The organism is Psychrobacillus lasiicapitis, from assembly GCF_006861795.1.
GTDB lineage: Bacteria > Bacillota > Bacilli > Bacillales_A > Planococcaceae > Psychrobacillus > Psychrobacillus lasiicapitis.
Map to the genome: position 1 here is coordinate 1 of NZ_VDGH01000009.1, position 115,343 is coordinate 115,343.

Annotated in this window: 110 protein-coding genes, 1 rRNA gene and 3 pseudogenes (1 of these 114 running past the window's edge); 83 read left to right on the forward strand and 31 right to left on the reverse strand. The window is 38.2% G+C overall.

All coding sequences use genetic code 11. The features are described 5' to 3' along the window. The first annotated feature begins 6 nt into the window (after window positions 1-6). Window positions 7-122, forward strand: a 5S ribosomal RNA gene (gene rrf, locus FG382_RS15020). A gap of 446 nt (window positions 123-568) precedes the next feature. Here the strand turns inward: rrf and FG382_RS15025 are convergent. Next, window positions 569-928 carry a VOC family protein gene (locus FG382_RS15025; protein ID WP_142539714.1) on the reverse strand — a complete coding sequence of 120 codons (360 nt, stop codon included), beginning with the start codon at window positions 926-928 and terminating at the stop codon, window positions 569-571. Window positions 929-1,075: 147 nt separating this feature from the next. Here FG382_RS15025 and FG382_RS15030 point away from each other — a divergent pair, with 147 nt between their 5' ends. From FG382_RS15030 to FG382_RS15050, 5 genes are all read left to right on the forward strand, one after another. Further along, on the forward strand, window positions 1,076-1,951 hold the full coding sequence (locus tag FG382_RS15030; protein WP_229677425.1) for a helix-turn-helix transcriptional regulator: 876 nt from the start codon (window positions 1,076-1,078) through the stop codon (window positions 1,949-1,951). A 297-nt stretch (window positions 1,952-2,248) separates the two neighbouring features. After that, window positions 2,249-2,623 (forward strand): GntR family transcriptional regulator, encoded by a 375-nt coding sequence (locus FG382_RS15035; protein ID WP_142539716.1) that lies wholly within the window; start codon window positions 2,249-2,251, stop codon window positions 2,621-2,623. Continuing rightward, the gene (locus FG382_RS15040; protein WP_142539717.1) at window positions 2,620-3,498 is read left to right on the forward strand and encodes an ATP-binding cassette domain-containing protein; all 879 of its coding nucleotides are present in this window, start codon (window positions 2,620-2,622) and stop codon (window positions 3,496-3,498) included. Before FG382_RS15035 ends, FG382_RS15040 begins: the two co-directional genes overlap by 4 nt. After that, complete coding sequence (locus FG382_RS15045; RefSeq protein ID WP_142539718.1) at window positions 3,485-4,216, forward strand: hypothetical protein; 732 nt, start codon at window positions 3,485-3,487, stop codon at window positions 4,214-4,216. The genes FG382_RS15040 and FG382_RS15045 overlap by 14 nt, the downstream gene beginning before the upstream one ends. Further along, on the forward strand, window positions 4,213-4,905 hold the full coding sequence (locus FG382_RS15050) for a hypothetical protein (RefSeq protein WP_142539719.1): 693 nt from the start codon (window positions 4,213-4,215) through the stop codon (window positions 4,903-4,905). Before FG382_RS15045 ends, FG382_RS15050 begins: the two co-directional genes overlap by 4 nt. A gap of 180 nt (window positions 4,906-5,085) precedes the next feature. Here FG382_RS15050 and FG382_RS15055 read toward each other — a convergent pair whose 3' ends face one another. Beyond that, window positions 5,086-6,228, reverse strand: a complete 1,143-nt coding sequence (locus FG382_RS15055; protein WP_170206543.1) for an FAD-dependent monooxygenase — start codon at window positions 6,226-6,228, stop codon at window positions 5,086-5,088. A gap of 250 nt (window positions 6,229-6,478) precedes the next feature. On the opposite strand from FG382_RS15055, the gene FG382_RS22690 reads away from it, so the two are divergent. Then, window positions 6,479-7,459: a GNAT family N-acetyltransferase gene (locus FG382_RS22690; protein ID WP_229677424.1), complete on the forward strand. Its 981-nt coding sequence runs from the start codon at window positions 6,479-6,481 to the stop codon at window positions 7,457-7,459. A 17-nt stretch (window positions 7,460-7,476) separates the two neighbouring features. On the opposite strand, the gene FG382_RS15065 is transcribed toward FG382_RS22690, so the two are convergent. Next, window positions 7,477-8,472 carry a PQQ-dependent sugar dehydrogenase gene (locus FG382_RS15065; protein ID WP_142539721.1) on the reverse strand — a complete coding sequence of 332 codons (996 nt, stop codon included), beginning with the start codon at window positions 8,470-8,472 and terminating at the stop codon, window positions 7,477-7,479. 163 nt (window positions 8,473-8,635) lie between these two features. Between FG382_RS15065 and FG382_RS15070 the strand changes: the two genes are divergently transcribed. Next, entirely contained in the window at window positions 8,636-9,370 is a 735-nt protein-coding gene (locus tag FG382_RS15070; RefSeq protein WP_142539722.1) for a sulfite exporter TauE/SafE family protein, read from the forward strand. A gap of 18 nt (window positions 9,371-9,388) precedes the next feature. After that, entirely contained in the window at window positions 9,389-10,348 is a 960-nt protein-coding gene (locus tag FG382_RS15075) for a D-2-hydroxyacid dehydrogenase family protein (protein WP_142539928.1), read from the forward strand. Between the two features lie 178 nt (window positions 10,349-10,526). On the opposite strand, the gene FG382_RS15080 is transcribed toward FG382_RS15075, so the two are convergent. From FG382_RS15080 to FG382_RS15100, 5 genes are all read right to left on the reverse strand, one after another. Further along, window positions 10,527-12,689 (reverse strand): M28 family peptidase, encoded by a 2,163-nt coding sequence (locus FG382_RS15080; RefSeq protein WP_211356407.1) that lies wholly within the window; start codon window positions 12,687-12,689, stop codon window positions 10,527-10,529. 185 nt (window positions 12,690-12,874) lie between these two features. Further along, a complete protein-coding gene (locus FG382_RS15085) occupies window positions 12,875-13,285 on the reverse strand; it encodes a DUF3021 domain-containing protein (protein WP_142539723.1) in 411 nt (136 codons plus the stop codon). Then, window positions 13,282-13,740, reverse strand: a complete 459-nt coding sequence (locus FG382_RS15090) for a LytTR family DNA-binding domain-containing protein (RefSeq protein ID WP_142539724.1) — start codon at window positions 13,738-13,740, stop codon at window positions 13,282-13,284. The genes FG382_RS15085 and FG382_RS15090 overlap by 4 nt, the downstream gene beginning before the upstream one ends. A 49-nt stretch (window positions 13,741-13,789) precedes the next feature. Continuing rightward, window positions 13,790-14,536, reverse strand: a complete 747-nt coding sequence (locus FG382_RS15095) for an ABC transporter permease (protein ID WP_142539725.1) — start codon at window positions 14,534-14,536, stop codon at window positions 13,790-13,792. A 12-nt stretch (window positions 14,537-14,548) separates the two neighbouring features. Next, a complete protein-coding gene (locus tag FG382_RS15100) occupies window positions 14,549-15,268 on the reverse strand; it encodes an ABC transporter ATP-binding protein (RefSeq protein ID WP_142539726.1) in 720 nt (239 codons plus the stop codon). Between the two features lie 260 nt (window positions 15,269-15,528). On the opposite strand from FG382_RS15100, the gene FG382_RS15105 reads away from it, so the two are divergent. From FG382_RS15105 to FG382_RS15155, 11 genes are all read left to right on the forward strand, one after another. After that, window positions 15,529-16,458 (forward strand): AEC family transporter, encoded by a 930-nt coding sequence (locus tag FG382_RS15105; protein WP_142539727.1) that lies wholly within the window; start codon window positions 15,529-15,531, stop codon window positions 16,456-16,458. A gap of 12 nt (window positions 16,459-16,470) precedes the next feature. Beyond that, window positions 16,471-18,102 carry an ATP-binding protein gene (locus FG382_RS15110; protein WP_142539930.1) on the forward strand — a complete coding sequence of 544 codons (1,632 nt, stop codon included), beginning with the start codon at window positions 16,471-16,473 and terminating at the stop codon, window positions 18,100-18,102. Then, a complete protein-coding gene (locus FG382_RS15115; protein WP_142539728.1) occupies window positions 18,065-18,754 on the forward strand; it encodes a response regulator in 690 nt (229 codons plus the stop codon). The genes FG382_RS15110 and FG382_RS15115 overlap by 38 nt, the downstream gene beginning before the upstream one ends. Before the next feature lie 134 nt (window positions 18,755-18,888). Next, window positions 18,889-19,923, forward strand: coding sequence for a Bug family tripartite tricarboxylate transporter substrate binding protein (locus FG382_RS15120; protein WP_142539729.1), 1,035 nt, complete (start codon window positions 18,889-18,891; stop codon window positions 19,921-19,923). A 53-nt stretch (window positions 19,924-19,976) separates the two neighbouring features. Beyond that, the gene (locus tag FG382_RS15125) at window positions 19,977-20,426 is read left to right on the forward strand and encodes a tripartite tricarboxylate transporter TctB family protein (RefSeq protein ID WP_142539730.1); all 450 of its coding nucleotides are present in this window, start codon (window positions 19,977-19,979) and stop codon (window positions 20,424-20,426) included. A gap of 18 nt (window positions 20,427-20,444) precedes the next feature. Continuing rightward, the gene (locus FG382_RS15130; RefSeq protein WP_142539731.1) at window positions 20,445-21,971 is read left to right on the forward strand and encodes a tripartite tricarboxylate transporter permease; all 1,527 of its coding nucleotides are present in this window, start codon (window positions 20,445-20,447) and stop codon (window positions 21,969-21,971) included. 137 nt (window positions 21,972-22,108) lie between these two features. Next, complete coding sequence (locus tag FG382_RS15135; protein ID WP_142539732.1) at window positions 22,109-22,723, forward strand: NUDIX hydrolase; 615 nt, start codon at window positions 22,109-22,111, stop codon at window positions 22,721-22,723. Window positions 22,724-22,823: 100 nt separating this feature from the next. Next, on the forward strand, window positions 22,824-23,645 hold the full coding sequence (locus tag FG382_RS15140; protein ID WP_142539733.1) for an alpha/beta fold hydrolase: 822 nt from the start codon (window positions 22,824-22,826) through the stop codon (window positions 23,643-23,645). A gap of 461 nt (window positions 23,646-24,106) precedes the next feature. After that, on the forward strand, window positions 24,107-24,709 hold the full coding sequence (gene pcp / locus FG382_RS15145; protein WP_142539734.1) for a pyroglutamyl-peptidase I: 603 nt from the start codon (window positions 24,107-24,109) through the stop codon (window positions 24,707-24,709). Between the two features lie 90 nt (window positions 24,710-24,799). Further along, window positions 24,800-25,462, forward strand: coding sequence for a GNAT family N-acetyltransferase (locus tag FG382_RS15150; RefSeq protein WP_142539735.1), 663 nt, complete (start codon window positions 24,800-24,802; stop codon window positions 25,460-25,462). 107 nt (window positions 25,463-25,569) lie between these two features. Continuing rightward, the gene (locus FG382_RS15155) at window positions 25,570-25,965 is read left to right on the forward strand and encodes a DUF4181 domain-containing protein (protein ID WP_142539736.1); all 396 of its coding nucleotides are present in this window, start codon (window positions 25,570-25,572) and stop codon (window positions 25,963-25,965) included. Here the strand turns inward: FG382_RS15155 and FG382_RS15160 are convergent. From FG382_RS15160 to FG382_RS15175, 4 genes are all read right to left on the reverse strand, one after another. Further along, window positions 25,951-26,808 carry a helix-turn-helix transcriptional regulator gene (locus tag FG382_RS15160; RefSeq protein WP_142539737.1) on the reverse strand — a complete coding sequence of 286 codons (858 nt, stop codon included), beginning with the start codon at window positions 26,806-26,808 and terminating at the stop codon, window positions 25,951-25,953. The genes FG382_RS15155 and FG382_RS15160 overlap by 15 nt on opposite strands. 343 nt (window positions 26,809-27,151) lie before the next feature. Beyond that, the gene (locus tag FG382_RS15165; protein WP_142539738.1) at window positions 27,152-27,820 is read right to left on the reverse strand and encodes a GNAT family protein; all 669 of its coding nucleotides are present in this window, start codon (window positions 27,818-27,820) and stop codon (window positions 27,152-27,154) included. A 14-nt stretch (window positions 27,821-27,834) separates the two neighbouring features. Beyond that, window positions 27,835-28,752 carry a carbon-nitrogen hydrolase family protein gene (locus FG382_RS15170; protein WP_142539739.1) on the reverse strand — a complete coding sequence of 306 codons (918 nt, stop codon included), beginning with the start codon at window positions 28,750-28,752 and terminating at the stop codon, window positions 27,835-27,837. 223 nt (window positions 28,753-28,975) lie between these two features. Further along, window positions 28,976-29,392 carry a helix-turn-helix domain-containing protein gene (locus FG382_RS15175; protein ID WP_142539740.1) on the reverse strand — a complete coding sequence of 139 codons (417 nt, stop codon included), beginning with the start codon at window positions 29,390-29,392 and terminating at the stop codon, window positions 28,976-28,978. 167 nt (window positions 29,393-29,559) lie between these two features. On the opposite strand from FG382_RS15175, the gene FG382_RS15180 reads away from it, so the two are divergent. From FG382_RS15180 to FG382_RS15190, 3 genes are all read left to right on the forward strand, one after another. Continuing rightward, a complete protein-coding gene (locus tag FG382_RS15180) occupies window positions 29,560-29,820 on the forward strand; it encodes an IS1096 element passenger TnpR family protein (RefSeq protein ID WP_142539741.1) in 261 nt (86 codons plus the stop codon). Beyond that, window positions 29,790-30,305 carry a hypothetical protein gene (locus FG382_RS15185; protein ID WP_142539742.1) on the forward strand — a complete coding sequence of 172 codons (516 nt, stop codon included), beginning with the start codon at window positions 29,790-29,792 and terminating at the stop codon, window positions 30,303-30,305. Before FG382_RS15180 ends, FG382_RS15185 begins: the two co-directional genes overlap by 31 nt. 117 nt (window positions 30,306-30,422) lie before the next feature. Beyond that, complete coding sequence (locus FG382_RS15190) at window positions 30,423-31,427, forward strand: nucleoid-associated protein (protein WP_142539743.1); 1,005 nt, start codon at window positions 30,423-30,425, stop codon at window positions 31,425-31,427. Window positions 31,428-31,504: 77 nt separating this feature from the next. Here the strand turns inward: FG382_RS15190 and FG382_RS15195 are convergent, their stop codons facing one another. From FG382_RS15195 to FG382_RS15205, 3 genes are all read right to left on the reverse strand, one after another. Continuing rightward, on the reverse strand, window positions 31,505-32,086 hold the full coding sequence (locus FG382_RS15195; protein ID WP_142539744.1) for a hypothetical protein: 582 nt from the start codon (window positions 32,084-32,086) through the stop codon (window positions 31,505-31,507). A gap of 100 nt (window positions 32,087-32,186) precedes the next feature. After that, on the reverse strand, window positions 32,187-32,720 hold the full coding sequence (locus FG382_RS15200) for a dihydrofolate reductase family protein (protein ID WP_142539745.1): 534 nt from the start codon (window positions 32,718-32,720) through the stop codon (window positions 32,187-32,189). Window positions 32,721-32,758: 38 nt separating this feature from the next. After that, window positions 32,759-33,400, reverse strand: coding sequence for a TetR/AcrR family transcriptional regulator (locus FG382_RS15205; protein ID WP_229677423.1), 642 nt, complete (start codon window positions 33,398-33,400; stop codon window positions 32,759-32,761). A gap of 112 nt (window positions 33,401-33,512) precedes the next feature. Here FG382_RS15205 and FG382_RS15210 point away from each other — a divergent pair, with 112 nt between their 5' ends. Further along, window positions 33,513-34,262, forward strand: coding sequence for an SDR family NAD(P)-dependent oxidoreductase (locus tag FG382_RS15210; protein ID WP_142539932.1), 750 nt, complete (start codon window positions 33,513-33,515; stop codon window positions 34,260-34,262). A 209-nt stretch (window positions 34,263-34,471) separates the two neighbouring features. Here FG382_RS15210 and FG382_RS15215 read toward each other — a convergent pair whose 3' ends face one another. Next, on the reverse strand, window positions 34,472-34,798 hold the full coding sequence (locus FG382_RS15215) for a nucleoside triphosphate pyrophosphohydrolase (RefSeq protein ID WP_142539746.1): 327 nt from the start codon (window positions 34,796-34,798) through the stop codon (window positions 34,472-34,474). A gap of 142 nt (window positions 34,799-34,940) precedes the next feature. On the opposite strand from FG382_RS15215, the gene FG382_RS15220 reads away from it, so the two are divergent. Further along, entirely contained in the window at window positions 34,941-36,101 is a 1,161-nt protein-coding gene (locus FG382_RS15220; RefSeq protein ID WP_142539747.1) for a TerD family protein, read from the forward strand. 85 nt (window positions 36,102-36,186) lie between these two features. On the opposite strand, the gene FG382_RS15225 is transcribed toward FG382_RS15220, so the two are convergent. Beyond that, on the reverse strand, window positions 36,187-37,068 hold the full coding sequence (locus FG382_RS15225; protein ID WP_142539748.1) for a LysR family transcriptional regulator: 882 nt from the start codon (window positions 37,066-37,068) through the stop codon (window positions 36,187-36,189). 129 nt (window positions 37,069-37,197) lie between these two features. On the opposite strand from FG382_RS15225, the gene hutG reads away from it, so the two are divergent. From hutG to FG382_RS15250, 5 genes are all read left to right on the forward strand, one after another. Next, a complete protein-coding gene (hutG, locus tag FG382_RS15230) occupies window positions 37,198-38,172 on the forward strand; it encodes a formimidoylglutamase (protein WP_142539749.1) in 975 nt (324 codons plus the stop codon). Further along, window positions 38,156-39,346, forward strand: a complete 1,191-nt coding sequence (gltS, locus tag FG382_RS15235; RefSeq protein WP_142539750.1) for a sodium/glutamate symporter — start codon at window positions 38,156-38,158, stop codon at window positions 39,344-39,346. Before hutG ends, gltS begins: the two co-directional genes overlap by 17 nt. Before the next feature lie 358 nt (window positions 39,347-39,704). Then, window positions 39,705-39,905, forward strand: a complete 201-nt coding sequence (locus tag FG382_RS15240; RefSeq protein ID WP_142539751.1) for a cold-shock protein — start codon at window positions 39,705-39,707, stop codon at window positions 39,903-39,905. A 357-nt stretch (window positions 39,906-40,262) separates the two neighbouring features. Next, window positions 40,263-40,901, forward strand: coding sequence for a PAQR family membrane homeostasis protein TrhA (gene trhA, locus FG382_RS15245; protein ID WP_142539752.1), 639 nt, complete (start codon window positions 40,263-40,265; stop codon window positions 40,899-40,901). 42 nt (window positions 40,902-40,943) lie between these two features. Beyond that, entirely contained in the window at window positions 40,944-41,369 is a 426-nt protein-coding gene (locus tag FG382_RS15250) for a GatB/YqeY domain-containing protein (protein ID WP_142539753.1), read from the forward strand. Window positions 41,370-41,575: 206 nt separating this feature from the next. On the opposite strand, the gene FG382_RS23240 is transcribed toward FG382_RS15250, so the two are convergent. Further along, window positions 41,576-41,683, reverse strand: a complete 108-nt coding sequence (locus FG382_RS23240; protein WP_229677422.1) for a putative holin-like toxin — start codon at window positions 41,681-41,683, stop codon at window positions 41,576-41,578. Window positions 41,684-41,803: 120 nt separating this feature from the next. Then, a pseudogene (locus FG382_RS23245) lies at window positions 41,804-41,937 on the reverse strand (cyclic nucleotide-binding domain-containing protein); the annotation flags it as partial. Window positions 41,938-42,075: 138 nt separating this feature from the next. Here FG382_RS23245 and FG382_RS15260 point away from each other — a divergent pair. From FG382_RS15260 to FG382_RS15270, 3 genes are all read left to right on the forward strand, one after another. Further along, window positions 42,076-43,479 carry a VWA domain-containing protein gene (locus tag FG382_RS15260; RefSeq protein ID WP_142539754.1) on the forward strand — a complete coding sequence of 468 codons (1,404 nt, stop codon included), beginning with the start codon at window positions 42,076-42,078 and terminating at the stop codon, window positions 43,477-43,479. Window positions 43,480-43,841: 362 nt separating this feature from the next. Continuing rightward, the gene (locus FG382_RS15265; RefSeq protein WP_142539755.1) at window positions 43,842-44,966 is read left to right on the forward strand and encodes an NADH-dependent flavin oxidoreductase; all 1,125 of its coding nucleotides are present in this window, start codon (window positions 43,842-43,844) and stop codon (window positions 44,964-44,966) included. Window positions 44,967-45,064: 98 nt separating this feature from the next. Beyond that, on the forward strand, window positions 45,065-45,796 hold the full coding sequence (locus tag FG382_RS15270) for an MBL fold metallo-hydrolase (RefSeq protein ID WP_142539756.1): 732 nt from the start codon (window positions 45,065-45,067) through the stop codon (window positions 45,794-45,796). A gap of 70 nt (window positions 45,797-45,866) precedes the next feature. Here the strand turns inward: FG382_RS15270 and FG382_RS23250 are convergent. Then, window positions 45,867-46,010: pseudogene (locus FG382_RS23250) on the reverse strand (UTP--glucose-1-phosphate uridylyltransferase); the annotation flags it as partial. Between the two features lie 124 nt (window positions 46,011-46,134). On the opposite strand from FG382_RS23250, the gene FG382_RS22695 reads away from it, so the two are divergent. The 3 genes from FG382_RS22695 to FG382_RS15285 all read left to right on the forward strand — a co-directional run bounded on the left by FG382_RS22695 (window position 46,135) and on the right by FG382_RS15285 (window position 49,385). Then, a complete protein-coding gene (locus FG382_RS22695) occupies window positions 46,135-46,293 on the forward strand; it encodes a hypothetical protein (protein WP_170206545.1) in 159 nt (52 codons plus the stop codon). A gap of 147 nt (window positions 46,294-46,440) precedes the next feature. Continuing rightward, complete coding sequence (locus FG382_RS15280; protein ID WP_142539757.1) at window positions 46,441-46,686, forward strand: hypothetical protein; 246 nt, start codon at window positions 46,441-46,443, stop codon at window positions 46,684-46,686. A gap of 251 nt (window positions 46,687-46,937) precedes the next feature. Beyond that, window positions 46,938-49,385 carry a sensor domain-containing protein gene (locus FG382_RS15285; RefSeq protein ID WP_170206546.1) on the forward strand — a complete coding sequence of 816 codons (2,448 nt, stop codon included), beginning with the start codon at window positions 46,938-46,940 and terminating at the stop codon, window positions 49,383-49,385. Between the two features lie 170 nt (window positions 49,386-49,555). Here FG382_RS15285 and FG382_RS15290 read toward each other — a convergent pair whose 3' ends face one another. Together FG382_RS15290 and FG382_RS15295 are read right to left on the reverse strand one after the other, a co-directional pair. After that, window positions 49,556-50,581 carry a FecCD family ABC transporter permease gene (locus FG382_RS15290; protein WP_142539759.1) on the reverse strand — a complete coding sequence of 342 codons (1,026 nt, stop codon included), beginning with the start codon at window positions 50,579-50,581 and terminating at the stop codon, window positions 49,556-49,558. Continuing rightward, a complete protein-coding gene (locus tag FG382_RS15295) occupies window positions 50,581-51,615 on the reverse strand; it encodes a FecCD family ABC transporter permease (RefSeq protein ID WP_142539760.1) in 1,035 nt (344 codons plus the stop codon). The genes FG382_RS15290 and FG382_RS15295 overlap by 1 nt, the downstream gene beginning before the upstream one ends. 119 nt (window positions 51,616-51,734) lie before the next feature. On the opposite strand from FG382_RS15295, the gene FG382_RS15300 reads away from it, so the two are divergent. Continuing rightward, window positions 51,735-52,736 carry an ABC transporter substrate-binding protein gene (locus FG382_RS15300; RefSeq protein ID WP_142539761.1) on the forward strand — a complete coding sequence of 334 codons (1,002 nt, stop codon included), beginning with the start codon at window positions 51,735-51,737 and terminating at the stop codon, window positions 52,734-52,736. A 59-nt stretch (window positions 52,737-52,795) separates the two neighbouring features. Here the strand turns inward: FG382_RS15300 and FG382_RS15305 are convergent, their stop codons facing one another. Together FG382_RS15305 and FG382_RS15310 are read right to left on the reverse strand one after the other, a co-directional pair. After that, on the reverse strand, window positions 52,796-54,238 hold the full coding sequence (locus FG382_RS15305; RefSeq protein WP_142539762.1) for a Na+/H+ antiporter NhaC family protein: 1,443 nt from the start codon (window positions 54,236-54,238) through the stop codon (window positions 52,796-52,798). Between the two features lie 46 nt (window positions 54,239-54,284). Beyond that, window positions 54,285-55,535, reverse strand: coding sequence for a M20 metallopeptidase family protein (locus FG382_RS15310; RefSeq protein WP_170206547.1), 1,251 nt, complete (start codon window positions 55,533-55,535; stop codon window positions 54,285-54,287). Between the two features lie 344 nt (window positions 55,536-55,879). Here FG382_RS15310 and FG382_RS15315 point away from each other — a divergent pair, with 344 nt between their 5' ends. Both FG382_RS15315 and FG382_RS15320 read left to right on the forward strand, forming a co-directional pair. Continuing rightward, window positions 55,880-56,320 (forward strand): Lrp/AsnC family transcriptional regulator, encoded by a 441-nt coding sequence (locus FG382_RS15315; protein WP_142539764.1) that lies wholly within the window; start codon window positions 55,880-55,882, stop codon window positions 56,318-56,320. 11 nt (window positions 56,321-56,331) lie between these two features. Beyond that, window positions 56,332-56,937 carry a LysE/ArgO family amino acid transporter gene (locus tag FG382_RS15320; protein WP_142539765.1) on the forward strand — a complete coding sequence of 202 codons (606 nt, stop codon included), beginning with the start codon at window positions 56,332-56,334 and terminating at the stop codon, window positions 56,935-56,937. 60 nt (window positions 56,938-56,997) lie between these two features. Here FG382_RS15320 and FG382_RS15325 read toward each other — a convergent pair whose 3' ends face one another. Next, window positions 56,998-57,804 (reverse strand): IclR family transcriptional regulator, encoded by an 807-nt coding sequence (locus FG382_RS15325; protein ID WP_142539766.1) that lies wholly within the window; start codon window positions 57,802-57,804, stop codon window positions 56,998-57,000. Between the two features lie 178 nt (window positions 57,805-57,982). Here FG382_RS15325 and FG382_RS15330 point away from each other — a divergent pair, with 178 nt between their 5' ends. From FG382_RS15330 to FG382_RS15410, 17 genes are all read left to right on the forward strand, one after another. Beyond that, window positions 57,983-58,750 carry a dioxygenase family protein gene (locus FG382_RS15330; RefSeq protein WP_142539767.1) on the forward strand — a complete coding sequence of 256 codons (768 nt, stop codon included), beginning with the start codon at window positions 57,983-57,985 and terminating at the stop codon, window positions 58,748-58,750. Between the two features lie 137 nt (window positions 58,751-58,887). Further along, window positions 58,888-59,721 carry an alpha/beta fold hydrolase gene (locus FG382_RS15335; RefSeq protein ID WP_142539768.1) on the forward strand — a complete coding sequence of 278 codons (834 nt, stop codon included), beginning with the start codon at window positions 58,888-58,890 and terminating at the stop codon, window positions 59,719-59,721. 34 nt (window positions 59,722-59,755) lie between these two features. Further along, window positions 59,756-61,417, forward strand: a complete 1,662-nt coding sequence (locus FG382_RS15340; RefSeq protein WP_142539769.1) for an SLC13 family permease — start codon at window positions 59,756-59,758, stop codon at window positions 61,415-61,417. Window positions 61,418-61,439: 22 nt separating this feature from the next. Then, window positions 61,440-62,162, forward strand: coding sequence for a carboxymuconolactone decarboxylase family protein (locus FG382_RS15345; RefSeq protein ID WP_142539770.1), 723 nt, complete (start codon window positions 61,440-61,442; stop codon window positions 62,160-62,162). A 12-nt stretch (window positions 62,163-62,174) separates the two neighbouring features. After that, the gene (locus FG382_RS15350; protein WP_142539771.1) at window positions 62,175-62,861 is read left to right on the forward strand and encodes a CoA transferase subunit A; all 687 of its coding nucleotides are present in this window, start codon (window positions 62,175-62,177) and stop codon (window positions 62,859-62,861) included. After that, window positions 62,858-63,496: a 3-oxoacid CoA-transferase subunit B gene (locus FG382_RS15355; protein ID WP_142539772.1), complete on the forward strand. Its 639-nt coding sequence runs from the start codon at window positions 62,858-62,860 to the stop codon at window positions 63,494-63,496. Before FG382_RS15350 ends, FG382_RS15355 begins: the two co-directional genes overlap by 4 nt. A 21-nt stretch (window positions 63,497-63,517) precedes the next feature. Beyond that, window positions 63,518-64,633 (forward strand): muconate cycloisomerase family protein, encoded by a 1,116-nt coding sequence (locus FG382_RS15360; RefSeq protein WP_142539773.1) that lies wholly within the window; start codon window positions 63,518-63,520, stop codon window positions 64,631-64,633. 15 nt (window positions 64,634-64,648) lie between these two features. Beyond that, window positions 64,649-65,842 carry a thiolase family protein gene (locus FG382_RS15365; protein ID WP_142539774.1) on the forward strand — a complete coding sequence of 398 codons (1,194 nt, stop codon included), beginning with the start codon at window positions 64,649-64,651 and terminating at the stop codon, window positions 65,840-65,842. A 437-nt stretch (window positions 65,843-66,279) separates the two neighbouring features. Continuing rightward, a complete protein-coding gene (locus FG382_RS15370) occupies window positions 66,280-67,059 on the forward strand; it encodes a 3D domain-containing protein (protein ID WP_229677427.1) in 780 nt (259 codons plus the stop codon). Between the two features lie 118 nt (window positions 67,060-67,177). Continuing rightward, window positions 67,178-68,086: a formyltetrahydrofolate deformylase gene (gene purU, locus FG382_RS15375; protein ID WP_142539775.1), complete on the forward strand. Its 909-nt coding sequence runs from the start codon at window positions 67,178-67,180 to the stop codon at window positions 68,084-68,086. A 787-nt stretch (window positions 68,087-68,873) separates the two neighbouring features. Beyond that, window positions 68,874-69,962, forward strand: a complete 1,089-nt coding sequence (locus FG382_RS15380) for an ABC transporter substrate-binding protein (protein WP_142539776.1) — start codon at window positions 68,874-68,876, stop codon at window positions 69,960-69,962. Further along, on the forward strand, window positions 69,952-70,788 hold the full coding sequence (locus FG382_RS15385; RefSeq protein ID WP_142539777.1) for an alkaline phosphatase family protein: 837 nt from the start codon (window positions 69,952-69,954) through the stop codon (window positions 70,786-70,788). Before FG382_RS15380 ends, FG382_RS15385 begins: the two co-directional genes overlap by 11 nt. 173 nt (window positions 70,789-70,961) lie before the next feature. Further along, window positions 70,962-71,795: an ABC transporter permease gene (locus tag FG382_RS15390; RefSeq protein ID WP_142539778.1), complete on the forward strand. Its 834-nt coding sequence runs from the start codon at window positions 70,962-70,964 to the stop codon at window positions 71,793-71,795. Further along, the gene (locus tag FG382_RS15395; RefSeq protein ID WP_142539779.1) at window positions 71,795-72,580 is read left to right on the forward strand and encodes an ABC transporter permease; all 786 of its coding nucleotides are present in this window, start codon (window positions 71,795-71,797) and stop codon (window positions 72,578-72,580) included. The genes FG382_RS15390 and FG382_RS15395 overlap by 1 nt, the downstream gene beginning before the upstream one ends. After that, complete coding sequence (locus FG382_RS15400) at window positions 72,577-73,581, forward strand: ABC transporter ATP-binding protein (protein WP_142539780.1); 1,005 nt, start codon at window positions 72,577-72,579, stop codon at window positions 73,579-73,581. The genes FG382_RS15395 and FG382_RS15400 overlap by 4 nt, the downstream gene beginning before the upstream one ends. Further along, complete coding sequence (locus FG382_RS15405) at window positions 73,578-74,363, forward strand: DeoR/GlpR family DNA-binding transcription regulator (protein WP_142539781.1); 786 nt, start codon at window positions 73,578-73,580, stop codon at window positions 74,361-74,363. Before FG382_RS15400 ends, FG382_RS15405 begins: the two co-directional genes overlap by 4 nt. Further along, on the forward strand, window positions 74,360-75,358 hold the full coding sequence (locus FG382_RS15410; protein ID WP_142539782.1) for a histidinol phosphate phosphatase domain-containing protein: 999 nt from the start codon (window positions 74,360-74,362) through the stop codon (window positions 75,356-75,358). Before FG382_RS15405 ends, FG382_RS15410 begins: the two co-directional genes overlap by 4 nt. Window positions 75,359-75,708: 350 nt before the next feature. On the opposite strand, the gene FG382_RS15415 is transcribed toward FG382_RS15410, so the two are convergent. Then, entirely contained in the window at window positions 75,709-76,755 is a 1,047-nt protein-coding gene (locus tag FG382_RS15415; protein ID WP_142539783.1) for an acyltransferase family protein, read from the reverse strand. 360 nt (window positions 76,756-77,115) lie between these two features. On the opposite strand from FG382_RS15415, the gene FG382_RS15420 reads away from it, so the two are divergent. The 13 genes from FG382_RS15420 to tsaD all read left to right on the forward strand — a co-directional run bounded on the left by FG382_RS15420 (window position 77,116) and on the right by tsaD (window position 87,061). Further along, on the forward strand, window positions 77,116-77,556 hold the full coding sequence (locus FG382_RS15420) for a hypothetical protein (RefSeq protein ID WP_142539784.1): 441 nt from the start codon (window positions 77,116-77,118) through the stop codon (window positions 77,554-77,556). 1,282 nt (window positions 77,557-78,838) lie between these two features. Then, window positions 78,839-79,141 carry an urease subunit gamma gene (locus FG382_RS15425; RefSeq protein WP_142539785.1) on the forward strand — a complete coding sequence of 101 codons (303 nt, stop codon included), beginning with the start codon at window positions 78,839-78,841 and terminating at the stop codon, window positions 79,139-79,141. A 16-nt stretch (window positions 79,142-79,157) separates the two neighbouring features. Continuing rightward, entirely contained in the window at window positions 79,158-79,472 is a 315-nt protein-coding gene (locus FG382_RS15430; protein WP_142539786.1) for an urease subunit beta, read from the forward strand. Window positions 79,473-79,476: 4 nt separating this feature from the next. After that, a complete protein-coding gene (gene ureC / locus FG382_RS15435) occupies window positions 79,477-81,189 on the forward strand; it encodes an urease subunit alpha (RefSeq protein WP_142539787.1) in 1,713 nt (570 codons plus the stop codon). Window positions 81,190-81,198: 9 nt separating this feature from the next. After that, complete coding sequence (gene ureE / locus FG382_RS15440) at window positions 81,199-81,654, forward strand: urease accessory protein UreE (RefSeq protein WP_142539788.1); 456 nt, start codon at window positions 81,199-81,201, stop codon at window positions 81,652-81,654. Then, window positions 81,647-82,333 (forward strand): urease accessory protein UreF, encoded by a 687-nt coding sequence (locus FG382_RS15445; protein ID WP_142539789.1) that lies wholly within the window; start codon window positions 81,647-81,649, stop codon window positions 82,331-82,333. Before ureE ends, FG382_RS15445 begins: the two co-directional genes overlap by 8 nt. Before the next feature lie 21 nt (window positions 82,334-82,354). Further along, window positions 82,355-82,966 carry an urease accessory protein UreG gene (ureG, locus tag FG382_RS15450; protein WP_142539790.1) on the forward strand — a complete coding sequence of 204 codons (612 nt, stop codon included), beginning with the start codon at window positions 82,355-82,357 and terminating at the stop codon, window positions 82,964-82,966. A gap of 1 nt (window position 82,967) precedes the next feature. Next, window positions 82,968-83,792 carry an urease accessory protein UreD gene (locus FG382_RS15455; RefSeq protein ID WP_142539791.1) on the forward strand — a complete coding sequence of 275 codons (825 nt, stop codon included), beginning with the start codon at window positions 82,968-82,970 and terminating at the stop codon, window positions 83,790-83,792. A gap of 127 nt (window positions 83,793-83,919) precedes the next feature. Beyond that, complete coding sequence (locus FG382_RS15460; protein WP_142539792.1) at window positions 83,920-84,330, forward strand: YugN family protein; 411 nt, start codon at window positions 83,920-83,922, stop codon at window positions 84,328-84,330. A 128-nt stretch (window positions 84,331-84,458) separates the two neighbouring features. Further along, entirely contained in the window at window positions 84,459-84,911 is a 453-nt protein-coding gene (gene tsaE, locus FG382_RS15465; protein WP_142539793.1) for a tRNA (adenosine(37)-N6)-threonylcarbamoyltransferase complex ATPase subunit type 1 TsaE, read from the forward strand. After that, window positions 84,908-85,597, forward strand: a complete 690-nt coding sequence (gene tsaB, locus FG382_RS15470; protein ID WP_142539794.1) for a tRNA (adenosine(37)-N6)-threonylcarbamoyltransferase complex dimerization subunit type 1 TsaB — start codon at window positions 84,908-84,910, stop codon at window positions 85,595-85,597. The genes tsaE and tsaB overlap by 4 nt, the downstream gene beginning before the upstream one ends. Next, entirely contained in the window at window positions 85,584-86,045 is a 462-nt protein-coding gene (gene rimI, locus FG382_RS15475) for a ribosomal protein S18-alanine N-acetyltransferase (RefSeq protein ID WP_188713347.1), read from the forward strand. The genes tsaB and rimI overlap by 14 nt, the downstream gene beginning before the upstream one ends. After that, window positions 86,042-87,061 carry a tRNA (adenosine(37)-N6)-threonylcarbamoyltransferase complex transferase subunit TsaD gene (gene tsaD, locus FG382_RS15480; RefSeq protein ID WP_142539795.1) on the forward strand — a complete coding sequence of 340 codons (1,020 nt, stop codon included), beginning with the start codon at window positions 86,042-86,044 and terminating at the stop codon, window positions 87,059-87,061. The genes rimI and tsaD overlap by 4 nt, the downstream gene beginning before the upstream one ends. A 474-nt stretch (window positions 87,062-87,535) precedes the next feature. Here the strand turns inward: tsaD and FG382_RS15485 are convergent, their stop codons facing one another. Next, the gene (locus tag FG382_RS15485) at window positions 87,536-89,470 is read right to left on the reverse strand and encodes an ABC-F family ATP-binding cassette domain-containing protein (RefSeq protein WP_142539796.1); all 1,935 of its coding nucleotides are present in this window, start codon (window positions 89,468-89,470) and stop codon (window positions 87,536-87,538) included. A 131-nt stretch (window positions 89,471-89,601) separates the two neighbouring features. Here FG382_RS15485 and FG382_RS15490 point away from each other — a divergent pair, with 131 nt between their 5' ends. Then, window positions 89,602-90,246, forward strand: a complete 645-nt coding sequence (locus tag FG382_RS15490) for a redox-sensing transcriptional repressor Rex (protein WP_142539797.1) — start codon at window positions 89,602-89,604, stop codon at window positions 90,244-90,246. A 235-nt stretch (window positions 90,247-90,481) separates the two neighbouring features. Here the strand turns inward: FG382_RS15490 and FG382_RS15495 are convergent, their stop codons facing one another. Beyond that, window positions 90,482-91,195, reverse strand: a complete 714-nt coding sequence (locus tag FG382_RS15495) for a CPBP family intramembrane glutamic endopeptidase (RefSeq protein WP_142539798.1) — start codon at window positions 91,193-91,195, stop codon at window positions 90,482-90,484. Between the two features lie 279 nt (window positions 91,196-91,474). Here FG382_RS15495 and groES point away from each other — a divergent pair, with 279 nt between their 5' ends. Beyond that, window positions 91,475-91,759, forward strand: a complete 285-nt coding sequence (gene groES / locus FG382_RS15500) for a co-chaperone GroES (protein ID WP_093274211.1) — start codon at window positions 91,475-91,477, stop codon at window positions 91,757-91,759. A 103-nt stretch (window positions 91,760-91,862) separates the two neighbouring features. Continuing rightward, on the forward strand, window positions 91,863-93,494 hold the full coding sequence (gene groL, locus FG382_RS15505) for a chaperonin GroEL (protein ID WP_142539799.1): 1,632 nt from the start codon (window positions 91,863-91,865) through the stop codon (window positions 93,492-93,494). A gap of 84 nt (window positions 93,495-93,578) precedes the next feature. Here the strand turns inward: groL and FG382_RS15510 are convergent, their stop codons facing one another. After that, the gene (locus FG382_RS15510) at window positions 93,579-94,043 is read right to left on the reverse strand and encodes a tyrosine-type recombinase/integrase (RefSeq protein WP_229677421.1); all 465 of its coding nucleotides are present in this window, start codon (window positions 94,041-94,043) and stop codon (window positions 93,579-93,581) included. Window positions 94,044-94,454: 411 nt separating this feature from the next. Then, window positions 94,455-95,324: a helix-turn-helix transcriptional regulator gene (locus FG382_RS15515; protein WP_142539801.1), complete on the reverse strand. Its 870-nt coding sequence runs from the start codon at window positions 95,322-95,324 to the stop codon at window positions 94,455-94,457. Window positions 95,325-95,406: 82 nt separating this feature from the next. Between FG382_RS15515 and FG382_RS15520 the strand changes: the two genes are divergently transcribed. The 7 genes from FG382_RS15520 to FG382_RS15555 all read left to right on the forward strand — a co-directional run bounded on the left by FG382_RS15520 (window position 95,407) and on the right by FG382_RS15555 (window position 109,403). Further along, the gene (locus tag FG382_RS15520) at window positions 95,407-96,096 is read left to right on the forward strand and encodes a hypothetical protein (RefSeq protein WP_142539802.1); all 690 of its coding nucleotides are present in this window, start codon (window positions 95,407-95,409) and stop codon (window positions 96,094-96,096) included. A gap of 326 nt (window positions 96,097-96,422) precedes the next feature. Further along, complete coding sequence (locus FG382_RS15525) at window positions 96,423-97,694, forward strand: RidA family protein (protein ID WP_142539803.1); 1,272 nt, start codon at window positions 96,423-96,425, stop codon at window positions 97,692-97,694. A 620-nt stretch (window positions 97,695-98,314) separates the two neighbouring features. Beyond that, entirely contained in the window at window positions 98,315-100,387 is a 2,073-nt protein-coding gene (locus tag FG382_RS23255) for a methyl-accepting chemotaxis protein (protein WP_142539804.1), read from the forward strand. An 897-nt stretch (window positions 100,388-101,284) separates the two neighbouring features. Then, complete coding sequence (locus FG382_RS15540) at window positions 101,285-102,868, forward strand: midas domain-containing protein (RefSeq protein ID WP_142539805.1); 1,584 nt, start codon at window positions 101,285-101,287, stop codon at window positions 102,866-102,868. A 796-nt stretch (window positions 102,869-103,664) separates the two neighbouring features. Then, entirely contained in the window at window positions 103,665-106,136 is a 2,472-nt protein-coding gene (locus FG382_RS15545) for a beta-glucosidase family protein (protein WP_142539806.1), read from the forward strand. A gap of 124 nt (window positions 106,137-106,260) precedes the next feature. Further along, window positions 106,261-107,796, forward strand: coding sequence for a right-handed parallel beta-helix repeat-containing protein (locus FG382_RS15550; protein ID WP_142539807.1), 1,536 nt, complete (start codon window positions 106,261-106,263; stop codon window positions 107,794-107,796). A 329-nt stretch (window positions 107,797-108,125) separates the two neighbouring features. Continuing rightward, a complete protein-coding gene (locus tag FG382_RS15555; RefSeq protein WP_142539808.1) occupies window positions 108,126-109,403 on the forward strand; it encodes a pyridoxal-phosphate-dependent aminotransferase family protein in 1,278 nt (425 codons plus the stop codon). A gap of 160 nt (window positions 109,404-109,563) precedes the next feature. Here the strand turns inward: FG382_RS15555 and FG382_RS15560 are convergent, their stop codons facing one another. After that, on the reverse strand, window positions 109,564-110,430 hold the full coding sequence (locus FG382_RS15560; RefSeq protein ID WP_142539809.1) for an alpha/beta hydrolase: 867 nt from the start codon (window positions 110,428-110,430) through the stop codon (window positions 109,564-109,566). A 206-nt stretch (window positions 110,431-110,636) separates the two neighbouring features. On the opposite strand from FG382_RS15560, the pseudogene FG382_RS15565 reads away from it, so the two are divergent. From FG382_RS15565 to FG382_RS15580, 4 genes and pseudogenes are all read left to right on the forward strand, one after another. Continuing rightward, window positions 110,637-110,849: pseudogene (locus tag FG382_RS15565) on the forward strand (hydroxyacid dehydrogenase); the annotation flags it as partial. Between the two features lie 151 nt (window positions 110,850-111,000). Further along, complete coding sequence (gene allB / locus FG382_RS15570; protein ID WP_142539811.1) at window positions 111,001-112,359, forward strand: allantoinase AllB; 1,359 nt, start codon at window positions 111,001-111,003, stop codon at window positions 112,357-112,359. 38 nt (window positions 112,360-112,397) lie between these two features. After that, the gene (locus tag FG382_RS15575; RefSeq protein WP_142539812.1) at window positions 112,398-113,729 is read left to right on the forward strand and encodes an allantoinase; all 1,332 of its coding nucleotides are present in this window, start codon (window positions 112,398-112,400) and stop codon (window positions 113,727-113,729) included. A 96-nt stretch (window positions 113,730-113,825) separates the two neighbouring features. Next, a protein-coding gene (locus FG382_RS15580) for a PucR family transcriptional regulator (RefSeq protein WP_229677420.1) crosses the window boundary here: on the forward strand, window positions 113,826-115,343 show its 5' portion. The gene runs 147 nt beyond the window's last position; the window shows 1,518 of its 1,665 coding nt (coding positions 1-1,518); it begins with the start codon at window positions 113,826-113,828; its stop codon lies beyond the right edge, outside the window.

Genomic DNA, 115,343 nt, shown 5'->3' on the forward strand with positions numbered 1-115,343 from the left:
TCATCGTCTAGTGATGATGGCAAAGAGGTCACACCCGTTCCCATACCGAACACGGAAGTTAAGCTCTTTTGCGCCGATGGTAGTTGGGGGTTTCCCCCTGTGAGAGTAGGACGTCGCTGGGCAAATAAAAAAGTCGTTACCGAGTTAATCGGTAACGACTTTTTTTTTATGTTCTTTTAAAAAAAACAGCCATATACAAGCTTACATAAAAACGACATTTCCCAGGAAATAACGACAGTTTTCTTCAATAAAAACAAGCAAAATTGAATTGTGATATCTAATTACGTTTTAATAATATGCTTAATTTCTTCATTCAGTAGTGGATCTTAGGATAAGATTGTCTAGGTTTCATATTGAATTGTCAAACTCTAAGAAGTGATTGTCCAGACTTCAGATAATATTGTCCAAGTTTGGCGAAAAATCGTCTAGGATTCGCATTAGATTGTCCAAGTTATTCCGATAATAGGAATACCCTCTGACTTCCAGATAAAATGGGATAATCTAAAGAATAATCGATCGGCTCAATAAAAAGTCTACTTATAAAAAAATCCCCTATTAAAGGAGATCCTTAACTAGTTATTTCACACATTAAAGCGTGGGTGTTACCTTCAGTGTCTTTGAAAAATGCCATCCAAGTTTCGGTATTCTCCATTTTAGCGACCATATGTGGCTCGTCTATGAATATTGCTCCTGCATCTTTCATTCGAGCTACTTCTGTTTGTAAATTATCTACTTTAAAATACAATACAGAACTTGGGTGGTCAAATTCTTCTGATTCCGGCTTACTTAATAATAATCTTGTATCTTCACACTGGAAAAACGCTAATCCATTCTTTTTGAATAATAAAGGTAATCCTAATACATCTCGATAAAACTCGACAGCTCGTTCCACGTTTTCTACATTAACTGCAATTTGTCCAATCTTCATCTATAATACCTCCACTTCCTTATACAAATTCTCTATAAGCTAGAAAAATCCTTTATACTACTTATATAAATTGAAAGTTTCGCAAAAAATATCAAAATAAAAATACATAGAACAATTAAGATAAGTATAGAGGAGGTGCATGAGCCAGTGAATATTATTCAAGAGACAGTGAACTGGTTAGAAACAAAGATAGACAAGTCCATAAAAAATGAAGAAATTGTTCAATTTACAGGATATTCATTTTATCATTTTCACCGTTTGTTTCAAGAGCATGTTGGCATGTCACTTCATGAATATGTACGACAAAGAAGGATAACGAGTGCAGCAACCAAACTTATTTACAGTGATACTCGAATATTGGACATTGCATTTAGTTATCAGTTTGAATCACAGGAGTCTTTTACAAGAGCTTTTCGCAAGGTATATGGATTACCGCCAGGAAAGTATCGAAGGCTCATGAGGACCTTGTTGGAAGAAGAAAATCAGCAGGAGGTAGAGAAGATGGAAGGTTGGTTTTTAAGTGGTACGAATAGTGAACGTTATGAAATAAGTAGAGATTTTGAAAATGTTCTGAAGGGTAATGCATCTGGGCAATTACGTTCTAAAGGACAAATTTCAAAAGAAGATTTCGGTACCGTTATGCAGCAGTTCAACGCAAAAGAATGGCTTGGTAAGCGCGTGAAGTTGTCCTGTTTTATCCAAACGAAGGATGTGGAGAATTCTGCAGGATTATGGATGAGGGTAGATGGAAAAGACGGGGACACTTTACAATTTGATAATATGCAAGATCGTCCTATTATAGGTACGACTGGTTGGAATCATTATTGGGTCGTATTAGATGTTCCAGTAAATGCAGGTGCAATCTATTTCGGTGTAATGCTTCAAGGGGCTGGAAAGGTATGGATGGATGAATTTACTTTCTTCGAAGTAGATGAAAAAACACCTTCAACCAACATGATGATGCCAGAAAATATGCCAAATAAGCCAGTTAACTTGAATTTTGAGCTGGAGTTTGAAATGTAGATGAGTAGCAGGACAATAAGCATTGTTGGAGTAGCTCTTACTGTAATGATTTTTGTGCTGATCATAGCTTTGAAATTTTTCTTAGGAAATAGGATTTACCTTTGGATAAAAGATATTTTAAACATTATAAATGTGTAAAGATCCAGGCCATTTAGGGTTAACTATATATTATTAAAAATTGCCGCATTCATATGAATGTGGCTCTTTGTATTAAACAGAATAGACTTTTTTATTAATTTAATATATACTACATTACAACACTAATGCACTGATTAAGATTAAAAGGAGGACAGCTAATTGGATTTAAATACAGATAGCACGAAACCCATCTATATTCAAATAGCGGAATGGATAGAAAATGAAATAATTGCCGACCGATTTCTTAGCGATGAAAAAGTATACTCGCAATATCAATTAGCAGAGCTCTTTAACATAAACCCCGCTACAGCAGCAAAGGGATTGACGATACTTGTAGAAGAACAAATTTTATATAAGAAAAGAGGATTAGGCATGTTCGTAGCCCCAGAAGCGAAAAACATGGTTCTTGAAAAGCGACGGAGCGAAACATTAACACGAATGGCAAGAGAGCTTGTTTTAGAAGCAAGACGGCTTTCTGTGACAGAAGAGGAACTAATTCAGCTAATAAAGAAATGTGAGGGGGAACAAAAGTGACGGTTATAGATTGCCAAAATCTAAAAAAGCGTTATAAGCGATTGAATGCACTTGAAGATATTACATTTCAGTTAGAAGAGAAAAAAATTACCGGGTTAATCGGGCGTAATGGTGCTGGAAAAACGACATTGTTAAAAATCTTAGCTGGTTTTATTAGAAAAAGTGCTGGGGATGTTCAAGTGTTTTCGAACAACCCATTTAACAATTTGCGTGTATCAGCCAACAGTATTTTAGTAGATGATCAAATGAGCTTTCCGGATTCCTTAACGTTGGCAGATATATTAGAAGTAGCACCGGAATTTTATAAAAGATGGGATACGGAGCTTGCGAATAATTTATTTAAGTATTTTAGATTGAATCCAAAACAATTGCATTCTAGATTGTCTAAAGGTAATAGGGCAACGTTTAATATGATATTTGGGTTGGCAACACGTTGTGAGTTAACGATGTTTGATGAACCCACCAATGGGATGGATGAAGCGGTTCGAACAGATTTTTATCGTGCGCTACTGAAAGATTATATAGCGCATCCCCGCTCGATATTGATTTCTAGCCATCATCTAGCTGAGATGGAACATTTATTGGAGGATATTTTATTAATTCATAAAGGAAAGGTTGTTCTTCATCAATCACTAGAGGAAGTTAAAGAGTATGCAGTTAAGCTTCAAGGAACGACTGATTTAGTAGAAAAGTTGACTGATGGGAAGGAAATTCTTCATGCAAAGCAATTAGACAGTCAGCGGAAGTATGTAGTGATTAGAAAGGAAGACGTACCGGCACTAGAGGGAGTGACGATTCATCCAGTGGCTGCTAGTGAGGTTTGCATGTATGTGACGAGTGATCGGAAAGGGGGAATCGATGATGTTTTTATGTAATAGCACATTAGGAGAAGTGGTTTGGACGCAAGTGAAGTTTAAGATGAATGCGTATTTGGGTACGCTTGTTTCGCTTATTGTAGTGCAGATACTTGGACTTATGCTGTCGATAAATGGAACAAGTTCTATGAGTACGAATTTTAACAATACAGACTTTCAATTTGTTTGGATTACAGCAGATACTGTTATTATATTTGTTTCGATTTGGGCCTTATTTTTGGGAAATGTTATTACAACAAAAGGATATCGAAATACCAATTTTTCGTTTGTCACAAATGGTATTAGCAATAATTTATCCAATATTATCGTGCTTATTATAATGAGTGTATTTGCAGGTATAACAACTTTTTTATCTCATTATATTTTACGTATCGTGGTACCTTTTTTTAACGATGTAGGTTATGTGAGAAGTGGTAGCATTATAGATGATCCGCTTAGTTCGATTACCAGTATGGGGTTAATGGTAAGTCTGATCCTAATGATTTCTGCAGGAGGATATTTATGGGGAACACTCGTTTATATTCATAGGGCGTATATGTTTTTGTTAATCGTTTTGATTATTGCATTACCTGCTACGAAGACGGGTCAAATGATTCTTCGATTTATATTTGCTGATAATATGTCTTTATTCGTTTTGAATGTCAAATTTGTTTGTTTAGCCATTATTTTCTTTGTACTAGCGATGCTTTGCTCTAATCGATTGGAGGTCAGACGATGAGTAACTTTGGTATTTTATCCATTTTGCCTATACTCGGTTTACTTTTTATTATATGGCGGTTACTTCGGCTGACAAAGAGCACATCGAATCGTATCAATTGGGCACAGCGATCGAATAAGTGGATACTTTGTATTTATGTAGGTGTTCTTTTATTGGCAGTTGTTGTGTATGAAGCCATTCAAGCAGATGGGGAAAAAGTTTATACTCAAAAAGAATATGCAACCTTTATAGATGAAAATAATGTATTTCAGCAAGCTTTTGAAAAAAATGAGGAAAGTAAATTTGATCCAAAATTTTTGATAGAAGAATGGAAACAACAAATAGAAGGAGATACATTGGAAGTAATTTTAAACGGCTCTAATGTACGAATGAACATCGAATGGACGAACTCAAAAGAACAATTGGTGGAAGCCAAAATGTATAAAACATATTCATACATGGGTGGTATAAATATGGAAAAGGAAATTCCATTACCCACTCTTGAAGTAAAAGACAATCAAATAATATTGACAGCCATTCCTCAGAAAGAAAGAACATACTATCGTTTTACAAATGAACTAACTTTCTTTTCAACTGTTAATAACTTAGATTCATGGGAACAGAGACGTGTTATCGGTCACACATACATTTACTTAAAAGTCCCAAAACATATAAATGTGATTGATAAAGATGGATTACAATTTTACTAAACAAAAGTGCCTCCTGGAACGAGGCACTTTTATCCCGCATTAACGGGCAGTAAGACTCCCATTTCAAGATTAAAGAAAAGCGAAAAGATAAGTGGGAGATCAACTGCCCGTAAAAGCCCGATTGGTTCAACTAACAAACAGTGGGGGATGAAGATAACCCCCACTGATTGAAGTTTCACTTTATTTTAGTTTCACATCAAATAAAAATTTCAAACGCCATAACAACAATTTAGAGGGAATAAATGGGAATAAAAAATCACGAGTACTGGCAAGTGAGCGGGAACGAAACTGAGCTGCTACACCGATTTGCCGAGATAGATTAATCACTTTTGCAGTACGTGCTACCCGCTTTTCTTCGTAGAAGGCAAGTGCTTTCTTTACGTCAGTAAACTCTCCAAATGCGTTTCCGAGTACAATCGCATCCTCTATTGCTTGTCCTGCGCCTTGTCCCATATTTGGAGTGGTGGCATGAGCAGCGTCCCCGAGTAATACAATACGATCAAAGATAAATTGGCGCAAAGGTTTGATATCGTATATGTCATGGTGAAGAACATGTTCAGGTTGTGTTTCTCTGATTAGTTCTGGTACTACTTTTGGAAAATCTTTAAATAGGTTAGCGATTTCATTACTTTCGATATGTTGATAAAACAAATCCTTTTCTCGGGCATTGATACATGCGAACCAATAGACTCGTTCATCCTTCATCGGAGCCATACCGAATCGACCGGTCGTGGACCAAATTTCAGTAGATGTAAACTCGTCTACTTTTCCTCTGTTTTCTGTGATCCCACGCCAGCATGTATAGCCGGAATAGCGCGGTTCGGAATTCGGAACAAGTTTTTTACGAATAGGCGAGTGAATGCCATCCGCGGCAATAAGTAAGTCTACAGTAACTTCTGTTTCATCTTCAAAATAAGTGGTCACCTGGTCTCCATTTTGGACCACATTTACGCATTTTTTATTGTAATGAACCGTATTTGGTTCGAGTGCTTCTAGAAATGTACGATGCAAGTCGGCTCGATGAATAGTAATATTCTCTTGTCCAAATCGTTCTTTAAGTAAAGAGAAGTCAATGGAATTTAGTATCCGGCCTTTATCATTCAGAAAAACTTGATTGTGCAAAACGTTTCCATTTGTAAAAACTTTTTCACCGACACCAATATTCATAAGTGCCTGCATGGCATTCGATCCAATTCCTATACCTGCACCAACGGGTTGAAATGTGGATGCTGCTTCGTATACATTGACGGAAAACCCTTGTTTTTGTAAAGTTACGGCAGCGCAAAGTCCTCCAATTCCACCACCGATAATTGCAATTTCCATAACCCTCAGCTCCTTCTGTATGATTACTTTATCCCGCATTAACGGGCAGTAAGACTCCCACTACAAGATTTAAGAAAAGCGAAAAGATAAATGGGGGAAAGCGGACTAGATGCGCGACGTCTATGTCGCAACGTCCGCACTAGCACGTCCTATGCGTTGGAAAAACCCCACTGATTGAAGTTTCACTTTATCAGATTATAAAGACTACTTGTGTTATGCTAATATAAAACCAATAATTGGGGGAATTATGGTGATAAAACTTGTAGCATATGATGAAAAATTTCGAACTGCATTAGAAGATTATCCATTAACTGAAGAACAATTAGGATTTACTGGGCATCCACTTGAGCTATTAGAACGTTGCATTAACATCTCCACATATACGCCTATAATTATACTGGAAGAGGAACAAGTTGCAGGATTTTTTGTACTAGATACGGGGGATGATAAATTCCATTACACCGATCAGCAAGATAGCATTTTACTTAGAGGATACTCGATTCATCCTGAATATCAAGGTCGAGGCATTGCTAAGTCATCGTTGGGTCTCCTTTCACCCTATATAAATGAACATTTTCCTCAAATAAAACAAATCGTACTAGGTGTTAATGAAGCGAATAAAGCAGCACAGTCTCTCTATATAAAAGCAGGATTTATAGATGAAGGAAAAAGATTCATGGGAAGATCGGGTATACAGATTGCAATGTGCTTAAAGCTAGATAAATTAATAATCCGACAAGCACTTCCTGGAGATGAACAAGGTATTGTGAATGTGTGTGTGGCTGCTCAGTGGAATACATATAAAGAGCTGTACACTACAGAATACATAGAAAGAATTATTGAAAAATACTATACAACAGCACGAATCCAAGAGGAAATCATAGCTACAAGTCTTGAGTGGAATGGATATTACGTTGCTTTATTAAACGATCAAATTGTCGGTGCAATAGGCGGGGGAGTAGACGAGGGAAGTATAGGAGAGATTTATGTACTTTATTTAGATCCTAAAAAACGGGGACAAGGTATCGGTACAAAGTTACTTCATTATTTTACCGATATTCAGCGTATACAATACAAAGCAAAAGAACAATGGGTGTCTGTTGCAAAAGGAAATAATCTCGCTATACCTTTTTATGAAGCACGAGGATTCATTTTTCAACTGGAAAAACAGGCTTATGATAGCAATGTTGTAGACAACGTTAGCTCATTGCGTTACAAACGATTGATATAGCCCCCTGTAAGAGGGGGTTATTCATTCAATCTGTACAATACGTCGTCTTCGTTGCTAGGTTTCCCGCGACCATCTGTATTATTCGTAATAAAATATAGTGACTGCCCGTCTGAATAGACATCCCGTACTCTTCCAAATCCGGTAATGGTACGTTCCACTTTTCCTGTAGATACATTCATTACTTTTATTGCTTCACCGCGTAGAGTAGCAACATACAGTTTTCCTTTATGAAATGTAATACCAGAAGGAGCCCAGGTTTCATTATCTCCGGAAGTTATGATAGGTGTTTCTAACCCTTCTTTTTGTTCTGTTCCTTGTATGATTGGGTATCCATAGTTGTTTCCATGTTCAATTCGATTAATCTCATCATTGGCAGATTGACCATGTTCTGCTTCATAAAGGATTCCATCTTCGTCCCAAGCAAGTCCTTGTGGATTTCGATGTCCACTGGAGAAAATGTCGAAGGAACCATCTTCGTTCATTCGCAAAATTTTTCCATTAAGAGAATTAGCATCTTGTGCATAGTCAGGATTTCCTGCATCACCAATCGTTACATAAAGCAGACCATCGGGACCTATTTCCAGTCGGCCACCATGGTGGATATTACCTGTAGGTATCGCGTCTAGATGGATAGTCGTTTCATACCAGCCATCGTTTTCCTTTTTAATCGTTACAACTCTATTGAACGCTTCTCCGTTTTGATCGTACGTGTAATAAGCATATGCTTCTTGTGAATCCTTGAAATTATCCTTCAAGACGAAACCTAGTAGTCCAGCTTCTGATGCACGAGATAAATCATCTGAGAGCTCCACGTTTACATGCTCTACTTCTCCATTGTTGATTTTTGCGATTGTTCCTACCCGCTCTGATATATAGAAGGTATCTTCATGTCGATTAATTGACCAGGGAGTATTTAAATTTGTTGCCACCTTTTCTGTAATCACCTCTTCCGTTGACCCAATTCTGTCCGAGCAACCAAATAATATTAACGATAAAAATAAAAGTCTTTTCATACATATCCCTCCTATGTAAGTACTTCTCGCTTTTTAGTAAATTCACCTTCCAGTTATCATAAGTATTTCAAATAGGAAACCATAATTACTATCGAATTTACTTATTACTTAAAGAGGGGTATGCTGAAATTACATATAGTACGAAAAGAAAGAAGGCTTTTTTATGGAATTATTCCTCTTTTTTATTGTTGGAATTGCTGGTAATGTTGTTGGTACACTAGTGGGAGGCGGAGGACTTATCAGCTTACCTACAATGTTACTCATGGGTTTACCTGTGCATTCAGCAATAGGAGCAAACAAAGTATCTAATACAGTTAGTTCTTTAACTAGTTTCCTTGTTATTTTTAAACAAAAAGAGGTTTCTGGAAAAGAAGCCTTGGCAGTGATCACATTTTGCTTAGGTGGGGGTGTCTTAGGCGGGCTAATTGCCTCTTTTTTAAGTGGGCAAGTGCTAACGATTATTGCAATTTTATTACTCAGCTTTGCATTCGTTACATCTTTTATGAGTAGCGGAAACTTTGATGGGACAGAATCACTGCATATCAATAAAAAAATAGGTCCAGCATTACTTGGAATTGGTATGTATGACGGGATGTTTGGACCGGGGAGCAGCACCCTTGCAATGTATATGTATGCTAGTCAAAAAATAGCGTATATCCGAGCGGTAGGCTTATCAAGAATAGGCGTTTTTGCCAGTTGCTTTGGAGCATCCATTACGTATATATCAACCGGTAAAATCATTTGGCCACTGACCATTGCATTAATGATCGGGGCAATCGTGGGGGCACAGTTAGGCGTACGTTTAGCACGCAAATTAAAATCCGAGCATATTAAACCGCTACTGAGAATAGTAACAGTACTATTGATCGTGCAAATAATGGTTGACTACTTAAAATAATGAGGAGGAGAATATGTGATGAAGCTTCGTTGTGCAATACTAGATGATTACCAAGATATAGCATTAGAGTTGGTTGACTGGTCCAGTGTTTCAGATAAGGTAGACGTGCAATCATTCAGCAATCATTTTGAAGGTGAAGAACATTTAGTAAAAGCTATTAGCGATTTTGAAATTGTCGTCATTATGCGGGAAAGAACGCCTTTTACAGCCTCTCTGTTTGAGAAACTTCCAAAACTAAAATTACTTATCACATCTGGTATGAGAAATGCAGCGATAGACCTCGTCGCAGCAACAAAACACGGAGTAACGGTTTGCGGTACGGCAAGTAGGTCGGAACCACCAACCGAGCTGACTTGGGCTCTGTTATTGAATCTTGCACGACAAATCACAACAGAAAATAAATCATTACGAAATAATGGGCAATGGCAAAGCACTGTTGGAGCAGATCTATATGGTAAACGTATTGGACTACTAGGACTCGGAAAAATAGGGAGTCGCATGGCATTAATAGCGCAGGCATTTGGCATGGAAGTTATTGCATGGAGCCAAAACTTAACGAAAGAACAAACTGAAAAACACGGGGTATTATTAGCGGCATCTAAAGAAGAACTGCTAGAAACAAGCGATTTTGTTTCTATTCATCTTGTACTAAGTGATCGAACAAAAGGGCTTGTAAGTGCAAAAGAATTGCAGCTTATGAAAACTTCCGCTTATCTTATCAATACATCACGTGCAGCTATTGTCGATCAAGAGGCGTTAATAAAAGCACTAAGTGAGAACTGGATAGCAGGGGCAGGAATAGACGTTTTTGAAATGGAACCACTTCCACAGAATCATCCATTCCGTATACTACCAAACGTACTAGCTACACCACATCTAGGCTATGTTAGTGAACGAAATTACAGTACTTATTACCGCGAAGCAGTGGAGGATATTCAAGCATTTCTGAATAGGTCCGTGCTGCGACAATTAAACTAATCATGACAAGAGCTTCTAACTAAATGTTGGGAGCTTAATTTATGTTCGATACAAATCCTTATAGCTAATTCCAATATTTCCCAAAATACATTTCCATAGTAATCAAGGTTTTAAATACAAAAAAAGGTCATTAAGCCATAAAAATAGAGCTCCTAATCAAATAGGAGCTCTACGTCTATTATTTCAACTCAGTTAACATCGAACCAAGCTCTTTCACACTTGCAGTTTCATCGGCAACAGTAGTTTTCAGTAGCTCTTTTTGTCTTTCTAGAGCACCACTCAACGTCTCAAGCTCTGCCGTTACATCAGCATTAGCTTGTTCGCTTTTTTCTTGTAAAGAATTGATTGTGTCAAATAAATCTTCGTGACCTACAATTCTACCGTTACCCCACATTAGTTTTTCTTTTGGGGCTTCTAGTACGTAGTCTGTGAAGTAATCGAATACTTCCTTATCAAAATCATATGCGTACCAGTTGTTATCGATTGCCCATAGATATTCATCTAAAGCAGTAGAAATTTCGCCTTCGTTTAATGTATCAATGGATAATGCTAAATTATCAATATTATTTTGTGCATGTTTGTGAGGGAAAATCGGTTCATCTTCCCATGTTAAGCGGACAAATTGATTCTCAGCATATTTAAATGCAGCAAGTAATCCACTGTTTAGAGCACGACTTTCTTCATACAGTTTCTTAGCCACATCAGAATCGCCTTTTGTTAGAGCAGCTAAATAGTCTTCATTCACTTTTGCAACACGTGCATTTACTTCTTCTGCTGTTGCAATTACGCGATCGATTTCGGTTATAAGCTCATCTGAAGATACTTCCGCTTTTTCAAAGACTTCGCCATTAACATCTTCCTTCAATGCTTTCAAACGAGTTGTAAAATCAAGTGGAACAACTGCAGTTTCATCATAGTGCATGGCAAGTAGACCATATAAATTCAAGTGGAATTTTAATGCATCTTCATTGTACGTGTCTTCATTATCAAATTGCGAGTGATAATGAGAACGCATGAAATCACTATCTTGAAAGTCATTACGAAGTGCAGGAACTCCAGCAATTGCAAATGAGAAGTCATCCGACCACGTACGAAGTGGGGATACAACAGAAATTCCATCTTTATAAACGCCTTCTACAGTTGGTACTTTCTCAGCAAACTTCGTTAAATAGTTATTTAACTCATAAACAGAACGAATCTCATCCTGTGTCGTATGTTCATAAGCAGGAAGTTCAAAGTTCATATTGGCGAAAGCTTTTCCAACCCATTCTGGATGTACATTGAAAATCTGATTGTATGCACCAGTGGACCAGTCATAGCGAGTATCGGAAACTCCCCACTCTTCTGCTGCTAGCGCGTTGAAGATAATCGTTTTTTCTGGTTGGTAGCCACTATCGATTAATCCTTTGGCAACCCCCATCATTAATCCTATAGCTGCATGGTCATCTTGGAAGCCTGTAAAATAAGAATCATAATGAGCAGATAAAATGATATAAGAATCTGGGTCTTTACCGATGATTTTTCCGTAATAGTTATATGTTTTTCCGTCAAACTCTACAGTAGATTTTGCGTCAAACTTAACCGTCATCGTGCCATTTTCTTGTGCTTTCAGTGCTTCTTTTAAACTATTAGCATCTGTTTGTGACATAGAGAACGCAGGTGCATCTGCGGGTCCTATAATATCCTGTGCGTTCAAAGCGTCTGGGTCCACTTCTGCATATCCAGCTTCTTGTACAGCGATTACTGCAGCAGCACCTTTCAAATGTGCTTGATAAGCAGGATAGTTGATCCACCACTCTTCACGTTGGTTAATATCTATTAAAACGAGCTTCCCTTCAACATCTAAACTTTCTAAATCCGCCTCTGTTCCTTTACCAGCATAGATAATATCGAATTCTTTTTCGCCATCCGTATCGAAATTCGTTTGATATCCACCTAATACAGCAAGGTATTCTTTGCCATCTGCATCAGTAAAAGTTAAATCGGCTTTTTCAAAGGTCCAAGTGTCTAAAGTAAATTCATCTTTTGTTACTTCAGTAAGTCCAATCTTCTTCATTTCCTCGCCAATTTTTTCCCCAGTTTTCAATTCTGCCTCAGAACCAGCAGTACGATAACCTAGTTTTTCATTGGTTTTAAATTCTTCCAAACTTTTTGTGAAATTATAAGCGTAATCTAAATCTACAGCAGAAAGATAATTGCTATTTACATCTTCTCGAGTGGTCATTTTACCCTCTTGAACTGTCTCTTCTTTTTCTTTGGATGTTTCATTTTTTGGTGTACACGCTACTAATAACATTCCGACTAAAATCGTCAAAGTTACATAGCTAATAAGCTTTTTCATTTATCACATTCCTTTTCGTTTTTTTAATAACTAGATAATTAAACGATATTTATACAATATTAGCAATACTAATATGGAAAAATAATAATCAACCATCTACTTCCCTAAAAATGATGGAGTAAACAGAAGAAGACTGAAAAAAAGAAGAGCTCTTACCGGACATCAGAAGGGCTCACATTTTGCTATTAAAGCATCTCTAGTTCTTCATTCAATTTCTTCATTTGTCTTTTAAAATAAAGATAGAAGGATGTCCAAAAAACTACGTAGAAGCCGAGGAATGAAGCAATAGCGAAGGAAAAACTGGCCATATTAAATGGAACCCATCCAATACCAAAAGCCAAAATGAAATACAAAAGGATAACCGTGACAAAATGTAAAGCGGTTTGCTGATAAAGCCGTAAATTAGGATTTTCAAAATAGAGGGAGCTGACCGTGAAAAACCAACCGCAAAAAATAGAGCCAAGCGAATTCTTTAGAAACAAAGTTCCATCTAGCATAATATGATCATGCGAAATTACATACAAATTTGTAAATACAACTGCGAGAAATGCACCGAAGAAAATACCAATCATACTTCGAAATAAAAAGATTTTCACTCGCTTTTCCTCCTATTCATTTTTAAAGCTTCTTTTATCGCGTTCACATATGTCCGAGAAACGTATTCCTTCATTCCCGATTTAAAATACACACATAATGTGCCATTAAACGATGCTTCAAATCGGCTTAACTCATGTAGATTCGCAATGACCGATTTGGAGAGCCGGATAAATTTATTGGATGGAAGTATTCCTTCCAATTCATATAATTTTTCTTTTAGTTTGTAAGAACCGGAAGAGGTTACCGCAACAACAGCTTCTTTTTCGGTATGAAAGTAGTGAATGTCGCTCGGTTTTAAAATATGCTGCATTTCTCCATCTTTTCCTACGAGGAATTCCGTTTCGCGCGCCTTTATAAAATCAAGGATGTCTTGCACGGAATCATCTAACTGCGGTGTTTCAATCATCACTTTTGTTTCTTTAAAATCGCTATCTATATTTAATGATACTTTCAACTTTTTACACCCCTCTCCACTTAAGTGTAAACGTTTAGAAGTGAGTGGGCTATCCTATTTTACGTTTATTCTGAATACGATGAATGACGAGTGCAACTGCCACGAGTGCAACAATGTAGCCAATTGAAAGAAAAACATTATTGTTAAAAGTTAATTGCCCATTCCACACAGCTATAAATAAATTATTCATATGATACATTGGATTAACCTCTGCAATTACTTGAATGAATTTTGGCATCATGCTAATTGGCATTGCAAATCCACCCGTGAAAATTACAGCTTGAAAAACAACAATAGAGAATACTAGTGCACTATTCATATGTTGAAAAAAGGAGTAGACGGCAGATGCAATAATCAATAATACAGCATTTAGCAAGATGAAAAATCCATAGGAAGTTAAAAAGCTAAGAAGCCCAAACTCCAAGTCAAACATGAACAGGCCGATAATCAAAATAAAGCCATATCCTAAACTCGTAATAATAATGGCGCGGATAATACTCGAAAGTAATAATGTGTTTTTAGAAACAGGGGAAAGAGAGATTCGTTTCTCCACGCCTGTTGTGCGTTGTGCGACTTGATCGAAGCCGAAAGCAAAAAATACAACGGTAAATGTAATGAGTAAAATAAAGGATGGTGTATATGTTTGTGCGTAGCTTAAGTTACCAGCATACGATTGCTCTCCATATAGCTGTCCCATGAAAATATATGTTGCAGGTGGTACGAAGACCGTAAAGACTAAATAAAATAATTCTCTTGAAAACATTAATAAATCATATTTTAACTGTGTCGCTATCATTATTTTTCCCCCTTAAATAGATACTTTCTTCAGATAAAATTCATGGATGGATTTGTAGCCAGTTGCCAAAATACTTTCCGTTGTATCGAATACTTCATTCATGCCATTATTGATAAGCATTACTTTGTCGCAATATAGCTCAATCTCATCCATATTATGAGTGGTTAATATGACCGTTCCGCCTGTCCGTTCGTTGTAATCTGTAATATAGGTCCAAAGCATATTCCGCATATGCGGATCTAGTCCAGTTGTCGGTTCATCTAATATGAGCAGTTTTGGTTCAGATAAAAAAACGATTGCTAAGCTTACTATTTGTTTCCAACCACCTGATAGCTTATCAAAATACTTCTTTCGGTGAGGCTCCAATTTAAATTCCTTGATAATTTTTTTAATATCCAGATTCGAGTTGTAATACGCTTTGAACAGTTTTAGTAATTCTTCTACTTTCAATGTTTTATAAAACTGAGTTGGTTGCAAAACAACAGAAATCTGCTTCCGTATTTGTTCAAGTCGATTCATGGGTAGTGATGCAATATTTTCGTCCAACACAATAACTGTTCCGGCATCGTATTGTTTAATCGTCATTAATATTTCCAAAAACGTCGATTTCCCAGCTCCATTTTTTCCAATAACTCCGATGATTTCTCCAGACTGAGCATGAAAGTTTACACCTTGTAACACATGGTTCGTTCCGTATGATTTTGTTAGATTGTTTACTTCAATTATCTTCACTTGCTATCCCTCCGCTATATTTCTATGTAATGCCAGTGTATGGTGAATTCTTTACTGTGTAACCAGTTTTTCGGTGACTGGGGGAAATAGGAGAGTGACTTGCATAAAAGAGAGGGTCACTTACAAAGGGGAAATATATGGCGTAGGGCAACCAGGTTGGTGGTATGAGCAACCAATCTAATTAATGAGGTAGCAGAAAATTGCAAACAGTGGGATAATACTTTAGTAAAATGTATTTTATTGGGGAAGAGGTTATATGTATGGTTTATTTGAGTATGGTATTTTTTCAAGTAGTTGCCCCGATTCTAATTATGCTTGGAATAGGAGCATCACTTCAGATAAAGTTTCAATTTAATTTAAAAGCGCTGTCAAACTTAATCACTTATTGCTTAATGCCGGCAGCTGTTTTTATCAATATATATGAAACAAAGGTAAATGCCGGGGTATTAGGACAAATCATTATCTACTTATTAATTTTTAGCGGATGTTTAATGTTGCTTGGGTCGATGGTTAGTAAAATACTAAAGCTTAATAGAAGCCAAGCTGCTATTTATAAAAATAGTATTGTGCTCATTAACAATGGAAACTATGGGATTCCTGTCAGTCAAATGCTCTTTGCTACGAATCCTCTTGGAACGTCTATTCAAATTATTATTGTTATTTATCAAAATATTATTACGTATACATATGGTCTTTATAATTTAATCTCTTCTACAAAATCTGGCCTGGATATTTTACGCAGCTTACTTCGTCTGCCAATTGTGCATGCGCTCATACTTGGTGCACTTATGAATATATTCGATATTCGTATTCCGATATTTTTGCGCATTCCACTTGATTACTTAGCGCATGCCTTTATTTCGATTGCTCTTATTACTTTAGGCGCGCAATTAGCCCAGTTAGATATTAAAACAATATTGAATAAAGTTATTTTAACAAGCACATTAGGACGCTTAATAATCGGTCCTGTTATAGCATTTGGATTAATCTTATTAATGGGACTCGACGGTGTTGTAGCACAGTCATTGTTTATAGCTAGTGCTTTTCCAACGTCTAGAAATAGTTCTACACTAGCATTGGAGTATGATATAGAAGCTAATTTAGCCGCACAAATTGTATTGTTTTCGACAGTCGCTAGTTGTATTACGGTAACAATCGTTATTTATCTATCGAATATTTTGTGGGGGTAGTGAGTGGATAGGATGGAAAAGAGATCATTACAAGCAAGGATTTTTGGATTTGGAGCCGTTTTTGTATCGGTTGTAGCAATTATGACGGGTATTTCTTTTTATTTTATCATTTCGCATGCGATTGAAGGTCAAGTCGGAGAAAGAGCGCTTAGTATCGCCGTAACTACAGCCGAACGACCAGATATTGTAGCAGGTTTTACGTCAGATAATCCAACAGAAGTCTTACAGCCAATCGCGATGGCCGTTCAGGCAAGTACAGGGGCAGAATATGTCGTTATTGGAGATAAAGAAGGTATCCGCTATGCGCATCCAGTAGTAGAAAGAATCGGGAAAAAAATGGTCGGGGATGACAATGAACAAGCCCTCCTATATGGAAAATCCTATATTTCAGAAGCTACTGGTACGCTTGGTACCGCGCTTAGAGGAAAAGCTCCTGTATTCGATAAGGATGGGCATATTATTGGAATTATATCTGTTGGATTTTTAAAAGAGGATATGACAACGTTATTCATTCGCTATGTAGATAATATTGCCTATATCGTTGTAATTGCAATATTACTAGGCATTCTAGGTTCTAGTATATTAGCAAGGAATATTAAGAAAGAGTTGTTTGATCTGGAGCCAGTAGAAATTGCAAATCTGTTCACAGAGCGTAATGCATTGATAGAATCCGTTCGTGAAGGGATTGTAATGGTGGATGCAAAAGGCATGATTACAATGGCCAATTCAGCTGCACTTGAAATATTATCATTACCGTCTCATACCAAATTAGTCGGGCGAAATATTTGGGAGGTTATACCAAATACTTATCTTCCGCAAGTATTAGAATCTGGTGAAGAGCATTTAGATCGATCGATGGAGTTAAGAGGAAAAAAGGCAATCGTTAATCGTATACCCATTCGTGTCGGCGAGAAAATTATCGGAGCTGTATCAAGTTTTCGCTCCCAATCGGATATTGACCGTTTAGCAGAAGAACTATCACAAGTGAAGCAATATACAGAGGCTTTACGTGCTCAAACCCATGAATACAATAATTTTTTATATACCATTTCTGGTCTTATTCAACTGAACTCTTATGATGAAGCTATTAACTTAATCCATGTGGAAACAGCAGAGCATCAATCCCTTATTCAATTTATGACGAAGCGTTTACAGGACCCGTTTCTTGGTGGGATTGTCATTGGGTTTCTTAATCGCGCAAAGGAATTAAAAGTGCGGTTTATATTGGATGAAGATAGTTATTTAGAAAAGTTACCGAAGCATCTGCAGAAGCATCTCTTTGTTTCTATCATTGGTAACTTAGTGACGAATGCCTTTGAAGCAGTGGAGAAATTACCAGAAGAGCTACGCAATGTCCGCATATTGATTGTGGACAACGGAGAGGAAATCATAATAGAAGTGGAAGACTCCGGGGCAGGAGTACCTGCGGAAGTGCTAGATATAGTTTGGAAAGAGAAAGTATCTACGAAAAGTGATACGAATCGGGGATTTGGTTTGGTAAAGGTAAAGGAAAACGTGAATGATTTAGGTGGTTCTATCGCGCTTGAAAAGGGAGATTTGGGCGGAGCATTGTTTATCGTTTCAATACCAAAAGGGGGTTATTTACATGACAAAGCAAATAGAGATTTTAATCGTGGAGGATGATAAACGAATTTCGGATATTCATCGACGATTTATCGAAAAGTTGGAAGGATTTAAAGTTATCGGCTCAGCGTATACAGGAGAAGAAGCAAAGGATTGGATTATTTCATATATGCCAGATTTAATCTTACTGGACGTTTATCTGCCAGATACACTTGGAACGGATTTATTGACAATTATTCAAGAACATAGTCCAGACACGGATATCATTTTTATCACTGCAGCAGCAGAATCGGAAATAGTAAAAAAAGCGTTCCGAGGCGGTGTGGCGGATTATATTTTAAAGCCATTAACATTCGAGAAGTTTAAAGAAAGTTTACTATCCTATAAAACGAAAAGAGACATTCTTACAGGCAGCGGGAGGGTACAGGAGGAATTGATCAAGTCACTTTGGAATAACACTTCTTCCATTCCTCATTCGGAAGATACTCCGCCAAAAGGAATTGATCCCATTACAAAAGAAAAAGTGGTCAATCATATTAAGAAAGTAAATGACGGCATTACAGCAGAAGCACTTGGGTTAGAGGTTGGAGTAAGTCGTTCGACTGCAAGACGTTACTTAGAGTATCTTGCATCTGAAAAGCTTGTCTATGCTGAGCTTATTTACGGGACAGTTGGTAGACCAGAACGAAGATACTTCATTCATTCGTCGTGAACAATATGAACAAAATGATTTCAATTTTCATTATCCAACTTATCATCAGAAACATTGTATTAGTAAAATGTTCTGATAAATTAATAACAAGCGAATGAAAACGCTGTCATTACTTTGGGGATGAGGGGGATTTTATGAAAACTTGGAAGAAGGTCACGTCAATCGCTTTTACAGCTGTTTTAGCAGTAGGGTTAGCGGCTTGTTCGTCAAGTGAAAAAGGAAGCGAAAGTAAAGTTGAAGGAGCTAGTGCATCGGATTATCCGAAAAATAATATTACGATTGTAGCTCCATCAGGTGCTGGAGGCGGATGGGATTTAACTGCTCGATCAATCGCTAAAACGATGAATGATACAAAGTTAATCGAAAAACCAATCGTCGTTGAAAATAAACCAGGGGGCGGCGGAGCAGTTTACATGGCAGAGTTTGCAACGAAAGAAGCGAAAAATGACTATGTACTGATGGTAAAGTCTCCACCAATTCTTATTAACAATGATAAAGCGGAAGGGAACAGCCCTTACGGTTACAAAGATACAACACCACTTGCGCAACTAACTCGTGACTACGGAGCGATTGTTGTGAAAAGTGATTCATCTTTCGAAACATTGCAAGATGTGCTAGATGCGATTAAAGCTGATCCAACAGCAGTAACACTTGCAGGTGGTTCTGCACCTGGTTCAATGGATCATCTTGTAGGAATCTTGCCTGCATTTGAAGCGGGAATTGATCCGAAAGCAGTGAAGTATGTGTCATATGATGGTGGTGGAGAAGCGGTTGCTGCATTATTAGGCGGTAATGCAGACGTTATCGCAACAGATGCATCTACGATCGCAACATATGCAAAATCTGGAGATGTACGCGTATTGGCAGTTAGCTCTTCTGAACGTTTAGAAGGAGAACTAGCAGATGTACCTACTTATAAAGAATCAGGTATCAATGCAGAGTTTACTATCTGGAGAGGTATTTTTGGACCGAAAGAAATGTCTGAAGGTGCAAAAAACTATTGGTCTGACAAACTAGCAGAAATGGTTGAAACAGACGAGTGGAAAGCAGAGTTAGAAAAGAATGGCTGGGCAAGCGAATACCGTAACTCAGCAGACTTTACTACTTATTTAGAAGAACAAGATAAAGTGATTTTAGAACTTTTAACAGCACTTGGTATGCAAAAATAATAGTATATAGGCGGCTGCAAAGTCGCCTTTTTAAGTTAGGAGCGATTAAAAATATGAATAAAAAATTCGATCGGTTTGCCGGTTTTGCCTTTTTGTTAGTCGGGATTTTGTTTCTTGTAGAGAGTCAAAAAATTTCTGACAGTGCATACGGCTCATCCGTCGGTCCAAAAATATTTCCGATGTGGCTTGGTATTATATTAATTGCTTTAAGTGCTCGTCTTTTATATGAAACATTTAAATACAAATCGGAAGAATCGAAGAAAGAGCGACTGCAATATAAAAAGTTCCTGATCATTTTTGTAAGTGCAGTGCTTTATGCCTTTTTCTTAGAGAAGATTGGATATGTCGTATCTACTTTTCTATTTTTACTAATTGCTTTTCAAACGGTGGAGCGCGGAAAAATGGTTTATTCCATTCTTATTTCAGCTGCTTTTTCATTTGGTGTCTATTATATGTTTTCGGAGCTTCTCGGCGGTTCATTGCCAGGATTTCCGTTGTTGTAGAGAGGAAGGAGTTAAGCTATGGATACATTACAATTTTTAGCAGACGGTTTTAGTGTCGCTTTTCAGTGGCAAAATTTATTGTTTGCTTTGGTCGGCGTTATCATTGGGACAGCAGTAGGAGTGTTACCGGGTATAGGTCCGATGAGCGGTGTTGCTCTCCTAATTCCTGTAACAGCAACGATTACTTCAGGTATGCCAACTAGTGCAGCTGCGGCGAGTTCAATTATTTTATTAGCAGGGGTTTATTATGGAGCGATGTACGGAGGATCAACTACTTCTATTTTATTGAACACACCAGGGGAATCCTCTTCCGTTGTAACGACATTAGATGGTTATCAAATGGCACAACAAGGTCGTGCAGGAGTGGCTTTGGCAATTTCGGCAATTGGATCATTTTGTGCTGGGATTGTAGCACTGATCGGCCTTGTTCTTTTAGCAGAACCGTTATCAAATGTTGCCGTAAAGTTTGGACCAGCGGAATACTTTTCTTTAATGTTATTAGGATTAGCAGCAGTTAGTGGGCTTGCAGGAAAGTCGATGACAAAAGCGTTGATCATGACTGTTTTAGGGCTAATGCTTGGAACAATTGGAATCGATGCTGTTTCTGGTATTGCTCGATTTACATACGATCAGCCTATTTTGTATTCCGGACTTGAATTTTTAACAGTTGCTGTAGGGTTATTTGCACTTGGAGAAGTATTTAAAACGATTTTAGAGAAAGATGAAGAGACGGGTGCAATTGCCAAAATTCATCGTATAATGCCAACTAAACAAGACCTGAAAGACAGTGCAATACCAATTACGCGTGGCTCTCTTCTTGGATTCTTTATAGGAGTTTTACCAGGAGCGGGTGCGACACTTGCCTCTTTCTTCTCGTATATGACAGAGAAAAAATTTAGTAAAAACCCAGAAACGTTTGGTAAAGGAAATATTGCAGGTGTAGCTGGTCCCGAGTCAGCAAATAATGCTGCTTCTGGTGGGGCAATGATTCCACTTTTAACTTTAGGAATTCCTGGATCAGGTACAACTGCAATATTAATGGGCGCACTAATCATGTACAATATTCAACCAGGTCCATTACTGTTTGACGAGCACCCAGAAGTTGCATGGGGACTAATCGCAAGTATGTTCATCGGAAACTTAATGTTACTTGTGTTGAATATGCCATTAGTTCGCGTCTTTGCAAAAATTATTGAAACACCTAAAAAGTATTTACTACCGATGATAGTCGCAATTTCCTTCTTTGGTGTGTACGCAGTCCAATACACAACATTTGATTTGTTTTTACTTTTAGGTTGCGGTGTTTTAGGTTATTTATTGTCTAAGAATGATTACCCAGTGGCTCCTTTAGTACTTGCCCTTGTATTAGGACCGATGATCGAAAATAATATGCGACGTGCATTAACCATTTCAAATGGAGACTTCAGCATTTTCTTTACGAAACCATTATCATTGGTGTTCATCGTAGCGGCAGCAGCGTGGTTGTTAGTTCCTTTACTGCTCAAGCTTAGAGGACGAAAAGTTATTATAAATGAAGAAGGTTAATAGAAATGCAGACTCAGGTAGAGAGTCTGCATTTTTTGTTAAACCTATGTAATAGTGTAACGTACCGCTTCTTTTCTCAAACACTAATTTTCATGATACGATTGGAGTATATAAAGTTTTGTAAGGGGGTAGATTCTGTGTTCATGGATAAGCTGAAGAATAGGTTAAATGAAAATCAGCCTCTGTTTATCGGAGAGGAGACAGCATTTCGTTCAGCTGTTATGATACCACTTGTTCAAGTAGATAATGAATGGCATGTTCTTTTTGAAGTACGATCACTAACGATGAGAAAACAACCAGGGGATATTAGTTTTCCGGGTGGTCGAATTGATGCAACAGATGCATCGCCAATGGAAGCAGCCATACGAGAAACCCATGAAGAACTAGGAATACATCCAGCATCCATCAGCGTATTGGGACAAATGAGTGCATATGTTTCATCTCCCTCTTTCGTTGTGTATCCGTTTGTAGCGACGGTTGACCAGCATCCAATACATTCCTTTAATAAGCAAGAGGTCGAAGAGGTATTCACGATACCGGTCGACTGGTTGTTGAACTATCAGCCTTATATGCATACAGTATCTGTTCAACCGATGCCCTTGACCGATTTTCCCTTTGAAAAGATTATGAATGGCGATAAATATCAATGGAGACCACGGGCGATCGAGGAGTGGTTTTATGATTTTGGAAAATATACAATATGGGGTTTGACCGCTAGAATATTAAAACATTTTGTAGAGACGATCAAATAAGTAATGTTGGAATTTTTATTAAAGTATCCGAATAGGCTGATATAACGAAGAGTGTACAAGAATTCAATTATTGCTGCTCTTACGATAAGGAGGCTAGTTGATGACAGTGTCGGAAGGAAAGTATGTGGAAGTAGACCCTGGTGTAGAATTATATGTGCAAGATGTAGGAAGTGGGGAACCAATCGTTTTCATCCCTGGCTTTACGTTTACAACGGAAGTTTTTACTCATCAAGTGGAGCATTTCTCGAAAACAAATCGAGTCATTGTTATCGATCCAAGAAGTCATGGGCGCTCATCGATTACGTTACAGGGAAATGATTATGTAACGCATGGTACCGATTTGGCAAAGGTACTCGATATATTACAACTAAAGAACGTAACACTGGCAGGCTGGTCATTCGGTTGCTTAACTATTTGGGAGTATTTAAAACAACACGGCTATGACAATGTAAACTCTCTTATTTTCATTGATATGTCACCAAAGGCATTGTCGACAAACGGTGTAGAAGATTGGGTGGAAGGTCCTCTAGATGATATTGGAGCAATTTATAACACGTACTTACGCGATCCGGCAGGTCAACGAGAATTTATCAAGGCATATACAACAAGTGTCATGGTGCAGCGTGATGTAATGGAAGAGGAGTTAAATTGGTTAGTGGAGCAATCTTTAAAAACTCCTCATTATATTGCTGCGAATTTATTTGCATCTGGTATGTTCTCTGATTATCGAGAACAAGCGAGAGAAGCTAGTGAAACAGTACCGACATTAACGATTGTGGCGAACCATTGGGCAGATAAAGCAATTGCTTTTACACAAAAGATCTCTCCTCAGTCGAGTATAGAAGTACTTGGTGGACACCTTATGTTCTGGGAACATAGTAAGGAATTTAACAAGTTCGTAAATCAGTTCTTAGAAGGCTGACCTTTGACGGAAATAATTAAAGAAATGCAGACTCTCTATTAGGTGAGGGGCTGTATTTTTTTATGCTGTAGAGGAAGTTATAAAAAGTTAGAAATATGGCATGTGTACCAATATAAAACCTATCTAAGGATACTGCGTGTTAATAGCACTAAGATATTCGCTTGCTAAATCTCTACTAGAGGTATCCAGCAAATGGCTATGGGCGACCAACCAGTAATGGAAAGCAACTAAATTAGCGCGAGAGCAACCAAATCACTATAAAAGCAACTAATTCTTAAAATAACAAGTTTAAGGTTTGTGACTCGTTTTGCTACGGATTGGCTTTCACTGATGTTCCCACATGCTATATCGGATAGTCATAGGTTTTGCTCTACAATGATTATTTATAAGCGCTCATTGTGTTGACTTAAGAGTAAAAGAAACACAAAATAAGATTAAAGACTAAACGAGGAGGCAATACGATGAAGAAGCTATTATTAACAGGATTTGAACCGTTTTTATCTTTTACAGTTAACCCTACCATGCGTATAGTAGAGGAACTCAATGGCCTGGAAATTGGAGGCTATCAAGTGTTAAGTCGAGTACTACCAGTCGATTTTGCTGTATCTGGTGCTAAAATTTTAACACATATCGAAGATGTTAAGCCCGATGTGGTAATTTCATTAGGGTTAGCGGGGGGCAGATATAAAATCACTCCAGAACGAATCGCCATCAATGTGAAAGATGGAGCAGCCGACAATGAGGGGAATATTCCGGTAGATGAAACTATTAATATAGAAGGAGAGCCAGGCTACTTTTCCACATTACCTATTCGCCAAATGGTTAATAAACTAGTAGAAGAAGGGTTTCCTGCAGAAATATCCAATACGGCGGGAACTTATCTATGCAACAATGTTATGTATGAAGCGCTGCATTATGCCAAAACAGTGAATCCCAGTATGAAAGCAGGGTTTATCCATATTCCCGCATCTCATGAATTAGCGATTCAGCACGGGAAAATTCCTAGTTGGTCACATGCAGATTTGAAGAAGAGTGTAGAAATTTGTATTGGAGAATTAGTGTAAGCTGAGAGGAATAATCAGAATAGGTATTCTGGCATACCTGTTTCCTTTGAAAAAGGAAATTATTTTATAAAAGGCTAAGGGGGTAGAAAGATGTACCGTAAAGAATTATTTGTATTCCAAGAAGGAAGGCCCATTCGAGCAATTGTAAGAAACTATAAAAAAGAAGATTTTAAAGACTTGATCGCCATTCAGCAAGAATGTTTTCCACCCCCTTTTCCATCTGAATTGTGGTGGAGTGAGGAGCAACTTACAAACCATGTAAAGCTTTATCCAGAAGGTGCATTATGCGTAGAGATAAATGGTGAGCTTGTTGGTTCCATTACTGGATTATTAGTTCCTTTTGATCCAGAAAACCCAATACATACTTGGGAGGAAGTAACAGATCATGGGTACATTAGAAATCACGATCCTAAAGAAAAAACATTGTATATTGTTGATATCTCTGTCAAACCTGCATTTCGCAAGCTCGACTTAGGAAAGCTATTGATGCAAGCTGTATATGAGCGGGTAGTTCACGATGATTTGGACCGGGTGCTTGGAGGAGGAAGGATGCCAGGATATCACCATTATGCGACGCAAATGACACCTCAACAGTATGTGGAAAATGTTCTAGTTGGTAATTTGAAAGATCCAGTAATTTCGTTTTTGCTCAGATGTGGACGTACTCCAGTTTGTGTTGTGCCAGATTATTTGGAGGATGAGGAGTCACATAATAATGCTTTGTTGATGGAATGGAAAAATCCTTTCAAATAACTGAATACTAGTTTTTCATGAAAGGTATAAGGAATTGAAACTTTTTACTACATCGAACAGTAAAGTAATTATCACTTGTTCGCAAATGGAAAGTAAAAAGGAGTTGAATGAGTATTTTTTTATTTAAAGCAATCATGTTAATTTTAGTTGTTGTTGCCATTATGACCGTCATGGAAATAGTTTTACGAAAAGTTTTTAATGTAGGGAAAAGAGAAAAGAATCGACCAAGATATGTAAACAACACGCATAAATGGGGCGAGATTTCTCTAATAGTTTTATTCGTTATAAGTTATATTGTGGTAATCAATTTAGAAGTTGGATGGAGTTATTTATGGATTGCGTTCTTTTTTACAATCCTTCAATTATTTCGTGCCTTTATGGAATGGAAATATGCGATTCAACGTGGTGAATATATCATCCATCTTTTTGGCGCGTTTGTTCTCCTTGTTTTCATTCTTATTGCATCATACACCGATTGGCTTAATCACTTATTTGGATTTTAAGTTTTTTATTTGATACTCTTTCGGTGAGACGCCGTATTTTTTCTTGAACTGCTGCAAGAAAGCCGACATGCTTTGATACCCAACCTGAAGTGCCACATTGGTTACACTTTGTGAAGGGTTACGTAGCAATTGTGCCGCTTGTTCCATGCGAATCGTTGCTACACGTTCCATTGGGGTTAATTGGAAAGCTCTTTGGTACATTCGGTTCAATTGAGACTCACTGACATTCGTTACTTCTGTTAACTGCTTCATTCGAATTGGTTGGTGATAATTTTGTAGTATATAGCTTTCTGCGTTTCGAATTGGATCGGGTAACAAATAGTGATCCAGGACATACGTGATTTTGGACAGCATATGTTCATTGGGAAAGATGTAAGCCATAATTTCTAGCAAGCCAAGATGAACAAAATAAGGCTGATTTTTGGAAATATGGACAAGGATCTTTTCAAGTAGACGATTGATCTCGACGGTCCATGGCTCTTGTAATATACAAACTCGATTTGGATTTTCGAGTAGTGACGGCGAAAATTGATTATGTTGCTGCAAAAGGTGAACAAATTGCTCTGTTATAGAGATGGATAGGGGAAAAAGAAGCGTACTGCTCATCTTTCCAATCTCAAAACGAACATTTACACCTTGGGGATAAAATACATATTCTCCGACTTTGAGCAGGCGAGATTCGTCTTCACCGATTTGATAAGTCAAACTTCCTTCTAGGACAAAAAGGATTTGGGGTTCTGAAGACTTGAACTCAGAGCTTGTTTTGTTTTGGTAATAAGAAAAAGAAATACTATCAAGCATAACATGATTCTCTTTTTTCAATACTTCAAGAATATGTTTCAATTCGGCACACCTACTTCCACTTTTGTCAGATCACATACGCCTCGGTGTATTTGTGCCCAGATTTTTATCGAGCTTGAGGCCTACATGAGGTAGGTCATGCAGTCGTTGCGACAGGATGTCGTGAACTTAGACTGCCTTCCTTCAATCGTCTAAAGAATCTGTGGCATTCGCAGGAGGCTTTAACTTTATTCAGCAGGGCTTGTGTCCCCTACTAAATTGTATACAACCTTTGCATTCAGCTCAACACTAATTGAAAGGGGGAAATATCGCTAAATCAAGTTAAAACAAATATAACGGAAAACGCCCCTCTATATCAATAGAGAGGCGTTTATCAATAGATGAATTATAAAGGATATAGTTCGATTTCGTCTTTTGTTTCCAATTCTGCAATCATCGTGTGCCATGCTTCCGGTTTATGGGATAGAATCGCATAATATGATTTCAAAAAATCAGCGATAAAGCGAGCATCTAATGTGTGTACATCTTGATATGGTAAGAAGCAGAAATCTAAATCTGTTACGGCATCGCCTTCATTTGTCCAAGATGGATGCACGTAGGAGAAATTCAATCGTTTGAAGCCAAGATGAGCCAATACTTCACGACGTACAAATGGGTTCATGGCCTTAATTCCACCAAATGCATGATCTCCGATTCGGTAAGGGTCATAAATCTCGGCAAACACTCCGATCAACTCGACATTATGCTCTTTAGAAAGCTGCAATAAATCTTCATGTCGTTTCTTTGCAAGGAACGGTCCGACTCCAATGCCTTCCTTTCCAATCATTGTAAAGTCCGTCATGGATAATTTTTTGTCTGCATAGAAGCGATATTCTGTCGCACCTACAACTTCACCATCTTCCACTGCCACAAACATACGAATAGTAGGATCGAGTAAAGGTTCTTTCCATAATTCATATTCTAGTACTTCTTCAGCAGGAAACACCTCTTGCATCAATCGATGCATTTTCGGAAACAATGGATCTTCTATATTTTTTATTTGAACGTATTCCATTACACTCACTCCCCTTAATTAATTTCTAAAGTCTTTTGCAAGATCATTTCCTTTGTCATGGATGTTTCAACTGTCATTGAACCTAGGTCAGGATATAAATCGAATCGACGGTCCCTCCATGTCGTGACAGAGCCGTGTTCCCGCACCTCATACAATAGTGACAAGTCAAGATCAGCTGAAATGACCATATCGTTATTAATTTCACCTTTTACCAGAATGCCATCTTGCGGGAAAGGCACATCATTTGGAGTAATTACCGCTGCTTGCCCAAAGTTTCCGCGCATAAAGTCTACCGTTGGAAGTGATCCCACGGTTCCAGTTGTCACCACATACACTTGGTTTTCAATTGTGCGTGCGTGGCTTGTGTAACGAACACGGTTGAAGCCGTGGCGGTCGTCGGTACAAGAAGGAGAGAAGATAACGTCAGCACCCATACCACGAACCATTCGTACTACTTCCGGAAATTCAATATCGTAACATGTTAAGAGTGCTATTTTTCCTTTTGGTGTTTCAAAAATTCGAAGAGACTCGCCCGGCGAAATTCCCCATTCAGAGATCTCAGTCGGCGTTAAATGAAGCTTCGCTTGTTCACCGATATGCCCATCAGGTGAAAATAAGTGCGCAACATTGTATAAACGCTCCTCTTTGCGAATGACGTGAGTCCCGCCAATAATATAAACCCCGTGCTCCACAGCTAGGGATGAAAAAAGTCGATAATAGTATTCCGTGTAATTCGGCAGGTTTTGGATTGGTTGACCTTGACCATTATCCGAAATGGAAAGTAATTGTGTCGTTATAAATTCTGGAAACAAAATAAAATCAGTATTGAACTCAGCAGCTGTTTTCACATAATGTGTCACCTGTGCCTCGAATTCCTCCCAATTATTAATTGTATGAAGATGATATTGTACAGCAGATACACGTAATTTCATCTGTATACCCCCTTGAAAATAGTATCTATTAATAAAATAATAGATGAATCATATCATACAAATTGAAATAAACCATACGAAATTCATTCAAAAAATGATGTGATTCTTGCATCTTCAAATTACTCATGATTTCTACAAATATCCCAGTGTTTTCGATTACACTGTTGTGGTTTTTTTGGCGGGGAAGAGGGGCAGAGAAATTCCCTGCTCCTCTTTATGGCTACTACAGCAGACCAGATGATTTTAAGACATTATTTTTATACATTTCTTTGACGGCTACAGGCATTTCTTTCGTAGATTTCCATTCCGCCTGTTCTTTTTCAAAAGTCATTTCCAAGTCCTCGGGGAATTTCATTTCATATAGATCGTCTATACTCTTCACTCTTAGGGCTGCCATTAGAGCAAAGAGCTGAACCTTATTTATACTAATCCCTTTGCCATTAACAAGCTCTGAGATTGTTCCGACCCGCATGCCAGTCATTTGCGCCAAATCCTTTTGCGTGATTCCTCTTTCTTTTAATAGATCATCTATCTTAATAGCAAAGTAAGCCTCACCTAGTAATCCTGCAGTATCCATTACTATATTATTCATCAGACTATGTCCAGACTGTAACAAATCTTGAACCTTCATTTTTTTCATGATAATGATCTCCTTTGAATTGTTTCCGCAAATATAATACATAGTAAAAGTATGGACTACAATTTGCCAATTAACTCAAAATGCATCAAAAAGATTAAAAATCGCAATAAAATATTCGAAACAGGCTAGAAGATGGCGTATGATAAAAGAAAAAGAACGGGTGACATATGAAAGCGTACATACTAAAACTAACATTTGAATACCTGGGGCCATCAGTCTGGAGACGAGTGATATTACCTGCTGGGGCGACGTTTAACTGGTTGCATGAAACCATTCAATACGTGACCAATATTAAAAGTAAAGTATCTCCGTACCATTTCTATGGAATAGGGATAGATGATATTTTCATTACATGGGTGCCTATTCATGAAGGAAAATATTATGTGGAGGAATATAAATGTACGATCCAACCATTTTTGAAAATTTAAAAGTAGCATTTGAAAATCATGTGTATGATTTAGATAATATCGATCACCAGATACATATTACGAATCGTACAGATCGGATGGATTTTTCCGTTCTTGCTAGGGAATTTGCCATTCAATTTACACTAGTTGCCAAACAAGAAGTTATAGCAGAAATTATATTAAAGGCTTCCTTAGAGGATTTAGCAGGGGAGATACTAGAAACACCTGGTAAGCAGCTAGGCTGTTCTTTATTATTACGATTTTACAAGCAAGTTCAACATATAGAGCTACAATGTAGTAAAATCGAACAAGCATTAAACGAGATTTGGGAAGATGAGATCGAGTTAACGCAAACAGTAAGCCACATATATAAAAAGGAAGCTCCTGATTATCTGGACACAATAGAGGTAGATTTTATCCACAAAATAAATGAAGAGAATATGAGCGAGATTGCGGATTTTCTTGATCATGTGTTAGAAACGTTGGAAGCATTGCATGGTATTTAGAAGGGAAGATATGGATCGGTTAAAAAACGCCTCCTTATTGCGAGAGAACTTGCCATCTTTCAAGCAAAGTATGATATGGTAAACTATCTACAAAGACTATTTTAGAAGGTGAACACCATGCTTGAAGTAAGCGATAGTAAATTAACACAGTATGTCGTGCATTATATGGGCGATGAGTTAGTGCTCGGACAGGATGCATTTCCGCAGCCAGAGGTTATGCTAGAAGCGGCCTTTACACAGCTTTCGTTCCATAAACTCGACCTTGACCAACAATATACATTTTTTCATGAAACGAATATTGGTTTAAATGAAGTATATACATATGTGAAGAGTATTTTTGATAATACAACTAGTTTCCTCGAACAGTCACAGAATATGGCGAAGCACTTACACAGCGTGTCTCAGCATCCAAATATTAAAAAGGGTGAATTATTCACCGGCTTCTTTGAAAATTGTTTATTCCAAGATGAAGTCAGGCAAGCGATTGCTATTGTGAAAATAGAAGAAAAAGAAATGTTTCTAGATGTGAAAAGTGATCAAAACAATGTGATTGTGAATGGGATTGATGGCATTAATGTAAAGAAAGCTAATAATATGTGCATCATTATCGATATGGGCCAAGACGAAGAACCAGCCGTATTTTTGAAAACAAAAAGAAAAGAAGATGTTGTGTACTGGCAGGAGCGCTTCTTAAAGCTTAAAGTGGCGGATGAAAGCTATCATAAAACGAATCTAGCATTAACAGAATGTAAAAAGTATATTTTAAAAGAAGATACGTTCACGAATACCGATAAACTGGGCTTTTTGAACAAAACGCTTGAATATTTTCGAAATGAAGAAGAATTTCAAGTGGAAGACTATATTGAAACAGTATTTGAACAAGCAAATGAAGTTCAAAAAGACGTCCTGATCAATACAGTAAAGCCATACGAAACAGAAATTTCGGAGAGCGCCATTGTGAAGGCAGAGAAAAATTATAAACGAAAAATAAAATTAGATGACAATATCGAAATTCAAGTAAATGTACGGGATATAGAGAAAGTGAATGAGCTGATCGAAGTCGGTTATGACGAAGTGACGAACCGTAAGTTTTATAAAATTTATTTCGAGGAAGAAGTATAGAAACCTCCGAAAAGGTCCCGCCTCTCTTAGAAGAGTAGCGGGACCTTTTGGATGGGTAGATGGGATAGGCTGTAGTCTTATTCCCCCTCAATCAATGTTAAATCGACAACAAAACGACTTTCCGGCAAATAGGTAACGGATATCTTTTTACCTTTATAGAATTCTTCATATACTTCTTCTGTAATTGCCCTATTTTCCAGTGTGAAGGATTTCCCTTCCAAATCAAATTGCCATATATACTCATTGGGATCATGCTTTGGTGAACGAAAAGTAACATTTTTGGCAACACCTACAACGTTTTCAAAATTCCCTTTCGCGTATAGATCTTTGTCTTGATAGAGTGAAAAAGCAGTAAAAAAGGAGGATAGCACCACAAACGTAAATAGTAGTGCTAAAAAGGAACCGAACAATTTTTGAAAAATATTGCCGAGAAAGCTTTTTGCTCTATTGGCTATTAGTGCAACGGTTCCAAAGAGTACGATAAGTCCGAAAAAGCCTATAGTTAGTTTTATGAGGATTTGCTGCCATAAGAAATCTTTAATAATCATAGAAAGGATCAGTGAAATAAGAAACAAAGGGATATCTATCACTAAAAAATATCCAAAAAAGATTTCTATTGCTTCTTGCCGTTTACTGTCTTTCTTTTTGTATTTCTTCAAACTCCCACTTCCAGACTGAAATAATATTCGTTTTAGAATTTTAAATGAACAGAGCAAAAGGACAAGATAAGTGAATGAGTCTCCTATCTTGTCCTTGTTATTATTTTTTCACTTCATAATGCAGCTCTGCAAATTGATTAAACCGATTGACGCTCTTTAAGGTAAGCTCTGTTTCAAAATTGGTTTCTTTGAACAAAGGAATTCCTTTTCCAATTAATACTGGAGATACGGTAATAATCAGCTCATCTACTAACTTTTCTTTGATAAACGAGTGGATGAGGTCTCCGCCACCCATAACCCAAATATTTTTGCCTTCTTTGTTTTTCAATTGATTTGTAAATTCTACCACGTCTCCACTGAAGAAGTGGACGTGTTCATTATCCTGACTTGCGGTTCTGGAGAAAACATAGCATTCCTTGCCTTCATAGGGGAAGCTTTCTAATTCCTGTTCTAGCAGCCAGTCGTACGTGCGTCTTCCCATAATTACCGTATCCACTGTGTCGTAGAAGTCGGAATATCCATTATCTCCTTCGCCTTCGACCTTAAACAACCACTCCAAAGAGTCGTCTTCCGTCGCGATATACCCATCTAAGCTTGTCGCAATAAACAATACGGCTTTTCTTTGGTTCGTCATATGTACCTCCATATAGTTAGTTTCTAAAGATCCGAGTATTAAACAGGTCGTACATAAGATAAGAGAATATCTTTTAATAGTCGTTGCTGAATACGCGGATCTATGTCTTCCTCTAAAAAAGAAATAGGTGCTTTCAAGACGACATTATTTACGAAAGTACCAAATGTATTAATGATTGTTATGATTGTTTCTTTGATGGCTAGATCCGTTCGAATGGATCCATCTGTTTTTCCATCTTCGATAATCGGGTTAAGGCTATTACTTATTTGTTTCTGAATCTCGATATAGTCATCAATGTCTGGTAATGGCTCTTTTGTAAAAGAAGCATAGCTTTCAAAAGCTTCCCGAAATTTGGAGGAATTACCTTGTGAAGAGTGTTGATCTTCTTCGAGCAAGTAATTTAACACATCTTCCAATCGTTCATACGCCGTCTTAGGCGAAGCAGCAATCTGTTCAAAAGCCGGAAGTATTCTTTCCAAATTTTGGATAGCGACTGCAACAATTAGTTTATCTTTTTTGGGAAAATAACGAAAAACGGTGGCGATTCCAACTTCTGCTTCATTGGCTACATCCTGCATTTGGACGCTATCTAATCCACGCTCCAGAAACAATCCCTCAGCTACGGAAACGATATGTTGATAACGTGTGGATTTATTTTGTTCGCGAACACTTATTGGCATTGGATAACCTCCTTTATTTTTATTATACATCGTTTAAGTTTGCACCTGTCCATTTTTAGGAGTAAAATAAGTGATAGTTAGACTATCAAAATTTAATCATGAGGTGAAAAAAATGAGATTAGCAGGCAAAGTAGCAGTAATTACAGGAGCAGGAAGCGGAATGGGAGAAGCTGAAGCCCATTTATTTGCAAGAGAAGGAGCTAAGGTTGTCGTAACAGACATCAATTTTGAAGCAACTGAAGCAGTAGTTGCAAAAATCAAAGAAGCTGGCGGAGAAGCGATTGCCATCAAACATAATGTTGCATCAAAAGAAGACTGGGAAAACGTTTATAACCAAACAATTGAAGCGTTCGGTAAACTCGACATTCTAGTAAACAATGCAGGAATATCATTGGCTAAGGGATTCATGGAGCAAACAGAAGAGGACTGGGCACGAACATATGCCATTAACATCAACGGTACGATGTTCGGAATGCAGCTAGCAATTCCACTTATGGAGAAAAATGAAGGTGGTTCAATTGTGAACATTGCTTCGATCTCTGCCTTAACCGGGATGGCCGGAGCAGGAGCTTACACAGCTTCAAAAGGAGCAGTACGTTCCATAACAAAAGCAGCAGCTGTTGACTACGGCAAGAAGAACATCCGTGTGAACGCTGTATATCCTGGCTATATTGTCACACCAATGAGCGCACCACATATGGAAAGCCCGCAATATAAAGACTATTTCTTATCCCAAGTTGCTCTACCGAACCTTGGTAAAGCAGAAGAAGTGGCAACAGCGGTATTGTTTTTAGCATCAGACGAAGCGAGCCATATTACAGGTATCGAGTTACCGGTAGATGGTGGGGTTACAGCGAAATAAGCGAAAAGAGCTTCTGAAAGAAGAGGCTAATAGATTCATAATTAGGAGCTTGTGAAAGTGATGATGTCACCTTTGCAGGCTCTTATAATTTAAGTATATTTATGTGTCAGTGTAATATTGTTATTTTTCTCAAAAGCTTACTAAAAGTTTTACTATTAGTATTGTTAAGTATGAAAAGTAAAAGTTTTCTATACGTAATAAGCCGTAACCTATTCATCCTCAACCTCTATCAAATAAATTCCTTCCTCAAATCCACCTCGTTTTTCTTTCTTAGCAATGCGGATTCTCTCTAAATCTTCATAAGTTGCCTCATGAATAGAAAGGGCAGCATGGATTAACTCCAAAATATCGGCTAGTTCTTCAAGTGCATCTTGGTTGTTCTTCGTTTCTTGGAATTCCTGTACTTCTTCATATAGCTTTTTCTTTATTTCCGTTAAGTGTTCGGAAGGATCGAGTGTGCGGGTAGTGAATTTGCTACCTGATTTTTCGATGACTTGTGGTATTAGGTCGCGTACTAGTTTATTGTAAACTGGCATTGGGTATCCTCCCTTTTCTATTATTATAGAGAAAATTAGGATTATTTGAAAGGAGAGCTCTGTGCAAGCTGTTTGTTATATTTAATACAGAAAATATTGCATACCTTGTATAATGTAGGTACTAATCCAAAGGGGTGTTTTCATGCAGATCCAACGTGGGCAAAAAGTTAAATTAGAAAATGTAACGCAACTTGAATGTTTTGTACGATGGTCGACACCGAAAAAGCAATTGGAGCTCGATATTTCTTCTTTTTTATTGCAGGCCGGCAATCGCTGTGAGAAAGATGAACACTTTATCTTTTATGGACAACCAAGTAGTCCGGATAAATCAGTTAGCTATGCCAAACAAACAGCTTTAGATGGTTCGATTTTTGTTCAATTGAATGCAGTGCCAGAAACAGTTGAAAAAATAGCTATTTCCTTGTCTATTCATGAAGGGGACACACAAAATTTACGTTTTCAGGAAGTAGACAAATTAGAGCTTCTTCTAAGAGATGCTGTAACAGGAGCTACCCTATACACTTACTCTTTTGGTGATGATTTACGACAAGAGACGGCGATCGTTGTTGGTGAGCTGTATAGGCATCAAGGACAGTGGAAATTTAGTGTGATCGGGAGTGGATTTAACGGGGGATTGGAGGCATTATGCTTAAACTATGGTTTAGAGATAGAACAAGGAGCGAGTGATATACAAAGTGATCCTATTCCTCCTGTAGAGGCACCGATCGAAGAAAAACCAAAGCCAAACCTTCAGAAAATGAATATAAATCTGAAGAAAAAGGAATCTGTATCGATCGCTAAGTCCAATAAAATTGTGGCGACTTTAGAGTGGGCAAAAGCTAAAAAAGACTTAGATTTATATTGCTTTTATGTATTAAAGAATGGTAAAAGGGGGAAAGTTTACTATCGTTCGATGGGCAATGCTACTAGTGAGCCATATATTACGTTAGATGGAGACAGTAGGGCGGCGGGAAAAGAAACGATTGTGATTCATGATCCTTCCAAGCTAAAATATGTATTGTTTGCTTCTTATAGTGCAGTTAGCAATGGCTTTGGCAGTTTTAAGAGTATGAAGGCACAGGCTGTTGTGGACAATCAAATGGGTCAACGGATAACTAGCCCGTTATATGAGAAAAATCATTTTGCCTACTGGGTGGCGATTGCGCATATTGATTTTACAGATGCTAATAATATTAGTGTCAGTCATGTAGAGAGATATTCAAAATCTGGTTCCGAACGTTCTCCTGAGCTCTTTGCAGATGGCTTATTTGAGATGGACCGGGGAGTAATTGAATTTAAATAAAATTTTAATAAGTTAATAGAATGATAAAAGCTGATAGAATGGATGCTGTTTAAGGCATTTGTTCTGTCAGCTTTTTGTATTCGGTTCAACTAAAAAACAGCTTTGTTTTATTTATAAATGCATGGATGGCCGGTGAAACATAGCGGTTTTTCAAGTAAGTCAAATAGACAGTTCTATCCAGGGAAGGTGAATCGATGCACTTTTTTACAAGTGCATAATCTGGTAGAGCCTGTAGATAGTTTTCAGGAATTAGCGAGATGCCGATTCCTTCTCGAACTAAGCTTAAGGCTGTTTCAAAACGCTCAATCTCATATTTTATCGTAGGAATTACACCTTCCATTTCAAAGGCATTCAACACATCCTCTCTTGTTTGAAACCCTTCACTGCTTATAATAAAAGGCTCCCCTACTAGGTCCTTGAATGTAATGGTTGCATGATTCGTTAACGGATTGCTTTCATGAAGTACTAATACTAGTTTTTCATTATATAAAGGTATTGTTTCGATATCATCTTCTTGTATAAATTGGTTTGTGATGATGGCATGTGTCTTGTAATTCCGTAACGAATTTTTTACATCATTTCCACTGAGTACTTCGGTTAGTTTGATGCGCATATTCGGAAAATCATCATTGTATTGAAGAATCACCTTTGGAATCCAATGCTTTACCGATTCAATCATGCCAAGCTGAATTTCTCCACTTCCGATGTTCTTAACATCTTCCATCTCTTTTTTAACGCTCTCCATCTCCAATAAAAGACGGGCTGCCTTTTTATATAAAATAGTTCCAGCTTCCGTTAACTCGATATTTCTTGTATTACGGTCAAGAATTTGGAAACCTAATTCACTTTCTAAGCTTTTTACTGCATTACTTAGTGATGGCTGAGAAATATGCAGTTTTTCTGCTGCTTTAGAAAAGCTCCTATGGTCGACAATTGTCACAAAATAATTAAGTTGTTTTAAATCCATCTAGACCACCTCTATTGTTTATAGCTTCAAACTATATATTTATAGTAATTATATATTAGAATTTATAAATTAGTTAATTTATAATTGATAAAAATGTAAATTCTTCAATTTAAGAAAGGATGGATAGACTTGCTAAAAAAAGTGAAGAAGGATATTTGGTCGGGACGCACGGATCATCTGGAAGATAGAACAAGTTTCCGCTATCACCAAATCGTTGAGTTTGAAAAAATGGAAGCGCTTCAATCTGAAGGAGAGACTTGTGTAATTATAGGTTTTGAAAGTGAAGAAGGAGTTCGTAGAAACAAAGGGCAGCTAGGAGCGGCAAAAGCGCCTGATGCACTACGATCTGAATTGGCAAAGCTCCCATGTAGGTTTGCTGCTGAAAAACATCTTGCAGATATAGGGACAATTGAGTGCGTTGGAAATGACCTAGAAAAAGCTCAACAGCAGCTAGGGAAAGCAGTAAATAGTGTGTTGTGTAAAAAAATGGTTCCTATTATTCTTGGGGGCGGACATGAAACCGCTTACGGACATTATCTCGGGGTTCGAGAAAATATTGGGAAAGAAGCGAAGTTAGGAATTATCAATATAGATGCCCACTTCGATTTGCGACCATACGATGAACAAACCTCTTCGGGTACGATGTTCAGACAAATACTGGAACAAGATGAGAATAGTAATTATTTCGTGCTTGGTATCCAGCGTTACGGAAATACCCAAGAATTATTCAACAGGGCAGATGAACTAAATGTCCAATATATTTTAGAAGAGGATATGCAAGATGGTCAGATGGCCAAAGTGAAAACAGAGATAGAAAAGTTTATCCAAAAGCATGATTGGATCATGCTTACGCTATGTACGGACGTGCTAAATGCTGCGTTTGCACCTGGTGTAAGTGCTCCATCACCATTTGGCTTGGATCCCTCCATTGTTCGTACCATTATCAAAACGGTAGCTTCCCATGAAAAAGCATTGTCTTTTGATATTTCGGAAGTAAATCCAACTTTGGATGAAAATAACCGAACTGTAAAGCTTGGAGCATATTTGACAAATGAAGCAATTACATCATTTTTAGGAGGAAGAAAGTATGACGCTAGCACTTGATCAAACAACCACAATCTTTCTATCCATCGCACTATTGGTTCTAGGTACATACCTAGTGAAGAAGGTTGGATTCTTAAATAAGTTCTGTATACCCGCGCCAGTAGTAGGAGGATTATTATTTGCACTCCTCGCTACTATAGCCAAATCATTTGGTTTGTTTGAAATTACATTAGATACCTCTTTACAGGGATTGTTCATGCTTACCTTTTTTACTACGGTTGGCCTGGGCGCAAGTTTCAAGCTTGTAAAATTAGGGGGTAAGCTACTCGTCATTTATTGGCTAGCTTGTGGATTTTTAGCGCTTGCACAAAACACGATTGGTGTATCCATGGCGTATTTATTTGATCTTCATCCTTTAATAGGAATGATGGCTGGAGCCGTTTCCATGGAAGGTGGACATGGTGCAGCAACTGCCTTTGGACAAACTGTGGAAGATTTAGGTATTAATTCGGCACTATCTATTGGTGTAGCAGCTGCTACGTTTGGGCTTGTTGCAGGGGGACTTATTGGAGGGCCGGTTGTTAAATATTTAATAACAAAGTATGATTTGAAATCAACGGAAACAGAGGCAGTTACAGAGGTTGAGCTGGAAGAGGAAGGGAAAGCAATTACCACGAATAGCTTTTTCACTCAACTACTTCTTATAACTTTCTGTATGGCTCTGGGTACTTACTTAGGAGGTTTGTTCTCCTCTGCAACAGGATTTGTTCTTCCAGGGTACGTGGGGGCTATGTTCGTAGCAGTCATCGTGAGAAATATTGTGGATAAATTTAATCCTAAAACAGTAGATATGAAAAGTATCGGTTTAGTAAGTGACATTTCTTTAGGTATCTTCTTATCCATGGCACTAATGAGCATTAAGCTTTGGGAAATAGCGGATTTGGCGCTTCCATTAATCGCAATTGTTGTGGTCCAAGTAATTTTTATCGTTCTTTTCGGCATCTTTGTGCTGTTCCGTCTTTTAGGAAAAAATTACGATGCGGCTATAATGGTAGCTGGTTTTACTGGCCATGGTTTAGGTGCAACACCTAATGCAATGGCAAATATGGCTGCTGTAACAGAAAGATTCGGCCCATCGAAAAAAGCATATTTAGTAGTACCAATTGTCGGAGCATTCCTCATCGATGTGTTTGCAATGCCTATTATTATTACGACAATTAACTTATTCCAATAAATGATACAAAATCCCTTGTTCCGATTGTTGGACAAGGGATTTATTGTCGTCTCTTTTTAAAAAATTCCGTGTAAGCATAGCACTAGTAGTTAGGCAAATAAATCATCTTTCGAATAGTTATTAGTATAGTTAATAGACCCTATCTTAGACTCGAATGTTCCCTTATTCTTGGTCTGCAAATTGTGCAGGTTGAATAAAATGGTGGACAAATATAAAAAGCTGTTGTATACTTAGGACAATAATTAAATTGCTTACAGAAACAATGAATTCACATATTACAAAAAGTAATCGTGTTTGTTCGGTACTTTTTGTAATATGTGAATTTTTTTATTCAATATAATTTTTGGAGGTCATCTAAATGACACAAGGTACAGTAAAATGGTTTAACGCAGAAAAAGGTTTTGGATTTATCGAAGTTGAAGGCGGAAACGACGTATTCGCTCACTTCTCAGCTATCCAAGGCGAAGGTTTCAAATCACTTGACGAAGGTCAAAAAGTGGAATTTGATATCGAAGACGGTCAACGCGGACCACAAGCAGTAAACATCGTAAAACTTTAATTCTTAAGAATTAAATCAACAAAGAGACACTCTTTATGGGTGTCTCTTTTTGGTGCTTTAGAAAATGCTTACTTATTCAGTTTCGACCTGCTAAAAACAAAACTCTAAATGATTATTCATTGAAAGCAATCAAATCTACTTCGAAAGCAACTAAATTAGCGCGAGAGCAACCAAATAGATCATGAAAGCAACCTATTTCTTAAAATAACAAGTTTACTTGAAATGAGACGCGAATGATTGGGACGCTTTTGTCCATTTACACTAATTATGGCTAGATGAAAGTCTACAAAGTTTCGCCTGTTTAAACAAAGTGATAACATACGGATAAATAGATCTATCAGATTGGAAGGAATCCATATGAGTAATACACATATATTTTCTAAGCAGGAGGAGATTGCGAACGCAATCATTCACGGAATTGGGGCCCTATTAAGTATTGCAGCTCTTGTCATTTTGATTGTATCTTCTGTGACAAGAGGGACGGCATGGCATGTGGTGAGTTTTACGTTGTTTGGAGCGACGATGGTGCTGTTATATGCTTCATCCACACTTGTTCATGGGTTTCCAGCGGGGCGAGCGAAAGATATTTTTGAGATCATGGATCATTCCGCTATTTACTTTTTTATCGCAGGGACCTACACTCCTTTTTTATTTATTGCGGTAAAGGGGACACTTGGTTGGACTTTGTTGGGAATTGTGTGGGGGCTTGCGATTGCTGGTACGGTGTTTAAAGCCTTTTTTGTGAAGCGTTTTTTGCATACATCGACATTATTGTATGTGGTAATGGGCTGGTTAATGGTATTTGCATGGAAACCACTTTTAGCAAACGTCTCGATTGAGGGGCTTATTTATCTTGCTATAGGTGGTGTGCTCTATACAGTAGGGGCCGTTTTTTATGTGTGGCGCGGATTTACGTATCATCACGCGGTGTGGCATGTTTTTGTACTAGCAGCATCTATATTGCATTTCTTTGCAGTGATGACTTTATTGGCGTAAACTTAGTAATACAATTATTGTGTGGAAGGAGATTTAATCGATATGATCAAAACAACTGTATTTGAACAATTAAAACGTGCGATGAAAGAGAAGGATGTCCTAGCAAAAGGGGTATTAACACTTTTAAAATCAGCACTGGATAGCGCCGAAAAAGAAAAAGGTTCGAGTCTTTCACCGGAAGAAGAAATTGCTATTGTGAATCGCGAAGTGAAACAAACGAACCAAGCTTTAGAAGGAGCTCAAAATGCAAATCGAGAAGACTTAATCGAAAAAGAAGAAGCAAAACTAGTCCTACTAAAAAGCTTCTTGCCAAAACAATTAAGCGAAGAAGAAGTTGCGGCTTTATTAACAGAGGCTGGAATTGTAAAAGGTATGAATATGGGAGATGCGATGAAAATTGCAAAACCTTTACTTACTGGAAAAGCAGACGGGTCGACTATGTCTAAAGTGGTGAAAAGTTTAATCTAACTAGATTCGCTACTTTTTGTATTTAGTGTATAGTAATCTGTCTATTTGTTGAACTTCATTAGAATTCTGTATATAATGAAAATAGAATCATACAATAAAAAAAGGCTGGATACGCTAATATCCAGCCTCACAACTGCTGACCGCAGAAAGAGCGGTTGGTCCGGGTTGACAAAGAATAATCGTCCACGCCTACCATCGGGGGACGGTTATTTCTTTTTTACAAAGAAAATGATTAATGTGACCACAATCGTAAAAGCAGCTAACATAACAGCACATAACTGTATTAGCAAACTTAAAGTTTCATAAGTCGACACCATAGATCACCTCCTTTAACGGAAGTGACCAACCGCCCACCCTGCTATGCAATTGTGTCTTTATTATATCACGAGTACAGATAGACGTTCTTTTTTTGTGAGGATTATTAATCAAATCATCCAAAAATAGAAAGTGACTTCTTTTCCTATTCATCAATCAAATATTGCCTAAAGCATCCCTTTAACATAGAATAACATTTATTAGGAACATCCCCTTGCCTAAGGAGGATTGTTCCTTTTTTATATTCTTTCATGCTGCTCCTCTTTTTTTTCCCGCGCTTTTTTATCCTACTGCAAACTATAGAGCAAAATTAGATTCATTTTCCATTTTTATTGAAACAAATATAGCTTATATACGTATAGAGACTAATGGCATTAAAGGAGGTCTATTAATGTTTCAAAAAATTATCCCATTTACATTACTCGCATTACTTGTTTCGGGTTGTAGTGGAAGTGAAGAGAAAGAGGTTACAAAGCAGGGTGAGGAGAAAGCGTTAGAAGAAAAACAAACCGTGGAGAAAACTGGTCCGGACCTTAGTACAATCAACCAACTAGTAATTCCTACCACGTTAGAAGAGTGGCAGAACGTGGAGCCTGGAGTGTTCGCACTGGACTATACTTTAGAGCATGAAACTTCTAGCTGGCCACAGGAAACTAGGGAGCTTAGAACAGAGGAAAAGAAAGAGCTAGAAAGTGTAATAGCAGCAGCCGATGATACGGAGACCATATTCAAGGCGTTACGTTATTACTTTGGAAGTAAAGTATATAATGATTTGCTAGATCAGCAGATTAACTATGCGGCAGTTATGAACGAGCCATACTTACCGACGCCGACAAAGGAGTTTGGTGCTAATGAGAACGGTGAGGCAGTTCCGACAAAAGCGTTTCTATTGTTAGATGCTAGTTCAAGCATGTTGCTTCCTGTAGACGGAAAACAAAAAATGGGAATTGCTAAAATTGCGGTGAAGCGATTTGCGAAAACACTTGGAGAGCAAAACGAAGTATCACTCTATGTCTATGGACATGCTGGAACCCAGGAAAACAAGGATAAAGAGCTATCGTGTACGAAAATAGATGAAGTCTATCCATTACAAAAATATAACGAAAAAGAGTTTGATGCTACAGTAGATGAGGTAGCTGCTAAAGGTTGGACGCCACTAGCTGCTGCTATTCAGACGGCCCATGAAGCTAGCAAGGATGTAGAGGGACCAATAACGGTTTATATCGTTAGTGATGGAGCAGAAACCTGTGATGGGGACCCGGTTAAAGCGGCAGAAGAATTTGCAAAGGATAACGAAAATCGTAAAGTCAATATTATCGGATTTAATGTGGATCAAAAAGGAGAAGACCAGTTAAAGGCGGTAGCTGAAGCAGGGAATGGAGAGTATATTTCTGCTGATAACAGTGAAGAGCTAAATAATAGTATTGCAGAAAAGTGGGTGATCCCAAGTATGTTAGATACATTTTATATTCGGTTATCAGGACCAAATGGTTTTACAGTTTCCAATGCAAAATATTCGATAGGACAGGTGTCCATGAAAATTAGTAATGCCGTCAACATAGAAAGTAGCCGTTTTAGGGAAATGATTAAAGTTTTATTTTCGGAAGAGCTGATTACAACAGAGCAGGAAGAGGAGCTTAGCGAAAAGGTCAAACAGCATGCAGATCAACTAAAGGCTATTAACACACAACTAAGAGATGAAAAAAACAAAGAGGTCGATGATGAGTATGAACGTATACATCAAAACATTGAGGCTTGGGCGCAGGAAATAGAAAAAATTAGAGCAGAGCAATAAAGTGAAACTTCAATCAGGGGGGGGACGACGCACAGGACGTATTAGTGGGGACGTTGCGACATGAACGTCGCGCTTTTAGTCCCAGTCATCCCCCACTGATTGTTAGTTAAACCAATCGGGCTTTTACGGGCAGTTGATCTCCAACTTATCTCTTCGCTTTTCTTACATCTTGAAGTGGGAGTCTTACTGCCCGTTAATGCGGGATAAATAAATCCCTATGTATCATACTATCGTTGAATAGTGTGTAGCATAGGGATTTTTTTTGTGTGGCAGATTATTGGAAGATTCCAGCTAACTTCTGTAGTATTAAATAGAGAAAACATATTGGCCTTCTCAGGATTGGCTAAAAAGGAGTTAAAATAATGAAGCAAAAATACCAAAAGATCTTTGAAAAATTTACGTTCACATCAGGAGTAGAAGTAAAAAATCGAATAATGATCGCTCCGATGACGAACTATTCATCTGAAGAAAATGGGGAAGTTTCAGAAAGAGAACTAGCCTATTATAAAGAGCGCTCTGGTGGGGTCGGAACATTCATCACTGCCTGTGCGTATGTAAGTAAGGGCGGCAAAGGATTTCCGGGACAATTTAGTATAGATGATGATCAATTCCTTCCAGGACTGAAAAAACTAGCGCAGACTATTCAGTCGAACGGCACAAAAGCGATTATACAGATTTATCATGGAGGTAGACAGTCGCCACCACAATTACTGCCAGACCAGAAACCTGTTTCAGCGAGCGCTATTGCTGCGGAAAATGAAGGGGCAATCGTGCCTAGAGAGATGACAGAGGATGAAATAAATCTTACAATCGATGCTTTTGGTGAGGCTACAAGAAGAGCTATTGAAGCAGGTTTTGATGGAGTTGAAATCCATGGGGCAAATACTTATTTATTACAGCAATTCTTTTCACCCCATTCAAATAGAAGAGAAGACGGGTGGGGCGGATCCCTTGAAAAACGAATGAAGTTTCCTTTAGCTATTGTAAATTCTGTACAAAAAGCAGTTAAGGAACACGCAAGCACACCATTTATCGTTGGTTACCGAATATCTCCAGAAGAAGGTAGCAACCCCGGGATTCAATTGGATGACACCCTTCAATTTGTCGATAAGCTGGCAGATCAAGGATTAGACTATTTACATGTGTCTGTTAATCATTTCTGGAATGGCTCCTTCCGAGAAAAAGATAAAACTCAGTCAAGAATTATTAAGATACATGAAAAAATAGGAGACCGTGTTCCTGTAGTTGGAGTAGGTTCTTTGCATACACCGGATGAAGTAGTAGATGCACTTGAAACTGGTGTCCCGTTCATTGCGCTAGGTCGAGAATTACTAATGGAACCGAAGTGGATTGAGAAAGTCCAAGCAGGTGAGGAAGATCAAATACGGACAACGCTTTCTAAAGAAGCTCAGGAAGAATTAGTTATTCCAGATCCATTATGGGACAGACTGATGAATGTAAAGGGCTGGTTGCCGGTAGAAGATTAAAAAAAGCAAGGGACTCGTAATTTAGCTCTATCTAAATTATCATGGTAATATCGAGGCAACAGATTATCAGGAAGATTTGAAGAAAGAGGCTAAAATCTATGGAGTGTAGAGTGATTGGTATGTGGGGCGGATTTCCTAAAAAGAATGGTCCTTGTTCAGGATACTTAATTCAGCATGAGGACTTTTCATTGTTAATTGACTGTGGAAGCGGTGTGTTAACGGAATTACAAAATTACGCTGATTTAAATAATATTAATCATGTCATACTAACCCATTATCATTATGATCATTTCAGTGATATTGGAGCCTATTTATTTTCTAGACTGGTGAATACACATTTAGGTCGAGCAGATGAAGAATTATGTGTTTATGGGCCCGAGGACGAAGACATGAAAAAGCAGGTAGAGGATGTTGCATATTCTCGATTTGCTTCATTCAACGAGAAGAGTAGATTGGAAATCGGGCCGTTCATCTGTACATTTATGAAAAATATTCATCCCGTAGAAACGTATAGCATCAAAATTGAATGTGACAGTAAAAGTATTATCTTTACATCGGATACTAGCTTTACGCCTGACTTAATATCATTTGCAGCTAACGCTGATCTTCTTATCACAGAATGTAGCTTGTATGAAGGGATGGACGGAATAGCTTCCGGACATATGACGTCCGAGCAGGCAGGGATACTAGCATATCAATCAAATGCAAAAAAGGTGTTATTAACACATCTTCCACACTACGGCGATTTAAATGAGTTAGTAGTTAGTGCAAAAAGACAAGGCAACGAAAATATTGTTTTAGCTGAGTCTGGGATGTTAATCCAATTATAAAAGCTGATAGAATGAATGCTCTTCGGGCATTTATTTTATCAGCTTTTTTATAAATTCAAGAGGGATCTAACTAGCTGTTCATCACTTTCAGATCGGTCATACTTAATGCTTTAATATAGGCAGATAATTCATCTCGAAGATCCTCTTGCTGAAGGGCAAATTCAATGGTCGTTTTCACAAAACCTATCTTATCTCCCACATCATATCTTTTTCCTTAAATCATAGTATCCTTCTCACATATTTATTTGATAGCCTGACAGTAGTTTTAAAGAAATATGTTAGAAATCAATATTTTGGGGAAAAGAAATAGTGAATAGAACATTAGGAAGGTGGATGTGATGAAAAAAGAGTCGAATCATGAAAAAGAATCCTCTAATCCAAAAGATCAAACAGTTGAACAAGGACAGCCTACTGAGTTAAATGATCATCAGAAAGAAGAGCTTCAAGTGAAAGAAGGACAAAATAACCATCAAGTAGATGAACGTGGTGGGAATTAAGTTTACAAAGTTAATAGGATGAAATCCGTGACTCCGAGTAGGGTTGCGGATTTTTTAAAGGACGTTTATGCCCTGCTTCCATTAACCTTTACATAGTATGGAGAAAAGAATGGATACTATATTTGTAAGCAAAAAGGAGTGATACGTATGGCGATATGTCCTTTATGTAATTCATTGAAAAAACTAGAAGTTTCTTGTCCCAATTGTGATAATCAGTTAGATGACACAGGGAAGGTATCTGATTTTTTAGATCCATATGGGCATTATAACGATGAAGAGACGGTGAAAATGGGGGATGGTTATCCAAATACAGCAAAAGATCAAATTTGCCCTCATTTAATGGTTTGTAATAATTGTGGATATGATGAAGTGAGGTTCATACAGGAAGAATAAAATTTTTTTAGGCAATACCACTTGAATGGAAGTTCCCTTTTCCACTACTTATTATTGAAACGTTTTTTCTTTAGTTTTCGAACTCATTATATACAATTAATTCTTTGCTTAAGGCCTAGTCGAATTATTCAAATACCTGTATTCTTATTGTAACGTGTCCTTTTGACTGGTATAATTTTTTCGTAAAAACAACGATGGGCCTATTTTTATATATATTTTATTACTAATTAGCTAAATGAGAGGTGAATGTAGTGGAAATTCACTATGATGAAAGTGAAACTTTAAATTCAAAGTTTAATAAAAATGATTTTATTCGTTTTATTGAAAACTTTCCTGAACCGATATGTATATTGACTTTAAGAGAGCGGCAATATCCAGATCGTTTTATATATGCTAACACGGCTGCTGTTAAATTGACGGGTATGGAAATGGAAGATATCTGTTCATATAGTTGGGAGGACATGTTTGAGCTTCCTAGTGATTCAGCATTTGAGGCTTTAGAAAATGAAGATTCTTCCAAGGCGCATAAGGCGGATAACACCACGCCGTTAAAAAAAAATCTAGAAGGTAAAGCATTAAAAGTGGACGGACATGCGATTGAACTCGAAGGTGGGGATCGATATCTAGTTTTAACCATTATTGATGTAACGGAACATCAGGATACACGAAATAAGCTAAAAAAATCGAAGAAAGAGTTTGAATCATTATTCTATTATAATCCTAATTTAGTTTTTACTATTAGTCCCGAGGGAAATATCACTAACTTCAATGAAGCAGGATTAAAAATCCTCAAATATTCGTTGGAGGAAATAACTGGAATAGGCTTTCGGGAATTGATTATTCCTGAAGACTTCCAACTTACAAAGAATTATTTTTACGAAGTTTTAAAAGGAAAGACAGCAGAGTTTCAAATATCGATCTACGATAATGAAGGTACAGTATTGCGGATTGATGTTACAGCGGTCCCTACAATATTAGATGGTGAAGTAGTGGAGGTTATAGGCATTGCTCGTGATATTACTGAACAGATTCGTATAGAGTCTCTTTTGAAGGAAAGTGAGCAAAGATATAGGGCATTATTTGATCACAACATCGATCCTGTTATCACCTTTGATTTGGAAGGGAAATTTCTTGTTGTAAATGAGGCTACAGAGAAAATTCTTGGTGTTCCTGCTAAAGAATTGATCGGAAAACCTTTTCTTCCTTTCATAGATGAACATAAACAAAAAGAAACAATAGCAAATTTTCAAAAGGTTTATAGTGGACTTCCCCATCAATATGAGACCTCTTTGCAAAAACAAAATGGTGAACAGGTTTTGCTACATATTACAGTAATTCCTTTATTCACCGAACGAAAACTCACTGCAGTGCATTGCATCGGAAAAGACATTACGGTCATTAAGCGTAATGAGGAACAAGCAAATTATATGGCATATCATGATATGTTGACTGGAATTGGTAACCAACGCTTATTCCGAGAGGACCTGCTAAGAATTATCGAAAGTCAATCCTCAGAAAAGCTATCCTCAGCTGTTATATTAATAGATCTTGATCGCTTTAAATTTATCAATGATTATCTTGGGCATGAAATGGGTGATGCCTTATTACGTCAGGTATCGGAGCGTTTAGTAAAAATAATGGGATCTGATGGTACAGTTTATAGATATGCCGGGGACGAATTTACTATTATCATGCAAGGCATGGATGAAAGCAAAGTACATCGGAAAGCTCAAGCATTAGTTTCAGAAATAGGAGCACCTTTCGATATAGACGGTTTTGAAGCGATTTTAACTGCGAGTATAGGGATAAGTTTGTTTCCGAAACATGCAATAGATATAAAAGGCCTGATGAGGGCTTCTGATCATGCTATGTATTACGCCAAGCGACACGGGCGCAACAATTATCAAATCTACAATACTCAAATAGAAGGACTTTCAAAGACAGATCTTCGCATGGAGACACTACTTCATAAAGCAATAGATAAAAAGGAATTTGTTCTTTACTACCAGCCTCAATACGATGCAACTACACATAAGATTTCAGGGCTCGAAGCATTATTGCGCTGGAATAGCAAAGATTTAGGGATGGTTTCACCTATCGACTTTATTCCCCTTGCAGAGGAAACTGGTATGATTGTACCGATTGGTGAATGGGTCATTCGAGAGGCATGCAACCAAAACAAAGAATGGCAAAGACAAGGTTTGCCTCCAGTACCTGTATCGGTAAACCTTTCTTTACGTCAGTTTTATCAAACGGATCTAGTGGAAAAGATAGAGTTGATTTTAAAAGAAACAAAACTCGATCCCAAGTATTTGGAACTAGAAATTACCGAAACGATTGCGCTGCAACCCGATATTGCTATTCGGGTGCTAAATGAACTCAAATCAATCGGTGTATTAATAGCAATGGATGACTTCGGTACAGGATATAGTTCATTGAATTATATTCGGCGCTTTCCGATCGATCATCTCAAAATTGATAAAGCCTTTGTGCAAGGAATACAACAGGATGAGGAAGACCGTAGTATTATAGCTACAATTATCACACTTGGGCATAACTTAAGTATGTCGGTCATTGCAGAGGGAGTAGAAACAGAAGAGCAAGCAGAGTTATTAAAAACCTATAATTGCGATATGTTCCAAGGATATTTGTTTAGTCGTCCAGTTCCTGCAGAAATGATTTTGGCTATGTTCAAATAGTTATGTGCACAGGGACGTAGAACAAATTACTGGCGGCTACCGTTTCTTCTTTTGAAGGACAAGTTTATAATGTTGTGAGCATGTTAAGTGCTCGAAAAGCTGAAAAAATAGTAAATAGCAAAGAAGTGGGAAAATTAGATTGAATTTTCACCACTTCTTTTTACATCCATTTACACACTTTTTAAAAGTAAATAAATGAAATAAGGTGCACCTAAAATCGAAACGACAATCCCCACTGGTAATTCCATTGGAGCAAAAATGACGCGACCTAATGTATCTGCTAACAGCAATAATAGCGCACCAAGTAAAGCGGTTAATGGTAATACCTTCGCATGTCTAGCACCAACTAAGCGTCTTGCGATATGCGGGGCAATCAATCCTAAAAAAGTGATGCCTCCTCCGACGGATACACAGGCACCAGCCAATGCTACAGAAATAAATAGAAGAAATCGTCTCTCTTTTTCAATATTTGCTCCAACTGCTATAGCAATGGACTCTCCTAATTTCAATACGTCCAACACACGAGATTTATAAATGGCTATAGGTATAAGAACGACGAGCCATAATAGTAAAGTCCACACAAAAGTCCAGTTCGTACCCCAAATAGTTCCGGAAAGCCAGATGATTGCTTTCATAAAATTGATAGGCTCCATCTTCATCTGAAATATGATTAGACCAGCTCCAAATGCCGCATTAATACCAATACCAACAAGTAGTAACCGTGTAGGTGTTACTCGCCCATTTTTCCAAGACAATGTATAAATAAGAAATGCAGCTAAAAATGCACCACATAATGCAGCAAGAGGCATTATGAATATAGACAACCAACCTGTAAAAAATGCTGTTCCTTGAAAGAAAAACATATACAGTACAATGGCAAATCCTGCGCCAGCATTAATACCTAATATTCCAGGATCCGCTAGTGGGTTTTGTGAAATACCTTGTAAAATGGCTCCTGATATTGCAATTCCCATCCCTACTAATAAAGCCATGAAAATTCTTGGTAAACGAAAATCAAATATTGTTAGTTCATTTGAAGGCGTGCCATTTCCTAATAATGTAGCGATAACCTCACTTAAAGGAATCTTAATATAACCTGCATTTATACTTATGAGAATAGAGACTATTATTAAGATGAATAGCGTAATAAGGAGTGACTTATATTTTTTCTCGTTTGTTGATAAAAATTTCTGCATTATAATCCTCTCCCTTCTTTACGTGCTAGGTAGAGGAAGAATGGGACCCCGATGATCGCAGTAATGGCTCCAACCGGTGTTTCAAAAGGTGCATTGATCATCCTGCCAATCATGTCTGCTACGATCAGCAATAGTCCCCCTAAAACTGCAGAACAAGGAATAATCCACCTATAATCAACTCCCACAATGAACCTCGTAATATGAGGTATTACCAACCCGACAAATCCGATCATCCCGGCTATAGACACTGCGGCACCTGTTAATAGTAAAACAGCAATCGTTCCTAAAAATCGAATAACTCCGGTACGTTGACCAAGACCTCTTGCAATTTCCTCCCCTAAACTTAGAACGGAAATAGATCGAGAAAGAACTAAAGCCAATATAATACCAGCAATGATAAAGGGGAGTGCAAACATAATATGCTGTGGCTGAACACTAGACACTCCGCCGGCATACCAATAACTTATATCTTTTGACACATTAAATTTAATCCCAATGGCAGTGGATAATGAACTAAGCAGTGACGTAATAGCAGAACCTGTTAACGCCAGTTTTACGGTCGTCATTCCGCCTTTAGCCATTGCGGTAATCCCAAATACTAAAGCAGCCCCTAAACCTGCCCCGACAAATGAAAACATCATTAAACCCAAATACGTAACACTTGGTACAACTGCCAAAGCAATTGCGATTAAGAAAGAAGATCCTGCTGTTACTCCCATGATAGAAGGGGAGGCAAGTGGGTTTCTAGTCATTCCTTGCATAATAGCACCTGATATAGCGAGCGCTGCACCTACGAAAATCGCTGCAATTGCCCGAGGTAGCCTCAATTCTCGAATGATAACATGCGATGAGTTTTCCTTGTCAAAATGAAAAAGGGCATCCCATACAATCTGTGCACTTTGATTTGTTGCGCCTAGATTTATCGACAAAAAAACACTTAGTATCAATAAAGCAATGCCACTAATAATGATGATCATGCTTATATAAGGATGTTTATTGTTCTGGAAGGGTTCCTTCTCTACATTTGTATTCATATGTACGTTAATCTCCAGTTTTATAAATAGTAGTTGACAAATTATAAAATATGTATTCTAATTGAAATCGAGAATCATTATCAATGTTAATAGTATAGCATATTTTTAGGAGGATTTATATGTTCAGTATATTAAATAAAAAGAGATCTTTACAATTAGTGGGAGTAGGAATGTTAGCGCTAACACTTGCTGCTTGTGGGGAAGAACAGTCGAGTGAAGAACCGACTTCAACAGAGCAAACAGAACAATCGTCAACTGTCACAGGAGAAGCGGAAGTGTCTACACGGACAGTAACGGATGCAATGGGTAACGAAGTAGTTATACCAACACAACCTGAACGCGTACTTGCTACATATTTGGAAGATAACCTAGTTGCACTTGGTATTAAACCAATAGCACAGTGGAGTGTAAAAGATGGAGCTAGCATACAAGGTTATTTACAAGGAGAATTGGATGGTATACCTACAATTCCACATGATTTACCATTCGAAGCTGTTCAAGAAGTGGCACCAGACTTAATCATTATGGATTCTGCAACCATGGTGGAAGGTGGAAAATACGAGCAATATAGTAAAATTGCACCGACCTATGTAATTGGGACAGAAGTGAATAATGATTGGCGTGATGAATTACTACGAGTTGGAGAAGTGTTTGATAAAAAAGAGGAAGCACAAAAAGTACTAGGTAACTATGACACAAAAGCGGCAGAAGCAAAAGAAACGATTGAAAAAGAAGTTGGTAATCCTTCTGTAGCCGCAGTTTGGTTAGTAGGTGGCAAGTTCTTCATGGTAAGTGAGAAACTTTCTAGTGGAGCAGTAATGTATGGTGATTTAGGATTAAAAGTTCCTGATGTGGTAAAAGAAATATCAGCAAGTGCTACTGGGAACTGGAGTGAAATTTCTTTAGAGAAACTGGTAGAGTTGGATGCGGAGCATTTATTCCTCATCGATAGTGATAAGGAAAGTGGTTCGGCAGCTTTGAGTGAGGCTTTATGGAATAGTGTACCTGCTGTAAAAGCTGGCAATGTATATGAGTTCTCGCCAGATGAAAGTTGGTTGTACACAGGTGCAATCGCAAATAGTCAAATGATCGATAACATTTTAAAGAGTTTAGTGAAATAAGAAAAAAGCTTGTCCTAAAAATTGGTATTCGCCGATTTTTAAGACAAGCTTTATTTATTTTAGTAACCAACCCAGCCAATAGAGGCGATAAAGTATAAAATGACGGAACCAAGCACTATCCATAGTGCAAACAGAGGTATCATAAATTTTATCCAAGAACCAAAGTTTGCTTTTGCTAGTGCAATCGCACCCATTGTTGCACCTAATGTTGGAATGATCAAGTTCCCTAAACCACCACCGAATTGGATAGCTGTGACGAGTACTTGGTCTGTCATACCTAACATACCTGCAACAGGTTGTAAAATCGGCATCATAACACCGCTCATACCTGATCCAGATGGAACGAGGAAGTTAAAGATTGTTGCCACAATAAAAATGATAATAGCTGTCATGCCACTTGAAAAATCATTCAATGAGCCTGTCAAACTATTGACAATCGTACCAAGGATATTTCCCTTTTCCAAAATGATGCTAACTGTTCGAGCAAGTACAATTACTATTGCGACAATCGTAATATCTTGCACGCCTTTCGAAAATGAGAGAATCATATCTTCTGTATTCTTTCTTTTTAACAGGAAACAAGTGACAAATGCTATACCAAAAACAGTAATAACAGCGCCATTTCCATACTTTGCTGGCCATCCAAGAACAGTGTTCCCATATGCTAAAATAATGGGTGCAATAATCACAATAGCTACTACTAAAAAGTCTTTCCATTCGATTTTCACATTTTTCTCTATAGAGACATTTTGCTCTTCATCTAATTCTGTCAACCATTTTGTATCAGACATCGCGCTCTTTAGTGGATTATTTTTCACACGGTTTGTATAAAATACCACATATACTGCAGTGACAATAGCGAAAAGGATGAACATCGCTGTTCTTTCCAGATAACCAGAGTAAAGAGGAATGCCAGCAAACAATTGAGCGATCTGTGCTTCTCCAGATGGAGCGATAGAAAAAGCTAAAAATAACGGTAAAAAGGTTACTGCTAGTGCTGAGATAGGGTCTAACCTTAATTTTCGAGTTAAAATGACTCCTAGAGTAACGAAGACAATCATCATATCGCCGCCTATGAAGAACCCGATGAACGACATTAATAAGAACAAACCTAAAACCAAAATATTGGCACCGGCTTTTTCAAACTTGTTAATGAGCATGGAAATAACGTTATTGACCGAATCTAACATGAATATCCCACCTAAAAAACCACCGATAAATAAAAGTAATATAGCGACAGGGCTTGCTGCAATACCCCCTTCTAAAATGAGCGTAATTGCTAAAATTGGATTGACAGGTGTTTGATCTACTGAATGATAGGATCCTGCGATTAGTTTCTTATCTTCAGTGTATTCAAACCCTCCAGCAGGCACAATATACGTCAATAAACAAGCAAACATCATAATTAACAGCATCATTACTAATACATTTGGCAATTTAAACTGCAACTTCCTTAAGTAACTTTTCTTCGCTTTTTCTTCTCGTATTTCCACAGCGTTCATCAAGATCACCCCTTCATATTTTTTCTTTCAGTTACCTTCCCCGTATTTAAAAACCATATTGTGATAGCAATTCAGGCACGTCTTTGTCTGTAGCTGTATAATCGATTGACCCTTTATAAGCAAGGAAATCCAACGCATATTGTACGGTTGATGTAACGCCAACTATTAAAGCAGATTCATCGATATCAAAATGCTCATTGTGATGTTCGGCACCCATTCCCTGTTCTTCATTTTGCACTCCTAGAAAAGCAAAAACACCAGGAAAGTACTTTAAGTAAAAACTGAATGATTCTGACGCCATCCAAGCAGGAATAGTCGCTAATACCTCCTTGCTAAGTGCTTGTTCTACTGCAGCAGCTGCAATTTTAGCGCATGTTGCTTCATTGATCACAACTAAATCAGAAACGACAGGCTCCATTTTATATTCAAAAGAGCAGTTATGCATTTCACTAACATGTGCTAATATATCCTTAAAAATATGAATAGCTTGCTCTCCTTGTTCTTTATTTAAATAACGAAAGGATCCTGCAAACTCTAATGTATCTGGAATAATATTGAGTGCGGATCCTGCTTGAACAATCCCAATGGAATACGTAATCGTTTCAAATGGGCTTAATCGACTATGACGCATATTCCGTAATGCCTGATAAAAATCAACGAAACAATCTACAGGTGACACAGCTAGATCGGGGCGTGAACCGTGGCCGGCTTTACCTTTCAGTACAACTTTAAATCCAGAGGCCGCTGCCATTCGAGGGCCAGCATCAACAGAAATTTTCCCTGCTTGTAAATCTGATTTTAAATGTATTCCCCAAATACCATCTGCCCCAATTTGATGAAGCCTGTTTAATAAATTTTTAATACCGCCCCCCATTTCTTCGCCTTGTTCAAAAGCAAGAATTATCGAACCTGCTAATTCTTCTCGCTTCGATGATAGTATTTTTGCAGCACCAAGGAGCATAGCGGTATGTGCATCATGTCCGCATGTATGCGCAGCATTAGCGATAGTGGATGTAACCGCTTTCTTTTGTTTTAAGTTTAATTCACTTTCTTTCATAGGCAGTGCGTCTAGGTCGGCACGTAAAATAATTGTCCTACCTGACTGTGCTCCATGTATGAAACCAATAATTCCACCATCTTGTACAATTTCAAAAGGAATCCCCAAATCTGATAGTTCTTGTGTGACAACATTCATAGTCCGCACTTCTTGTAAGCCAATCTCAGGATGTCGATGTAAATCACGTCGGATATCAATTACATATTGTTCGATGGATGCAACGGTTTCACTTAATTTCATCATAAGCCCTCCTTTATTTAATATTTAGTGACTGTGAGGTACTATTTCATTTCGTTTATACACCTCCCAAGCTAACAGCACCCCTGTTATTAAAAAATAGTTTACCACCTAAACTTTATATGCACAATATTATTTTTTGAAAATTCAAACTTATAAAATAAAAAAATAACAAAAAGATGCTTTAGATTATTAAGCTAGTAAACAAATTTATTTGAAAAAATATTAATAATTAAAGTATTGATAGAAAATACTTTATATATTATTGATTTTTATTGATTGTATTTATTAATTATAAGTTTTTTATATAATATAGTTAATTAAATTTCGAAGGATGATGAAATGCCATGGATATAATCGATGCGAAAATTCTAGAAGTGTTAAAGCAAAATGGAAGGTCCACAGCATCTGACATCAGCAAAAAAGTGAACCTCTCCATTCCTGCTGTATCAGAGCGAATCAGAAAATTGGAAGAAGCAAATGTAATTGAACAATATACAGTGAAAATAAACCGTGAAAAAATGGGCTATAAATTGTTAGCGATTGTTTTTGTGAATATCGATCATACAGCGAATATCCAACAATTTAGAGAAGAGATTATTCTGTTTCCTGAAGTGATGGAATGCCATCATATGGCGGGGGAATATGATTATATGTTAAAGGTGCTTGTAGAAGATACTGCCCAATTAGAAGTTTTTCTAAGTGAGAAACTAAAATCAATTCGAGGAGTTCAAAATTCCAACACATTAATCGTGTTATCTACATTAACTGAGAAATTAAATAGGTAGGAGAATAGCAGATGATTTGGAAAGGGTTTCAATTTGGAATGTTTCTGCAAGTAGCCGTAGGACCCATCTGTTTGTTTATTTTTCAAACTGCAGCCATTTCTGGATTTGTTGAAGCAGAAATAGGTGTTTTGGGGGTAGCTATAGTTGATGGTTTCTATATACTTGCAGCAATTTTTGGAATAGGAAAGATACTAAATAAATATCCGAATCTGAAAGAGGTGGTTCGTTACTTTGGAGCAGCAGTCCTTGTTCTGTTCGGTTTAAGTAATATAGTAGGAGTTTTTGGGTTTTCGATTATCCCAAGTTTAAATTTTCAAGCTGAACAAAGTGTAGAAGCGATATTTGTTCAAACACTTGTTTTAACACTTTCCAATCCATTAACGATTCTATTTTGGGCAGGTGTTTTGTCTACAAAAATATTAGAAGAAGATTTTAAGCAAAAGGATATGTATTCCTTTGGCCTTGGTGCGGTGTTATCCACTTTCTTTTTTCTATCGATTATTTCTATTTTAGGGAATTTTCTATTTATTTTCTTGGAGCCAATTGTTCTGAAAGGGTTAAATGTAATCGTAGGACTCATGTTGGTGACGTTTGGAATACGAATAGCAGTCAAATAGAAATCCAGGTAGAAACAATTTAGTTTGCCTAGATTTCTATTTTAAGTAATTACCTAAAGCCTACACATATCTAGAACTATTTGTAATGGCCATGGCTTGGCTAATCTTCTCACCAGTTTCTTGTAAAAGCGGTAAAAACTCATCACGCAGAACTTCTTTTGAAACACGCCCTGCGTGAACAGAACAGTTAAAGGCTGCGAACACTTTGCCAGTTCCATCACGTAGAGGGACGGCAATAGAACGTAGCCCCTCTTCTAGTTGTTGGTCGACACCACCCCAACTTTGCTTCCGTACATCCTCTAATATAGTTAGTAATTGTTCCTTATCTACAATTGTTTTGTCCGTAAACTTCTCGAAGTCAATGGAATCTAAGTACTTTTCTAGCTTCTCTTTTGGTAAATATGCTAAAAGAACATGGCCCATAGATGTTGCGTAAGCTGGAAGGCGCGAACCGACGTCTAAATTAATGGACATAATTCGTTTAGTAGAAACGCGTGCCACGTAAATAATATCTGTACCATCCAAGATTGATATGGAGCAAGATTCACCAGTTTGATTGACAAAGTCACGCATAAACGAGTGAGCAATACTCCAGCTATTATTGGAGGATAAGTAAGCATAACCCAAAGAGAGTGTACGAGCTGTTAATGTAAATATACTGTTGTTGGATTCTGCAAAACCAAGATGCTCGAGCGTCAGTAATATTCTACGAGCAGTAGGTCTGCTAAGCCCTGTTAGTTTTGAAACATCACTTATTGTAAGTGCTTGGTTCTCCTGTGAAAAAGCCTGTATTACTTGAAGACCACGTTCTAACGATTGGATGTAGTCTCCTGATTGTTTGAAATTATCTAATTCTTCTATTGACAAGTATATTACCCCTTATGATAAAATGAATTTGTACGAATGATGTATTAGTGTACGTATATCGTACATAATTTGAACGTATTTTGCAAGTATTCTTTTCATAGTTTTTTATTTTTTAGTAAAAATGAATACGCTTACAAAGAAGATGGGGAATTTAATCAAATTTGAGGGGGAAATTAAAATGGCAGAAGTAGCGGTAAAAAATGCAAGAGTATTAGAGGCTTATGAAGGATTCGTAAAACATATGAAAGCTTTTTTAGATGAGCAACAGTTTAATCATGAGGAATATACAAACTTCGTAAAATGGGCGGATCGCTTAGGTAGAAGTGGTGAAATTCCATTGTTCTTAGATGTTTTTGTAGAGACATATGTATTGGAAGCAAAATATAAAAACTCTCCAGGAACAGAGCCATCGTTACTTGGACCTTACTATGAAGAAAACTCACCTGTACTAGAAGGATCTAAAGTAGTTATTCCGCAGCGTCCAAATGAGCCAGGGGACAAATTGAAATTTTTCGGAAACGTTAGCTCTGTAAATGGACCGATTGGAAAGACGAAAGTTGAGTGGTGGCAAGACGATGCGGATGGATTATATTCTAACTATGACTCTACTGCACCAGACTTCAATTTAAGAGGGCAGTTCTTCACAGATGAAAATGGAGATTTTGAAGTAGAGTCAATCGTACCGATTCCATATCAAATTCCAACCAATGGTCCTACTGGTGAATTTACATTTGCTGCAGGATATCATGCTTACCGCCCGGCGCATATTCATATTAAGTTCGAGCATGAAGGGCATGAAACTTTAATCACGCAAGTATTCTTTGAGGGAGATCAATGGTTAGAAACAGATGTTGCTGGTGGTGTTCGTTCAACCCTTACAACTAAACTGATTGATAAAGGTGACCATAAAGAAGCTAGCTTGAACTTTGTTATGCGAACTGAATAAATCAATAATTCTATAGCTATCGAGCATATCTTGATAGCTATTTTTATTAGACTTTTTAAAATATTTTGGTATGATAAAAATAAGAGTGTACGAATAAGGTAAAAGTGTACGTATAGCGTACAAAAAGGAGTGGAGAAATGGAGTTTTATAAATTAAATATCAATGGAAATGCTATTCAAGTTGCTGATTATCCAGGAAAAAAGGGACCGATTATTGCGATTCACGGATTAACAGGTACGCATAAAAATATGCATTACTACGCTGAAAAGTTTAAAGGGGAGTATCGTTTTATTTCCGTAGATTTACGTGGTCGTGGGAATAGTGATGAGACAGATATAGAACCTTCCATTTTCAAACATGCAGATGATATTGTCGGTTTAATAAATGAGTTAAGGGTTGAAAATCCTATTCTATTAGGATATTCAATGGGTGCTTTTATTTCGGCAATAGTTGCTAGCCGACTAAAGTCGGTGCAAGGTTTAATATTACTGGACGGTGCTGCAAAAGCGACGGAACATCAGAGAGCAATCGTACAGCCATCTTTAGGAAGAATTAGCAGAGCGTTTACGTCAAAAGAACATTACGTAGAGGAAATTAAAAAAATATATACAAACTTAGGCGTAGAGTGGAATGATGTGCTACAAGATACAGTCGAATATGAAGTGGGACCAGTAGATGATCATTGGGAAAATAAATCCACAGAAGCACGCATCGTTGCTGATTTTAATAGCTTTTATACCTTTAGTCCTAAAGAAATATTTTCGCAAATTGAATGTCCGGTATTGCTCGTTTACGCAAAGGGTAACATTGGTTCGATGCCACCGCTATTTTACATAACAGATTATGAAGAAACTAGGGAGTTTGCAAAGGAAATCGAAAAAGTTATCTCGGATTGTAATCATTACACAATGGTGTTTGAAAAGCGGGAAGATATTGAAAAAGCTGTAGACGTTTTTCTACATAAACTATAACGGGGAAATACAAAGGGGTTAAGGGGAGAAACAGATGAAATTTTCAATCAAACGTATTAATCATAAATTGTGGGAATCCCACAATAAAACGAAAAATCTAGTGACAATGGCAAACCTCCGAAATCACAGCAGTACAGGGGTGGTGGCATCTGCAGAATTGCCAGTTGGAAAAATGAACACCACTAGGAACGAACAAATAAAACGGAATAATTCTTATAGCACAACGCAATTTGTCGGTCTCTTTTTAGGACCGTTATTATTCTTTCTAATACTGTTTTTCTTGCCACTTCCAGGATTGAGTGAAGAAGGGCGATCTGTCCTCGCAATCACTGCATGGATTGCTGTTTGGTGGATCTTGGAATCTATCCCATTAGGCATTACTTCGCTCTTGCCGCTAGTTTTATTGCCAGTGATGGGGACAATTGGGGAGGGTGTTGCGGCTGCTAGTTATGGTAATCCTTTAATCTTCTTATTTATCGGGGGATTTGCACTCGCTTTGGCTTTAGAGCGTTGGAATCTACATGAACGAATTGCAATTACGATTATCAGTGCAGTGGGGACTAGTACGCCAGGACTCGTTCTAGGATTTATGCTAGCAACCGGTTTAATCTCAATGTGGGTATCGAATATGGCCACAGTTATGCTAATGCTTCCAATTGGTACGGCTATCATCGCAAAAGTCGTGACCCTCATGAAAGAAGATAATGTGTATACCAAAGAAGAAGAAATGAAATTCACGAAATCAATTATTTTTGCAATAGGCTTTGGAGGAACAATTGGAGGAAGCGCAACTTTGATAGGAACACCGACGAACCTTGTGCTCGCAGGACTTTCCAAGGAACTATTAGGGTTTGAAATATCCTTTGCCCAATTTTTTCTCTTTGCCTTTCCGTTGACCGCGTTGTTGATGCTTTTTTCCATTTTCTATATCACAAAAATTGCTTATCCTATGAAAGTTAAAAAAATCAAGAACGGTCGTCAGTTTGTAAGTGAACGGAAAATAGAACTCGGCAAAATGTCATATGAAGAAAAAATTGTTCTATCCATTTTCATACTAACTGGCTTTATGTGGATGACGAGAACATTCTTATGGAGTGATATCATCCCTGGTTTGAGCGATACGATGATTGCTATGGTAGCCGCGGTTCTGCTACATGTTATTCCATCATCTAATAGACCAGGCGAACGTATCCTCGGAAAAGACTCACTGAAGAACATGCCATGGGATGTTCTACTCTTAGTCGGCGGGGGATTAGCGCTTGCTGCTGGCTTTAACGGAACGGATCTGGCGAGCTGGATCGGTAGCCAATTACTTTTATTAGATGGTGCTTCCTACATGATGATTTTAGGAGTTACTACTTTGCTAGGTATCGGGATGACTCAAATGACGCCGAATACAGCTACAGTAACGATACTAGTTCCAATCACTGCAGCGCTGGCGCTCGCAATGAATGTTCATCCTCTTCCGCTTATGACAGCAGTCGCTATGGGAGCAGGATTCGCATTCATGTTGCCGATCGGTACTCCATCAAATGCCATCATTTTTGCGACTGGCAAAATCACCATGATGGATATGTTAAGAAAAGGGACAGGACTTACGGTATTAGCATTCGTTCTGATTGTCGTGTTTGTATATTTTGTACTTCCCGTCATATTCGGTATCAATCAGTTTGAATATCCGGATGCCTTAAAATAATTCGAAATTTAGGAGTGAAAAAATGAGTAAAGGATTGGCCTATTTTAAAGAAGTATATGATGAAGTTCCAGGCTGGGTGCAAAAAATGCATGATTATAGCCCGGTTGTACTGGATCAGTATACAGGATTACGTGGAGAAATCATGCAAGATGGTGCATTATCTCGCAAGGAAAAGGATGTTCTATTAGCAAGTATGAACGCAGCTAGATTGTATGCACGGAGTATGGGGTATCACACGAAAGGCGCGATCGATTTTGGTTCGACGATTCCAGAGTTAGTGGAATACTTTTTAGTTTCCTACTTATATGGAGGAACAGCTGCATTAAAAGTATCACTTGAGGGATTGGCCTATGCTCTGGAATTAAAAGGAGTAAAGGTAACGCAACCACAAGAAGAACCAGAATCGATCGAAGGGATCTTTGAAACGATTATTACGTGGTTAGGTAGCGAGGATACTAGCTTTATAGTAGATTCTCTTGCGATCATTCAAAGTGGTGATAAAGAAAAAGTAGACGAAAAGCTTCTTGGAGATGGTCATGTGTCTACACGAATGAAGCACTTGAATATGGTAGGGAATTATATTACACAGTTACGAGGAGCGGATGCAGTTCCTTGGATAGAAAGAGCAAGAGCAGTCGGCGTAACGGAAGCAGAGCTTGCGGATGTTGGTTATATTTGTGTGTTAACGGCAGGTATCCCGGCATGGTTTGAAATAAGTGATTCATTAAAGTTGGCTACTAAGTAAGGAGAATTCAATATGTCAAAGGTTATCAGTGATATTCAGGATGCTTTAGCTTGTGTAGAAAGCGGTCATACAATTTTAGTAGGCGGTTTTGGTTTAGTGGGGGCACCTCTTTCATTAATAGAAGGATTAACAGAAAAAGATGTAACGAATTTAACGATTGTTAGTAATAACTTGGGTGAATCCGGCAAGGGACTTGGTATTTTACTAAATCAAAACAAGATAAAAAAAGGAATTGGCTCTTATTTTACGAGTAACAGAGATGTCGGAGATAAGTATCAAAAAGGAGAAATCGAGTTAGAATTGCTGCCTCAAGGGACATTGGCCGAATCTTTACGTGCAGGTGGAGCTGGTCTAGGTGGATACTACACAACAACAGGCGTTGGAACGGATCTAGCAAAAGGGAAAGAAGAACGAGAGATTGATGGAGTGAACTATATATTCGAAAAGGCTATTCGAGCAGATGTTGCACTTATTCGTGCGCATAAAGCAGATACGCTTGGAAATCTCGTTTATTACAAAACAGCCCGTAACTTTAATCCCCTAATGGCAACTGCTGCGAAGAAAGTAATTGTGGAAGTGGATGAAATTGTAGAACCTGGAGCATTAAATCCAGAAGAAATCGTCACACCGTTTTTGTATGTCGATACAATCATCCAAGCTCAGCAAGTATTGACGAAGGAAGGGGTTGTGAACAAATGACTACATGGAGTAAAACAGATATGCAGCATTTAATCGCAAAGCGTGTAGCGGCCGAACTCGAAGGACCTTGCGTTGTGAATTTAGGAATTGGTATTCCTACGCTAGTCGCGGAATATATGGACGCAGAAGATATTTATATGCATACGGAAAACGGTCTGCTCGGAGTAACAGACGTGGAAGAAGCCGATATCGATCCAAACCTTGTAAATGCAGGAAAGTTACCGGTTGGAGAAGCAATTGGTTCTTCTTTCTTTAATAGTTCCGATTCCTTTGCGATGATTCGTGGGGGGCATGTGGATGTAGCAATTTTAGGTGCACTACAAGTCGATCAAACGGGTGTTATTGCAAACTGGGCGGTTCCAGGAAAGAATATTATGGGTGTTGGGGGTGCGATGGATTTATTGGTCGGCGCAAAGAAAGTGTTTGTAACGATGAGCCATACATCTAAAGATGGTAGCAGCAAACTGTTAAAAGAGTGTACATATCCAATCACCTCGACAAGAAGCGTTGATATGATTTTTACGGAACTTGCGGTATTTGAAGTAGTGAATAAGCAATTGAAGCTTGTCGAGCTAATGCCAGGTATCACCATAGAAGAAGTACAAGCAAAAACGGAAGCTGATTTTATACATTAAATCGAAGAGGGTTGGTTGTAAATGAAAATACGTTCTTTTGATGTTTATATAGTAGATTTACCGACAATTCGTCCGCACCAGTTGGCAATGCATACGATTGTTTCCCAATCGATTGTTGTGGGTCGCGTTACAGATGAGGAAGGCCGTGAAGGCTGGTCTGAAGTGGCGACTATTGGAGGAGCTTCATATGGAGAGTCGACACCGGAAGCGATTAAAGCAAATATTGACACATATATAGCGCCACTAGTAATTGGGAAGGACCCAGTTCATTTTGACAAGATTATGTATGAAGTTTCACAGGAAGTAAGAGGCAATAATTTTGCCAAAACGGTTGTAGAAACAGCAATTATCGACTTAGCGGCCCGTAGTAAAGGTGTAGCAGCTTTTGAATTATTCGGTGGCCAAATCCATACTTCCTTGCCAATTGCTTGGACGCTAGCAAGTGGGGACACCGCAAAAGATATTGAAGAAGCGAAAGAATTTTTACATCAAAAGCGTCATAAAATTTTCAAGTTGAAAATAGGAAAAGGCGATCCGTTTAAAAATGTGGAGCATGTTCGAAAGATTAAACAAGCGGTAGGGGACGAGGCACGAATTACGGTCGACGTCAATCAAGCTTGGGATGAGGATACGGCAAATTATTGTATCGCTGCTTTAGAAGACGGCGGTGTATCGATGGTGGAACAGCCGCTGCCAACGTGGAATTATGAAGGAATGGCAAGATTGACAGCTCGTTTTAAAGTACCGATTATGGCTGATGAAGCTGCAAATAGCATACAAGATGTGTTCCAAATTTCGAAGCACCGTGCAGGTAATTGCATCGCGTTGAAGCCTTGTAAAGCAGGTGGGCTAACGCAAACAAAGAAAGTTGCGGGGATAGCGGAAGCTGCAGGAATTGGATTATATGGTGGCACGATGATCGAGTCTAGTTTAGGAACAGCAATTTGCGCACAACTTTATGCAACAATTCCAGAGATGAAATTTGGTACAGAAATATTCGGTCCTTTATTATTTCAAGATGACCTTACGTTAGAGCCTATTAAGTTTGAAAACTTTGAAGTCATTATACCGAATGGACCTGGATTTGGAGTAGAAATTGATCGCGAAAAAGTAAAACATTATGCGAGAAGTCTTTAAGGTGGAGAGGATTATATGAAGAATGTGGTAATCGTAGATGCAGTTCGTACGGCAATAGGAAAACTTGGCGGTAGTATTGGCAATGAAACAGTAGATTTCTTAGGATCATACGTAATAGAGGAATTAATTCGTCGTACAGAATTAGATAAGACTGCTGTAGAAGAAGTGATTTTAGGTCAAGCAAAACAAAGTGCAGATGTATCCAACCTAGCAAGAGTAGCGATGCTTCGAGCTGGACTTCCTGTAGAAATTCCTGGATATACAATCCATCGTCAATGTGGATCGGGTGTGCAAGCGGTTAACTCTGCGGCACAACAGATTCAAACAGGATTAAGCGATATTATCATTGCTGGTGGAGCAGAGTCGATGAGTACTGCACCTTATTATGTGAATAGTGTACGCTTTGGTACAAAATCTGGAGATGTTTCATTGAAAGATCCGAATACCGCAAGTCAACCAGGTTCTCAGCCAAGAGAGATTTATGGGGATTTGAATATGGGTATCACAGCAGAAAATGTAGCAGAAAAGTACGGTATCTCTAGAGAAGCACAAGATGAATTTGCATTAAGCAGCCAAGAAAAAACAAAAAACGCCATAGAAAAAGGCTATTTTGAAAAAGAGATAGCACCTTACCCGGTGAAAACACGTAAAGGAATTGTAGAGTTTAAAGTCGATGAGCATCCAAGGGAAACATCCTTGGAGAAGCTAGCTACACTTAAGCCAGTGTTTAAAGAAGGTGGGACGGTAACAGCAGGTAATGCTAGTGGTCGTAATGATGGAGCAGCAGCTTTGCTAGTAATGTCTGAAGAAGAAGCGTTGAAACGGGGCTATAAACCAAAAGCACGCATTATCGCACAAGCTTCTGTAGGATGTGCACCTGAGTTAATGGGAATGGGACCTGTATATGCTATGCAAAAAGCATTGCAGCAAACTAGTTTATCGATGGCAGATTTAGATGTAGTAGAGTTGAATGAAGCTTTTGCAGCACAAGCAGTTGCATGTGTGAATGAGTTGGGACTAGATTACGGTAAGGTGAATCCAAATGGGGGAGCCATCGCAATGGGTCATCCTATTGGCGCAACTGGTGCAATACTGTTGACGAAGTTAGTGCATGAATTAGAACGTACTGGCAAGAAATATGGTGCGGTGACGCTCTGTATCGCTGGCGGTATGGGTATCGCAACGATTATTGAGAATATGCAAGTTTAAGGGGGCTGCTTAGGCAGCTCTTTTGTTTTGGAAGAGAATTGGTTGCTTTCGTGAATTAATTGGTTTCCCTTAGCCATTTTGTAACTTATAAAAGCAAATAATTCCAATACAATATTCATAAAAGCTATCTCTGCATGAGTTTACTTGTTAATTGGAGAGCTTGGTTGCTTTCTCGCACATTTGGTTGCTTTCGCCATAAAATTGATTGCTCTCGTAAGAGAATTGGTTTCCCTTAGCCATTAATTTCTATTAAATTTCTACATTCTTATATTGGAATTGTTTCAAAAATAAAGCCATTTTTCAAAACAGATTTTAATTGTTTTGGAAGGTGGCTTCTTTTTATTTAATTAGAATGTTTGTTTTTCGAAGTTTTTGGGCAAGACTGTGACGAATTAAAATGTTTAACAGTTTACTTGCAAAGGAGGAGTTTTATTTTGATGTTTAGAACATTTTTGTTCATTGTGCTTATCCTATTTTCAATGAATACAGTAGCACAAGCGGCGGAACTTATGCCTATAGGCGTAGGAGGAGACAATATTGAAGTTTCCTATAATTTTCCGATAGAAAATGATGTACCATTTCAATATGCTTTAGATCTTGGATTAGTTAATTATCCACCAGTGGATCTGCAAGTAGAGCCTGAAGTATATAAGGTGATGCAAGGAGATAATTTATTTCGAATTGCACTAAAGCATAATATTCCATTAGAGTCCCTAGTTGAGTGGAATAATTTGGCGGGAGATAAAATACATCCAGGTGATGAATTGATTGTGAGCGGGGGTGGTGTGGAAGCGGAAACCGTTCATCAGAAGCCAGATAGGAAGGTGGCGGCTGTTTCCACCCCAATTGTTACACCCCCACCAGTCGAAAAAACGGAAGCAGTAGAAGTAAAGGAAGAAAAAGTAGAAGTGGCAGAGGAACAAGTAGTGGATGAAATGACTGTTACAGCAACTGCTTATACGGCATACTGTCCAGGCTGTTCCGGAACGACTGCATATGGAATTGACTTACGTTCCAATCCAAACCAGAAAGTGATTGCTGTAGATCCAAGAATTATTCCACTCGGCACAAAAGTATGGGTGGAAGGTTACGGAGAGGCTATTGCCGGTGATACAGGTGGAGCTATTAAAGGTCACAAAATTGATGTATTCATTCCATCTTATGATAGTGCGATGGAATGGGGAGTTAAAAAGGTCAAACTGAAAGTACTCAATTAATAAGGAAAACCTATGCAGAGTGTTTGCATAGGTTTTTTTATATGGAAATTGCATTGAGAATATTTCAATTATAGTGCATAATGAGACAATTAATGAGTTAGTGAGGAGATGTACTTTAATGTCTATTAATACGGAAGTCCAAGTAAGGTCGAAGCAACAACATAAACAATTAGAAAACAGAGGCTGTTTGTTAGTGAAATGTCCAGATAAACCAGGGATAGTCTCTATTCTATCTACATTTTTACATAATCATGAATCTAATATTATTGAGTCAAGCCAATATTCAAGCGATCCAGAGAATGGAATCTTTTTTATACGAATCGAGTACCATCGTGAGAATTTGCTAAAAGAGAAGAAAAGAATGGAAAATGATTTCCGCGAGATTGCGGCAGCACATAATATGGATTACAACTTTTCCTATCGGATTGAGCGAAAACGATCTGCGATATTTGTCTCCAAAGAAATCCACTGCTTGATGGAGCTATTGTGGGAATGGCAAAATGGAGATTTAGATACTGATATCGTCGTAGTTATTAGTAATCACGAAGATGCCCGTCCAATCGTAGAGTCGTTAGGAATACCGTTTCATTACATACCGGCAAACAAAGATATTCGGAAACAGGTGGAAGAAGAACAAATACGCTTGTTGGACAAGTATGAAGTCGACTTGTTAATTCTAGCACGGTATATGCAAATTCTAACTCCAGACTTTGTTCGCCACTTTGAGAGCCGAATCATTAATATTCACCATTCCTTTTTGCCTGCGTTTATAGGAGCGGGACCATATGAGCGTGCATACGAGCGTGGTGTAAAGTTAATCGGTGCGACATCGCATTATGTAACGAATAATCTTGATGAAGGACCGATAATCGAGCAGGACGTTGAACGAGTTGATCATCGAGATGATGTCATCAATTTAAAGAAAATTGGACGTCAAATTGAGCGACGGGTACTTGCTAAAGCGGTGAAATGGCATTTAGAGAATCGCATCATTGTAGAGGGAAATAAAACGATTGTGTTTCATTAATAAATAAATCCAGGTTGGAGACGATTTTTATACGTTTCTAATCTGGATTTTTTTGTACTATAAGAAGTTATCAAATAGATGGAATTTCACTTAACAACAAAGTATGGCATTTTTCAAGGAATAATGCGTCTAAGCAATGTCTGCTAGTATTTCCTCTGAGTAAGAAATGTGAGAAATCAATCATCACAATCACATTGCATACTAATTGATGATCTATCTATCTTTCATACTAGTCTAGTTTCAAAATGGTCACTACTTCCATAAATCAGCATTTATACATATGAAAAAGGTCTAAAACTGTCTTGGCTCTAACTTTTTTTTGAATATTTTTCTTGGAAAATGTGTTTAGTTGGAACTTTGAGGGGGTTAGTTGGAAATTTCACTGGTTTAGTTGGAATTTTGTTAAGTTTAGTTGGAATAATCGTGTGGTTAGTTGTAAAAGGATAACTTTCCCACAAAAAAGCGATTAGTCTCAAGTGAACGATTGCTACTAGTTATGAACTTTTCCTATTTCTTCATTTTTCTCAGATTCATCAAGTGGTCTCTTCTGGTTGAAGACAGCAAATTTCTCTTCGTTCTTTTCATTATATTCATCGCTCACTCACTCACGTACACAGTAGACACCGTATACCACGCATATTCCCCCTAGGCACAAACTAACCTTAACAAAAGCTCAACAATTTTTACTTAACATTATTAACTCCTCCATACCCGCTTAATGTTTGTTTTGTAACATGATTCTTGTAAGCAAATTAAAACAAACATAAACAAACGGAGGTTTTCGGCAATGTCTTTTAAGCGTGTTTGGAAGAAAAGCATAATCGGTGTATTAGCAGTATCTATTTTGGCGGCTTGTTCGGATAGTTCAGCTAAAACAACCGTTAATGGCAACGATTTATCGGTAGATGAAATTATAACAAAAGCAAAAGAAGAAGGTACAGTAAACTCGGTAGGTATGCCGGATACTTGGGCGAACTGGGTGGAAACTTGGGAAGAGCTTGGAGCGGAGTATAACTTAAACCATGCAGATACCGATATGTCGAGTGCAGAGGAACTTGCAAAGTTTGAAGCGGAGAAGGAAGATGCAACGGCTGATATCGGAGACGTTGGTATTGCATTTGGACCAATCGCAAAAGACAAAGGTTTAACATTAGCCTATAAAACTTCTTACTGGGATGATATTCCGGATTGGGCTAAAGATGAAGAAGGTCACTGGGTTGTTGGATATACAGGAACCATGTCCTTTTTAACAGATACAAACAATGTGAAAAATCCGCCTAAATCATGGGACGATATTAAAAATGGTGATTTTAATGTAAGTATTGGAGATGCCTTAACTGCAAACCAAGCACAGTTTGCTATTTTAGCAGCAGCTATGGCTTATGGTGGAGATGAGAAGAATTTACAACCTGGAATTGATTTCTTCGCAGAGCTTGCTAAACAAGGTCGACTACAAGGGGACGCAACAGTTGCGAACCTGGAAAAAGGGGAAATTGATGTAGCAATTATGTGGGATTTCAATTCGTTAGGCTATCGCAACCAAATTGATGAGTCACGTTTTGAAGTAGTAATTCCAGAAGAAGGCTCTGTTATTTCTGGTTATGCAACGGTTATTAATAAATACGCAAAAAATCCACATGCTGCAATGTTAACACGTGAGTATATATTATCGGACGCTGGACAAGAAAATTTGGCAAAAGGATACGCACGTCCAATTCGTGAGAACGTAGAGCTTTCTGCAGAAGTAGAAGATTTGTTATTGCCGGCGGAAATGTATGAAAATGCACAACCAGTTGGCGATCAAAAAGCATGGGAAGAAACAACAAAACAAATTCCACAAATGTACCAAGAACAGGTATTAATCCATGTCAAATAATCGTGTAGTTCTTATAGTGATAGACGCACTTAGATACGATACGGCATGTACGCATATGGGTTTTATGCAACATTTAGTGGAAAGAGGTGCTGCTGCGCGTTATGAAGTGCGCTCAGAAGTACCCTCCTTATCACGCCCATTATATGAGACGATTTTAACCGGGACACCTCCAATTATCCATGGTGTCACAAGTAATGCCGTGGTACGTTTATCCAATCAAACAAGCTTATTCCATCTAGCGCAAGAGAGTGGGAAAACTACTGCTGCTGCTGCTTACTACTGGGTAAGTGAACTCTATAATAGCGCTCCTTTTAATCATTTTGCGGATCGTATTCAATTGGACACTGATCACCCGATTGAAAATGGCTTATTCTATTTTGAAGATCATTATCCAGATAGTCATTTATTTGCAGAAGCAGCTTGGTTAATGGCTGAAAAGCAGCCGGACTTTTTATATATTCATCCAATGAATGTGGATGATGATGGACATAAGTTTACGGCAGATTCCAAGGAATATCGTAATCGTGTATTAGCGGTAGATGGGATTCTTTCGTTGTTCATCCCTAATTGTTTGGAGCAAGGATACGATGTTATTGTGACGGCGGATCACGGCATGACGAGTGATGGAAACCATGGTGGTAATACGATAGAAGATCGTCATGTCCCAATGTTTGTATTATCGAAGCAAGTGAAGCCAGGTATTAAGGAAGGCATTGTTTCACAATTGCAGGTGGCGCCTTTGGTTTGTCAGTTACTAGAAATAGAGCGTTCAGAAGAAATGGTTCCTCTTCTTCTGAACGGAGTACGTACAAAAAAAGAGGCCTAGTGCCTCTTTTCTATTTAACTTCTTTCATCAGAAGTTTGTGAACTCCTATAAATGAAGTTAAAGCCTCCGGCGGATGTCACAGATTTTTTAAAGGAATTTCTCGAGTTAGCTAGAAAAAAATCTGGACGCAAATTCGCCGAGTCGAATTTGATAAAGGAAGTAGTGATTTTGTTTTGACTTCTAAAAAGCAATTGTTCGTTTGGATATTGCCGTTTTTAGTCCTGATTTTGTTGTTTTTCATCGTACCATTGCTATATATGGTCATTTCAAGCTTTAGTAATGGCCATGGGTTTACGCTTGATCATTATCAAGAGGTATTAACGAGTAGTTATATTTTACAAGGATTTAAAAATAGCATTACTTTGTCTGCGGTTTCAGCAGTTATTGCACTCATTGTAACGTTGTTTGCGGTATATGCGATGATGCGTTTTTCAGAACCTGTGCGCGAACGTATTTTAATGATTTCAAATTTGACTTCGAATTTCTCGGGTATACCACTGGCGTTTGCATTTATCGTTTTATTAGGGAACAGCGGTTTGTTTACACTGTTATTCGAAAAATGGGGAATCGATTCGTTAACCTCGTTCTCTTTATATAGTTGGGGTGGATTACTGCTCGTGTATATTTACTTCCAATTACCACTTTCCCTGATGCTTTTGTATCCTATCTACTACGGAATCCAGCAGCAATGGAAGGATGCAGCCGCATTGCTAGGGGCATCGACGTTTCATTTTTGGCGTAAAATTGGTGTTCCGATTATGCTTCCAGGGATTGTTGGAACGTTTAGTGTGCTATTTGCGAATGCGATGGGAGCCTATGCATCGGCTTACGCGCTGACAGGAAGTAATTATAATCTAGTTGCTATTCGAATTGGAGCATTAATAAGCGGTGATATTTTTGCGCAGCCAGAGCTAGCAAGCGCCATTGCAGTGTTACTTGGTGTAACAATGATTATTGCAATGCTATTAAGTGAGTGGAGTATTAAGAAAACAAGGAGGAATTTGTAGTGAAAAAGAAAGGCTTTGTAGATCTATTCTTTGTCTTCCTTCTTTTATATTTATTCCTCCCGATTTTAGCGACGATGTTTTATGCATTTGCAACTAATTGGAACAAAACAGTGTTACCAGAAGGACTAACATTTAAATGGATTGCTACATTGTTTCAGGATAGTCGTTTTATCGAGGCATTTGGACGATCCGTATTACTTTCTGGAGGAGCGGTGCTACTTGCTTTGCTTTTCATCGTTCCAGCAATTTTTGTTATCGTGCTTTATTTTCCAAAGTATGAGAAATGGATTCAAGCTGCAGTTGTGATGGTATATGCATTTCCAGGAGTAATACTAGCAGTGGGATTGATCCGCGCGTATGCGCATATTGGAGTCCCGATGATAGCAGCGGTTTTAGGAGCATATGTGATCAGTATTTTACCTTATATTTATCAAGGAACGCGCAATAGTCTCCGCAACGTGAATGCAAGACAGTTATTGGATGCTGCTGAGTTGTCGGGTGCATCGAAAGCACAAGCTTTTTCAAAAGTGTTACTGCCAGCTGTGTACCCAGGACTGTTTGCTGGCGCGTTATTATCATTTTCCGTGTTATTCGGTGAATTTGTTTTGATCAACCTAGTAGTTGGTTCTCGATTTGAAACGGTTCAAATCTACTTGATGAAAAAGTTGAGTACGAGCGGCCATATTGCAAGTAGTGTTGTGTTTGTTTACTTAGTACTGATGGGTATTTTAACGTTTATCATATCCATGTTAACGAAACGATCAAAAGGGGCACAAAAAGTATGAGTTATGTTGTAATAGAAGGTCTTCATAAAACGTATGGCACAAATGCTGTGTTAGCTAATATTGATATGACGATTGAGGAAGGAGAGTTTGTTACATTACTCGGTCCGAGTGGTTGCGGGAAAAGTACCATCTTACGTATTATTGCTGGTTTGACGGACCCGACTTCTGGGGTGGTGAAAATCGAAGGAAAAAATATGAGCAACATCCAACCGAAAAATCGTGAAGTAGGAATGGTGTTTCAGTCCTATGCATTATTTCCGAATATGACGGTAAAAGAAAACGTCGCATTCGGCCTGAAAATGAAAAAAATGAACGAGAGTGAAATAGAGCAAAAAGTAAAAGATGCGTTAGCAATAGTGCATTTATCGGACAAAGAGCATGCATTTCCACATGAATTATCCGGAGGACAGCAGCAACGAGTGGCACTTGCAAGAGCTTTGATTGTACGACCGAAAGTATTGCTGCTAGATGAACCACTAAGTGCATTAGATGCGCAAATTCGTAAAAAGCTTCAAGCAGATTTACGCTCGATTCAAACAGAGCTTGGTATGACAATGGTTTTAGTTACGCACGACCAAGAAGAAGCAATGGCAGTTTCAGATAAAATATTCGTCATGAATAAAGGGATAATCGCTCAAGAAGGAACTCCAACAGAGATTTATACGAAGCCAGAAAGTGAATTCGTAGCAAATTTCATTGGGCATTATAACGTATTTACACGTGAAGAATTGGAGCAAATGATTGGTAAAAAATTATCCGGTGAACGAGAGAAGTTTGCCATTCGTCCAGAAGCGATTCATCTAAAAGCAAGCGAGGGAGACTATCGTTTCAAGGGGACTGCAAAAGAAGCTATGATGAGCGGAAATGTCATTCGTACTGTTTTCCAAGTAGGGGATCGATCTTTTGCTGTAGAGCAATTACATGAAAGACAAGCTTCGTTAGTGCTTGGCAATGCGTATGAATGCTATGTGTCACAAGAAGATGTAGTGGCGTTATTATGACCTTTTCCAAATTAGAACGTTTTGAACATATTTTAAGTAAGCTAGAGTTCGAACGAAAAATTGTTGTCTCCGTTATTGCGGAAGAGTTGAATGTTGCACCAGAAACGATTCGTCGAGATTTTGATGAGCTAGAGGAACAGCATTTGTTAACAAGAGTACATGGTGGTGCAGTAAAGTTCATTAACTTAAGAAAAGAGCCAGAGTATTTACGAAAGATAAATATGCAAAAAGAAGCAAAAAGAGAAATTGCGCGAGTTGCAGCCACCCGGATTAAAGACGGGGATACCATTGCGGTAGATGTTGGGACGACTACTGTCCATATTGCGGATTTTCTTGTGGAAGTGAATAATGTAACGGTCGTGACAAATTCTATTTCTGCTGCGGTTAGATTCAATATGGCATTAGAAGAAAAAAGAATGACAGGGAAAGTGATTTTGCTTGGCGGAACAACAAATCCAGAACAATCTTCTGTTTCTGGTGCGATGACATTAGAATGGCTAAGTCGTATGAATTTGGATAAAGCATTTTTGTCATGCGGAGGGATTGACGATGGAATCGTGTATGACTACGATTTGGATGAATCGCTTGTTTCTGCAAAAATGCTGGAAAATAGTTACTACCGCATATTATTAGCGGATACCACAAAGATCAATCAAAAATCCTTTTATACGATCTGTAATTTACATGAAATTTCGGAAGTGATCTGTGAAGAAGCACGTCCGTCTACGTGGACGGCTTTTGAAGGAAAATGGACAGTGGCCAATGGAGGTAAGTGCAAATGAAAATAGATTATCATGTACATTTAGAGGAAGGTCCATACTCATTTCGTTGGTTGGACCGAACTTCTCAGGCAATTAATGCTTTTCACTTGCCACATGGATTGGAAAAAGGCTCAAAGGAATATATAAACTGGCAAATAAATGCGTTGAAAAATAGATTAGATAAAGGCTGTTACAGTGAAGAGTGGTTGGATTATTATTTAATTCAAGCAAAGCAGCTCGGATTAAGAGAAGTTGGCATGGTGGATCATTTGTATCGTTTCAAGGAGACGAAAGCTTATTTTGAAAAAAATATGGTACTCGATGAGTCAGATTTAGGAAAGGTACAACGATATTGGCTGGATAGTGTAATGACGGAAACGATGAATGATTTCGTAGAAAACATTTTGCAAGCAAAAGAGAAATGGCGAAGCGAAGGCGTAGAGTTAAAGTTAGGCATCGAAGCGGATTACTTTGTTGGATATGAAAGGGAACTTAAGGAACTGCTTCGCGGATATCCATGGGATTACATAATTGGTTCCGTTCATTTTGTAGATGGGTGGGGATTCGATAATCCGCAAACTGTCGATAAGTTTGAAGGAATAGACTTGAAAACATTGTATGAACGTTTTTTTACAACAGTGGAAAAAGCAATTCGCTCGGAATTATTTGATTTTGTAGCGCATCTAGATAATTTGAAGGTGTTCAATTTTAAAGTTGATAATATGGATTTTGTGAATTGGTATAAACGCATTGCGGAAGCACTTGTGGAAAAGGGAACTGCTACGGAAGTGAATGCTGGTCTCTATTATCGTTATCCAGTGAAGGAAATGTGTCCTGGACCTGATTTTGTGAAAGTTTTAGTAGACCATGGTGTAGAGTTTACAGTGTCTTCCGATTCTCATTATCCCGATGATTTAGGGAAATTCACGGAAATGAATGCAGCTATGCTAAAAAACTTAGGAATACAAAAGCTGGTTGGATTTGAACAGCGGGTAAAAAAATATCATTCATTATAAAAAACATGACCTCTTCCGGAGAAAAGGAAGAGGTCAATTTTATCCCGCATTAACGGGCAGTAAGACTCCCACTTCAAGATTGAAGAAAAGCAAAAAGATAAGTGGGAGATCAACTGCCGGCATGCGCCCGATGTAATGATCCCAGACTAAGTACGCAACATCGTGTTGCTCCTGCGCAAAGCTCGTCGCAAAATAAAAGAGCGTTTGCAACGTCTGTGTGACCCTCATCGTGTGGGACACAACTAACAATCAGTGGGGATGACGGGGACTAAAAGTGCGACGTCCATGTCGCAACGTCCCCACTAGCACTTCCTGTGCGTCGAAAAACCTCCACTGATGGAAGTTTCACTTTATAGGTGTATTGGTTTTTTAGCTCGAATATCTCCAAGAAAGAACTTTCCGTATGGAATTATTTTTTGAATAACAATGGAAATAAGAATAGGAACCGCCAAACCTAAAGTCGTAAATCCTATTAATCCATATTGGAAGTAGTCGTTCATAATAATATCTGTAAAAATATGCAAATACATTATAGCGATCGAATGTTTTTCCACTTTAGCCAACCACTCTAATGGTAGAATGGTTGTCAGCCTTTGGAAAATACCAAGAATGACAATAATAAAAGCTATTGGGATTACTAAATCGAGTACCAAATGGTCATAGCGTAAAAACTTCATACTAAGATGATAATCGATTATTCCTACATAATCTGATACAACTGCACCAACTACTACTAATAGAGCACCTAGTAACCAGTGAAGCTTGATATTCATCCAAATAGATTTAGCATAATATCCAAGGGAAAAATAGACGATTGCCATTAACACTACATCTAAATTCCATAGCATGGGAATTGATTGAGCTGCTTCAGCTGGACCTCCACTAATAACATGCATAGCAAAAATACTTTCTAAATGGGCTACTAAATAGAAGATTACAAGTAGCATGACTTGTTTTATACGACTTAAGTATTTAGTCATCCACATGAATAGTAAGTATGTAAAAAACAATGTTGTAATAAACCAAAAGACTCCATAAGCACCTCTTGCAAAACGTCCTGCAATAACTAACTTCCATAGATCTTGCAAGTACCAGGATAATTCAAAGTTTCCTAATGCTAGTTCCATGCTATAGCGAACAGCTGTAATAATAAATAGGAAGAATAGATAAGGTACCATTAGCTGCATAAATCTTTTCTTAATCGTTCCTTTAGTGTTTTGATCATCTTTTATTTCTTTAAAAAATATGCCACTTAATAAGAAAAAAGCTGGCATATGAAACCAGTAAATATATTTGATGAATGGAAAATTTAGTTCTCCAGGATAATGACCGATTACTACAAGAATCATCAAGAATCCTTTCGTTACATCCACCCATGTTAATCTTTTTTGCGTCATAAAACTTCCTCCAGAGCATTATTCTAAGTTGTATTTAACCTATATTAAGTGAATATAAACCTAGAGTATGTTTCAATTCAATTACATTTTGATTAAATTGTCTTTTTAAGAGAAAAAGAATGCTAAAAAAATGGTTAAATATACTAAGCAGCACTAAATTATTCAAACTTATATAAAATTAAGCAAAGATTTTAAATCAGAATTAGTTGCGAGTCTTAATAACTATGAAACTATTTGTGAAAACCTGGCAATTTAATTAGGCAAATTAACTGATAAAATATTATAAGGAGGATTTGATATATAAAAAAAGGGTATAATTGAAATAAGTAAGTTAGGAAAATGGCGAGAGGAGGTTTTTTTATGATAGAAAATTTTCAATACGAAAAAGAAATCTTTGGAGGCTTGCCTCATAATATAATCCAATTCAGCTTCTCTTTTCAGGACAACACTTTCAAGGGGCATTATAAAGATGGAGAAATTAATTGGTTTCATCCAAAACCGGAGCGACTTGTAGAGGATGTACTTCCTCATGAAATAGAGGAAGCAGTACTAAAGAAAATAGAACAAGAGCTAGGGATTTTTATTATGATGGACAATTTTCAAATTGAAAGAATTTTCGAGGGCTTGCCCCATGAGGTTATTCAATTTAGTTTCAATATGAATGATAGTATATACAAAGGTCACTTTAAAGATGGGGAAATTAGCTGGTTTCATCCAAAACCAGGCCATCTTAAAGAGGAAATCCTTTCAGATGAAGTAGAAGCAGCAGTATTAAAAAAACTAGGACCATATATATCGTAAAGACAGCCGATGTGCTGTCTTTATTTTTGATTAGGAAACTATAGAAGATCTAGACATGTGAATAACTATTTCCAAGTAGCATAAGGAATAGCATGTTTCTATTTTAATCGTGATATTGGGAAACTGCGTCGTAAAGAGATACGTCAAAGGCAATTGATTTTCGCTCCAGGCGAACGCTTACCGCGGGGCGGGCGGTGAGCCTCCTCGTCGCACGCTCCGGCGGGGTCTCACCTGTCCCGCTGATCCCGCAGGTGTCGCCGCCTTGCGCTTCAATCAATAGAACTTTCTGACTAATCCATAATTAAAGGCAAAAAAGTTATTTAATTTATTTACAACTGTCGAGCAGTTTCATATTTAGAATCATTTTATGTACAGCATAAATTAGAGGAAAGGTTGCTATTAGCCATTCAAGCAATGGCAGCTCCCAATAACAATCGCTAGATAGTATATCTTATTCAACTAATCAAAGGTTTTCACCAATAGACAATGCAACGTAATACTAAATTTAGTGTCTCATTGAAGTAAATAACAAACTCTATTGGATTGAAGCCGTGCCCGCGGAAAGCGTCCACCCTGTAGCGAAAATTCTAGTGGTTATCTACTAAAATTTCTTACTTCACAGTTTCCCAATTATGGCGTTATTCTTTTAAGCATAGCAGCTGTACCCATGAGCTAAATTGGACCGCAGTCATTGATTTAGCACTTTTGTACCTATTATTGCATTATTAAATAGACATATTTGTCAACTGTTACTATAATAAAAAATAGTGATTGAAATTTGTTTTCAGATATACATATACGAGTAGATAATCTGTAAAGATGAAAAGTAACATTACCTTCCCCCGCTTGCTTATTTTAGGCAGGCTTCTTCTAAATCCACTAAATTTATCAAAAAGAACTTTTAATTTTCAAAAGCACTAGTTGCTGCATACCATTGAAAGAGAATTTAGCACAATGCAAAAGGCATTAACTCAAAGAAAAATGCAAAATTGTTAAATTCTCTGAATAGTTATTTAACAGGTAAACTATAAGAATACCACTGTTTCAGTGCGTTCTAATTTATAGGGTCTTTTTGTTGTATAAATTATTATTTATTAACCTAGACTTACCTCTGAAAGACGCTTCCTATTTTAGGAATTATTAATCGTGCTTTTCATGCGAAAAGGAGAACTTTCAGGTTATCAAAAATATATGAATATTAGCAGAAAATACTGATTTCAGTCTACTAGATGAACTAAAAAATGAGATAAAACGATCTCATTTTACGATTGGAGGAAATGCCGTGCACTTGTTACCACGCGAACAAGAGAAACTATTAATCGTCGTTGCAGCAGATTTAGCAAGACGTCGAAAAGAAAGAGGTTTAAAGCTCAATCATCCAGAAGCAGTATCACTCATTACGTACGAAATATTAGAGGGTGCTCGTGATGGTAAAACGGTAGCTGAACTAATGGCGTATGGTGCTACTATTTTATCGGCAGAAGATGTGATGGACGGTGTTCCAGAAATGATCGACGATGTTCAAGTAGAAGCCACATTCCCAGATGGTGTAAAGCTTGTAACCGTACATTCGCCAATTCGTTAAAAAGGAGGGTTCCGACATGATACCTGGAGAATACATTTTAAAAGAAGAAGATATTATTTGTAATGAAGGGAAAGAGACGAAAATTATCTCTGTCGTTAATAATGGGGACCGTCCTATTCAAGTGGGCTCGCATTTCCACTTTTTTGAAATTAATTCTTGGATCGAATTTGACCGAGAAGCGGCATTTGGTTTTCGTTTGAATATCCCAGCAGGTTCGGCTGTTCGCTTTGAACCCGGCGATCCGAAAGAAATAGAACTTGTAGCTTTCGGTGGAGAAAGACGCGTTTATGGATTGAACAATAAAACTGAAGGATCATTAGATCGGGGGTAATACGATGAGTTTCAAAATGTCAAGACAACAGTACGCTTCCATGTACGGTCCGACAACCGGTGATGCTGTACGTCTAGCGGATACTGATCTTTTTATCGAAATTGAAAAAGATTATACGACTTATGGTGAAGAAGTTGTATTCGGTGGAGGAAAAGTAATTCGTGATGGAATGGGGAGTCATCCGCTTGCAACACGTGATGAGAATATTCCCGATGTAGTTATTACGAATGTTATTGTTTTAGACTATACAGGAATTTACAAAGCGGATGTAGCGATTCGTGATGGTAAAATTGTTGCGATAGGGAAAGCGGGCAATCCATTATTAATGGATAATGTAGATATCGTCATTGGTGCATCTACAGAAATAATTGCTGGTGAACATAAAATTTTGACAGCTGGCGGTATTGATACACATGTGCATTTCATCAACCCGGCACAAATTGAGACAGCACTCACAGCTGGACTTACGACATTAATCGGAGGCGGCACTGGTCCTGCTGAAGGTTCAAAAGCAACGACGGTAACTCCAGGAGAGTGGCATATGCATCGTATGCTGGAAGCTGCAGAAGATATGCCAATCAATGTTGGCTTTTTAGGAAAAGGTCATGCGGCTGCCGAAGAACCACTTGCTGAGCAGATTCGTGCAGGAGCAATTGGCTTAAAAGTACATGAAGACTGGGGCGCAACTTACTCTTCTATCGACATGTCGTTAAAAGTTGCAGACGAATACGATGTGCAAGTAGCGATTCATACAGATACACTAAACGAAGGTGGATTTGTTGAAAATACAGTCTCCGCTTTCAAGGATCGTGTTATTCATACGTTTCATACAGAAGGAGCGGGTGGTGGACATGCACCTGATATTATTAAAGTAGCGAGTCAGATGAATGTACTACCGGCATCTACTAACCCAACACTTCCTTTTACTGTAAATACAATAGATGAGCATTTAGATATGCTCATGGTTTGTCATCATTTAAGCCCTGATATTCCAGAGGATGTAGCTTTTGCAGATTCACGTATTCGTGCGGAAACAATAGCTGCTGAAGATATTCTACAAGATTTGGGAGTATTTAGTATAACTAGTTCCGACTCTCAAGCAATGGGACGTATCGGAGAGGTACTGATTCGTACATGGCAAACAGCGGACAAAATGAAAAAGCAACGCGGAAAGTTTGAAAATGATAAAGGAATCGGCGACAACAATCGTGTAAAGAGATACGTTGCAAAATATACGATCAATCCTGCAATCGCACACGGAATTTCCGACTATGTAGGATCAATTGAAGTAGGGAAATTTGCAGATTTAGTTCTATGGGAGCCTAGATTTTTTGGCGTAAAACCAAGCATGATTCTTAAAGGTGGAATTGCGGTACAAAGCTTAATGGGAGATGCAAACGCGTCTATTCCAACTCCACAACCGATTCTTTATCGACCTATGTACGGAACGATGGGGAAAGCGAAATATAAAGCATCGATTACATTTGTTTCGACAGCTGCATATGAAGCGGGTGTACACGAAAAACTTGGCTTACAAAAAACAGTTCTTCCTGTACATGGTATTCGTAATTTAACGAAAAAAGATATGAAACTAAATGGAGAAACGCCTGAAATTGACGTTGATCCAGAAACATATGAAGTACGTGTAAATGGAGAGCTTCTAACTTGTGACCCAGTGGACACTGTTCCAATGGGACAACGATATTTCTTATTCTGAGGTGACGAAATGATAATTGAAGAAGTAGTAACACATGTTGATCAAATAGATCCAAAGGTTTTGGAAAGTACACATAAAGAAAAAGTATATTTGGAAAGTAGCGACCTTGTAAAACGTATTCAAAGAGTTAAAACGGACCATGGGAAAGAAATCGGAATTCGCTTAAAGGAAGCAAAGGATTTGCAGGCTGGTGACGTACTGTATATGGATGAGAAAAATATGATCATCATTGAGGTTTTTCCGGATGACTTACTCATTATCTCGCCGCGTAGCATGCATGAAATGGGAACAATCGCCCATCAACTAGGGAATAGACATTTGCCTGCGCAGTTTGAAAAAGACCAAATGCTCGTTCAGTATGATTATTTGGTAGAAGAGTTACTAGAGCAGCTTGAAATTCCTTATGTGCGTGAAAAGCGAAAAGTGAGACAAGCCTTCCGCCATATCGGGCATAGTCATGACTAATTATTTGTTGTCTTTGTTTCAATTATGCGATTCCAATTTGCCAACCGGAGGATTTAGTCATTCGTTTGGCTTGGAAACGTACATTCAAGAAAATAAAGTACATGATAAAACGAGTTTTTCCAAATGGCTTAAAATGTACTTAAACGAGCAGTTGGTCTATTCAGATGGGCTTGCCAGTAGGCTTATTTACGAAGCGCTAGCGGTGGAAGACTATGAGAAAATATGGCGATTGGATCGGCTTATTACTGTTCAAAACCTACCTCGTGAAACGCGGGAAGGCACGAACAAAATGGGTGAGAGAATGTTGACACTAGGCTTAGATTTATATCCAAGCCCTCTCTTACAAACATATAGACAACGTGTAACAGAAGGTGTGTCATTTGCACATCCTGCTATTGTATTCTCCATCATCGCTTTTCAGTTGGATGTCCCGCAAAGGTTGGGGATTTCAGCGTTTCTTTATTCCTCCATTTCAGGATTAGTTCAAAATGCAGTTAGAGGCATACCACTAGGTCAAACGGCCGGACAACAATTATTAAGAGAGTTTCAAACATATATCGAGGAAGCCGTTGATAAGATTGCGCTTCTCGACGAAGGTGATTTTGGTGCTGTGGCGCCAGGATTAGAAATATCCCAGATGAAACATGAGCGCGTGAATATACGCATATTCATGTCTTAATGAAAGGAAGATTATTTATATATGGAACCAATTAAAATAGGAATAGGTGGACCAGTAGGTGCTGGGAAAACAATGTTAGTAGAAAAATTAACTCGTCATATGGCAGATGAAATCAGCATGGCTGCTATTACAAATGATATTTATACAAAAGAAGATGCTAAATTTCTAATGAATAATGGGGTTTTACCAGAGGACCGTATTATCGGAGTGGAAACAGGAGGGTGTCCACATACTGCAATCCGTGAGGACACGTCGATGAACTCTGCTGCAATTGAAGATTTGAAAAAGCGTCACCCTGATCTAGATTTGATCTTTGTTGAAAGTGGTGGAGATAACTTAGCAGCGACATTTAGTCCAGAGCTTGTCGACTTCTCTATTTATATTATTGATGTTGCGCAAGGGGAGAAAATCCCACGTAAAGGTGGACAAGGGATGATTAAATCTGATTTGTTCATTATCAATAAAACTGACCTTGCTCCATATGTAGGTGCAAACTTAGATGTGATGGCTTCGGATACAAGAGTGTTTCGTGGAAATAAACCGTTCATCTTTACAAATCTAAAAGATAATACTGGATTAGAGGAAGTAATGGATTGGATTCGTAAAAATGTGTTACTTGCAGGATTGAAGTAAGATGGAAAATTGGACGGGGATCCTACAACTTGTGATGGAGAAAAAGAAAGAAAAAACCGTCACAAAAACGGTGTACTTCCAAGGTGCGTTAAAAGTGCTTCGCCCAAATTACTTGGATAATACAGGACAGGCTTGCTTTTTTATCGTGAATCCTGGTGGTGGTTATGTCGGCGGGGACCGTTATCGAATAGAAGTGCTCCTTGAAGAACAGGCAGAGTTAATATTAACAACTCAATCTGCCACTAAAGTGTATCGAACACCGACAGCACCAGTACTACAGGAAACGGAATTTATATTAAAAAAAGGGAGCGTCCTCGAATATATTCCGGATCCACTTATTGCTTATCGGGATGCAAGGTACGATCAAAATACTGTAATAAGAATGGAAAAAGGATCTACACTTCTATATACGGATATATTAACGCCCGGCTGGTCTCCAGATGGTAAATGGTTTAAATATGATCTACTAAGATTAAAAAATGAAATTTACTTAGATGACCAGTTAATCGCCTTTGATCATTTAAAGCTACAACCTGATGATTCGCAAGTAGAAGATATTGGATTTATGGAAAGTTACACACATTTAGGTTCGATGATTGTAGTTGATGAGAGATGTACGACTGGATTTTTAAATCAGTTGTATGAGGAGCTGGAAAGTTACATTCCTACTTGTAAAATAGGCATGTCCATGCTCCACGAATCGGGATTTACGATTAGAGTTCTTGCTTCTTCTACACAACAAATTGAAGAGATACTTGCTGTTTGTACTTCATTTATACGACATGAATGGTTTGCGAAAAAACCTTTGTCATTAAGAAAATATTAGATTACTATAAAAGTCCGATAAAGGGAGTTACCGCTCCTTATTATCGGTCTTTTTGCATTTCGTTTGTATTAATCGTGCTTTTTGGGAAAAGATAGAACGGATTATACAAATTAGGAGTGAATGGATTATGTTGCAGCTTAAAACAGATTTAGAAGGAAAGCAAGCTTATTTTGGACAAGTGCGAAACAGCATTCAAGGTTTGGGATATAGTATTGGAGGAAACTGGGATTATCACAAAGGAAGCTTTGATAATGTCTTATGGCGCGAAGCAGGAGAGACAATCTATTTAAGACTACCATTCGAGGTGCTTGAAGGCGACTTAGATCATCAAGAAGCATATATAAGATTTCAAACTCCTTATGTGATAAAGCATGTAGTGAATGCTGGCTTAGATCGGGATGAAAATTCATTATTAACTTCTACAGGGTTCAATCAGTTCCAGGATCCTCTCGATAAAGACGGTAAAATTGAAGATAAAAATAGATGGATGCATGCTGGAGAACGGGCTGTAGAACAAATTGTACGTCTAGTGCACTAAAGAAAGTAAAATCATTTCGCCATTTCGCGAAGTGATTTTTTTATATTCAAAGGCAGTCTACTTACATTCCTTCTGCTATTTCTTTATAATAGAAGCAAATAGACAAGTATTTGAAAGGATAGCGACCGATGATATACGAGCAAATAATTAATTCGGAGCAAGAAACAGAGAAACTTGCGTACCAGCTTGCTGATAAGCTAGAGCCTAGTGATGTGCTCACTTTAGAGGGAGATTTAGGAGCCGGTAAGACAACTTTTACAAAAAGTATAGCGAAGGGTCTAGGAATTACAAGAACTGTCAATAGCCCTACATTTACGATATTAAAGCAATATGAAGGTCGTGTTCCTTTGAATCACCTCGATGTTTATCGTCTAGCGGACAGTGATGAGGATTTAGGATGGGACGAATTGTTTTACGGAGATGCAGTGAGCATTATCGAATGGGCTCATTTGATAAAAGAAGACTTGCCACCGGAGCGTTTGGCGATACAAATACAAAGGTTGGAAGATGATAAGCGAAAATTTACATTTACTCCAATTGGACAAAGATATGAACGATTATGTGAGGAGCTTTTTGAATGATTTGGTTAGGAATAGATACATCCCATACACCACTTGCGGTAGCTGTCGTGGAGGATGACCGAGTACTTGCTTCGTACCAGTCATCCCTTAAAATTACGCATTCTATTGGAGCGATGCCTGCAATTGAAGCGTTATTAAAAAAAGCAGACATAAAGCCAGGCGAAATTGATGCAATTGCTGTTGCGATAGGACCGGGTTCCTATACAGGTGTGCGAATCGGAGTAACGATAGGAAAAACTCTTGCTTGGACATTGAAGAAACCGATTTTTTCCGTGTCGAGTTTGCAAGTGTTAGCTAGTAATGCACCGTACTTCCCTGGAATTGTGTGTGCCATAATGGATGCTAGACGTGGCAATGTATTCGCTGGTATTTATACGAACGGGGAAGTTGTGAAAGAAGCCCATATGCCACTTGTAGAATTATTAAAAACAGTGGATGAAATGGGACAGCCGGTTTTATTTGTTGGAATGGATGTAAGTATCCATTGGGAGCAGATTAAAGAAGTACTTGGAGATCGAGTTGAGCGCGCGAGTGCAGCATTCTCTTTACCAAATGCCGCTGTCTTAGTTGAGCTTGCCAAAAAACTACAACCAACAGAAGTACATACGACTGTGCCTGAGTACTTGCGCATAACAGAGGCGGAAGCAAACTGGATGAAAGAGCAGAAGAAAAATGATAACAAATGAAATAATTACGTATCGAAAAATGACATTGGACGATATCGATCAAATACTTTTAATAGAAGAAGAAGCTTTTGCGACACCATGGACAAGAGAAGCATTTGAACATGAAATGACGACGAATTTGTATTCGCATTATATTATAGCAGAGACGGAAACAAAAGAAATCGTTGGATACTGTGGTATGTGGATTGTCATGGATGAAAGTCATATTACAAATGTAGCAGTCTCGGAGCGTATGCGCGGGAAGAAAATTGGAGAGGGCTTAATGCGCGAAGCAATTCGTGTAGTACTCGAGCAAGACGTTGTACTAATGACACTAGAAGTGCGTGTGACAAACGATATCGCCAAAAATCTATATTACAAGCTAGGTTTCCAAGATGGCGGTATACGAAAAAATTATTATACAGATACACAAGAGGATGCTCTTGTCATGTGGGTGGAGTTTAAATGATAAAAGATCAATATATATTAGGAATAGAAACAAGTTGTGATGAAACGGCGGCATCCATTGTGAAAAACGGTCAAGAAATCATTTCAAATGTTGTCGCTTCGCAAATCGAAAGTCATAAACGTTTCGGAGGAGTAGTACCAGAAATTGCTTCAAGACATCATGTCGAGCAAATAACGATGGTCATCGAAGAAGCGCTGAAGCAAGCTAATATGTTACCTGAAGATTTGGATGCAGTAGCAGTAACAGAAGGTCCAGGTTTAGTAGGTGCACTTTTGATAGGTATAAACGCTGCAAAAGCATTTGCCTTTGCTAACAGCCTTCCACTAGTAGGTGTCCACCATATTGCTGGTCATATATATGCAAACGCACTTGTTCAACCGATGGAGTTTCCGCTTTTAGCATTAGTCGTGTCGGGTGGTCATACAGAATTAGTATTGATGAAAGAAGACGGTCAGTTCGAACTAATTGGGGAAACAAGAGACGATGCAGCTGGTGAAGCGTATGATAAGGTAGCGCGAGTATTAAACTTGCCTTATCCGGGTGGTCCACATATTGACCGACTTGCAAGTGAAAGTGACAGTGCGGTGCCTTTCCCAAGAGCATGGTTAGAAGAAGGGTCTTATGACTTTAGCTTTAGTGGATTAAAGTCCGCAGTAATCAATTACCAACATAATGCAGAGCAACGCGGAGAAGAGATTAATCCTAATCATCTAGCAGCGGGCTTTCAAGAAAGTGTGGTTGAAGTGCTGACGGCAAAAACATTAAGAGCAGCCCGAGAATTTAAGGTGAAACAAGTAATTGCTGCAGGTGGAGTGGCTGCGAACAAAGGACTTCGCAAATCTCTGGAAGAAACGTTTGCAAAAGAAAACATACCATTCTATGTACCTCCAATTTCATTGTGCACGGATAATGCAGCTATGATTGCTGCTGCAGGAAATTCTAAGTTTTCTGCTGGAAAGACAAGTGATATGTCGATGAATGGTCGTCCCGGTATGGAATTAAATAGTTGGAAATAAACGAAATCCTCTTTTCTTCGACAAGAAAAGGGGATTTTTTAACAGGTATTATTCAACTTGTCAATAGAGAACATTCGTACTTATGCACAGTTTGGGGACAACTTGTGCATAAGTTTGGTATTTTCTATATATTGTGTCTCATTTACACACAATTATGTGGAAAAGTAACTTTGAAATCTGTGGATAATGTGTATAAGTCTGTTGATATGTTGGTGTTACTAGTTTTTTCTTGTGAATAAAATTGTGGAAAATGAGTTCGAGAAAAAAAGTACTTGACCAACATATATAGACAAAATACGACAAGTGATTTTACAGTAAATGGTTGACCGTGACAAATGAGGAGACAAACGAAAGAAAAAAATAGTTGTATGCGACAAACTTGCGGGGGACACGACAAATGATCAGCCGAACGTAAAAAAGCCGACAAATCGCCACTACCCATACAAAAAAAGAGACTCCCTTTATAGGAATCCCTTAGTTTGAAGCTATTTCTTCTAATAGTTCTTGTAACTCTAGCCATTCATTCGACAATTCATCCTGTTTCTCTTTCCAACCATCTAACTCTACTTGTAATTGTTGCACTGCTTCATGGTCTTGGAATATAGCTGGATCGCAAAGCTTTTCTTCAATAGAAGCAATCTCCAAATCCACTGTTGGAATTTGTGCTTCTAGCTCTTCTAGTTGTCGACGTAATTGACGTTCTTTCTTCTTAGCTTCTTTATCGATGGTGGAAGTATTCGCCTTCACAACAACTGTTTTCTCAACAACAGCGTTTTCTTGTGCAAGCTCTTCTAGTTCTTCTTTCTTTTCTAGGTAATAATCATAATCTCCTAAGTAAAGGGTCGCTTGATCACTAGATAGCTCAATCACTTTTGTAGCTATTCGATTAATAAAGTATCGATCATGTGATACAAAAATAATCGTTCCTGGGAAATCGAGCAATGCATTTTCAAGTACCTCTTTGCTATCTAAATCCAAATGGTTGGTCGGCTCATCGAGTACAAGTGTATTTGCTTTTAATAGCATTAATTTTGCTAGTGCAAGTCTTGCTTTTTCTCCGCCGGATAAGGTAGCAATCGTTTTTTGGACATCATCCCCGCTAAAGAGGAAGCGTCCCAATACGTTGCGTACATCTTTTTCATTCATCAGCGGCCATTCATCCCATAGTTCTTGCAATGCGGATTTATTGCCCGTAAGTGCTGCTTGTTCTTGATCATAATAACCAAATTGGACGTTTGTCCCATATTGAATTTTGCCGGCATTATGATCTAATTGCTTCATCAGTGTTTTTAGTAGGGTGGATTTTCCAACACCATTTGGTCCAACGAGTGCAATTCGATCTTGCTTGTAAACGGAAAAAGAGATATTTGAGGAGACGGTTTTGTTTGGATAACCAACAGAAACTTCCTCTAATCGCAAGACATCATTCCCACTTGGACGGTCGATTGTAAATCCAAAATTAGCCGATTTTTCGTCGCCATCCGGAGCATCCATCCAGTCTGTTTTTTCAAGAACTTTACGTCTCGATTGTGCCATTTTTGTCGTAGAAGCACGTGCTAGATTTTTACTCACAAAATCTTCTAATTTCGCTTTTTCTTCCTGTTGTTTCTCGTATTTCTTTTTGTCGAGCTCATAGTTTTTCGCTTTTTCATCTAAATAAGCACTATAATTTCCAACGTATCTAGTTACATTATGACGAGAAACCTCATAAACAAAGTTAACGACTTGATCTAAAAAGTATCGATCATGCGAAACGATTAAGATGGCGCCGTTGTAATTTTTTAAATAGTTTTCTAAAAAGCTAAGTGTTTGTATATCTAAATGGTTCGTTGGCTCATCTAGGATAAGCAGGTCAGGCTTGCTAAGTAACATTTTGGCTAGCGCCAGTCTCGTTTTTTGCCCACCAGATAATGCTTGTACCGGTTTATCATAGTCTTCTGGGAAGAACTGCATACCATGTAGTATGGAACGGATATCTGATTCGAATCGGTAACCCCCAGCTTCATTGAAAGCGAGCTGTAATTCATCATAGGCTGCAGTTACACGAGCATAGGCTTCTGGATCCTCATATACGGAAGGATCAGCCATCTGCGCCTCTAGTGAACGAAGCTCTTTTTCGGAGTCGATCAAATGACTGAAAATAGATTTCATCTCATCCCAGATAGAGAGCTTTGATTCGAGCCCGGCATGTTGCTCTAAATAGCCTAAGCGAACAGTCTTGGGCATAATTATATCGCCGGAATCATAGGACATTTCTCCAGCTATTATTTTAAGTAAAGTAGACTTTCCTGCACCATTTCGGCCGACAAGTGCGACACGATCTCGGTCTTGAACTTCCAACTTTACATTTGTTAATATATCTTCACCATTAAAGGATTTAGTTACTTGATTGACTTGTAAAACAATCACGATAATTCGCACCTCAATTCTATCCTAAGTGTAATGGATAGGGGCGAGCGTTGCAACGCCCTAGCTTTACAATAAGGGAAATGTCTAGTAATATAAAAACGATTTGTAACAATGAAATAGGAGGGTTTTTCATGAGACCTGAACTTCCAAAAATTCCTCAAGCAACAACGAAAAGACTTCCGTTATATTATAGATTTCTACAAAGCTTTCATAATGCAGGGCATAAACGTGTTTCTTCCCAAGAGCTAAGTGAAGCTATGAAAATAGATTCTGCTACAATTCGAAGAGACTTCTCGCATTTCGGTGCACTCGGCAAAAAAGGATATGGCTACGATGTTCCGACGCTTCTAGAATTTTTCCGAAAAACACTCGATCAAGACGAAGCGGCACATGTAGCGTTAATAGGTGTCGGTAGCTTAGGAACTGCATTCCTTAAATATAATTTTCAGAAAAATCATAATACAAAAATTGTCGTTGCGTTTGACACGAAAGCACCAGTAGAAGGAATGATGAAAAGTGAAATTCCTGTTTTTCATCCAAGCGTGATGGAAACGAAGCTTGCCGAGTATGGAATTGAGTTAGTGATATGTACTGTTCCAAGTCGCTCTGCACAGGAAGTTGCAGACCGTTTGGCGAAAACTAAAATAAAAGGGATTTTAAACTTTACACCAGTGAGATTAACTGTCCCTGATACAATTCGCGTACATACGATTGATTTGTCTGTTGAGGTACAAACACTAATTTATTTAATACGAAATGAGCATATTGAAGATTAAGAGAAAAGCCTTCCAGCTGATGGAAGGCTTTTTGTATGGGAAAAGGAGTGTGTGAATAATACCATTTGAGCAAAAGAGTGCGGTATCCACGCAATGAAAGGTCCTTCGAGCAATACAAAGGATTATGCAAGCGTAAAGAGAGAGAAAACGAGCAATCCGAAGCAATATACGCGCAATGAAGTGTCATTCATACCACAAAGAAAAGGAGCTCAGACACCTATCTAAGCTCCTTTTTTTATGGCATGTTTGAATATGTTTCTAGAAACTTTTTGATCTCTTCGCCGTAAAACTGAACAAGTACCACAAATCCATTTAGTAACATATGAGAAATAATCGAAGCCAGAATACGTTTTGTCTTGTAATAAATAAAGGCGAATATAAAGCCAGACACGGCATATAGTAGGATGTGCGTAAACTCAAAGTGTATGATGGCGAAAGCAATTGCACTCACAAGCGCCGCTACAAAAAAGTTTGTTTTAGGCAATAAAGAACCGAAAATGATCCGGCGGAAAATAATCTCCTCTAATATAGGTGCAAAAATAACGATTGAGAAAATGGCAAGAGGGACGCTATGCGCAATCTCTATAAATTGCTCCGTATTTGCGGAACCTGGTTCAACTCCAAGCTTGATCTCCAAATTCGCTGCAAACATTTGACCTAAAAACACAAGAAAAAAACCAAGTATGCCAAAGCCGATTGTTCCTACTAGATTTGCTTGCTGCCCTTTTAATGGGCGGAGAAACGTATTATCTTTGCGAATAATGTACAGGGTGAAGAAGGTGGCAATTCCCATACTTATGAATAACCACAAGCCGTAAGTAGTGAGCTCTGACTCTTGCACGTTCATAGCCTGAATTAATTTATAAAGGAGGGGTATAAAAACTATTCCTGAAAGTTGCATAACACAGTAGATGATTAAAACATATAATCCGGTTTTTTGTTGTTTCATGTGAAATGATTCCTTTCTATATTAACAATCTTCTTTTATTGTAAAGGAAACAAGAGATAAAGTGAAACTTCCTACTAGGGGGGCTCCTCTTATCCTTTATTAATATCATCGAAATCTGAAGGGGGGTATTGATTTACCGTTAAGGAGGGATTAAAGAAAAAATTAGCCTTCTTACTTGCAAAATGTTCTGTTATTAATTATTATTATAAGTGTGTTAGCACTCAAAGAGTAAGAGTGCTAATAATATAAAATTCGACAAATTTAGGGAGGTTGTTTCACTTGTTAAGACCATTAGGTGATCGTATCGTAATCGAATTAATCGAAGTAGAAGAAAAAACAGCATTCGGCATCGTTCTTCCAGACTCTGCTAAAGAGAAACCACAGGAAGGGAAAGTTGTTGCTGTAAGTTCTGGACGAGTACTTGATAACGGCACTCGCGTAGAATTGGACGTAAAAGAAGGAGACCGCATTATCTTCTCTAAATATGCAGGTACAGAAGTAAAATATGAAGGCACTGAATATTTAATATTACGCGAAAGCGATGTTCTAGCAGTAATCGGCTAAATATAAAAACGGGGTTAGAGATGGCTCTGGCTCAATACTGGGTAAAAAAGCTTATACTTTCTTATTTAAAAAAAAGAGATAAAATTTGGGAGGTACTTAAATCATGGCTAAAGAAATTAAGTTCAGTGAAGACGCTCGTAGTGCAATGCTACGTGGGGTAGATAAACTTGCAGATGCTGTAAAAGTAACGCTTGGACCAAAAGGACGTAATGTCGTTCTTGAAAAAAAATTCGGTTCACCACTTATTACAAATGATGGTGTAACAATTGCTAAAGATATCGAATTAGATGATGCATTCGAAAACATGGGTGCAAAATTAGTTGCAGAAGTTGCTTCTAAAACAAACGATATCGCAGGTGATGGAACGACAACTGCTACTGTTTTAGCTCAATCTATGATTCGTGAAGGATTGAAAAACGTAACAGCTGGAGCAAACCCAGTGGGAATTCGTAAAGGTATCGACCTTGCTGTTGCTGCAGCGGTTACAGAGTTAAAAGCAATTTCTAAACAAATCGAAGGCAAAGAGTCTATCGCACAAGTTGCAGCAATCTCTTCTGGAGATTCTGAAGTTGGCGAATTAATTGCAGAAGCTATGGAACGCGTTGGAAACGACGGAGTTATTACAATTGAAGAATCTAAAGGATTTACTACTGAGCTTGATGTAGTAGAAGGTATGCAATTCGACCGTGGATACGCATCTCCTTATATGGTAACAGACTCAGATAAAATGGAAGCAATTTTGGATAATCCATATATCTTAATTACAGATAAAAAAATCTCTAGCATTCAAGAAATCCTTCCAGTGCTTGAGCAAGTTGTACAACAAGGGAAACCACTTTTACTAATCGCTGAAGACGTAGAAGGAGAAGCATTAGCTACTCTAGTTGTAAACAAATTACGCGGAACATTTAATGCTGTAGCAGTTAAAGCTCCAGGATTCGGTGACCGTCGTAAAGCAATGCTAGAAGATATCGCAATCCTAACTGGCGCTGAAGTAATTACAGAAGATTTAGGACTAGATTTAAAATCTACTGACATTACACAACTTGGACGTGCTTCTAAAGTAGTTGTAACAAAAGACAACACGACAGTTGTAGAAGGTAACGGAGAATCTGATCGCATCGCTAGCCGTGTAGGTCAAATCCGTGCGCAATTAGAAGAGACAACTTCTGAATTCGACAAAGAAAAACTACAAGAGCGCCTAGCTAAACTTGCTGGTGGTGTTGCAGTAGTAAAAGTCGGAGCAGCAACAGAAACAGAACTAAAAGAACGCAAACTTCGTATTGAAGATGCACTAAACGCAACTCGCGCAGCTGTAGAAGAAGGTATCGTATCTGGTGGTGGTACTGCGCTAGTAAACGTATACAACAAAGTGGCTGAAGTTGCAGAAGCACAAGAAGGCGACGTAGCAACTGGTCTGAAAATTGTACTTCGTGCACTTGAAGAGCCAGTTCGTCAAATTGCAAACAACGCTGGTTTAGAAGGTTCAATCGTAGTAGACCGTCTAAAACGCGAAGAAATCGGTACAGGTTTCAACGCAGCAAACGGCGAATGGGTTAACATGATCGACGCTGGTATCGTAGACCCAACAAAAGTAACTCGTTCAGCACTTCAAAACGCTGCATCTGTAGCTGCATTGTTCTTAACGACAGAAGCAGTAGTAGCAGATATCCCAGAACCAGCAGCTGGTGGAATGGGTATGCCTGATATGGGTGGCATGGGCGGCATGATGTAATAAGCCGGCTGAACCCTTGATATGTATGGGTTAGTATGTAAGGTGAGTGTGAAATGCTAACATTTTGCTCACATTGAGGTTAATTTAGAGGCTTCTCATGAGTTGTGAAAACTTTTGGGAAGCTTCTTTTTTCATTTCTTTTGTAAAGTGGAGGTAGATCTTCTTGGTGATTTGATTATCCAAATGACCAAGTCTATCCATTATTTGTTCAAGTGATGTATGTGTATGTTGTAAAGAGTGTGGGGTTAATTCAATATTTAAATTTTCCATTGTTAGCAGTCTTGCATTCTCAGTTATACCATTTTGATAACAATCGGATTTTAGATAGGCAAACTCAGTAGGATCTTTCAACTCTGATGCTTTCCGAAAAATCATTCTTCCAGTTCGATGAATTCCCTCCCTTGTACTATCAGAATATCCTCTTTCTTTTAGTTGGTTTAGAGCATCTTGATATCCCTTTCTCGTGATGTCTTTCAATTTCAGTTGTGCAAAGTAGGGCAACAACTTATTGATTTCGAGAAGATGGACTTGGATTGTTCCAGGTTTCACATCTTTTGCTTCGCTATAGATAACGATTAGTTGAAGAGTGTTGTTTAACTCGTGTTCAACAATCGGGCGCTATTGTCTAGTAACCCTCTCTTATATCCATAGCAACGATCTTTGAGAAAACGGCCAAATTAAAAAAGCTTCTATCTTTTATTACTTAGTAATTAAAGGTAGAAGCTTTTTTGTTTAGTTCTTATGACGATAAAGTATTCTTAAAATGCATCTCTCAGCCACTTTTAGAAGGGACGGCGTACTTAGCCAAACTTGACCCAAAAATTATGTTGACGAATAAGCCTTTATCCTCTAATTAAAATTACAGCAAGATGTGGAAAGTCTTCATGCTCTTTTGATGTTATCTTAAATTAACAGTAATAAAAAAATCATAAACTGGAGGCTAATATAATTAAGTATTAACTAGCATTCTGAATCAATTGGATGTTTTTTTATTGGTACGTAAAGATGATATGAGGAATCAAGCTGATGAACGTTCTCAAAAGCTTGAATCATTTCGATGTTGGATTCCTCTTCTTCTAGTTTGGAAATCTTTAAAAACCTTGCAAAGTCAGTAGTAAGAACATCCCCTATGTCAAGGATGTCACCAAAATATTTAAACTTAGCACAAAATATTGAAGGTACATCATCGGTAAAGTAATAAGGTTTGTTAATCTGGATATCGTATGGAATCCCGAATAAAACATTAAATCGTGTTGAATTCGGCTGACAATTTGAGTAAATGACATAGCAAGGACCGTTAATAGTTTGATTAATATTATCTAAAAGCATTTTAGAATGCGTTCGTATTTTTAATTTATAATTTTCAGTTGCTAAATCAACTTCAAATGCAATCCCACAAATTCGTAGAGCATTAAATTCTTCTAGGGTAAAATCGGTTACTATATCGCCATTTATGTTTTTAATCTGTTTCTTTACAACTAAAGGAATCGGTGATAGATTGATCTTCGCCATATTTTCTTTCAGTTTGCTAGGAGCTATCCCATATTGTCTTTTGAAGGCGCGAGTGAAAGAGGATGGGGTTCCAAAGTTAAGCCGATATGCAACGTCTGTTAAGGATAACTTCTTGTTTTGAATTAGACTAACGGACGTATTTAATCTTCTGGAAAGTAAGTAGTTGTTAAATGAGTAACCAGTCATTGCGGAAAAAAGTCTATGAAAATAGAATTTCGAAATATTGAAGTGATTTGATACAGATTCTAATGATAAAGATTCTTCTATATTATCCTCAATATATACTAGTGCATTTTCAACTAATTCATAATGTTCCACGACACCACTTCTTTCTATATTTCTTAAGTTTAGTATATGAAATTTAAAAAGTAATAATTCGCTTTATCAAGGAGGATAACGTATGGACAAAAAGTTTGAAATGAGGGAAGATAACTTGAAAATAGCCAGAAGGAATTTCAAAAAAGTTGCAGGCTTATTTGCAATTTTGGCAGGGGTTTTATACACAGTCATTCAATTCATCCACCCACCTGAAATTTTAACTTCTGTTACTTCAAGTTCCTGGAAGATAGTTGCATGTTTAAGCATCGCTATGTCCCTTTCCTTTATTATAGGGATTATTGGAATTTACATGAAACAACTTGAAGAGGTAGGCTGGATTGGTTTAATAGGATTTATAATATTTAATCTGTTTTGGTTAATTTCATTGACTTTTAGTTTCATTGAAGCATTTGTTTATCCGCTGATTATAAACGAGGCACCGAGGTTTGTAGAAGGTATGTTAGGACTATTTGGCGAGAACAAGAGTGAGGTTGATCTAGGTGTTTTTACTATATTGGCCCCTATTGCTGGAGTACTGTATATGCTTGGCGGCTTATTTCTAGGGATTGCGACATTTCGTGCTAAAGTCTTTCCACGCTTTGCGGGTATATTACTTTCGCTTGCTGCTGTAGTTACTTTGGCTACTGCAATTATTCCTCACCCTTATGATCGAATATTAGCATTACCGATGGGAGTAGTTTTCATTTGGCTTGGGTATCTACTTTGGTCTGACACAAACAACGTATTGAAGAAATTTATCAATAGCTTATAAGAATTTACCTAGTAACATAAATATAAAAGATAAAGCCTTGATTTCTCGCTTTGGAACACATCGTTCAATATATTACACACTTTCACCTTATGGGCGGAATGATGTAATCATACATTCCCATACAAAAAACGAAGCTTCCCAAAAGTTCAATGGACTTGTGGGAAGTTTTTTGTTTCAGTTTTTTATTTTTTGTTCATTTCTCACAAAACGTTAGACGAAATGAACAAACCCTGCTATAATTTTGTAGTGCCTTCGGAGCGGTTTAAACCATCTTTTTCGGTGCATACTTAGATTAGTAAATATTTATCAAGAAGGGAAATCGTATCATGAGTAACTACAACGCAGTAACAGCAAAAAATACAGAAAATGCCCCAAACGGTAACGGTCTATATTCACAAACTGTAGCATTCTCTCATTACAACAATCTTTCAGCACAATTACCTATCGAACCACAAACGGGTAAATTGGTAGCTGGTGGTATAAAAGAGCAAGCTGAACAATGCTTTAAAAATATTAAGGCAATTGTAGACAGCATCGATCACGTTATGAGCGATATTGTTAGAATCACAGTATTCGTTAAAGATATCAAAGATGTTGACGCTGTAGACGAAGTTTATAAAACATTCTTCCCAACGTATGTTCCTTCACGAACAACAGTTGCAGTTGCAGCTTTACCTATGGATGCTTTAGTACAAATTGAAGCACTTGTTTCACACGGTGAAGGTACAATTCCAAACGCCCCACAAGCAGGCGACCTCATCAAACTTACAAATAATACGGCAAATGCACCAACAAGCCCACTATCTACACAAACCGTGTCTTTCTCTCATTACAATAACCTTTCAGCTCAATTACCTATCGATCCAAAAACTGGTAGATTAGTAACTGGTGGTGTAAAAGAGCAAGCTGGACAGTGCTTGAAAAATATCAAGGCAATTTTAGAAAGTATCGACGTTCCTTTTGACGATATTGTTAAAATTAACATCTTCCTTAAAGATCTTTCCGATACTGAAGCTGTAAATGAAGTTTATTCAACATTCTTCCCGGATTCAGCTATTGCTAGAGCTGTAGCCTATGTCCCTGCACGTACAGTAGTTGCAGCTGCGGCTTTACCTATGGATGCTTTAGTACAAATTGAGGCAGTGGTTTCCCACGGAGACGGTACACCTCCACAAGCTATTGAAGACAGACATGGAATTGTTATATGGGCAAACAACACTGAAAATGCACCAAAGAATTCTCTATCTACACAAACTGTAGCATTCTCTCATTACAATCACCTTTCTGCACAATTACCTTTGGATCCAAAAACTGGTGAAATGGTAGCTGGTGGTGTAAAAGAGCAAGCTGAACAGTGCTTGAAAAACATTAAGGCGATTGTAGAAAGTATTGACCATGTTATGGATGATGTGGTTAAAGTAAATATCTTCGTTAAAAATATTGAGGATATGGATGCTGTAGATGAAGCTTACAAAACATTCTTCCCAGGTGGTGTACCTGCACGAAGAACAGTTGGCGTATCAGCTTTACCTCAAGATGCTTTAATCCAAATCGATGCAATTGTATCAAACGCTGAAGGAACACCTCCAAAAGCATAATTAGCATTTGTTTGTAAATACAGGAACAATTAGAGGCTATCTCAATTAAATTGAGATAGCCTTTTTCTTTATCAGCATAATAGAGAAGCATCAAGATTTTAACCGATTATGGCGGAAATCTTGATGCTTTTTTATCTCGCTTTAACGGTAAGTCTCCCACTTTAAGATTTAAGAGAATCTTTTCAAGTATTGCAAAAGACTATGAAAAAAACATGTCACTAATTATAAGAATTTAATCAATTTTCTTTTTATATTAAGTGTAAATTGATATTTTCGATGTATTCTTTTTAATTATTATTAAAATATAGTTTTAAAGTACTATGTTTTAATGATACTTAAGGCTCCTGAAATCGATTATAATTTATAAGGAAGATTTACTATAGGTATATATTTATTGAAGGAGTCTTACCTAAAGATAAAAAATCACTGTCATTGGAATCTATTCAAACAATGGTGATTTTTCAAAGTATCTCTTGATTAGAGGGAAGGGGAAAATAGTGACGATGCGTTAAAAAGTTTATAGATGAATCTCAAAAGTAAAGTTATTATGTGTTAAGCAGTGGGATAGCGAAGTATGACTTGGAAGGCTGTAGTCTGTATAGATAGGAAGGAATATATTCATGGTAAAGAAAAATAATAAAACGAAGTTAAACTTGTTTTCTTGGATAAAAAATAGTATTTCAACAAAAGTAGCTTTTGTGCTCTTTATAGCTATCATCATTGTATTTTCAATTACAGGGTTTTTGATAAATTCCTATACGAAATCCATATTAGTTCAAAATGTAGAAGAAAACGTATCGACGAAAAGTGAGGCAATTGCGGATCAAGTAAATAATATGTTTGCTGATAAAGGAACGATTGTAAGGCAAATTGCGACAAACCAGGAGATATTAAAATACTTAAATACAGCCGGCTCAAGAGAGGAAGCCACAACCAATGTTTATTACGATGGCGTTTTAAAATCACTTGATGAGATTGTTAAAACAGATGATGCTGTTGCAATGGCTTGGATTGCCAGTAATAAGTCTAATTTTCTAGTTGGAAGTAATAATGTAGTATCAGATCCAAGCTTTGATATAAAAAGCAGACCTTGGTATGAAAAAGCCGTAGAGGAAGAGGATGTATATTTTACGGAGCCATATATGGATGAAGTCTTTGGAAAAATGATCTTAAGTGCTATGAAACCAATTAAGGAAGGTAATAACACGGTTGGTATCATTGCGATAGACTTATTTTTAGATGAATTACCCCAATTAATGCAATCCTATAAGATGGGGGAAAATGGATATTCATTTTTACTATCGAACGATGGGACTATTTTATATCATCCAAACAGTGAGTTAATACTGGAACAAAAACTTCAATCACTTTCTGGGGAAATAGGAAATGTCGGTAAGAAAATGGTGAGCGGTGAAAAGGGACTAAAATTAACGCAAGTAAATGAAGGCTTAGAATATATCGGTTTTTCACCAGTCCCAACAACCGATTGGTCAGTTGGAACATCAATACCACAAGAAGAAGCATTAAGTAGTCTTAAAACTTTTACATTAATGATGGGTTTATATTTTGGTATTGCTTGTCTCATTCTTATTGTCTTAGTATTCTTCCTATTAAAAGGTATGTTAAAAGGAATTCCACTTGTTACTAAGGTAATGGAGCAACTAGCTGCAGGTAATTTAAGCCAGCAAGAGATACAATCAAAATCTAAAGATGAAATAGGTCAGTTAGTTACATCTACAAACCAATTGAATCAAAACTTGCGAGCTATAGTAAGTCAAATTAATACCGTTTCTGAAACAGTGAGTAGTCAAAGTGAAGAGTTGACTCAATCGGCAAACGAAGTGAAAATGGGAGCAGAACAAGTGGCGATTACCATGCAAGAATTAGCGTCCGGTTCTGAAACGCAAGCTAATAGTGCGAGTGATTTATCATTTGGTATGAATAGTTTTGCAGAAAAGGTTCAAGAAGCAAATGAAAATAGTTATCGCATTGAAACAAATTCAAAAGTAGTTTTAAATATGACAAAAGATGGATCTGAGTTAATGAAGAATTCAATTGCTCAAATGGACAAAATAGATAAAATAGTGCGAGACTCAGTCCAGAAGGTTCAAGGACTGGACAAGCAATCACAGGAAATTTCGAATTTAGTAACCGTGATTAAGGATGTTTCTAATCAAACGAATCTTCTAGCTTTAAATGCTGCCATCGAAGCTGCAAGGGCTGGAGAACATGGAAAAGGATTTGCAGTAGTAGCCGATGAAGTAAGAAAACTTGCTGAACAAGTATCTGATTCTGTAACGAATATAACAGATATAGTAGGCAATATTCAAAAAGAATCTGGTCTTGTATCGGAATCGCTACAAGGTGGGTATGAAGAAGTAGAAAAAGGAAAAGCACAGGTTGAGTCCACTGGCGAGACTTTCAGTGGAATAAGTGAAGCTGTAACAGAGATGGTTAATAGTATTACAACTATTGCTGAGAACTTAACTGAAATTGCAGCAAATGCACAGGAGATGAATGGAGCAATTGAAGAAATTGCTTCTGTTTCGGAAGAATCCGCTGCTGGTGTTGAACAAACATCTGCATCTTCCCAGCAAATAAGCAGCATTATGGAAGAAGTGGCCGGAGGATCGGGTCAACTAGCAAAGTTAGCTGAAGAACTAAATGATTTAGTAAGGCATTTTAAGTTATAAACAATGGGTTTTATCCCGCGTTAACGGGCAGTAAGACTCCCACTTCAAGCTGTAAGAAAAACGAAAAGATAAGTGGGAGATCAACTGCCCGTAAAAGCCCGATTGAATGATCGCAGACTAAGTACGCAACATCGTGTTGCTCCTGCGCAAAGCTCGTTGCAAAATAAAAGAGCCTTTGCAACGTCTGTGTAACCCACATCGTGTGGGCCTCAACTAACAATCAGTGGAGGAAAGCAGACTAAATGCGCGACGTCCATGTCGAAACGTCCGCACTAGCACGTCCTGTGCATCGGAAAATCCCCCTTGATTGAAGTTTCACTTTATCCTAATGCTACAAATATTACTGAATAATAACGAGTGAATTAATGAAACAGACACATAAAATAATGTGTCTGTTTTTTAATTTAATGCCCATAGGGTAGGAGAGAAGGGTGTCTTTTTAAAAACTATAAGTAATCTATCAGATGATAAATTATAAAATATTCATTAATAATTGTTATATTCTTTTGATAATTTTTACTTTCTAGTTTTATTTGTAAAGTTAAAATGGACAAGTTTTTTCAAATTATTCAATGTGGAAAAACACTTAAAGTATCAGTGAGAACAAATACGCAAGCATAATTAATCTCTTTAGAATAGAGTTATTTAAGTGATATACATTATTTCATATATTGCAAAATTCTATAAATAAGTAATCGAAGCGACATTTTTTTTAATCGGAGAAACACAAAGTGGTAACAAAGCTTTGGTATATTCAATGCAGGCAGATGATGGTGCTGCCGGAAAATTTGAGTAATAATCTTACTCGGGCTGAGAAGAGGTGAAATGATAGATAACGGAATTTATGAAAAATCCATCCTATCAGTAGAAAAAATACGAATTAGGAGAGATCAAGTAATGAATAAAAAACAAATGGAATCGAAGAAAGCTAATAAAAATTTATCGAAGAAAGTAGCTCCACTGGTGATGTCAACATCTATGATGGCAGCAACTTTTTTAGCAGCTGGTGCTCCTATTTCTGCAGCAGAGCTTGATACAAAAGACGTTAATCCAGAAGTTATTGAACATGTGAAAAATCATGGTCAGGAAGTATCTGCATTAGCGAAAAGTTTATCAGGATCTCCTGAAAAAGGTGAACTAGTTAGCAAACTAGCTCGACTTCATTCCCAAACAACTAATGATAATCCAGATAATAAAGACAATATAGATGATACAAATAACGATGCAACACAAGAAGGCGAATTAAATGATGATGCAACAGCAGAAGAAACAGAAGCACCGACAGCTGAGGAAGGTCAAGAAGCAGTAGAAGAAGACAAAGCAACGGAAGAATCGGAAGAACCAACAGCTGAAGAAGGTCAAGTAACAGATGAAACAGAAGCAGTAGAGGAAGACAAAGCAACGGAAGAATCGGAAGCACCAACAGCTGAAGAAGGTCAAGAAGCAGATGAAAAAGAAGCGGTAGAAGAAGAAACAGCAACGGAAGAATCGGAAGAAGCGACAGCTGAAGAAGGTCAGGAAGCAGATGAAAAAGAAGCAGTAGAAGAAGACAAAGCAACGGAAGAATCGGAAGCACCAACAGCTGAAGAAGATCAAGTAACAGATGAAAAAGAAGCGGTAGAAGAAGACGAAGCAACGGAAGAATCGGAAGCACCAACAGCTGAAGAAGGTCAAGAAGCAGATGAAAAAGAAGCGGTAGAAGAAGACAAAGCAACGGAAGAATCGGAAGCGTCAACAGCTGAAGAAGATCAAATAACAGATGAAAAAGAAGCGGTAGAAGAAGGCGAAGCAGCTGAAGAATCGGAAGCACCAACAGCTGAAGAAGATCAAGTAACAGATGAAAAAGAAGCGGTAGAAGAAGACAAAGCAACGGAAGAATCAGAAGCACCGACAGCCGATGGGGATCAAGCAACTGAAGAGCCTGAAGCTCCAAATGCTGAAGAAGAGCAAGTAGATGATTCTAGTGCCTGGGTAGATAAAGCTTACCAATTTATCGGTGATGGCTACCACAGTGTCATTGGATATTATCAAACTCTTATTGAACAAAAATTAGCTCAAACAGGTGAAGAATCCGAAAACGTGGAAGCTATTGATGTAGTATCTGATGTAGGTGAAACAGATACACCAACTTTAGAGGCAGATACATCTCAAGACGTCTCTGTTGATATTGAAAACACAGACTTAACAAATGATGCTGACGTTAATCTAGAAAACCCAGTAAGTGTAGAAAATGAAGAGCAAGCATCTGATGTAGAAACACAAGAGCAAGAAACTGTAGAATCAGTGGAGAATATAGTATCAGATGTTGAAAATCCGGTACAAGCAATAAATGAAGAAGAAAATGTGGCTACTGAAACAGAACAAGTGAGTCAAAGTGAAGTAGAAAAAGAGTCCGACCAAACCTCTTTAAAGGATAAAATGGTCGTGTACTATCAAGACCTAGTAGCTTCATTTTCTAACTTTATGAACTTCTTAAAATAAGAATGACTCTAGCATCATTGATCGCAATCTAATGAATTCGAACTGAATAAAAGGGAGGGGAATGAATAAAGAAGAATATTCATTTCCCTCTTTTTTATATAAAAAAGGGTTTATGTATGGTAAAAGTGAATTGCCGATTTAATGAAACAATAGGATAATCTAAAGGCTTCTCATTTGTTGTGTATTCTTTTGAGATGTTTTTTCATTTATTTGTTCAATTGGAGATGAACATTCTTAGTGATTCATTGTAATGCCTTGTCCGTCTAGAACTAGTCCGAATACCAACTGAATTTTCTAGAAAAGTGGAACCTTTGAAAAGATGCCTATTATATTATAGCCAATCCTCCATTACCCTAAAGCTTCTACTACTTCCCTTGGTTTATATTTAAAGCCACTTACCATAAGACTATGCAATTAAGAGACGATATTTATTTCATAGATTGCCTATCAACTTCCATAAAACACCTATTTATCTTTAGTAACAACGCATATTTCTTAAACAGAAGTTCTTCTACCTAATTATTATTATATTTATAATAATAATTATTTAGATTCATTTTAATCATTTATTTTGCAATTCAATGCTTTTATCAGTGTTTTTATAGCGTTTTCAGGACTTTAGAATCGTTACTAATATAGTGTTTTTTGTTATGAATCTGTAATTTACTGTTAATGCTAGTGTAATAGTTTTCCTCTATACTGAGACGCGGAATAGTTAGCAAGGGAGAGAAAAAGTTGAAAAAATAATTATTAATAGAATAATAATTGAAGAGTAGATTGTAAGGGAGAATTTAGGATGATAAAACGAATTAGTGCAATTATTTTAACAGCAACGATTTCTATGTCTTCGTTAGTGAATCCTGCTAATGCAATGAATGGAGAATCAGAAGGAGGAGTCAACCCTTGGATGAACACCAAGTTGTCTGCTGAAGAGCGTACCGAGCTGCTTTTGGATGAGATGACGATGGAACAGAAAATCCAACAAATCGCCATATCGCGCTTCAATGAAAACGACACTGGAGAGACGGTTGTGATTAAAAAGGGTGGTACTAGTAAGTATCAGAACGGTGAATTCGCGCCCGAGGGTACCTTGCCTGGTTGTGAATGGCAGGACACCGGCCGTCAGATTCATGGGATTGAGGAATTAGGCATTCCAACAGTCCGTATGACTAACGGTGGTACGGGTGTAAAAGGTGGATCATGTGGCAATGACCCAGAAGCGACGGGACTACCGTCTACCCCAGCTCTGGCTGCGACTTTCGACCGCGAGCTGAACTATGATGCTGGACGGATTCTCGGTGAAGAGACCCGTGCTTTCGCACATCACGTGCTGCTTGGACCAGGCATGAACTTAATACGTCACCCGTACGGTGGTCGGAACTATGAATACTTCAGTGAGGACCCATATTTGACGGGTATACTGGCTGCTGAACAAGTAAAAGGCATCCAGGATCAAGGGGTCCAAGCGCAACTTAAGCACTTGGCCGGCAACGAGCAAGAAACAGAGAGATGGACGATGGGTGTCCAAGTTCCTTCACAGGCTATGAACGAGCTTTATATGCTGCCTTTTGAAATGACTGTCAAGGATGCTAACCCAGCCTCCGTGATGTGTTCATTCCCAGACGTTAACGGTACTTATGCTTGTGATAGCTCTGAATTGCTACAAGATGCACTACGTGATAACTGGGGCTTTGACGGGTATGTCATGAGTGACCGTCGTGCAATTCATGACACGGTTGCTGCCATTAAGGCGGGCACGAATGTTGAGTTAGACTGGGCACCTCAGTACTACACGGAGGAGATCATTCAGGATGCTCTTGATTCAGGGAAAGTGACAGAGGAAGAAATCGACAATCTTCTTCGTCCACGCTACATCAAAATGATTGAATTCGGCCATATGGATGAGCCTTACGACGAGTTCCTGCCTGAGATCGTCGATCCAATTGCTAATGGTGCTAGCGCACGAAAGATGGCCGAGGAAGGCGCAGTGCTTTTAAAGAATGATAACGACTTCCTACCACTTAACGGTGAACCGAAGTCTATTGCACTAATCGGTGTTGAATGGTTTGCTGGTGAGGCAAAGATGTCCCCGCGCTCTATTCGAGACAATAATGAGAACGTAAATGCTCCTTATACGGTCACTCCGCAAGAAGGACTAGAAAATGTTATAGAGGAACTAGGCTATGACACTGAAGTAACATACAATGATGGCCGTGACCCGAAGGCTGCAGCTAAGCTTGCTGCTGAGTCTGACGTTGTGCTTCTTATGGTAGGCGACAACCCTCATGAGACTGTAGACCGTGATACCCTAGGATTCCCAGCTATCGACCTTGATGCAAACAAGGATAAAGAGGATTGGGTGGAACAGGAGCCACTAATTGATGCAGTCTTGGAGGCAAATGCGGAGAATACGGCTGTGGTATTGAAGACTTCTGGTACGGTTCTAATGCCGTGGTTGGATAAAGTGCCTGCTGTCCTAGAGGCTTGGTTCCCAGGAATGGAGGATGGCAATGCTGTGGCCAACTTGCTTTACGGAAAAGTCAATCCTTCCGGTAAGCTGCCTATGACATTCGGTGCAACTGAGCGTGAAGCTGCCTTCGCAACAGAGGAACAATTCCCTGGAACGCGTCAAGATACTGGCAAGGTAGGTGGACCAGGCCCATATGGTGATGGTTCCGACCAATTAATCGCCAAGTATACGGAAGGTCTAGAAATGGGCTACCGTTGGTATGAAGCAAACGATGTGAAGCCAGTCTTCCCATTCGGGTACGGTTTATCGTATACGACTTTCGAGTATGATGACTTGAAGGTTAAGAAGATTCGTAGTAAAGCAAATTCAAAAGACAAAGGAAATAACAGCTCATTGTCCGGTATTGACGTATCCTTCACTATCAAGAACACTGGTGATGTTGCCGGAAAAGAAGCGACACAGGTTTATCTGACACTGCCAGACGAGGCAGGACAGCCAACCAAACGTCTAGTTAACTTCGAGAAAGTTGATCTTGAGCCTGGTGAGAGCAAACGTGTTACTGTGCGCATTAACCAGACTGACTCCAACCACCCGTTCTCTTACTTTATTCCGGAAGAACCGGACAATCTAGCGAACTGGGCTGATGGCGAGTGGACAACTGTTGATGGCAAATATCGCGTGCATGTCGGTGGTTCTTCGGCAGATACTCCTTTGGTAAAAGACATCCCGTTGAACTTCAAACTTAACAAAGACAACGGCAACAAAGGTAACAATGGTAAGGGGAACTCTAAGAAGTAGACCCTTGGCTATGGGATTATGTTAGAGGATTCCAAAAGCGGTGAGCGCTAGCGCTCACCGCTTTTCTCGTCGCATTCCCTGAAAAGAGGGATGAAAAGTGTTCAGAAAGGACGTGAGAAATCTGATGAAGGAAATTGTTCGAAATGGCCGGCGGGTACTGGTGCATACATGGTGGATGGTCCTTAGTCTGGTGTTTCTTTTGACTGCATGCACAGTTGAGGAATCCAACGGGCCGAATAAGAGCGAGGAAGCTGTAGAACCAGTACCGTCAGAGAGTGATGAAGCGGTGAAGCCTACACCGATCAAGAAAGGTGACTGGCAGCTTCCTGGCCTAGTGGATCGGTCTGGAAAGCCAATTGAGGTGGAGACGCCAGGTCCAGTAACGGGTAAGCACCTTGATGTTACGGATTTCGGGGCAGACCCAAATCCGGACTCACATGACGACGCCGCAGCCATCCGGAAGGCCTTAGACGCAGCGGAACCCGGTGACGAAGTCTTGCTACCAGCAGGCACGTATGATTTACGCTCAACTGACCCGAATGACGAGTCTGCGAACATTGTGTTGCGTAGTGGCGTAGATTTACGCGGCGAGGGCCAGGAGAAGACCATACTGCTGACCTCGCTTGACGGAGAGGAGGATAGCCGAGTGATCCGGGGTTCGGGCGTTCACGATATTCTCGTCGCTGATTTTACTATCACCTCCCGTTATGAGGGGCCACTTGGTGACGATCCCGATGACGGCAATTCGGGTGGAGGTCCGATGTACGGGATTCACTTAGGAGCAAAAGAAGGGCAAGCCAGCACTCAAATCATGGTGGAGAATCTGAGCATTCGCAGGTTCGAGCGCCATGGTATTTCGGTCAAGGCCAGCCGTGAAGTGACTATTTCTGGAAATCACATTAGTGAGGCAACTGCTATCGGTCCAGGCGGACAGGGCTACGGCATCGCTATCGAGGGCTCAAGAGACCAACATGACCCAGATGCCGCCAACGATTCTCGGCACAATGTGGTGATCGGTAATACCTTCGATGGCAAGCATCTAAGGCACTCCATTCTGCTTCAGTTTCCCACGCATAACAATCTTGTAGCGGATAACACCATCGTCGGCAGTCACCTCGACGCTATTGACCTGCACGGGGAAGGCGAATACCTGAATGAAGTTCGTCATAACACCGTCGTTGGCAGTCAGCGGGCAGGCATTGCGCTGGGCAATTCTGGAGGGGCCAAGAACAAACACGACGCCTCCGGGTCTGGGAACTGGGTGCACTCCAACAACTTGATCGGAAACCGTCAAGGCGTCCTCGTTATATTAGGAACTCCCGATACTCTCATAAAGAACAACTGGATCACCGCCGGGGAGAATTCTAAGGTTGGAATCGAGGTCCATAATGGTCCTGGCACGGAACTGTACGGAAACCACATCACTGGAGGGACTGACGGGTTCTGGGCCATTCAACTCACTGAGGATCGCGGTTCTGAGGGGCGTGGAAAAGGAATCCCTTCTGATATCAGGATCGAGTTCAATGTTATTCGACAAGCTACTAACGGCATCAGGATTGATGCGGGAGAGAATCTCAAATTGCTGAAAAATTCCCTCAATGGCATTGATGGAACTAAGCTGAGAGTGGCCGATGGAATCGACGGTGTGAAAGTTGAGTAACTGATTATTTTAGTTTAATTTCTATCATTAACCCAGCCTTCATATTAAAAGAGGGCTGGGTCCACTTAATATTGTCTTCTTCCTTTAAAATCTGCCGAAAAAACAAAGTGAATGGGGTAATTTGTGGGCATATTAATAATATCCAGTGTATAAATATCTATTGAAATTGAAAGCGTTTTATATTTAACTTTTTGAATAAACCCTTGATTGTAAAGTTTCACCCTGTTAAAATCAAATTATTATTTTTTTCAAACATATTGTTTGAATGAACTTTCTTTAATAATTATTCATTTGATATAAAAATACATTCACAATAGGAGTTAAGATATATGGTAAAGTACACAGATCTAAATGTACCACTTAGGACTATAATGACACCTGGACCAGTAGAGGTTGATCCAAGAGTATTGAGGGCGATGACTACCCCGATCTTGGGACAATTTGATCCTGCATTTACAAATATCATGAATGAAACAATGGAAATGCTCCGGGCTGTGTTTCAAACAGACAATCAATGGGCTTTCCCAGTTGATGGCACTTCCAGAGCAGGTCTGGAAGCTGTCTTGTGTAGTATGATTGAACCTGGCGATAAGGTTTTGGTTCCAATATACGGACGATTTGGTTATTTGTTAACTGAAATCTGCCAGCGCTATGGAGCAGAGGTTACGACAATGGAAGTTCCTTGGGGTGAGGTTTTTGATCCTGAAGTAGTCATCAAAAAAATTCACGAAGTCTCTCCAAAGATTGTTGCCATTGTTCATGCTGAAACTTCCACTAGCTGCATGCAGCCATTAAAGGAAATCGGTGAGGCTTGCAGAAATGCAGATGTTCTGTTAGTTGTTGATGCCGTAGCATCTTTAGGTGGAGTTGACCTAAAAGTGGACGAACTCAAACTTGATGCAGTTATTGGCGGTACACAAAAATGTTTATCTGTTCCATCTGGATTAGCCCCGGTTACTTATAACAAACGGGTTGAAGAAGTGATCAATAAAAGAAAGAGTATTGAGTTAGGCTTAAAAACATCTCAGAGCGAGTTTTCGAATAATCGAATTATGAGTAATTATTTTGATTTAGCACAGCTTCAGGATTATTGGAGTCCTGTCCGTCTTAACCATCACACGGAAGCGACAAGTATGCAATATGCTTTACGAGAAGGGCTTCGTATTATTCTGGAAGAAGGACTTGAAAACCGATTTGCTCGTCATAAGTTAAATGAACAAGCGTTAGTTGCGGGTATTAAAGCGATGGGATTAGATATATTTGGTGATGAAAAGCACAAACTGCCTGTTGTTACTGCAATTGAAATACCAGTAGGGATTGATGGCGAAGAGGTACGTGCTATGATGTTAGAAGATTTTGAAGTGGAAATTGCCAGTTCTTTTGGTCCTCTTCACGGTAAGATTTGGAGAATAGGAGCGATGGGATATAGTTCTCGTAAGAAAAATATTCTTCATGTTCTTTCAGCCTTAGAAGGGACGCTTATACGTAAAGGCTTTAATGTGAATAGAGGCGAAAGTTTACAAGCTGCATTAAACGTATATGATGAATACAAAAAGACAGGCTTTGAAACTGTAGAAGCAGATAAAATAATCATTCCAAGCATGTAATTAGCTGGATTTTATAAATAGGGTATTTACAAAGGATTAGTAAAGATATAACCACTTCTCCATATTAGAGAGGTGGTTATTTTTTATGCTTTCGAAATTTGTGAACAACGAAAGAGGATGCTCCGCTCTAATTGAGTGGAGCATCCTCTCTGATTTTGGGTCAATTGTCTTTTTGAAGATGCTTTTTGAGAAACTGAATAACATCATCAAAAGCATTTTGTACAGTCCCATTTTGCCAATCATCATCAAATACATGTTTGCCGTTTGGAATAGTGATCAATTGGTTTTCTACTCCCGCTTTCGTTAATGCTTCCGACATGGATACCGATTGTTCGTATGGAACGTCTTCATCTATTGTTCCGTGTAATAAAAGGGTTGGTGGATAATCCGAATCTAAAGTATATAATGGACAAAATGATCGAAGCTCATTTATGTCCATGTCGCTTATTTTTTTAATCCAATCGCCGTTTTGTCTTGCATACATATAGATAGCATAACGTTTTTGGATCGGTCCAACGGTAATCACTTCATTGGATACGAGCATGTCGGCAAGTTCTTTCGGTACAGCTGTCATTTTTTGATAATGAGGGCTAGGTTTTAGAGCCCAATCTGCAGTAATATCACCGTAACCATAGAACGAGACAATTGCTTGTGGTTTTATATCAAACGTTCCAGATAAAAGGGCAAGATAGCCACCTGCTGAACCGCCAATCACCGCAATTTTTTCTGGGTTATAGTCAAACTGTTTTGTCCCTTCATTTTTTAGCCAGGAAAGTGCATCTGCAATATCTGTTGCTATATCAGGAACTTTTGTTTCAGGTGCAAGACGATAATCGATCGAAAATACATTAAATCCTGCCTGCAAATAAAATTCAACTTGTTCTTCTTTCATATCTTCTTTGGATCCCCAAAATAGACCACCACCATGAATATAAACAATGATAGGTGCAAACTGTATAGAAGCGGGATAAAAATCTGCTTTTATTTCAAATTGTTCTTCTTTTTTATAAACGACAGTTGTTTTCATTGTAGTAACACACACTTTCTATAGAATAGTTTTTGTTAGTCAATTTAATGATTCAATATGAAATTATATCATAAAAGTAAATTATCCTCGTTGAAAAACGCTTGCTAGATGCTTCCCCATCTATAAAAAGAGTGTATTAGGGAATAACTAATTGTTAGGAAATGATCGTTCACATATTGCGAAATTTTAAAGAGGTGTTTTTTAGAATGGCCAAAATTTTAGTTGCAGGAGAAATTCCGCAAAAGGGATTGGACTTACTAGTAGAAAAGCATGAGGTAGAGGTGCACCCGAGTGAAACGTTAATTTCTGAACATATTTATGATAAAGATGCCCTCTTAAGTTTATTATCAACACCTATTACAAAAGATATTATCGATTTAGCTCCAAACTTAAAAATTATCGCAAATTATGGTTTGGGCTTAATGATGTGGATTTTATTAAATAACGAGGATTCCCCGTTATGTAGTAAACGGAATTATTTAAAATAGATCCAAACATCGGGAGAAACAAATTTAGTTTATGTCCAATTAAAATAGATGATGAAATGTCCTAATCGAGGGAGGAACTGTAATGACGTATGATCTAATTATTAAAAATGGCAATGTTGTTTTTCGAGATGGTGTCCGCCAAGTGGATATCGGAGTGAAGAATGAAAAAATTTCTTGTATAGCTGAAGAAATTACAGATGAAACAAAAGAAGTTATTGATGCGAGTGGGCAATATGTGATGCCTGGTATGGTCGACACGCACGTTCATATTAGTGAACCTGGTCGAACTGAGTGGGAAGGATTTGAAACAGGATCAAAAGCGATGGCTGCTGGAGGTACGACGAGCTATGTAGAAATGCCACTAAATGCATTACCGGCAACTATTAATAAAGAAGCGCTCGATCTTAAACTGGATGCTGCGCTCGATCAGAACTATGTTGACTATGGCTTCTACGGCGGACTTGTACCCGAAAATCTAGATAAGCTAGAAGAATTAGCAGATGCAGGTGTTCTGGCGTTTAAATGCTTCCTTTCCGATATTACAAGTGATATTCCTGGGGATTTTACGAATGTCGATGATTATACGATGTACAAGGGAATGCAAAAAATAGCAGAATTAGGTGGGATTCTATGTATCCATGCTGAAAACCCATCAGTTACATCTAAGCTTACGGCAGAAATGATTAGAGAAGGGCGAACCTCTGCAGCCGAATATGTTGATTCACGACCAATTTTCACGGAAGTGGATGCGGTTCAGCGTGCCGTTTTGTTTGCAAAAGAAACAGGATGTAAATTACACTTAGTACACATTAGTACATCAGAAGCTGTTCAAGTAATATTAAGAGCGCGTTCGGAAGGGTTAGATGTAACGCTGGAATCTTGCCCTCATTATTTTGCTATGACTGCTGAACAAGTAGCGGAAATTGGTTCAGAAGCAAAATGCCAGCCGCCGATCCGAAAGGCAAAAGACCAAGCGAAGTTATGGGACGAGTTATTGAATGGTAACATTGACTGGATAACCTCTGACCATTCACCGTGTACGGAAGATTTAAAGCAAGGGAACATTTTTGAAGCATGGGGCGGTATTAGTGGCGTTCAAAATAATGTGGATTTAATGTTTGATTTAGCTGTAAAACAACGTGGTTTAGCAATAGAAAAGTTTGTCGATTTGATCGCATTTAACCCTGCCAAACGTTTTAATTTGCCCTATAAAGGGGAAATAGCTATTTATAAAGACGCAGACATTATTTTATTAGATCCCAATCAATCCTATGTTGTGAAAAGAGAAGAACTATATTACAAAAACAAACACAGTGCCTATGTGGGCAGAAAAATTAACTGTCGTATAACAAAAACGATTGTTCGCGGAAATGTTGTTTTCGATTTACAAAAAGGAATAGTAGGGGAACCAATCGGAAAATTATTGTCTGCTGTAAAGTAAAATTGTCTTTTGGACTTTTAATAAAGGGAGCGATAATCATGGCAAATTACGATTTAATCATAAGAAACGGGCATATTGTCACCTCGGAGTCAGTTGCCAAAGGGGATATTGCGATTAAGGACGGCAAGATTGCCGAAGTAGCGATAAATGAAGAAATTAGTGCAAAGGGTGCCAATGAAATAAACGCAGAAGGTCTTCATGTATTCCCGGGTCTTATAGATTCTCATGTACATTTCAATGAACCTGGAAGAACGGAATGGGAAGGTGTCGAAACAGGCAGTAAAAGCTTGGCCGTAGGCGGAGTAACGTCCTATTGTGATATGCCTTTAAACAGTACCCCACCAACAATTAACAAAGAAAATTTAGAGTTAAAAAGAAAGCTTTCCGAAGAAAAATCGGTTATCAATCCGAATTACTGGGGCGGGCTAGTACCGGAAAATATTGATAATTTAAGGGAGCTTTATGACAATGGTGTCGTTGCCTTTAAAGCATTTATGTCGCCAAGTGGTATAAATGATTTCCATCATGCAGACGATGAAACGCTCTATAAAGGAATGGAGGAAATCGCCTCTATTGGTTCACTACTTGGTGTTCATGCGGAAAGTACAGTAATTTGTGAACAGCTGGCTACAAAGAAGCTTCAAGAAGGAAAAACATCTGCACGTGACTTTGTTGAATCAAGACCAATTATTTCAGAGATAGAAGCTGTGCGAAGAATTATTTCTTATGCTGAAGCAACGGGATGTAAACTCCATATCGTCCATGCAAGTAGCAGAAAAGTAGTTCAAGTTGTCGAAGAAGCAAAACGTAGAGGCGTAGATGTGACAGTAGAAACATGTGGACATTATTTATCATTAACTGTGAAAGACTTAGAAGAAAAAGGAGGCTTGGCAAAATGCGCTCCTCCTTTGCGAGATGAAGAGGAGCTAGAGGATTTATGGGTAGCGGTTGCTAATGGGGAGATTGATGTGATTTCCTCTGACCATTCTCCAGCGCCTGCTTCCATGAAGACAATTACGGATAATTATTTCGAAGGCTGGGGAGGCATCTCTGGGGCACAATCTACATTTAATATTATGCTGACAGAAGGCTATGCAAAGCGGAACTTACCTTTAGAAAAGATCGTAGAGTTAATGGGAACCAATCCTGCGAAAATCTTTGGTCTAACCAATAAAGGTGATATTGCAGTTGGTTATGACGCGGATTTTGCGATTGTTAATCTAGAGGAGAGCTTTAGATTAGAAAACGAAGATTTGTTCTATCGTCATAAGCATTCGCCATACGTGGGAATGACGTTTAAAGGGAAAGTTAAGAAGACTATTGTAAACGGTGAGGTAGTTTTTGAAAACGGTAACTTTCCAAAAGTGTAATATAACTTATATAATATAAGAAAAAAGCAATAACGGATTACAAAAGGGCTGAGGCATTTCTCTGCCCTTTTGTTCGAGTAGAAAGGAGGGAGTTATGTGGAATTTCGTGTGAAAGATGTTTTGAATTTATCATCCCTCAAAGAGTCAGTTGTTTTAAGCGGGGAGCAATATTTGCATAAAGTTGTAAAAGGTTCTACTATAATGGAAGCTCCAGATATTACTGACTGGTTAAAAGGTGGAGAACTCATATTGACCAGTTTGTACCCAATCCGTTTTTTTAACGAGCAGGAGCAAAAGCAGTTTATTGCGAAGTTAGCTGAAAAAGAAGTTAGTGCATTAGTGATTAAAAATCATCGATTTGTAAAAGAAATTCCCCAGTCCATCATTGATGAAGCGGAAAAGTGTAAACTACCAATCATTCAAATTCCTAAAGAAGTTCCTTATGTAGATGTTCTGTATCCTGTAATGGAAGAAATTTTGAATACGCAAGTAAAAAAGCTACAGTACTATAAAGAAATCCATGACCAATTTACAGCTTTATCATTGGCAGATGAAAGCCAAGAAAAAATAATTGAGACATTAGAGAACTTAATAGGAAATCCTGTTGCCTTATTTGATCGAAATTTCTTTTGCATAGCTACCACACTCCCTGGTTTAACTGATTTCAAAATTGTAGAAAAAAATTATTACTTTGACGAAACAGAAAAGATGAAATTTCCACATTACCGTCAAATCGTTAGATATACGGAACAAAAAGAGAAAATTGGACATCAAATAGTCGTTCCAATTGAAACGATAAACCATATAAAAACTTATCTATTAATAGGTGAAATGAATAAACCTTTAGAAGAGCTTGATTTTATTGCGATTGAAAATGCTGCAACCTCCCTTTCGCTAGAACTAGTTAAAAAATTTGCTGTAGCAGAAGTTGATAAACGATTTAAAAATGACTTACTGGAACAACTAATCGAAGGAAAACTACCTTCTAATATTCTTTATCAAGATGCCAATTTAATTGGTTGGGATATAGAAGGAGCATTTGCAGTTGTTTTATTCAAGATAAGCAAAAAGAATGAACTGATCTCCTCGAAGCAAGTGAAACGAGGAATTTCCAATGGCAATGAAGAGATATTGCTTCATGAGGCTATTCATCAGTATTTACCAAATATGATTATGGGCAGTAAAAGCGGTTTAAAAGTAGTGCTTTGGAAAGTTAATATTGAAGACCCAGAGTGGTTGGTCAAAATTAAAGTAAAAGTAACAAGTATATTAGATTTGGTAAAAAAGCAAGCTAACGAAATAATTATTCAAGTGGGGATAGGGACGCTATCAGAAAATATAAATAGCATTTCTGAAAGTTACATAAAGGCCCAGGATGCCTTGGAATTTGGAGAGGTTTTAAATGGTAGGGAATTCGTAACTTCTTATTCTGAACTTGGGGTCTTTAGGATGTTAGGTAAGTTTACTAATTCTGAAGAGTTAAAGACATTTATACCCCCATCTTTACAAATGTTGCTAAACTATCAACAGGCAAACAAAACAGATTTGCTAACTACATTAAAAGTTTTTTTACAATGCAATCAAAATGCAACAAAAGCATCCCAGCTTCTTTTT

Bases quoted from the DNA above. Each gene is read 5' to 3' on its own strand.
- trhA (WP_142539752.1), top strand. From the start codon at position 40,263: ATGAGTAATACACATATATTTTCTAAGCAGGAGGAGATTGCGAACGCA.
- FG382_RS15560 (WP_142539809.1), bottom strand. From the start codon at position 110,430: ATGAAAACAACTGTCGTTTATAAAAAAGAAGAACAATTTGAAATAAAA.
- FG382_RS15225 (WP_142539748.1), bottom strand. From the start codon at position 37,068: ATGGATTTAAAACAACTTAATTATTTTGTGACAATTGTCGACCATAGG.
- FG382_RS15290 (WP_142539759.1), bottom strand. From the start codon at position 50,581: ATGCAGAAATTTTTATCAACAAACGAGAAAAAATATAAGTCACTCCTT.
- FG382_RS15155 (WP_142539736.1), top strand. From the start codon at position 25,570: ATGAGTATTTTTTTATTTAAAGCAATCATGTTAATTTTAGTTGTTGTT.
- FG382_RS15400 (WP_142539780.1), top strand. From the start codon at position 72,577: ATGAGTTATGTTGTAATAGAAGGTCTTCATAAAACGTATGGCACAAAT.
- FG382_RS15490 (WP_142539797.1), top strand. From the start codon at position 89,602: ATGAGACCTGAACTTCCAAAAATTCCTCAAGCAACAACGAAAAGACTT.
- FG382_RS15445 (WP_142539789.1), top strand. From the start codon at position 81,647: ATGACTAATTATTTGTTGTCTTTGTTTCAATTATGCGATTCCAATTTG.
- tsaD (WP_142539795.1), top strand. From the start codon at position 86,042: ATGATAAAAGATCAATATATATTAGGAATAGAAACAAGTTGTGATGAA.
- FG382_RS15150 (WP_142539735.1), top strand. From the start codon at position 24,800: ATGTACCGTAAAGAATTATTTGTATTCCAAGAAGGAAGGCCCATTCGA.
- FG382_RS23255 (WP_142539804.1), top strand. From the start codon at position 98,315: ATGGTAAAGAAAAATAATAAAACGAAGTTAAACTTGTTTTCTTGGATA.
- FG382_RS15240 (WP_142539751.1), top strand. From the start codon at position 39,705: ATGACACAAGGTACAGTAAAATGGTTTAACGCAGAAAAAGGTTTTGGA.
- FG382_RS15140 (WP_142539733.1), top strand. From the start codon at position 22,824: ATGACAGTGTCGGAAGGAAAGTATGTGGAAGTAGACCCTGGTGTAGAA.
- FG382_RS15120 (WP_142539729.1), top strand. From the start codon at position 18,889: ATGAAAACTTGGAAGAAGGTCACGTCAATCGCTTTTACAGCTGTTTTA.
- FG382_RS15385 (WP_142539777.1), top strand. From the start codon at position 69,952: ATGTCAAATAATCGTGTAGTTCTTATAGTGATAGACGCACTTAGATAC.
- FG382_RS15080 (WP_211356407.1), bottom strand. From the start codon at position 12,689: ATGAAAAAGCTTATTAGCTATGTAACTTTGACGATTTTAGTCGGAATG.
- FG382_RS15330 (WP_142539767.1), top strand. From the start codon at position 57,983: ATGGCAGAAGTAGCGGTAAAAAATGCAAGAGTATTAGAGGCTTATGAA.
- FG382_RS15310 (WP_170206547.1), bottom strand. From the start codon at position 55,535: ATGAAATTAAGTGAAACCGTTGCATCCATCGAACAATATGTAATTGAT.
- FG382_RS15170 (WP_142539739.1), bottom strand. From the start codon at position 28,752: ATGAAATTACGTGTATCTGCTGTACAATATCATCTTCATACAATTAAT.
- FG382_RS15175 (WP_142539740.1), bottom strand. From the start codon at position 29,392: ATGAAAAAAATGAAGGTTCAAGATTTGTTACAGTCTGGACATAGTCTG.
- FG382_RS15345 (WP_142539770.1), top strand. From the start codon at position 61,440: ATGAGTAAAGGATTGGCCTATTTTAAAGAAGTATATGATGAAGTTCCA.
- allB (WP_142539811.1), top strand. From the start codon at position 111,001: ATGACGTATGATCTAATTATTAAAAATGGCAATGTTGTTTTTCGAGAT.
- FG382_RS15065 (WP_142539721.1), bottom strand. From the start codon at position 8,472: ATGAAAAGACTTTTATTTTTATCGTTAATATTATTTGGTTGCTCGGAC.
- gltS (WP_142539750.1), top strand. From the start codon at position 38,156: ATGACGCTAGCACTTGATCAAACAACCACAATCTTTCTATCCATCGCA.
- FG382_RS15545 (WP_142539806.1), top strand. From the start codon at position 103,665: ATGATAAAACGAATTAGTGCAATTATTTTAACAGCAACGATTTCTATG.
- FG382_RS15095 (WP_142539725.1), bottom strand. From the start codon at position 14,536: ATGATAGCGACACAGTTAAAATATGATTTATTAATGTTTTCAAGAGAA.
- FG382_RS15315 (WP_142539764.1), top strand. From the start codon at position 55,880: ATGGATATAATCGATGCGAAAATTCTAGAAGTGTTAAAGCAAAATGGA.
- FG382_RS15295 (WP_142539760.1), bottom strand. From the start codon at position 51,615: ATGAATACAAATGTAGAGAAGGAACCCTTCCAGAACAATAAACATCCT.
- tsaB (WP_142539794.1), top strand. From the start codon at position 84,908: ATGATTTGGTTAGGAATAGATACATCCCATACACCACTTGCGGTAGCT.
- FG382_RS15430 (WP_142539786.1), top strand. From the start codon at position 79,158: ATGATACCTGGAGAATACATTTTAAAAGAAGAAGATATTATTTGTAAT.
- FG382_RS15105 (WP_142539727.1), top strand. From the start codon at position 15,529: ATGGTTTATTTGAGTATGGTATTTTTTCAAGTAGTTGCCCCGATTCTA.
- FG382_RS15070 (WP_142539722.1), top strand. From the start codon at position 8,636: ATGGAATTATTCCTCTTTTTTATTGTTGGAATTGCTGGTAATGTTGTT.
- purU (WP_142539775.1), top strand. From the start codon at position 67,178: ATGTCTATTAATACGGAAGTCCAAGTAAGGTCGAAGCAACAACATAAA.
- FG382_RS15340 (WP_142539769.1), top strand. From the start codon at position 59,756: ATGAAATTTTCAATCAAACGTATTAATCATAAATTGTGGGAATCCCAC.
- FG382_RS15025 (WP_142539714.1), bottom strand. From the start codon at position 928: ATGAAGATTGGACAAATTGCAGTTAATGTAGAAAACGTGGAACGAGCT.
- FG382_RS15220 (WP_142539747.1), top strand. From the start codon at position 34,941: ATGCAGATCCAACGTGGGCAAAAAGTTAAATTAGAAAATGTAACGCAA.
- FG382_RS15460 (WP_142539792.1), top strand. From the start codon at position 83,920: ATGTTGCAGCTTAAAACAGATTTAGAAGGAAAGCAAGCTTATTTTGGA.
- FG382_RS15415 (WP_142539783.1), bottom strand. From the start codon at position 76,755: ATGACGCAAAAAAGATTAACATGGGTGGATGTAACGAAAGGATTCTTG.
- FG382_RS15410 (WP_142539782.1), top strand. From the start codon at position 74,360: ATGAAAATAGATTATCATGTACATTTAGAGGAAGGTCCATACTCATTT.
- FG382_RS15350 (WP_142539771.1), top strand. From the start codon at position 62,175: ATGTCAAAGGTTATCAGTGATATTCAGGATGCTTTAGCTTGTGTAGAA.
- pcp (WP_142539734.1), top strand. From the start codon at position 24,107: ATGAAGAAGCTATTATTAACAGGATTTGAACCGTTTTTATCTTTTACA.
- FG382_RS15185 (WP_142539742.1), top strand. From the start codon at position 29,790: ATGTACGATCCAACCATTTTTGAAAATTTAAAAGTAGCATTTGAAAAT.
- FG382_RS15360 (WP_142539773.1), top strand. From the start codon at position 63,518: ATGAAAATACGTTCTTTTGATGTTTATATAGTAGATTTACCGACAATT.
- FG382_RS15405 (WP_142539781.1), top strand. From the start codon at position 73,578: ATGACCTTTTCCAAATTAGAACGTTTTGAACATATTTTAAGTAAGCTA.
- FG382_RS15455 (WP_142539791.1), top strand. From the start codon at position 82,968: ATGGAAAATTGGACGGGGATCCTACAACTTGTGATGGAGAAAAAGAAA.
- FG382_RS15380 (WP_142539776.1), top strand. From the start codon at position 68,874: ATGTCTTTTAAGCGTGTTTGGAAGAAAAGCATAATCGGTGTATTAGCA.
- FG382_RS15200 (WP_142539745.1), bottom strand. From the start codon at position 32,720: ATGACGAACCAAAGAAAAGCCGTATTGTTTATTGCGACAAGCTTAGAT.
- FG382_RS15190 (WP_142539743.1), top strand. From the start codon at position 30,423: ATGCTTGAAGTAAGCGATAGTAAATTAACACAGTATGTCGTGCATTAT.
- FG382_RS15495 (WP_142539798.1), bottom strand. From the start codon at position 91,195: ATGAAACAACAAAAAACCGGATTATATGTTTTAATCATCTACTGTGTT.
- FG382_RS15335 (WP_142539768.1), top strand. From the start codon at position 58,888: ATGGAGTTTTATAAATTAAATATCAATGGAAATGCTATTCAAGTTGCT.
- tsaE (WP_142539793.1), top strand. From the start codon at position 84,459: ATGATATACGAGCAAATAATTAATTCGGAGCAAGAAACAGAGAAACTT.
- FG382_RS15520 (WP_142539802.1), top strand. From the start codon at position 95,407: ATGGACAAAAAGTTTGAAATGAGGGAAGATAACTTGAAAATAGCCAGA.
- FG382_RS15250 (WP_142539753.1), top strand. From the start codon at position 40,944: ATGATCAAAACAACTGTATTTGAACAATTAAAACGTGCGATGAAAGAG.
- FG382_RS15180 (WP_142539741.1), top strand. From the start codon at position 29,560: ATGAAAGCGTACATACTAAAACTAACATTTGAATACCTGGGGCCATCA.
- FG382_RS15320 (WP_142539765.1), top strand. From the start codon at position 56,332: ATGATTTGGAAAGGGTTTCAATTTGGAATGTTTCTGCAAGTAGCCGTA.
- ureG (WP_142539790.1), top strand. From the start codon at position 82,355: ATGGAACCAATTAAAATAGGAATAGGTGGACCAGTAGGTGCTGGGAAA.
- FG382_RS15555 (WP_142539808.1), top strand. From the start codon at position 108,126: ATGGTAAAGTACACAGATCTAAATGTACCACTTAGGACTATAATGACA.
- FG382_RS15205 (WP_229677423.1), bottom strand. From the start codon at position 33,400: ATGCCAATAAGTGTTCGCGAACAAAATAAATCCACACGTTATCAACAT.
- FG382_RS15525 (WP_142539803.1), top strand. From the start codon at position 96,423: ATGAGTAACTACAACGCAGTAACAGCAAAAAATACAGAAAATGCCCCA.
- FG382_RS15130 (WP_142539731.1), top strand. From the start codon at position 20,445: ATGGATACATTACAATTTTTAGCAGACGGTTTTAGTGTCGCTTTTCAG.
- FG382_RS15550 (WP_142539807.1), top strand. From the start codon at position 106,261: ATGAAGGAAATTGTTCGAAATGGCCGGCGGGTACTGGTGCATACATGG.
- FG382_RS15265 (WP_142539755.1), top strand. From the start codon at position 43,842: ATGAAGCAAAAATACCAAAAGATCTTTGAAAAATTTACGTTCACATCA.
- FG382_RS15075 (WP_142539928.1), top strand. From the start codon at position 9,389: ATGAAGCTTCGTTGTGCAATACTAGATGATTACCAAGATATAGCATTA.
- FG382_RS15575 (WP_142539812.1), top strand. From the start codon at position 112,398: ATGGCAAATTACGATTTAATCATAAGAAACGGGCATATTGTCACCTCG.
- FG382_RS15055 (WP_170206543.1), bottom strand. From the start codon at position 6,228: ATGGAAATTGCAATTATCGGTGGTGGAATTGGAGGACTTTGCGCTGCC.
- FG382_RS15540 (WP_142539805.1), top strand. From the start codon at position 101,285: ATGAATAAAAAACAAATGGAATCGAAGAAAGCTAATAAAAATTTATCG.
- FG382_RS15110 (WP_142539930.1), top strand. From the start codon at position 16,471: ATGGAAAAGAGATCATTACAAGCAAGGATTTTTGGATTTGGAGCCGTT.
- groL (WP_142539799.1), top strand. From the start codon at position 91,863: ATGGCTAAAGAAATTAAGTTCAGTGAAGACGCTCGTAGTGCAATGCTA.
- FG382_RS15370 (WP_229677427.1), top strand. From the start codon at position 66,280: ATGTTTAGAACATTTTTGTTCATTGTGCTTATCCTATTTTCAATGAAT.
- FG382_RS15420 (WP_142539784.1), top strand. From the start codon at position 77,116: ATGATAGAAAATTTTCAATACGAAAAAGAAATCTTTGGAGGCTTGCCT.
- ureE (WP_142539788.1), top strand. From the start codon at position 81,199: ATGATAATTGAAGAAGTAGTAACACATGTTGATCAAATAGATCCAAAG.
- FG382_RS15050 (WP_142539719.1), top strand. From the start codon at position 4,213: ATGAGTAACTTTGGTATTTTATCCATTTTGCCTATACTCGGTTTACTT.
- FG382_RS15210 (WP_142539932.1), top strand. From the start codon at position 33,513: ATGAGATTAGCAGGCAAAGTAGCAGTAATTACAGGAGCAGGAAGCGGA.
- FG382_RS15280 (WP_142539757.1), top strand. From the start codon at position 46,441: ATGGCGATATGTCCTTTATGTAATTCATTGAAAAAACTAGAAGTTTCT.
- rimI (WP_188713347.1), top strand. From the start codon at position 85,584: ATGATAACAAATGAAATAATTACGTATCGAAAAATGACATTGGACGAT.
- FG382_RS15215 (WP_142539746.1), bottom strand. From the start codon at position 34,798: ATGCCAGTTTACAATAAACTAGTACGCGACCTAATACCACAAGTCATC.
- FG382_RS15260 (WP_142539754.1), top strand. From the start codon at position 42,076: ATGTTTCAAAAAATTATCCCATTTACATTACTCGCATTACTTGTTTCG.
- FG382_RS15270 (WP_142539756.1), top strand. From the start codon at position 45,065: ATGGAGTGTAGAGTGATTGGTATGTGGGGCGGATTTCCTAAAAAGAAT.
- FG382_RS15125 (WP_142539730.1), top strand. From the start codon at position 19,977: ATGAATAAAAAATTCGATCGGTTTGCCGGTTTTGCCTTTTTGTTAGTC.
- FG382_RS15165 (WP_142539738.1), bottom strand. From the start codon at position 27,820: ATGGAATACGTTCAAATAAAAAATATAGAAGATCCATTGTTTCCGAAA.
- FG382_RS15355 (WP_142539772.1), top strand. From the start codon at position 62,858: ATGACTACATGGAGTAAAACAGATATGCAGCATTTAATCGCAAAGCGT.
- ureC (WP_142539787.1), top strand. From the start codon at position 79,477: ATGAGTTTCAAAATGTCAAGACAACAGTACGCTTCCATGTACGGTCCG.
- FG382_RS15115 (WP_142539728.1), top strand. From the start codon at position 18,065: ATGACAAAGCAAATAGAGATTTTAATCGTGGAGGATGATAAACGAATT.
- FG382_RS15305 (WP_142539762.1), bottom strand. From the start codon at position 54,238: ATGAACGCTGTGGAAATACGAGAAGAAAAAGCGAAGAAAAGTTACTTA.
- FG382_RS15300 (WP_142539761.1), top strand. From the start codon at position 51,735: ATGTTCAGTATATTAAATAAAAAGAGATCTTTACAATTAGTGGGAGTA.
- FG382_RS15365 (WP_142539774.1), top strand. From the start codon at position 64,649: ATGAAGAATGTGGTAATCGTAGATGCAGTTCGTACGGCAATAGGAAAA.
- FG382_RS15045 (WP_142539718.1), top strand. From the start codon at position 3,485: ATGTTTTTATGTAATAGCACATTAGGAGAAGTGGTTTGGACGCAAGTG.
- FG382_RS22695 (WP_170206545.1), top strand. From the start codon at position 46,135: ATGAAAAAAGAGTCGAATCATGAAAAAGAATCCTCTAATCCAAAAGAT.